This is a genomic window from Nonomuraea sp. NPDC049607 (genome assembly GCF_040675375.1).
GTDB lineage: Bacteria > Actinomycetota > Actinomycetes > Streptosporangiales > Streptosporangiaceae > Nonomuraea.
The window spans coordinates 1-111466 of sequence record NZ_JBFAOV010000014.1; the positions used below are offsets into that span (position 1 = coordinate 1).

Here is a 111466-nt window from a genome sequence, read left to right on the forward strand (position 1 = left end):
CCGCCCCCCCTCCTACCCCCCGCCCCCCCCCCCGCCCCCCCGCCCGGGCGGCGGGGGGGGGGGCGCCCCCGCCCCCCCCGCCCGGTTGACCTCAACCGCGGTTGAGAATGCACGATGTCCTGGACCCCCCCTGATTTCCCGACCTGGGCAGGACGTTCATGAAGCTTGAGATCTACGCCGATGTGCTGTGTCCCTGGTGCTACATCGGCAAAAGACGCCTGTCCCGCGCGCTGGCCGGGCACCCCGCCCGCGACGGCGTCGAGGTGATCTGGCGCGGCCACGAACTCGCGCCCGAGGAAGGCCGGACCCCGGGCCCGACCGCCGCCGAGGCCATGGCGGGCTGGTGGGGCGAGCAGGCCCCCGCCCGCGTCGCCCACATCCGGGCGCTGGGCGCGGCGGAGGGCCTGGAGCTGAACCTGCACCTGGCCCGCCCGGTGAACACCTTCGACGCCCACCGGCTGGTCAAGCTGGCCGCCGACCACGGCCGGGCCGACGAGGTGATGGAGGCTCTGCTGTACGCCTACCACACCGAAGGGCTCAACGTGGCCGACGAGCAGGTCCTGCGACGCCTGGGCGGCGCGGCCGGCCTGGACGACGACGAGGTGTCCGCCGTCCTGGCCGGTGACGCGTACGCCGACCAGGTGCGCGCCGACCGCCGCCGCGGGGCCGAGAACGGCGTCACCGGCGTGCCCAGCCTGGTGATCGACGGGCGCCCGCCGGTCTCCGGGGTCCAGCCGGTCGCCGACCTGCGACGGCTGCTCGACCCGACCGGCTGACGCCGTCCCTGCCCTCAGCGACTGGGTTCCATGGCCGGTTCGTTCTCCTTGTGGCGATTCGCCCAGAGGAAGACCAGCGCGCCGGCGAACAGCACGATCGAGGTCCACTGGTTGATCCGCAGGCCGAGCAGGGTCACCGCGTGGTCCACCCCGCCGACCGGGTCGATCCGCAGGCCCTCGATCCAGAACCGTCCCGTGGTGTAACCGGCGACGTAGAGGGCGAACAGCCGTCCGTGGGTCAGCTTCAGCCGCCGGCCGGCCAGGATCAGGGCGAAGCCCAGGGCCACGTCCCACAGGGATTCGTACAGGAACGTCGGGTGGTAGAGCGTGCCGGGCTGCCCGCCGTGCGCCTGGTCGATCTCCAGGCCCCACGGCAGGGTGGTCGGGCTGCCGTACAGCTCCTGGTTGAACCAGTTGCCCCAACGGGCGATGGCCTGCCCGAACGCGATGCCCGGTGCGATCGTGTCGGCCACGGCGCCGAGGGGCAGCCCCCGCCGGCGGCAGGCCAGCCACACGCCGACGCCGCCCAGGGCGACCGCGCCCCAGATGCCGAGCCCGCCCTCCCAGACGAACAACGCCTGGTACGGCTCCTTGATCGCACGCGGGCCGAAGTAGGTCTGCCAGTCGACGGCGACGTGGTAGAGGCGGCCGCCGATCAGCCCGAAGATCACCGCGGGCATCGCGATGTCGCCGATCGCGCCCCGCTCGCCGCCCCGGGCGCGCCAGCGGCGCTCGCTCAGCCAGATGCCGAAACCGATGGCGACGATGAAGCACAACGCGTAGGCCCGGATCGGGACGAATCCGAGATACCAGACTCCTTGGGAAGGGCTGGGAATCGAGGCGAGGGGCATGGCGGTGAGGCTAGCCAACGCAAAGCCGCCCGGCGGGCATCGTGACCTGATCGCGAGACTCCGGCCGAATTCGTGATCCGATCGCCTCGACGTCCGCGGCGGCCAGAACCATCTGCCTCGTCGGACCGTGAGGCCGGCGCTAGGGTGTCGCGAAAAACGGAGATCATTCGTGTCACGATTAACCCTGTTCGCCTGGCTGGCCTCGCTCACCGCCGCCGCGTATCCCACCTGGGACATGCACCAGGCCGAGGGCGGGGCCTCCGCCGTTCTCGGCTGTATCGGCATGCCCCTCTGGTTCCGCTTCGAGCTCATCGACCTGGTCTCGCCTCCGCTGTCGGACGCCTCCGCTCTCGCCCGTTCGGCCCTCCAGTGGGGGGTGCCCGCGATCATCGTCCTCACCGGGCTGCTCGCGTCGGTCGGGACCGGCAACGGGGGCGTGATCGGCCGCCGCGTGGCCGGGCTGCTCACCCTGCTCGCGGTCGCGGGGCCGCTCACCCCGTTGTACATGTCCGACGACGGATGCTCGATGATCCCCGTCCTCAGCAACAGATGGTTCGCGAGCGTGCTGAACGCCTACGGACCGTACGAATCGGCCCTTCTGCTCTCCGCGCTGCTGGTCCTGCTGGCCACCAGGACCGGTGGGCATCCCGGTCCCGGCGGGTTCACCGGTCGCCGGGCGGCGGCCTTCGCGATCGACTACCTGTTCCTCGTGACCTTCCTGGCCGCCTTCGAGCCCGGGCTGAGCCGCCTGGACTTCGGGCTGCTGAACTGGCTCCGCCTCGACGAGCCGACACCCCTGCTCGCCGTCGTGGTCATGTTCCTGTACGTCCTGCCCGGGCGGACGTTCGGCAAGCAGTTGATGCGCCTCCGCGTCGTCTCCGACGTCACGGGGCACTGGCCGGGCGGCCGCGGGGCCGCCGTCCGGGCACTCGTGTTCCCCGTGCTTGTCTGTCTGCCGGAGTTCGGGCTGATCGTCCTGCTGGTGGACGGTCTGTGGGCGGTGTGCGATCCGGCCGCCCGCACCCTGCGCGACCGCCTGGCGGGCACCAGGGTCGCCCTCGATCTCGTCCGAATGAATGAATCTACATTGTAAAGGCGTCGGGCCGTATCAAGCACCGTCCGGCGCGTCTCCAGGACAGGGCAGGGCACCCGAGCAGGGTGCGGGCACCAGGAGGAGAAGCCCCATGCCGATCGACTACACGTTCGTGAGACTGCAGGGACTGCGACTGCCGCAGCCCCTGAACGCCGACGTCGCCGCGTCCATGGTCAAGACGAGCGGCCTCGCCTCGACGGACGTCACCTTCCCGGACGGCGCCCTGACCGAACCGGAACGGCACGCCCTGACGTGGCTGCTCGCCGCGTACGCCCCACAGCCGTACAGCAAGCAGACCAATCACCAGATCATGCCCCTCACGGCCACCACCGTCGGACAGGTGATCCTCACCTACGGCGACAACGGCCACGCGACCGCGACCCTGGCCGGGCGCGGCATGCCGGCCGGTGTCGAGCCGCCGAGCCGCGATCCGGCCCAGTTGAAGCAGTCGCTCAAGGACACCTACGGCCTCGCCGCGATCACCGGCGTCTGGACCGCCGAACAGCTGGTCAGGCTGTACGACGCGCTGCGGCTCGTCCCCGTCGCCGACCGTCCGGCGCTGCAGGGCGTCGAGATCCAGCGAGTGGGGACGCTCACAGGCCCGGACGGTCACAACAAGGGCAGGTTCTCCTACGAAAGAGGCCCGTGGACCGGGTCGCTCGGCACGCTCAAGCTGGCGGACGCGATCTTTCAGGAGGACGAGATCGGCTTCTACGGCGGTGTCACCTCGCGCGCCTGCCCGCCGAGCGTGCGCGACATCCTGCACGAGGTCGGTCACGCCGTGGAGAGCGCCCCGTGCCGGACCGACTCCCGGAACAACGCGGCCTGGGCCGTCGAGAGCACCGGCGGGCAGCGGTACCGCTCGCCCGAACGCGTCCCGCAGGATTTGGTGACGGAGGCCGTCCAGCTCCGCACGGACAACGACGCGCTGAACCGGCTCGGCACCCAGCTCCCGAACTCCGCCGCCACGGCCGAGTACAACGCCCTGTGCGATGCGATCGAGAAGGTCCAGGAGTGGATCGTGGACGGTGAGAAGGGGACGTACCAGCAGGAGGACGCGCTCGTCCGGTTCAAGAACGACGTGACGAGCAAGGTGACCCAGGCGACCTGGCGGAGCTTCCGGGAGGAGGTCGTCCGGTGGTGCGACGCGCAGATCCTGGAGGTCCGCTGGCGGGCGAAGTACAAGACGCCGCAGGGGCGCGACATCACGCCGTGCCTGCGGAACTTCGTCACGTTCGTGAGCAAGGAGAACGTGGGCACGGACCTCACCCCGTACTCGCGGACGTCGTACGGGGAGCTGTTCGCGGAGGCGTACGCGTTCTGGATCGTCGATCCGGGTGCCGTGGAGAGGCACGATCCGCGGCTTCGTGCCTTCTTCGACGATTCCCGGTACCGCCGCGGAGACTGACTCCGCCCGCCGCCGGCCTCCTTCCTCGACCCGGGACGACCCGGCGGACTCGCAGTCGCCGACCGGGCCGATGCCTGTCTGCCCGTGACGTTTACCCGTGGCAAGGGCGCCGCCAGCGACCAGCGGCGGGCGACCGAGATCCGCACCCGACAAGGACGCTCACCGTCGAGCAACGCGCGGTCTTCTCGAAGGGGGCGGCGCCAGCCCCCTTCGAGAAGACCGCGTAGCCATGGAGGGGCGCCGCGACGGCAGGGGCGCTTCCTCCACCCGCGGTTCGTCGTGTTACGCCAGGTGCCGCGTTCGCGGCGGACCTTCGGGAGGGACGCGCATGGGGACCCTGACATCATGGGGATCATTTCCCGAAATATCACCCACTCGGAGACAAAAGCTGTGCGTATCGCGCTCGCCGGGCTCGCCACCAGCCATCCGTACACCGACGCCCGCACCCTGACCCGCCACGCCGAGCTGGCCGTCTGGGAGCCGGACCCCGATCGGTTGCGCCGCTTCACCGACGAGCACCCCGACGCGAAGGTGGCGAACGACCTCGACGAGCTCCTGGCGGCCGAGCCCGACGGAGTCGTGCTGACAGTGCCCAACCCGCAGGTGCCCGCCGTCCTCGAACGCGTGCTGGAGACCGGCGCGCCCTGTTTCGTCAACAAGCCCGCCGCCGCGACGAGGGAGCAGCTCGACGCCCTGCGCCGAGTGCCGGTGCACGAGCGGGTGATGTCGGGTTCCGTACTGCGCTTCGCACCCGCCTTCGCCGCGCTCCGCCCCGACACGCAGGACGTGCTGTCGGTACGCGCGACGATCCGGCACGACGTGGGCCAGTGGGCCGACGGCTACAACGCCTGGCAGGACACGCCCGGCGAGGGCGGCGGCACGATGGTGACCATAGGCATCCACGGCGTGGAGTTGCTGGTCGCCCTGCTGGGCCCGGACGTCCGCCTGGTGGGCGCCGCCGGAACCAGAAGGCACTACCGGACGTTGCGCTCGGAGGACACCGGCGTGCTGGCGCTGCAGTGGGCGAACGGGATCGTCGGCACGGTCGAGATCCTGGGAGTGTCGGAGGACGACGCGTACACGGTGACGCTGCACAGGCGGCACGGCAGCGAGTCAGTGGTGATCCAAGGCGGCCCCGACCCGGCCCAGACCCTCGGGTACACCGGCACGATCGAGGCATTCCTCAACATGGTGCACGGCGGCCCCAACCCGGTGCCATGGGCCCAAACCCTGGCAATCCTGGAAATCCTGGTCTCCGCCCGAGAACACACCACCACCAACTGACCCCCACCCAACAGCCCCGCCCCAGAGCGACGCGACAGCCAAGGCCACACCCCCGGCTGAGAACGGGTGCGGTGGCCGTGGCAAGGCCACCCGGCTCAGGCGCGATGCGCAGCCGAGGCGACGTCGGCGCGGCGTACGTCACCGCCGCAGCGGCTCCGCGCCGCCGCCCCTACACAAGCCGCGAGGACGGACGGCGGGAGAGGCGGTGGTGTGTCGCCCACGCCGAGGAGCGCCCGCACCCCACCCGCATCTCCACCACCGCCATCACCTAGCCCCCGAGCAGGTGAGGCCACCGGAGCAGGATCAGCCAGCCTCCCGGACGGCCGCCGCAAGCCGGCTTCCCGGACAGCCGTCCGAGCAGCCTCCCCAGCAGAATCAAGCCGCCATCCCGACAACCGCCCCCAGCAGGTTCAAGCTGCCATCCCGACAGATACCCCAGCGGGTTCAGGCCGCCATCCAAACAGCCGCATGAGCGGGTTCAGGCCGCCTCCCGACAGCCGCCCGGCCGGGTTCAGGGCGCCATCCAACAGACCCCTGGGCCAGTCGAGGCGGCCACTCGGCACAAATCCGCCAGCACCGCCACGACCGCTTCCCTCCACCATCGGCTCCAGGTATCAGCAGTCCCGGAACGTCGGTACCGACACCCCCAAGACGTGGCTCTGTCGTGGTTTGTCGGCGAACACCCACCGGTTGGTGGCCAAGGCGTCGTCCGGTTCGGGGAGGGGGCCTCGGCCGTGCCGGCGGGCGAAGTCGTAGGGAGTGTGCACGGTGGCGGACCACCCCCGTGCCCTCAGCAGCCCGATGGAGTCAGGCCGCGGATTCCCGTCGAACAACGCGAGCAGATCCACGCCGATCTGCGCCTTGGCCGCCGCATAGATCGGGCCGACGCGCACCGCCGGTGTCCCCAGCCCGAGCTTGGCCTCGAAGGCCAGGACGCTGCCTTCGGCGCTCAGGACGTCGATGGTCCGCAGGAGCCGCCGTTCGACCTCCGGGTGCAGGTAGAGCAGAAGCCCCTCGGCCAGCCAGGCGGCCGGGACGGTCGGGTCGAAGCCCGCGGCCACCAGCGACCTGGCCCAGTCGTCGCCCACGTCGGCCGCGACCACCCGGCGCCGGGCCGCCGGGACGACCGGAACCGGGGGAGACGGCTCCATGGCGAGGCAGGCGAGCACGTCCTCCTTGAACGCCAGGACGCCCGCCCGGTCGATCTCGTGCACGACCTGTCCCGGCGGCCACCCGAGCCGGAAGGCCCGCGTGTCGAGCCCCGCGCCGAGCAGGACCACCTGCCGGATGCCCGCCTTGGCCGCGCGCGACAGGAAGTCGTCGAGCACCCGGGTACGCAGACCGAAGTAGCGCCCCAGCCTTCCCCAAAGGGGGTTGGCGTCACCATCGGGCACGTCCTGCGGACGGGTCGGCCAGGCGGCCGACGACGCGGCGGCGCGTACGAAGTGCTCGGCGTAGGGATCGGCGGCCAGGGAGTCGGGACGATGGGTCTCGATCGCGCGCGCGGCGGCGACCATGAGAGCGGTCAGGCCGACGCCGTGCTCGATTTCGAGCTGTCGGTTGTCCGGCACGTGCTCTCCTCTCGGGCCGTTCGACCGGCGGCTGGCACCGCGGCGGTCTCCTGTTCCGGGATCCACGAGCCGGGGGCGTCGTGGGAGGTGAGGTGGGCGCCGTAGAGGGCCGCCATGAAGCGCAGGATCTCCGCGTCGGGTAGGTAGCGGCCGGTGGTGCAGTCGGTCAGCACCGTGATGTGGAAGCCCTTCTGGAAGGCGGTGCGGGCGGTGGTGTCCACGCAGACGTCGGTGTAGAGACCGGCGAACACCAGGCGGGCGATGCCGCGCCCGCGCAGGTGCCGTTCGAAGCCCTCGCTGAGGAAGGCGTCGAAGCAGGCCCACTTGGTGAAGACCGGCTCCCCGGGCGCGGGCGCGACCTTGTGGAACTGCGCGCCCCAGGTGCCCTCCAGGCATTTGAGGGCCTTGCCCTGCTCAAGGTCGCGCCGCCGCCAGCTCGGCCCCTGATGCTCGACGTCACCGACGAACCGGACGAAGACCACGTCCATGCCGCAGGCTCGGGCCGATTCGAGGGCTTTGGCGGTGTTCGTCACGGCGGCTTCCAGGGTCGCCAGGTCACCGGCGTACCGGGCGCGGGCGGTCGGGCCGGTGCAGAAGTCGTTCTGCAGGTCGACGACGACCAGGGCCGCGCGCTCGGGGGCGCTGCGGTGCTCGTCGGCCACCGGGGCGGGTAGATGCTCGTCGGCCACCGGGGTGGGCCGGTGCTGCCCGACGGTCATGAGTCCGCCATCAGGACCGGCCGGGCCACCGGCTCCAGCGCGTCGAGCAGGGCGTCGACCACGGCGGTGGTGGAGTGTCGTCCGCCGGCGTCGGGGGTGGCGATGCCGTGGTGGTCGAGCGTCGTCAGGCCGCGTTCGACCATCCGGACCGCTCCGGCGCACCCCGCGTGCCGCTCGGCGATGGCCGCCGCGGCACGGACGGTGGCCATCGGGTTGACCCTGCCGGTGCCCGCCAGGTCGTCGGCGGAGCCGTGCACGGTCTGGTACTCGACCAGGCCGCACGCGTCGGGATGCAGGTAGACGTTCTCGGTGCAGCGGTTCTCCTGCCGCTCGGAGCCGAAGCGGTCGAGCAGCACCACGTGCATGATGTCGGCCCACTCGTTGCCCGCGATGATCACCGTGCGGGGGCGGGGGCCGCGTTCGATGAGGTTGCGGTTGACCGTGTCCGGCTGGAACAGGCCGATCTGCACGCCGTGCCGCGCGGCGCTCTCGGCCACCCACCCGTCGAGCGCCCCGTCGAGCAGGTGGAACTTGTAGGCCATGACGATCTCGTCGATGTGGCCGTCGGGCCACTCCTGCCGCGCCCGCCGCACGGCCAGGGCGATGACCTTCTCGGTGATCTCCTTGCTGAAGGTCATCGTACGGACGAGCGCGCCGGGAAGATGCACGTTCTCGCCCGTGTAGAAGCCCTGGGCCTGGTCCCTGACCATCAGCAGCGACGCCCCGGGCGCGGTGATGGCGTCGATCTTCACCGCCTGGAGGCGCTGGCGGACCAGGTAGAGCGACTGGGCGTTGATCGCCGTGCGGAAGACGGCGCGGACGCCGGAGGCCGCCAGTGTGCGGCAGAACTGCGTGTAGTGGTCGGCGTCCTCTCGCGTGCTCTCGCGGATCCTCTCGGCCTCGGCACCGGCCTTCAGGGACACGTAGGAGTGATAGATCCGCTCCGAGCGCGTGAGGGCGACCTTCGCCCCGCAGACGTCGGCGATGCCGCCCAGCACCCGCTCGAAGACGGCCGCGAGCTCGGGGCCCGTTCCCCGGCCGATGGCAAGTCCGATGACTGGTTCCACTACTGCTCCCTTTTCGTCGTCGAAGGCCGGACGCATCGGCTCGTGTCGGTCGTCAGCTCGACTCGCCGAGCAGGAGGTCGCCCGCGATGTCCGCCTTCTCGGGGCTGTAGTACTCCTTGATGCCCTCGGCCCAGACCGGGACCTTGACCTGGTCGTCCTGCGACGGGCCGAACGCGTCGAAGAGGGTGTCGACGTTGCGCCGCTTGAAGCCGATGGCGGTCATGAGCGCCATGAAGTCGGTGCGGTGGATGAGGCCGTCGCCGTCGGGGTCACCCAGCTCGGCCAGCGCGTCGGCGAAGTCGGTCAGCGCGTCGTCGAAACGCTCGGGGGACAGCACGCACGCGCAGTACTCCTCGAAACTGATGCGCCCGTCCTTGTCCTGGTCCAGCTCCTCGACAAGGGTCGTCCAGTAACGGCGGAAAGCATCACTGATTGCGCTTTTGGCGGCTTCGGTGGAACGTGGGGAAGCCGCCAGTACGCGGTTGGCCATACGATCGAAGTCTTCGACCTCAAGGTAACCGGTGCCGTCGGCGTCGAACAGGGTGAAGATCAGTTTTACTCGGTCGAGGGCCGCGTCTTGCATGCCTGTCACCTTTCTTCCGCGGGTACGGGTGCAGACTCTATAACGGAACCTGACTCGCGAGTGACCAGGTCTTGGGCGACCAGAGAAACGCAAAAACCATCATCTGGAATAAGTCGCCAGAAAGCCTCGTTGGGCGACAAAGGCGGAGAACTCAGGTGATTTCTACGCCCGTCGCCCTCGAAGGGTGTCGGTAAGTTGGGGATATTTCCGGTTATGTGGGGATTTGTGACTCCCGATTCGGGGGCGCCAGCTTTTCCTATCTCGGTGGCTACTTTTTTATTGCTTGGCGTGATGGCGGGGGGAGGAGCGTCCCGATTGGGGGTACCCTTTGCGCCTTTGTGATCGTCAGGCGCCGGGACGTCGTCGTCAGCGTCGCGTCGAGGGGTTGGCACGTTCCCGCTCGGCGGACATCGTCGAGCGACCGCTTCTCGCCGAGCGGGGCCCGACGGCTCGTCCCGGGCCTCCGCGGTGGCCTCGCACGTGGTCCAGGACGAAGTCCGCGGTGCGCAGGCCGCCCGTCGCCTCGACGGGGACGGGCGGCGACGTGCCGCCTCAGCCGGCTCCGAACAGCTTGGCCGCCTCCCGCCCGTGCCGCTGGTTGACGGTGACGTACGGACGGACCTGGCGCTCGTAGGCGGCGAAGGCGGCGGCGTGGTCGCCGTCCGACTCGGCCAGCCGCAGGGCGAGCGCGCGGGCGCCGATGAGGGCCTGGGAGGTGCCCATGCCGGACGTCGGCGCGGCGCAGTAGCCGGCGTCGCCGACCAGCACGACGCGGCCCGCGGACCAGCGGTCCATCTCGACCTGGCGGGACGACGACAACAGCAGGTCCGGCGCGGCCGACATCTTCTTCAGCAGTCGTGGCACCTCCCAGCCCGCGCCGTCGAAGGCCACCCGGACGATGTCCTCCTGCCGATCGCGGCCCAGCAGGTCCAGCTCCGCGGAGTCGGTGGAGAACGACAGGCTGACGGTCACCCGCCCGGCGTCGGCGGCGCTGAACGCGTACACGGCCCGGCCCGGCGCGCTCTGCAGGACGCCGCGGCGGTCCAGGCCCAGGTAGTTGTCCGTGGTGAAGCCGACGCCGCACATGCCCAGGTGCCGGATGAAATGCTCGTCGGGCCGAAGGCGAGCCGCCGGACGGTCGAGTAGCTGCCGTCCGCGCCGACGACCAGGTCGAAGGTGGCGTCGGGCCCTGTTCGAAGGTCACGCGCACTCCTGTCCGGTCCTGGTCCAGGGTGCGGATGGAATCGCCGAAGACGTACCGGACGTCGTGCTCGGTCAGGCGGTGCAGGATGGCCGTCAGGTCACGCTTGGGCACCTCCAGGTCGCCCCTCCGGACGCCGTCGCCGTCCACCAGGTCGGTGCCGCGCATGCGGGTGTCGCAGGCGCGGACCTCGTCCAGGAGCCCATGTCGGCCAGGACGTCGAAGGCGTCACCGCGGAAGCCGACCGCGTACCCGCTGACGCGCAGGGCGGGCGCTCGCGTCCAAGGCGCGGTGGGTACGGGCGTCGCCCGGCGGCGGCATCGAGGAGGGGCCGGTCGAGGCCGAGCGGCGGGCGCGGCGGGCTCTGACGGATGCCCAGGTGGTACGGCTGGTGCGGTTGGGCCGCCGGATCGAGGCGCACCGCACGCCCCTCAAGGCCGTCCCGTGCCTCGCGGCCCGCGTGAAGGAGGGGCCGACCCCTGAAGAGAACGTTCGCCGGGGGACCCCCTCAGTTTCACTTTATATCTGATCCGCGCGCCTCATGAGACCTCGGAAAGTCCTTCATACTGCCCGGTGCGAACCAACTCCGACGAAGGATGGAGCGACGGAAATTGGGCTACGTCATGGGCTTCGGGCAGATCGGCTCGACGAATCTCGCGGACGTCGGCGGCAAGGGGGTGGCTCTGGGCGAGCTCGCGCGGATCGACGGCGTCCGCGTCCCGGACGGCTTCTGCGTCACGACGGACGCCTTCCAGCGGGTCGTGTCCGCGGCGCCGTCGTTCGACGCCGAACTCGACCTGCTGTCCCGGGTGGACCCGGACGACCACGCGGCGGTCCGTGCGCTGAGCGCGGACATCCGTGCCGTCATCGAGGGCGCGGCGGTGCCTGACGAGCTGGTGGCGGCGATCGGGGAGGCGCTGGGCCGGCTCGGGGAGCAGGCTGCCTGCGCGGTGCGGTCCAGCGCGACGGCCGAGGATCTGCCGACCGCGTCCTTCGCCGGTCAGCAGGACTCGTACCTGAACGTCGTGGGCCTGGCGGAGGTGGTCAGGCATGTGCGGCGGTGCTGGGCCTCGCTGTTCACCGAGCGGGCGGTGGTCTACCGGCGTCGTAACGGGTTCGATCACCGCAGGGTGCGTATGGCCGTGGTCGTGCAGCGGATGGTGTTCCCGGACGCGGCGGGGATCCTGTTCACGGCCGATCCGGTGACGTCGAACCGGAAGCTCGCCGCCGTGGAGGCGGGCTGGGGGCTGGGGGAGGCGCTGGTCTCGGGCGTGGTGTCGGGGGACGTCTACACGGTCCGTGACGACCAGGTCGTGAGCGTGTCGGTGGGGTCCAAGGCGCGGTGGGTACGGGCGTCGCCCGGCGGCGGCACCGAGGAGGGGCCGGTCGAGGCCGAGCGGCGGGCGCGGCGGGCTCTGACGGATGCCCAGGTGGTACGGCTGGCCCGGTTGGGCCGCCGGATCGAGGCGCATTTCGGCTGTCCGCAGGACATCGAGTGGTGTCTGACGGGCGAGGACTTCCATATTGTCCAGAGCCGGCCGATCACCACGCTGTTCCCGGTTCCGGTGGCCGGCGACGAGGAGAACCACGTCTACGTCTCCGTCGGCCATCAGCAGATGATGACGGACGCGATGAAGCCGCTGGGTCTGTCCATGTGGCAGTTGACGACGCCGCGGCCGATGGCGGAGGCGGGCGGGCGGTTGTTCGTGGACGTGGCTCCGGTCCTGGCGACGTCGGCCGGCCGGGCGAACCTCATCGGGACCCTGGGGAAGTCCGATCCGCTCATCCGGGACGCGCTGCAGACGGTGGTGGACCGCGGTGACTTCCTGCGCCTGGTTCCGGAGGAGGAGTCCGGTGTCGCGCCCGCCGGCGCCGCGCGGGTGCCGATCGAGACCGATCCGGAGGTGGTCGCCGAGCTCGTCCGGGACGGTCAGGCGTCCGTGGCCACTTTGCGGCGCACGATCGAGGGTTTGTCCGGGCCCGCGTTGTTCGAGTTCATTCTCGCCGACATCGAGGAGCTGAGGCGGCTGCTGTTCGGTCCGCGCAGCTTCCAGGCGATCATGGCGGGGATGGAGGCGGCCTGGTGGCTGAACGATCACCTGGAGACGTGGCTGGGGGAGAAGAACGCGGCCGACGTGCTCACGCAGTCCGTCCCGGACAATGTCACGTCGGAGATGGGGCTGGCGCTCCTGGACGTGGCCGACGCGATCCGTCCGCATCCGGAGGTGGTGGCGTTCCTGCGCCGGGTGGCGGAGGAGGGCCGGGAGGGCGACGGCTTCCTGGAGGAGCTGGGCGAGCTGCCCGGCGGGCGGGAGGCGGCCGAGGCCGTCCGGGGCTATCTCGATCGGTACGGCATGCGTTGCGCGGGGGAGATCGACATCACCAGGACGCGGTGGAGCGAGCGGCCCGCCATGCTTGTGCCCGCCATTCTCGGAAATGTCAGAAACTTCGAGTCGGGGGCCGGTGAGCGGCGTTTCGAGCAGGGACGTCAGGAGTCGCTGCGCAAGGAGCGGGAGCTGCTGACGCGCCTGCGTGCCCTGCCCGACGGGGAGAGCAAGGCCGAGGAGACTCGGCGGATGATCGAGCGGGTGCGGACTTTCGCGGGATATCGGGAGTATCCCAAGTACGGCATGGTCTGCCGCTATTTCGCGTACAAGCAGGCGTTGTTGCGGGAGGCCGACCGGCTCGTCAGGTCGGGCACGCTGCGGGACAGGGAGGACGTCTTCTTCCTGCGGTTCGAGGAGCTGCGGGAGGTCGTGCGCACGGGCGAGGCCGACGGTGAGCTCGTTCTACGCAGACGGGAGGCTTTCCGGACTTATGAGACGCTCACGCCGCCGCGGGTGCTGACGTCGGACGGCGAGGTGCTCGCCGGCCAGTACCGGAACGCGGACGCGCCGCCCGGCGCGCTGGCCGGTCTGGCGGTCTCGGCCGGGACGGTCGAGGGCCGTGCCCGGGTGGTGACGGACATGGCGCGGGCCGACCTGGCGGCGGGAGACGTCCTGGTCACGGCTTACACGGACCCGAGCTGGACCCCCTTGTTCGTGGGCATCGCCGGACTGGTGACGGAGGTGGGCGGCCTGATGACGCACGGAGCGGTGATCGCGCGTGAGTACGGGCTGCCGGCGGTGGTGGGGGTGGAGGGGGCCACCCGGCTGATCCGGGACGGGCAGCGGATCCGCGTTCACGGGACCGACGGGTACGTGGAGATCCTCGGCTGAACGACCGGCCGTCCGACCTCGACGCGGCCTCGGCGCTCCGGGGTCAGAGTGCCGGTACGCTCTCGGGCTGCCGTACGCCCCCGGCCTGTTCGGCGGGAACCTGGATGCGGGGCGGCGGTGCGGGGGCGGGGCAGCGGCCCTGGCAGTAGCCGTTGACGACGACGAGGCGGCCGCGGGCGGCCGTGTAGTCGCTGCGCTGCCGTCCGGGGAGGACCCCCTTGCAGGTGGGGCAGCAGATGGGCTGGTCGGCTGTCATCAGGGCCTTCCGACGTCGTGGATGTCGTGGCGCTGGTGCTCCGGGCCGATGGCGGTGCCGGAGCATCAGGCCGGCGCGGGTGCCGGGTGAATCTTCATCTCTTCACCGCGCGCCTCCTGCAGTATGGCGAGCGTGCGTGGCGAGCGGCGCGCCGGGGCGGCAGGACGGGCTGAGGATCGTTCCTCGCGGGGTTGTTTCCTTCATCCTGCTTGGAAGGGGGTTCGCCCGTGGCGTAGGTGTTCACGCGGTCGGCTCTCCGCAGACGGTGGACGAGAGAGGCAGCAATGGAACAAGGCACCCGTGGCGAGCTCATCAGCCGGCTGGCCGAGGCGGTCAGGTCCGTCACGATCGCGCACCCGCTGCGGGTCGCCATCGACGGGCCGCCGGCCGCCGGCAAGACCACTCTGGCCGACGAGCTCGCCGTCGTCCTGCGTGCGCAGGACCGCGACGTCGTCCGCGCGTGCATCGACGACTTCCTCTTCCCCAGTGCACAGCGTTACCGGCGCGGCCGGTACTCGGCCGAAGCCTGCTACTTCGACGCCCATGACAACGCCGCGCTGTGCCGGGTCCTGCTCGATCCGCTGGGCCCGGGCGGAGACCGGAGGTTCCGGCACGCGGTCTACGACAGGGACAGCGACACTCAGTCGCTACCGCCGGCCATGACCGCCGCCGCGGACGCCGTACTGCTCTTCGACGGCGTCTTCCTCCTGCGTCCGGAACTCGTCGACCGGTGGGACCTGCGCATCTTCGTGTCCGTCCCCTTCGAGCAGACGGTGGATCGTGCCCGGGACCGAGCCGCGGCGCTGACCGGCTCCTCCGCCGACACCGCCGAGATCGAACGGTCCTGGCACAACCGGTACATCCCCTCCCAGCAGCTCTACTTCGCCACAGCCCGCCCGACCGACCACGCCGACATCATCGTGTACAACGATCAGATCCAACGGCCGGCCTGGGACGTCCGACCACACTGAGATCGGCCTGGAGGGCGCTGCGATGGGGTGCAAAAGCCTACCGGCCGGCGTGGACGACGTTCGTCTTGCGCGCGTCGCACGTCCGGGCCGGAGGCCCCATCGACAGGGGCGCCACCTCAGTGGGGTGGCGCCCCTGTCCGTTGTCATGGCCGGCCAGATGTGACGTCGAGCGGCGGTGTGTGGTCCGCTCATGACCGTCCTGGCCGTGTCCGTGTGCCATGAGGCTTCAGGTCGTCGGGGTCACGGGGATGCATATGGCGTACACCGTGTAGGTGCCCGTGGTGCTCGCCGAGTTGTTGAAGGACACCGTCCACGTGTTCTCGGCGGAGGGGAAGGACTCGTACACCTGGACGGTGAGGTTGTTGCCGCCGAGGGGCGTCACCAGTCCGCCGCCTGTGATGGCGGTTCCCGCCGGGCAGGTCGAGGTGCCGGTGTTGAGGCCGGACGTCAGCGTGTGCGGGGTCCGGATGATCTGGGTCGGCTCGGGCGGTCCGGGAGGGCCGGGGCGTCCCGGTGGGCAGGCGTGCGGGCGGGGGCCCTTTCCGCCGCCGTCACCGCCGGTCGCCGCCTGGGCCGCCGAAGCGGCTCCCATCAGCAGTGCCGTGGCCAGCATCGGTATGGCGGCACCTCGTAGAAGGGCTGCGCGTCTCATGGTGTCCTCCGTGAACTGTTCGCCTTCTGGCGCCTGCTGCACGTCAAAGGCCAGGAAGGGTGCGGCAGCGTCGACCGCAAAGACTTGAACATGGCGAATCGCCCCAAGGGCCGGGATGGCTCGGTGGGCGGCGCTTCGCGAAGCACCGTCCAGCGAAAGTGGCCCGATCGGCTGATCCATACCGTACGGCGCAGACTGCACGATTATCACGGAGAGTAATGAATTGTTTGCGCGTGTGACGTGGTGCGGGTCGGCGAATCCGATGGCATCGCCGCCGGCGATCGGATGATCACGAGTCGTCACTTATTGTGAGATCTTTCATAACTACCGCATAACAGAGATCATTTCTGACTAGGGTGATCTTGTGATTCTGACTAGACCAACAAGTCGTCCGAGGCGAGTCATGTCCGGGCTCGCCGCCACAGCCGTGCTCCTGGGTGGCCTCGTCGTGTCGAACCCTGCGAATGCGGAGGCGGACAACAGCTCAGGAAGCGTGCTGGCGCACTTCCTGCAACAGGCGCTCGGCCGTCAGCAGTTCGAGCAGGTCCTGGATACCAGCCCGCCGACGAGTGCGACGGACCTGAACACCCTGCGGCGGGAGGGTGCCGCCAAGGAGGCGAAGCAGGTCCCGCAGCAGGCGGACCTTCGCGCGGCCGCCGCGGCCGCCGCGCCGATCACGCAGCAGCCGCAGATCGACCTGACCGTCATCGAGCTGGACAGGCTCGGCCGCCCCCTGTCCTCCGGCACCGTGCTGATGAGCCCGCAGTACCCGGAGGGCAAGATCGTCCCGATGGACGACAAGTTGCGTACTTCGGCCGTCCGCTGGAGGCAGTGGGACGACGCCGGCTGGTACGCCAACCGCGGCCAAGGCAGCATCGACATCGTGCCGGGCCGCGAGAACGCCGCCATCGACTTCATGAGCCCCTACCCCGCCTCCGTCCTGAAGCTGATGGTGGGCTTCGGGGTGCTGCGACTGGTGGACGCGGGCCAGATCTCGCTCGACGACACCTACGCCTACCAGCCGGTCACGGTCAGCTCGTTGTGCGGCCCCGCCCGCAGCGACACGGTCCGTAACTTCCTCGACGCCGCGCTCACCTGGTCGTCCAACGCCTCCGCCTGCGCCATGGTCAAGCTGCTGCACGACAAGGGCGCGGTGAACGGCCTCAACCAGACCTTCCAGGACCTCGGCCTGGAGACGCTCCAGCTCAAGAACACCAACCCCGACAACGGCGCGCGATGGGGCAACCCCGTCACCATGACGTCGCTCGACACGGCGAAGCTGCTGACGCTGGTCAACGGCGGGGCGGGCACCTTGTGGAAGACCCCGGGCGGCACCGCGGTCACGGCCGACGTCCTGAGCGACGCCTCCCGCACGTTCTTCAGGAGCAGGCTGGCCGAGCAGGGCATGAACGTCACCCTCTCCACCACGAACTGGTGCGGCGCGGACTATCCCGCCCCCGGCATCCCGCAGCTCACGCCCTCGCGGTGGCTCGGCGCCGACGGCACCGTGACGATTCCCGGCCAGGGCATCTCCTACGGCCGCGACGTGCGACCGTGCGACCAGAAGGCCGAGGTGACCTACGCCCACAAGAACGGCTGGGTGAACAACTCCGGCGCCGACGCGGGGATCGTGAAGGCCCTGCCCGGCAAGGGCGGCCGCACGTACGTCGTCGCCCTGTTCTCCAACCTCGGCTACCAGTACGTCGACCCGAACCGGCCCGCGACAGGCGCGGAGAACGTCTGGTTCACTGAGCGCCTGGCGAAGCTGGGCAAGGCCATCGACGAGTACGAGAAGCGCCGCTTCGGCTGACCCCGCGGCAAGCCGAGCCGGTCAGGTCGCCGTGGTACCCGGCAGCCTGACCGGCGACGACCTCTGATCACACGCCTGTCCCGGCCGGGCCCCCGCGCGGCGGCTGTCAGCTCGCCGCCCACCGCCCGTTTCGCAGAGCGGCCGCGACCGAGCGCTCATGTTCGTCGGTCCATTCCACCTCGGGGTCGGCTTCCAGCAGGCCGAGCACCACGGACGTGATCGCCAGCGCGGGCTCCGACCATTCGGCGGGCTCGGGCGCCCCGAACGGATTGGCCTGGAACCGCCGGGTGACGATCTCCGGATTGCCGGGGGCCATCAGGATCAGCCCGCGCAATGTGGCGACGGCCAGGCGGGCCACCGTCTCGAACGTGACGCCGGCGCACGGACGCAGGCCGATCAGTCTCGCCCCCCAGGAGTAGGCGGTCGCCACGCCTGCGACCATCGAGCGTTCCGACTCGGTGAGAGCCTGCTGGACCTCGGCGCGCAGGTCACCGTCCGGCAGGCTGCGGAAGGTGGCCTGCAACGCGAGATAGGTACGCCAGGCCGATGACCGGTGGAAGATCCCGAACTCGCCGAGCGCGCCCTCCCGCAGCACCTCCGCGGCCAGCGCGCGGCGCAGACCCGGCGTGCGGGCCCAGCCGAGATGGGCGAGCACGGTGCGGGCCGCCGCCTGCGACGCGCCGGGGTTGGCCTCGGTGATGGCCGGGCTGGCGCCTTTGGCCAGCTCGCGCAGCAGATCGCTGAAGAACAGATCTTTGTACGGCCAGCGGCGGTAGACGGCGCTGCGGGCGACGCCGGCGTCCCGGATGATCTCTTCGAAGCTGATGTGCTCCAGGCTCACCGTCAGCCCGGCCTCTTCGACCGTGGCGGTCGCGGCGTCGAGCATCCGCCGTGCGGTCTCTTCGTCGGACAGTCGCTTGCGGCGTCGCGCCAGGCCGCTCTCCGGGGTCTCTCGTGTCACCATCGTAGTCTATGGTACTTGGGATATCGTGTCTCAACTTGTGATGGTGAATCCATGAGAATGTCGGCGACCAGCAGTCCACCGCGCGACCGGACCGGACACCCGGTGCGGTTCTTCGTCCTCGTCACCGTGTTGTCGGTGCCGTTCTACGTCCTGGGGGCGGTGTCGCCCGCCGTCCGCATCGGAGCCCTCGACCTGCCCGCGAGCGCGACCATGTTCGTGCTGCCGGTGCTGGCCGCCGCGATCCTGGCCCGCCGTGACGGCGGCCGGGGCGCCGTCACGGCGCTGCTGGCCCGCGTCGTCGACCGGCCCGCGGGACGAACCCGCTGGTATGCCGCCGCGGCATTGCTGCCGGCCGCGATCGGCGCCCTCTCGTGGATCTTCGGGTGGCTCGGCGGCCAAGCGGGCTCGACCCTTCCTACGTCGCCGGCGGCCTTGCCGCTGCTGCTCGCCGCGGCGCTGGCGGCGGCCGCGTGCGAGGAGCTGGGCTGGACCGGTTACGCCTCCGACCCGCTGCAACGCCGGTTCGGCACGGCCGGAGCCGGGCTGCTCCTCGGGCTCTTCTGCGGTGCGTGGCATGTGATCCCGCTTGTGCAGGCCGGTCATGGTGCGGCTTGGATCGGAGGCTGGTTCCTTGGTACGGTCGCGGGCCGCGTGGTCATCCTCGGCCTGCGCAACGCCTCCGGAGGTCTGTCGGCGGCGATCCTGGCGCACGCGATGGTCAATGTCACCGCCGCCTACGTCCCCGACTACGACGACCCCGTCGTCTCGACGGCGTCCGGCCTGCTCACCGCCGCGGCCGCCGCGGGCATCCTGTTCATCGCATCATGCCGGGCCACCGCGACTCAGCCCGAGGGCCGGCGAGGTTGAGCCCCACGTACGCGACGCACCGTCGTCGAGCGCTCAGTCGTCAGCGGCGACCAGGAGCGACAGGACCTTGGCGGGGCGGTCGACGAGGACGAGCTCGTGAAAGTCGCTGTGAACCCGGCCCCAGTCGTGAAAGGCCCCGTGGCCGAGGTCTGCGAGCCGGTATCTGTCGGTGGCTCCTGTGATCAGCGGATGAACGTCGTGGTCCAGCTGGGCGGACAGAGCCGCAGGAAGAGGGCCGAACTGTGCCGCCCAGTCGCGCAGAAGGGCGCTCGCGGTCATCTCGTCCACGTGCCCGTATGCGGTCGGGGTCACGTTCCGCAGCCAGTAGGGGCCGTGGCGAAGCCCGTCGACCTCGACTCCCCCTCCGGCGTAGTCGTCCCGGAACTGCTCGTGGCCAATCAGCTCGGTCAGTAGGCAGGCGTCGCCGACGTCCGGGTGAGACACGCCGAAGCGCTTGATGTCGACCCAGCGATATGCGTGATCACCGAAGGGGAACTCACGGAAGTTGATGAATGTCTGATCCAGATACGTGAGCGCCTTCTGCACCTCTCAACGGTAAGGGCATGCTTCGGCGACGCATCCATCCACGATGCTCATTTCGAGCTCGCCGGCGGTCGCCAAGTCGGGCGCGAGTGGGTGTTAAGAGCAGCCCAAGTGGTGGCCTGTTTCATCAGCGGCATGAGAAACCTCTTCGCGGCCCGGGGTATGCGCCGGGCGATGGCCCTGGTCCTGCTGTCCGTCTCCACCGTGTTCACGATCAGCATGACGAGCACTCCCGCCTACGCGTGGAATCCTGCGAACGACGGCTGGTACAAGTGCTACATCGAAGGCAAGTGGATGTGGTGCAAGGACCTGTAGACCAAGCAGAAAGCCGCCCCCTCTGTGCGAGGAGGGCGGCTTCATCGTGTGGCTGTGATCGTCGTCGAGGTGAGGACGTAGATCTGGTCGGCCGCTCTGGCCGGAGTGAGGTCCGGACGCAGGGCCCCGAGCGCGTGCGGGTGGTGGGCCGGCCCCTGGCTGCCCTTCAGCCTTTCACGTTCGATGTCGGCCAGAACCTCCTGGAGCCCCGCGTCGGTCGGAGAGGCAGCGGCGGCCGCGCGCAGGACGCGGTGCACGGGCTGGACGCGCCGGAGGATCGCGGTGGCCATGGCGGCGTACCGGGCCAGCTTGCGGGCGGGGTCGGGCTCGTCGAGGATCGACTGGACCTCGGGGCGGTCGCTCCGCGGCACGGGCCGGGCGTCGCCGGCCAGCGTGATGTCGTAGACGAGCTTGGCCAGGGCGGGTTTGCCGCCGGGGGAGGACGGGTACAGCGTCTGGAGCGCCACGCCGGCCTCGCGGGCGACCTCGGCTCTGATCGTCGTGACCGCCCTGATCCTGGTGATCCTCACCGTCGTCCTCACGCTGGCGGGCCTGGGGCCCCTCAACCGGATGGCGGACGCCTGGGCTCCCGACCTCCTGCCCGCCGACTGGCAGGAGATCCGTGGTCGATGGCAGAACCTGCACCTGGTCCGGACCGGGCTCGCGCTCGCGGCGTTCGCCTGCCTGCTCACCGTCCAGACCTTCGACCGCGTCTGAACAACGGCCGTTCGGGAGCGGCCCGATTCCTTTGCGCGGTGGCCGGGGTCTACATGAGAGATCGGCCCGCACGCCGGGCCGGTCTCTCATGTACGCCGACGAAGAAGAGCCGATCGCCAATGAGCATCCCCGCGACCATGCGCGCGCTGCAGCAGACCTCACTCAACGGACCGCAGGACATGCGCCTGATCACCGACGCGCCGGTGCCGAGCCCCGGCCAGGGCGAGGTCCTGGTCCGTGTCGCCGCCGCCGGGGTCAACTTCGCCGACGTCTCCAAGGCGCACGGCACGTTCGCGGGCGGCCCCCGACCGCCGTACCTGGCGGGTTTCGAGGCCGCCGGTGAGGTCGTCGCGGTGGGCGAGGGGGTGACCGACCTCCGGCCGGGGGACCGGGTCGCCGGCATCGGGGACGGCGCTTTCGCCGAGTACATGGTGCTGCCTGCCGCTGCCGCGGTGCCGGTGCCTTCGGGCTGGACGGAGCGGCAGGCGCTGGGGCTGGTCGTGAACTGGCCCACCGCGCTGGCCGCGCTCAGGCCTCTGGGTGGCGTAGCCGCCGGGCACGTCGTGCTGATCCAGGCCGCGGCGGGTGCGACCGGCCAGGCCGCGGTGAGGATGGCCAAGCACTACGGCGCGACGGTCATCGCCACCGCATCGCCGGGCAAGCACGAGACGGTGCTGGCACTGGGAGCCGACCACGTCCTGGACTCCCGCGGCGGGAACCTCGCCGCCGAGGTGCTGCGGCTGACCGGTGGTTCCGGTGCCGACCTCGTGCTGGAGTCGGCCGGCGGCGCCGCCTTCGAGGACGGCCTGGCCGCGGCCAAGCGGGTCACCGGCCGGGTCGTCGTCTACGGCGTCGCGGGCGGCGAGGCTCCGATCACGAACTGGGACCTGGTGTACAGGCACCAGGTCCACGTCATCGGCCTCAATGTCGGGGTGCTGATCCAGGCGGCACCGCAGATCTTCGGCGAGATCATGGGGGAGCTGTCCGCGCTGATCGCGGCCGGCGTGCTCGTCCCCGGCCTGCCCACCGCGTACGAGCTGGCCGACGGCCCGAAGGCGCTCACGGAACTGGAGGCCAGGGCCACCGTCGGCAAGCTGGCCCTGCTGCCCTGAGCCGGCATGATCCTGCGACTGGACGAGGTGTGATCATGGGAGCGGGCCCGCGCCGCCCCTGGAACGTGGGCCATGACACCCGTAGGCTCGCGGCGTGACGGCGCATCCGCGGGCCGCGCCGGATCAGGACCGGTTCACCGCCGAGACCGAGGGGTTCCGCCGGGAGCTGCTGGCACACTGCTACCGCATGGCCGGCTCGGCGCACGACGCCGAGGACCTGGTGCAGGAGACGTACCTGCGGGCGTGGCGGTCCTACTCCGGGTTCGAGGGCCGGGCGTCGATCCGGTCGTGGCTGTACACGATCGCCACCAACGTCTGCCTGACGGCGTTGAAGTCGCGCCCGATCAGGGTGCTGCCCTCAGGTCTGACGGGTCCGTACGACGGAGCCGACCGCCCGCCGAGCCCCGTCGCGCCGGGCGAGGTCTCGTGGCTGGAACCGCTGCCTGACGCCTGGATCGCCCCGCCCGCCGACGATCCGGCCGCGGTGGCGGTCGAACGCGAGTCGCTGCGGTTGGCGCTCATCGCCAGCCTCCAGCACCTGCCCGCCCGCCAGCGCGCGATCCTCATCCTGCGCGAGGTGCTGGCGTTCTCGGCGGCCGAGACCGCGGAGATCCTCGACACCACCATCGCGGCGGTCAAGAGTGGTCTCCAGCGTGCCCGCGCCCGGCTCGACGAGCTGGAACCCGAGCCCGCGGAACTGCTCGAACCGACCGACCGGCGGGCCCGCGCGCTGCTCGACGGCTACATCGCGGCCTTCGAACGCTCCGACGTCGGCCTGCTGGAACAGGTGCTGCGCGCGGACGCCACGCTGGAGGCGACGCCGTTCCGCGACTGGCGGTCGGGCCGGAGGAGGTGCCTCCACCTGCTCGACGCGTACGTGCTGGGCTCGCCGGGCGACTGGCGGATGATCGCGACCACCGCCAACGGCCAGCCCTCCGCCGTCGTCTACCACCGGGACGCGGACGGCGCGCTGCGGGCCGACGGCGTCGTGGTGCTGGCCTCCATCGCCACCGGCGTCTCCCACGTGATCAAGTTCCACGATCCCGCCCTGGTCACGACGTTCGGATACCCGGACGTGCTCACGCACTGACCCGCCGGCGGCGGACGCGTGGTCAGCCGGCGGCGGGACGGTCGGCGGACTCGCGGGCGAGGGCGACGATCCGCTCCAGGGCCGCCGCGTGCCGCTGGAAAGCCAGCCGTCCCTGCGGGGTGAGCTGCACGTACGTCCGCCGCGCCCGCTTGTCCTGGTCCTTGCGGACGGTGACGTACCCGGCGGCGGCCAGCGCCGAGACCTGCTTGGACAGCGCCGAGTCGCTGGTGCCGACCGAGTCCCTGAGAAAGCCGAAGTCCACCCATTCGGCCGGAGCCAGCAGCGCCACGACCGACAGCCGCGCCGGGACGTGCAGGAACTCGTCGAAGAGCGGATCCATCAGGCGGCCCCGCCGCTCCGCCGGACGATCGACGTCAGGACGGAGCGGTTCACGGGCGTGGCCGCGACGTACGCCACGGCCGCCACGACCGCGCCCACGACGGACTGTGACAGCAGCCCGTGAGACGGCAGGTCGAACAGTGCGAACGCGACGATCCGGCCGATGGTGAAGGCCACCATGACGTAGGCCAGCAGCCCGCCGTGGAACAGGACCTCCATGCTGGTGGCCTTCCGGCGGACCGAGGCCCGGTGCTCGTAGACGATGCCCACGCCCACGTACACGAGCATCCCGAGCGCCGCGACGACGAAGTGCCAGGGACTGGGGAGATCGATGGCCGCCAGGGTGCCGAAGAGGCCGAGCGCGGAGACGGCCACGCGCGGAGGCGCGAAGCTCTGCTGGACGATCTGCTTCCGGGTCCTGTCCTGGAGGCGGTGGATGTCGTCGAGTGAGAACTGGGCGTCGTGCTGGTTCATGGGGTCTTCCCGGAGGTCGATTACTGCTTTCCTGTAAGGAAAGTACCATCTGTTTTCCTCACGGGAAAGTGGTAGCTGCGTCACATGCCGGCCGGACCGCACGGGCCGGGAGGCGCGCGATCGCCTGCCGGTGGACATGCGTCCCCGGGGTACCGGGGGCACGAACCTCGACTTCGCCGTGGCGGTCAGGAGGCCGGGTCGCCCAGTGGCCTCGCGTCCTGGTTCGCCTGCGCGTTGGACTGCCGCATCAGCAGATCGGTCGCCAGCTCCACCTCCACCTCGACCTGCCGCAACGCGCGCAGCGCGGCGCCCAGGTCGGGGAAGTCCGCTCCCAGGGCCGCGGCGGCGTCCCTGACGGGCCGGAGAACGTCGGGGATGCTCTGGCGGTGCTCGTCCATGATGTGACGGTATGGCACCGGCGGCCGGGTCGTCACCAGGGACCCTGGCCCAGCCCGGCGCGCCGGGGTCAGGGCATCGCCTTCAGGGCGCGTTCGATCTTCTCGCCCGGGTACGCCGTCGTCCGGCTGGTGCCGTAGAAGTCCCAGTGGAAGTCGTTCATGGCCGTCGCCACGGGGGCGTACCGGCGGATCATCGTGGCCACCGCCGGCGGCGCACCGGTGGGGGCGGCGCCCTCCGCGCACGCGCGGATGTACGCGTTGCGCTCCTCCGGCACGCCGTCCGGCGGCACCTTCACCCCGCAGATGTCGGTGACGAGCCAGTTGACCAGCCGTGCCATCGCGTACGCGGTGTCGTGGGTCCGGTTGTGCTCCAGGAACTCGATCTCCGGCCCGGACAGGTCGAACCGGGAGGAGGTCGCCAGCCCGAGGTCGGCGATGTACAGGCGTTCGCCGTCGGTGAGCATGTTGCCGAAGTGCCCGTCGAAGTGCGTCAGGTGGCGGCTGTTCATGAAGGCCACGGCGGGGAGCAGGCGCGATTCGAGCAGGACGGCCGCCGTCGTCGCGGCGTCCTGACCGGCGGCGACCTGGGCGGCCAGCCAGTGGTCGAGGTCGTGCGGGATGTACTCCTGGAACAGCACGACGGAGGCCGAGGCGCGGGCCAGGGCGCGCAGCCGCTCGCCCACCGCCGGGGAGCCCTCCCAGTACTCCATGGCCGCCTCGACGTCGGCGTGCTCGTCGGCGGGCGGTGGCGCGCCCGGCAGCACCCGCCAGTGGTAGAGCAGCGGGAAGGCCGGGCTGTGCCCGGCCAGCACCCAGTTGGTCGTCATGACGGCGGCCGCGAGCTCGCGCCACGCGCCGAAGCCGGGGGCGCCGATGGCGGCGATCCCGTACTGGCAGAACGGCGGCAGCTCGAACAGGTTCGCGGTGGACAGCACGTTGGCCGGGCCGCGTTCCAGATCGGTCAGCGGGATGCGCTTGGCGAAGACCGGCACGCCGTCGACGTCCAGCAGCGCCGAGGTGCCGCCGATGCCGGAGCCCAGCACCCGGGCCTGCTCCAGCGCCTGGCCGAGCCGCCTGTCGCTGTGCAGCGCCAGCGCGGTCGCGACGTCGCCGTACCTGCCGGCCCGCGCGTTCCTGGACATGTCCGACCGTTCCGCCACTGGGCCCCCTTGATCGACTTCGTGGGTCAGACGCTACCCCGCCGCGTCGGTTCCGGGGCGTCGCTCCCGGTAGCCGGCCAGCATCCGGCCTCCGACGTCGACATAGCCGGCGAACAACCCGATCACCTCCTGGAGCCGCTCCTGCGCCGGGCCGGGGTTCACCAGGGTCTCGCCCTCGCGCAGGGCGGCGATCAGGGTTCTGGCCCGCGCCTGGCTCGCCTCCAGCAGCGACTCGATCCCCCCGGTGGCCTCGACCAGCAGCCGCCGGCTGCCGGGCTGCGGGATCACCCTGGCCAGTCCCCATGAATCGAGCTGCCGTACCGCGGTGCTCACCGCGCCCTTGCTCAGTTCGAGCTCGGCGGCGATGGTGTCGAGCGAGATCGGCTCCTCGGTGAGGAGCAGCAGCCCGTAGGTGCGCCCGGTCGCGTGCGGGAGGTTCCAGGAGGCCAGCAGGTCACCCACGGAGGTGACGAACGCGTGCCGCTCGCTCATCGCCGTGCCTGCCTCGGCGCCGGGATCGTCCGCAGGAACGTGTCGATCGCCTCGCTGACCGCCTGCGGGGCGTCCTGGTTGGCGATGTGGCCCGCGCCGGGGACGACGATCTCATCGACGCCTTCGAGCCGGGCCCAGCCGGGCATGGCCGAGGCGATGTTGCCGGTGGTGTCCCGCTCGCCGCGGATCAGGAGCAGGGGGACCGGCGTGCGGTAGCCGGGGTCGGGGGAGAGGAACCCGACGGTCGCCCGCCACACCTGCACGAACTCCTTCTTCGGCATCTGGCCGAAGGCCCGCCGGGCGTCGTCCCTGGCGGCCTGGGTGGTCGCGGAGGCGTCAGACATCAGGCGCGGAAGCCTTCTGGCCGGGATCGTCCGCAGCATCGGCGCGGCCGCCCGCAGCAGCAGGCGGTCCCGCCAGGACAGCGGCGCCGTGTTCGGCGTGGCGCCGATGACGACCAGTGCGCGGGCCAGGCCGGGATGCCGCCGGACGACGGCCTGGCCGAGGTTGCCGCCGAGGGACTGGCCCACGAGCACCGGCCGCTCCAGCGCCAGGTGCTCGATCAGCGCGCACAGGTCGGCGATCGCGCGCTCGGCGGTGAAGCGGACGCCGGACGGGCGCGAGAGGCCGTGGCCGCGCAGGTCCCAGGTGACGACGCGGTACCCGCGCGCCCGCAGGTACCGGGACTGGGCGTCGAACATCACGTGGTCGGCCCCCGCGCCGTGCGAGAACACCACCGGCACGCCGTCGCCACCGCTGTCGGCGTAACGCAGGTCGCAACCGTGGAGGGACAGGACGGACGGTAGATTCACCATATTCTGAATATAGCGAACATCAGGGCGCACGAGTGACGTACAGGATGCGGTCGTGGGCGTCCTCGTCGGCCACATCGTGCACCGACGTCCCCACCAGCCCGTGAGCGGCCACCACGCGCAGCCCGGCCTGCTCGGCGACCAGGCGCACCGTACGGTCGGAGTGATGGCGCTGCACGTGCCGCATCGACAGCCGCTCCCAGCCGGCGCCCGCGCGCTCGAACAGGTCGAACTGCGTGATCACCACCTCGTCCGCCTCGATCCGCGGCGAGTGGGCGAACCAGGCCACGTACCGGTCACCGCGGTCGGCGACGACCGGGACGCCGAACGTCCGCCGGTAGTAACCGATGGTGTTCAGGTCGAAGAGCAGCACCCCGCCGGCGGCGAGCTGGGCGCGCGCGGCCGACAGCGCCTGGCGCAGCTCGTCGGCCGTCGTCAGGTACGTCAGCGGCACGTCCACGCAGGCGACCACGTCGAAACCGGCCAGCCCGGACGGGGGCCGCAGAAGTGAGCCCACCAGGAACGGGATGCCTTCGGCGGACGTCCGCCGCCGCGCGGCCGCCACCATCGCGGGCGACAGGTCGTAGCCGGTCACCTCGTAGCCCAGCGCCTTGAAGGCCGCGCTGCTGCCGCCCGTGCCGCAACCGGCGTCCAGCAGCCGCTTCCCCCGGCTCCCGTGCCGCTGCGCCGCCTCGGCGAACCGGCCCACCAGGGCCGCGGTGTCCGTCTGCGCGTTCAGCTCGTCGTAGCGGGCGGCGACGCCTTCGTAGGCGGCCAGCGTCTCCTGGACGTGCGACATGCGATGCCTCCTGGGACCGCGCCGGGCCCGGGGCCCGGCGCGGCCGGTCGAGCGGGGTTACCAGACGAACCAGGCCTGCCGGTTGACCCGGCGGCCGGTGACGCGGCGCAGCAGCTTCCTCATGGTGAATCACCTCCCTCCTCGACGAACCGACGAACCGATGAACCGGTGGTGGTCAGGTCCGGCGTGCCGTGCGGCGCACCAGGAAGGGCGGGGGCGTGATGATGCCCTCGACGTGGGGACGCCCGGGGCCGGCGCGCACCTCCAGGCGGGCGCCGTCGGTGAGGGCGGCGAGCAGGTCGGTGGCCAGCGTCTGGGCGACGGCCGCCCCGGCGCAGGTGAACGGGCCGCCGCCGAAGGGCAGGTAGGGGCCGCGCGGCTCGGAGCCGTCCCAGCGCTCCGGCCGGAACGCGGCGGCCTGGGGCCAGTGCCGTTCGTCGCGGTGCAGCAGGTAGGGGCAGACGGACACGCTCTCGCCCGGCTCCAGCGGCACGCCGCCGACCTGGTGGGCCCGGCGTACCGGGCGGCCGAGCAGCCAGGCCACCGGCCAGAGCCGCAGCGACTCGCGTACGGCCGACCCGGCGGGCACGGCGGCCAGGTCGACGTCGTCGGCCGCCGCCGACAGCAGCGCCCAGGCCACCACGTGGCCCACCGGCGCGATCGAGGTGCGGAACAGCAGCAGGTACACCTGTGCGACGTGCTCGGCGGGCGTCTCGGGCGGGGTGGCGCCGATGACGGCGTCCAGCAGGTCGCCGGGGCCGGGCGGGGAGGCGTCCGGGAGGGCGGGGTCGGGTGGGGTGGCGTCCAAGAGGGTCCCGGGTCGTGATCGGGGTCGCCGGTGGCGGACCTCGGCGGCGATCGTCCGCACCACGCGGGCCCACAGGGCGCGCCGCGACACCCGCGCCAGCCGGCCGCTGGGGCGGATCAGCACCTCGCGCCGCACGACGTGCGCCATCAGCTCCCGCAGGGCGGGCGGGCTGTCCGGCCGCAGCAGGGCGCCGGCCAGGAACCGGTGCACGGCGTCCCGTCCGGCCGAGGGCCACTGGCTGACCTCGCCCAGCTCCGCCACGACGGCGGGCAGCCGCTCGCGATGGGCGGCCACATGGGCGCGCAACGTCGTACGGGCCGCCCGGCCGATCGCCGCCTGCGTCGCCCGCGGCCCCAGCAGCCCGCCGCCGACATGGAAGAACCCGGACACCTCGTCGTAGTCGCCCGCCTCGTCGTGCAGGATCCGCAGGGCCTCCACGGGGTCGGCCACGCACAGCGACCCGTCGTCGGGCAGGCGGAACACCGGTCCGCGCGCGCGAGCCGCCTGTTCCACGAACCCCAGCGGGTCACGCCGGTAGTGCCGCGCCGCGCCGCGCGGCCACGGCCGCGCCTCGTCGGGCACCACCTGATCCGGTTCCCCAACCGTCGTCATCCCACCTGCTCCATGCCATCCGTGAATCGGGTGTACACGCAGGCGGCGCAGGTGCGCCCCGCCAGGAGAACGGTGTCGCACGGCCTCAGCGGCTCGGCGCCACAAAACCAGGAACAGCGGCAGCATACAAGGCGTGCCGCCGCCCGCTGGGTGTCAAGTGATCAGTGTGATCAGCGTGATCATTCAGCACCAATGTCACCGAGGTGCCGGCCCCGTCGTGGTGAGGGGGCCGGGCTCAGATCCAGCCGAGCTTGGCGGCGCGGACGCCCGCCTGGAAGCGGCTGTCGGCGCCGAGCTGGGCGGTCAGTTCCCCCACGACCCTGGTCACCGTACGGTTCGAGACGCCCAGGGCGCGGGCGATGGCGTCGTCCTTGGCGCCCGTGGCCAGCAGGCGCAGAACGGCGCGCTGCTGCTCGCCCAGGTCCTCGCCGTCGGCCGCCCTGGGCACCTCGCCCGGTTCGGAGGCCGTCATCCAGCAGTAGTCGAACAGCGCGGCGTAGGAGGCGACCAGTCCGCGGCCCTCGATGATCATCGCGCCCGCCATGAGGTCGCCGGGCGTCGCCTCGACCACGGCCAGCTCCCGGTCCAGCATGATCAGCCGTACCGGGACGAACGGCATGGTACGCACCTCGACGCCGCCCTCCAGCATGCCCTGGACGTGGTCGCGCAGCGCCGGCTGGGCCAGCTGGCTCTGGGCGTGCATGATGCGCACCCGCACCCCGCGCGCCACCGCGCCCACGTCCTCGGCGCGGGAGGCCCTCAGCCGGTCCGGCTCCCAGGCGTGCGGCATGTGCATGCCCATGATCTCCTCGCGCGCCCGCGCCGTCGCCGCCCGCAGCCTCTCGCGCAGGAGCTCCACCTGCGACCGGGGGAAGAACTCGACATGGGCGTCCTGGGGGTCGCCGTCCAGCCGCAGGTAGTGCTCGGTGAGCTCCTTGGACGCCGCCCGCTGCTCGGCGAGCATCCCGAGCAGCTCCTCGCCGCCCACCAGCATGCGGCTGAGCGCGGCCATCGCGTCGACGGCGATCTCGGCGCCGGGGTTGAGCAGGCCCAGCCTGGTCAGCCGCTCCCGTGCGCGCTGGAGCTCGGTTCCGCGCAGCCCCAGCCCGGTGGCGGCTTCGCCGAACGACTCCCGGTGCCGGCGCATGCGTGTGTACACCCGCCTGGCGGTGGCCTCCTCGCTCACATCCCTCTCCTGTCCGCTTTCCGCCATGGCGGGAAGCGGAAGCCGTATCCGCTGTCGTCGTGGCCCGCCGTACGGCAAGCTCAGAAAAGGGTACGGCGTGGTGAAACAGACCCCATACCCAACCCCTGTACCGCACTTCGGAGGACCTTATGATCACGCTTGTCCACAGTCTCGTCACGTACGGCATCCCCGACCTGAACAGCGGAAGCTGCGTCAAGTGCGTGGAGGCGGTGAAGCGGGAGCTGGCCCTGATCCCGGGGGTGGTGGGCGTGGACGTGAGCCTGGAGTCCGGCCGGGTGAGCGTGCTCACCGAGGGGCCGGTCGAGGAGAGCTTCATCGTGGCGGCGATCGAGGACGCCGGTTGCGAGTCCGACCGGCTGCCGGACTGGCGTTCCTAGATCGGCCGGCCTCTTGACCCCGCGGAAACGCGGCGGACAGGGTGATCGGGCGAGACCGGCGACGCGGCTCGCCCGACCCGCCACGGCAGGAGGCTCATGAGCGACGACGTCATGTGGAAGGACTTCTCCCCGGGCCCGCACGGCACCCCTTCTCCCGACCTGGCCCGCCGCCTGGCGTCCGACCCGGTCGGGACGGTGGTCCTGCCCAGCGGCGACATCGTGCCGATGTCTGCCGGACCTGCGGCCGGCCGAGGAACTGGGCAGCCTGCCCTGGAGGGAGGAAGACCTGGCCTACCGGCCGCGCCGGCTCCCGGTGCTGCTCAGGTAGCGGGCCGCCGCCCGGGCGCGAGCGCCCGGGGCTCGGGCGGCCGTCTGTGGCCCTCCGGTCAGGGGGCGGCGACGACGGACTGGGTCTGGCGGCCCAGGCCGTCGATGCCGAGCTCCATCCGGTCGCCCGGCCGCAGGTAGACCGGCGGGTCGAAGCCCATGCCGACGCCCGCGGGCGTGCCGGTGTTGATCAGGTCGCCGGGTTCGAGTGCCATGAACCGGCTCAGGTAGCGGACGACGAAGACCGGGTCGAACAGCATGTCGGCGGTCGAGCCGGTCTGGCGGCGCTGCCCGTTGACGTCGAGCCACATGCCCAGGCCGTTCACCTCACCCAGCTCGTCCGGGGTGACCAGCCAGGGCCCGCACGGGTTGAACGTCGGGGCCGACTTGCCCTTGAGCCACTGGCCGCCGTGGCGCAGCTGGAAGTCGCGCTCGCTGACGTCGTTGACGAGCACGTACCCCGCGATCGCGGCGCGCGCCTCGTCGTCGCTCTGCAGGTGGTGGGCCCGGGCGCCGATCACGACGCCGAGCTCCACCTCCCAGTCGGTGGCCGAGGACCCGCGCGGGATGTGCACGTCGTCGTCGGGGCCGACCAGCGTGTTCGGCGCCTTGGTGAAGATGATCGGCTCGGCCGGCGGTTCCGCGCCCGACTCGGCGGCGTGGTCGGCGTAGTTGAGGCCGACGCACAGGATCTGGTGGGGACGGGCGATCGGCGCGCCGACACGCTCACCGGCGAAGCGGGCGACCGCGCCCGCGGCCACCCGGTCGGCGACGGTCGCGGCCAGCGCGTCCAGGCCGCCGGCGAAGAAGGAGCCGTCGAAGTCGGTGACCACGTCGGAGACGTCGACGTAGGTCTCGTCGTCGATCGCGACGATCGGACGTTCGGCGCCCGCGGCGCCGATCCGCATGAGTCTCATGGAGAAGTCCAGCTTCCGGTGTCGGGGTGGATCAGAGCTGCGCGCCGGCCGGGACGGTGACGGTCTTCCCGGACTGGATGGATTCGTAGGCGGCCTCGACGACGCGCATGGCGTACACGGTGTCGCCGGAGTCGATCAGCGGAGGGCGTCCCTCCACCAGGGAGCGCACGTAGTCGGTGACCTCGGTGATCACGGACTCGTAGTGCCAGCCCCCGGGATGCCAGGCGTCGGGGCCGAAGGGGACGTCGGCGACGGCCTCGCCGCGGTAGTCGTGCTGGCCGCGGAAGATCTTGACCACCGGGTCGGACATCTGGTCCACCAGGATGCCGCCCTCGGTGCCGTACAGCTCAAGGCGCTCGCTGTGGGGGACCTCCGACACGGAGGTGAAGCCGCAGGAGAAGTGGGCGCCGCTGCGCATGCGGCCGTACACCTCGGCGGTGTCCTCGATCTCGTTGTCGAGCGGGAACACCTTCCTGGAGACGCCGGTCAGCTCCTCGAACTCGCCGAGCAGCCACTTGAGCAGGTAGAAGGAGTGGGCGCCGGTGTCCATGACCAGGCCGCCGCCGAGCTTGTACTGGGTCCGCCAGTAGCCCGGCATCGACAGGTGGGCCTTCTCGTTGGAGCGCAGGTACGTCCTGGCGTGGATGACCTCGCCGATGGCGCCCTCGCGCACCAGCCGGTGCACGGCCTGGTAGGCGGCGATGTAGCGGCTGTTCTCGGCGACCATGAAGTGCACGCCGGCCTCGGCCGCCCGGCGCTGGATGGCCACCGACTGCTCGTACGTCGGCGCGACCGGCTTCTCCAGGATCAGGTGCTTGCCGGCGTCCAGCACCGCCATCGCGGCGTCGTAGTGCAGGTGGTGCGGCAGGATCAGGTCCACCACGTCGACCCGCGGGTCGTCGATCAGGTCCTGGAGGTTCGCATGGGTCTGGGCGCCGAACTCGCCGGTGAAGGCCGCCGCCGCCTCGGGGTCGACGTCGCAGCCGGCCACGAGGTCGACCACGTCGGACATGCGCTTGTAGGCCGCCGCGTGCGTCTTCGAGATCAGCCCGAGACCCGCGATGCCGATCCCCGGCTTCGACACTGACATGTGATTCTCCTGTACAGGATGTGACGAATGGATGGTTGGTGGGCGCCGGGCCTCAGCCCTTGAGCGAACCGGCGAGCACGTCGGCGCCGTACCGGCGCTGGAGGAGGTAATAGACGATCATCACCGGCAGCGCGACCATGATCGCGGCCGCGCAGGTGATCTGGTAGTTGCTGCCGTACTGCAGCCCGACGAAGAAGTTGAGCGCGGCGGGCACCATCCGCAGCTCCGGCTGAGAGATCATCACGACCGCGAGCAGCAGGTTGTTCCAGGTCCAGATGAACAGGATGGTGGCCAGGGCGAAGATCGGCGAACTGGCCGTGGGCACGACCACCCGCCACAGCGTCTGCCACCGGTTCGACCCGTCCGTCCGCGCCGCCTCCAGCAGCTCGCGGGGGAAGGACTTGAAGAACGACGTCATCCAGTACGTGCCGAAGGCCATCGAGCCGCCGATGCACGGCAGCATCATCGACCAGTAGGTGTCGATGAGGTCGAAGGCCCGGAACTGGTAGTAGAGCGGGATGACGGTCGCCTCGTACGGCACGATCAGCCCGAGGACGAACAGCGGGAACAGCAGCGACGAGCCGCGGAACCGCATCGTCCCGAACGCGTAGCCGGTCAGGATCGAGAAGAAGACCGACACGCTCACCACCACCCCGGACAGCAGGACGCTGTTGAGCAGCGAGCGTCCGATGCCCGCGTCCGGGTTCTCCCAGGCGCTGACGAAGCTGTCCAGCGACCACTGGCTCGGCCAGGCCAGCCCGCTCACGGACGCGTCCGGCGGGTTGAAGGCGACGAGCGTCGTGGAGATGAAGGGATAGATCGCGAAGGCCGCGAACAGGAGCAGGACCACGTACGACATGGTGTTGCTGCGGCGTGAGATCATCGTGTTATTCCGATCTGACGAGCCGGTTGACCAGGCCGACGCCGATGAAGATGACCAGGGTGAGGAGCACGGCGATGGCCGCTCCCGGCCCGATCTGCCCGTTGACGAAGACGTCGCGGTACATCATCAGCGACGGCGTGGTGGTGGCGTAGCCGGGGCCGCCCTGCGTCGCCATCAGGGGCAGGTCGAAGATGCGCAGGGACAAGGTGAGGGTCATCACCAGCGACACGCGCAGCTCGTGGCGGATGCCCGGCAGGGTCACGGTGAAGAACTCGCGCACCGGTCCGGCGCCGTCGATGCGCGCGGCCTCGTACAGCTCCTTGGGGATGTGCTGGGTGCCGGACAGCAGCATGACCACGACGAAGCCGAACGTCGCCCACAGCGCCACGACGCCCAGGGCGGGCAGCGCCAGACCGGCGTCGCCGAGGAACGGCCGCACCAGGTCGGGGCCGAGGACGGCCTCGATGATCGCGTTGAGCGAGCCGTCCAGCGAGTAGAGCCAGCGCCAGGCGATCGCGACGACCGCCAGGGCGATCGTGTACGGCAGGAAGAACACGAACCGGAAGAAGCTCAGCCCGCGGATCCTGGTCCGCGCGATGATGCCCACGAGCAGCAGGGCGAGCGTCACCGGCAGCACGCAGCCGAAGACGACGAAGACGAGCGAGACCCGCAACGAGGTCCAGGTGTTCGGATCGGTCAGCACCTGGAGGTAGTTGTCGAGCCCGACCCACGTCTGCGGGGAGAGCCCGTCCCATTCGAGGAACGACAGGCGGACCGTGTCGGCGATGGGGACGAGGACGAACAGCGCGTAGAAGATGAATCCGGGCAGGATGAGCAGGTACGGCATCCCGCGGACCTCGCCCCGCCGGACTCCCCGGCGGGGGCGCCTGCCGGCCGGCGTCGCCGGGCCGGCGTCTGTGGTGACCGTGACGGCCATGGTGCGATCAACTTCCCTACGTGGCGCGACCGGTGCGGTGCGGTCCCCCGCACCGCACCCGCCGGCGTGTCCTGACGGATTCCTAGGCGCTCTGGCCGGCGGTCGCGGCCTCCGGCCGGGCCCCGCCAGGCGCGGCGGGCAGGCCGATGATCTCGCGGGCCTCCTCGGGGCTCGCCACCTCGCGGCCCATGAGGTGCGCGATCTTGACGATCTCGTCCACGAGCTCGGCGTTGGAGCGCGACGGCGACCCGTCCGGCAGGTACGGGTTGTCCTCCCAGCCGACCCGCACGTGACCGCCCAGGCTCATGGCCATGGCCAGCAGGCGCCACTGCATCTTCGGGTTCATCACGCTGACGTTCCAGTTGACCCGGGGCGGCAGGTGCCTGACCAGGTACAGCAGGGAGTCCTCGGTGGGAGGCGTCCACGCGCCGCCGGGCCAGCCCAGGAACAGGGTCGTCCAGACCGGGTCGTCGAGCAGGCCCTGGTCGCGGATGAACTCCAGGTTCCAGAACGCGCCGGTGTAGAAGGACTCGACCTCGGGCTTGACGCCGTGCTCCTTGGCCGCCTTGCAGAAGGCCTCCAGCTCGGGGCGGGTGTGGATGGCGTACTGCTCGTTGGCCGGGTAGGCGGGGTCGGGCCGGAAGTACTCGTCGTGCACGTTGAAGGCGTAGGACATCATGTCCGGGCGCAGCTTCATCAGCGCGACCTTCTCCTCCAGCCGGGCGCTGGCGATGCCGAACTGGATGATCGAGTCGCGCTCGGCGCGGATGCGGTCGGTGAGGTCGGCCCAGCCGTCGAAGTCGGTGCGGGAGAGCTGGCGGCCGTCCTCCTGGATCGAGTCCTCCAGGTAGTGCACGCCGTGGTGGTGGACGAGCGACGCGCCGGAGTCGATCGCCCGTACGTACTCGGCGGCGACGGCGGGCACGTCGTCGATCCGCGGCATGCCCTTGAAGCCGGGATACGACATGGAACAGTCGACGGTTACGGTGATGACTACCTTGTCCACGAATGGCCTTTCTCGCACGGGGGTCGGGGCAGGCGCCTCGTGCGCCGCCCCGCGGATCAGGAACGGGTCTTCATGTAGTCGGCCCAGTTCTTCTGGACCGACTCGTTGAACTGCTTGGGCGTGACCTCGCCGGACAGCAGCCGCTGCGCCTCGGCGCCCTGGAACGTCAGCATCGTCGGCGTGGGCCAGTCCTCCCACGTGAACAGGCCGTTCTCCGACGACAGCCGCTCGTAGGCGGTGACCATCTGCTTGAGCAGCGGGTCGTCGATCTTGGCGTTGACGCCCGCCTTGGTCGCGGAGGGGCGGCCGGCCGCGATCTGCGCCGCGACGGCCTCGTCGCCGGCGGTCACGTAGTCGATGAACGCCGCCGCGCAGTCGGGGTACTTGGTCTTGGCGGAGATGCTGAAGGGGAGGCTGTAGCCGCCGACGGCCGCGTGCTTGCCGCTGTCGCCGGCGGGGAAGAGCATGAAGCCGGCGTCGTCGCCCAGGGCCTTGCCGACGTCGCCGAGGGCCCAGGAGCCGGTGACGAAGAAGGCGGACTGTCCCTTGCCGAAGCGGTTGGTGGCGTCGGTGAAGCTGGTCGCCAGCGCGTCGGAGTTGAAGTAGCCCTTCTCCATCCAGGAGCGGAAGTCGGTCGAGCCCTTCAGGTGGCCGTCGTCGTCATAGGTGCTGCCGGGCTTGTTGTAGACCCAGTTGTTGATCGTGTCCGGGGCCACGTACCAGCCGTTGAACAGCGACAGGTTGTGCAGCGCCGGCCACTTCTCCGAGTCGCCGAGCATGACGGGGGTGACACCGGCCGCCTTGGCCTTGTCCAGCGCCTGGACGAAGGCCGCCTTGTCGTCGAGGGTGGCGGGGCCGATGCCCAGCTTGCTCAGGACGGCCTTGTTGTAGAACACGCCGACGTACTGGATGGCCGGCGGCACGGCGACCAGGTTGCCCTCGCCCAGCGCCTTGCCGTCGGCGGTGAACCGGTTGACCGTCAGCGCGGACTCGGGGAACTTCTCGGTCCACCCGAACGCCTTGGCGTACGGGTCCAGGTTCAGCAGCAGGCCCGCCTTCCACAGGGCGCCGTTGATGGCCCAGCCGGAGTTGCCCTGCATGACGTCGGGCGGGTTGTTGCCGGACATCACCAGCTTGATGGTGCTGGCCGAGGAGGCCCAGTCCTTGATCTGCAGGTCGACGGTGACGTTCTTGTTGGCCGCCTGGAAGGACTTCACCTGCTCCTTGAATCCGTTGGCGATGGCCTCGCCCGCCTCGGACATGCCGACGGTCAGCTTGACGGTGCCGTACTTGGCGCACGACGTGCCCACGTCGGTCGGCGCGGCGGCCGGCTTCGTGGTGATCGAGGAGCCCGCGCAACCTGTGGCGCCGATGGCGGCGGCGGTGGCGACAGCGGTCAGAGCTCGTGCGGAGCGATGGTGTCGGAGCATCCTGTCCTCCTTGAAATGAGCCATGAAGCCTCCGCAAAAGGGGGATGTCGGAGGGATTTCGATGGCGGTGACTCCTCGCGTCCTGAAGTCTCATCCACAAGGTCGGCGACGAAGAGCACTTGCGGGCGGCCGTGGGGGGCTCGACCTCTCGCTGTGATCAGTAGCGAGGTGTTGCGTCAGACGAACTGTGTTGCACCAAGGGACGTTAGTGGTGCCCGACGCTATGGCGGACAATCAGGGCATGTCAACCCCTTTGATCGGGGTGTTTCCTGTGAAATTTCCACCCTTTCCCGGCAAGTCATGTGTTGCGTGCAGCGTTAGGGGGTTGCATCTGCCGCAACACTTGTGGATGCTGTGTGCACACCGAACCTGCCCCCCGGAAGAAGGCGACCAGTGGGAGCAACGTCAGCCACGGACACCATGCAGGCCGCCGTGGCCCCCTCGATCCCGAGCGAACGGCTCGACGTCACCCGCGTGCCGCGTCCGGTGCCCGAGGCCGACGACCACGTCGTCCTGCGTGTGCACGCCTGCGGCATCTGCGGCACCGACCTGCACGTCCTGGCCGGGCACTCCTACCGGCCCGAGACGCCCTTCGTGCTCGGCCACGAGCCGGCCGGGGTCGTCGTGGACGCCGGAGCCGGAGCGCGGCAGTGGATGGGCCGCCGGGCCGTCATCACCCTGTTCACCGGCGAGGGCTCGTGCGCGGCGTGCCGGGCCGGCGACGAGCGGCTGTGCCCGGAGCTGGTGTCGATCACCGGCGTGCTCGGCGCCTGGGGCGGCTACGCCGACTACCTGCGCGTACGGGCGGGTCAGCTCGTCGAGGTGCCGCCGCCGCTGTCGTGGGAGGACGCCGCCTCGCTGGTCGACGGCGGGGCGACCGCCGCCAACAGCGTCCGGGTCGCCCTGGAACGCCGTCCGCGCCGCGTGCTCGTCCTCGGGGCGGGGCCCATCGGTCACCTGTGCGCCGAGTTGCTGCGCGTGCACGGCGTGCCCGTCCAGGCGGTCGAGCCCAACCCGGTACGCCGCCGCGCGCTGCGGGCCGTCGGGCACGACGTCGTCGCCTCGGTCGAGGCGGCCGCCGCGCCCGTCGACGTCGTCATCGACTGCACGGGGGCGCCCGCCGTCCTGGCGCCGGGCCTGGACGCGCTCGACCCGCACGGCACGTACCTGCTCGCCGGGTACGCTCGCGTCCCGGACGTGGACTTCGCGGTCGTCGCGCGCAAGGAGGCCGACATCCGCGGCATCCGGTCGGGCCGTCGCGAGGACCTGGAGTCGATCCTCGCGCTGGCCGCCGACGGGAAACTCCGACTTCCCCCGACCGCCCGCTGGCGGCTCTCCGCGGTGAACGACGCGCTCGACGCGCTTCGCGCCCAGCGGGTCCCCGGCAAGGCGGTCATCGTCCCTGACAGCGTTTGGAAGGATGAAGTGGCATGAAGATCGCTCTGGACCCGGCGATGCTCCAGGGGAAACCGGTCGAGCACGCCGCCCGCGCCACCGCCGAGGCCGGCTACCGCTACCTGGAGATGGGCAACCGCGACGACTTCATCCCGGCGTTCGGCCCCATGCACGCCTCGCCGGCCGAGCTGCGCGGCTTCCGCGACGCGGCGGACGGCTCAGGCGTCGAGATCGCCTCGGTCGCCGTGATCCAGGCGTGGTCCAGCCCCGACGAGGACGTCCGCAAGCAGGCCGTCGCGTGGTGGCGGGACGGCATCGCCGCCGCCGTGGAGCTCGGCTGCCGGCGCGTCAACACCGAGCTGTCCGGCCACCCCGACCAGCCAGACGCCTGCCGGGAGGCGTTCCTGCGCTCGATCGACGACCTCCTGCCCGTGCTCGAACGCGAGGACGTCGAGCTCGTCGTCGAGCCGCATCCCTGGGACTTCATCGAGACGACCGCCGGGGCCGTCGACCTGATCAAGGAGATCGACAGCCCGCGGCTGCGCTACCTGCACTGCGTGCCCCACGCCTACCACCTCCAGGGCGGCGTCACCGAGCAGGTCGAGTACGCCCGCGGCTGGTTCGACCACGTCCACGTCGCCGACACCTTCCGGCCCGGTCGCACCATCGTCAACCCGCCCGGCGTCTCGTGCCGCATCCACCAGCACTTCGACCTCGGCCGCGGCGAGATCGACTGGGCCGAGGTGCGCACGGCACTGGAGGCGGTCGGGTTCGACGGCATCCTCACCGTGCAGGTCTTCGGCTGGGAGGACCAGGCCGAGAAGTCCTTCAGGACGAACCGCGAAGCAGTTGATCACCTCTTCGGCCTGAACGGCGGACAATCCTTGTCATGACCACGAACCAGAGCCCCGGTGCGAACGAACCCTCCGACGGCCGCACCGCCTCTCCCATCCAGCGCGCGCTGCGCGCGCTGGAGCTTCTCTCCACCGAACCGCTCACCGCCGCCGAGCTCGCCCGCGAGCTGGACGTCAACCGCAGCACCGCCCTGCGGCTGCTCGCGGAGCTGGTCGCCACGGGCTACGTGGCCCGCAACGAGGCGACGAAGCGCTACACGATCGTCCCGGCCAAGTTCTACGGCCTCATCCAGGCGCCGGAGACCGACTGGAGCCAGATCATCGACCCCGTCCTCGCCTCGATCCGCGACGAGTGCGGCGACGCCACGATCCTCGCGGTGCCGGCCAAGGACACGATGGTCTACCTCGCGTTCTTCCCCACCCGGCACGTCGTGGCCGTCTCCGAGCAGTTAGGGACGATCCGGCCGATGCACTGCTCGGCGCTGGGGAAGGCCTACCTGTCGGCCCTCGATCCCGAGGCCCTCGACACGCACCTGGCCCGCTTGTCCTACGCGGGCGGCACGGAGAACGCCGCCAAGGGGCCCATCGAGTTGCGGCGCCGGGTGGAGGAGTCGCGCGAGGTCCGCTACGCGGTCGACAGGGACGAGACCTTCGACGGCGTCAGGTGCGTCGCGGTGCCGGTGCGGATCCGCGGCTCCCTGATCGGCGCGGCCGGCATCTCCGGCCCGTCCAGCCGCCTGTCCGACGCGCGCATCCCGCAGCTCGGGCAGTACCTGGCGGCGTCCATGTCGGGCTTGTGACACCTGGTCAGGCACGGAACGCGGACAGAGCGGCGAGGTGCAGGGACCGGGCGTTCGCGGTCCGGGTCACGAGCACGACAGGCTGGTCGGGGAGTTCGCCGGCCGCGGCGCGCAGCACGGCCGTCGCGGCCTCGAAGGCGAACCCGCTCCCCATGCGCCGCGCCGCAGGACGTGGCCCAGCTCCAGTTCCCCTCCGTCCTCGGGGGAGCGGCGGGCGAGCATCAACGTCCCGATGAGCCGGTCCGTCGCGTGGTCGGCGACGACGTAGTTGCCGAGGCCCGACGTCGCAAGGCGCGGGCAGGTGGTTCATCAGCGCCTGATCCTAGGACACGGCCGCCGGTATCGCGGGAACCGCAGCCTGGAAGGCTGTAAACGATATTTCTCACTACGATGTCCGGATGCTTCCTGCTTCCCCCTCGGTCGTGGAGCCGGTCTCGCCGCGTGCCGGGCGGCTGGCCTGGCTGGACGCGTTACGCGGACTGGCCGCGATGGTGGTGGTCTTCGAGCACGCGCTCGAACCGCTGTGGCCGGAGGCGCGAACGTCGGTCAAGGCCGTCTTCGATCCCGGCTGGTACGGCGTGCTGGTGTTCTTCCTGGTCAGCGGCTACATCGTGCCCGCGTCCCTGGAACGCCTGGGCAGCGTGCGGGCCTTCTGGATCTCGCGGTTCTTCCGGCTGTGGCCGCTGTTCACCGTGTGCGTGGCCGGGATGCTGCTGCTGGCGGCGCTCGGCTGGGACGGCCTGCACATCTGGTGGGACACCCGCCCGGCGGCCATGGCCCTGGGTCACGCCGGCATGCTCCAGAACCTGCTGTACGTGCCGAACGTGGCCAACGTGCTGTGGACGCTGTCGTACGAGATGGCCTTCTACCTGCTGCTGACGGCGATGTTCACCCTCGGGGTGCACCGGCGCAGCACCGCGACCGCGCTGGCGTTCGCGGCGGCCGCCGTGCTCGGCGCGGGGCTGCTGCCGGTGACGCTCCTGTCGGCCGGCGGCGCGAGCCGGATGCTCACGGTGGTGGTCGTGGTGACCGCCGTGGTGGCCGCCGGGCTGGCCGCGATGCTGCGCGGCGGCAGGCGCGTACGGCAGGCGGGCGCCGTGGCCGTCGCGGGCACCATCCTGCTGCTGCTGGCGGTCAACCAGAGCTACCCCGGGCCGTGGCAGGGACTGTTCATCCTGGCGACCATGTTCGCCGGCACCGCGCTCCACCGGGTGGAGACCGGGGAGCTCGGTCGCGGTCACCTCGTGTGGGTGGCGCTGATACCGCTGGCGGGGTTGTGGCCGGCGCGTGACGAACCCGGCGTGCAGGTGGCGATCGTGGCGGCCTGGCTGACCTTCGCCGCCGGGACGGCCCTGCGCCACCGGACGATGCCCTCGTGGCTCACCTGGCTGGGCCTGGTGTCGTACTCGATCTACCTGCTGCATCCGCTGCTGCTGGAGAGCGTCGAGTTCTTCCTGCCCGAGCCGTCGGACGTGCCGCTGCCGGCGCGCCTGGCGCTCCTGGCCGCGGTGTGCGCGGCGCTGCTCGGCCTGTGCGCGCTGACCTGGCGATGGGTGGAGATGCCCGCGCAACGGCTGGGCAGGCGCCTGATCCACCGGACCGACCCTTCCTGACCTCGAAGCGCCTCGGAGCGCCTCGGAGCACGTCGGAGCACGTCGGAGCGCCCGTCGGTCAGCGGCTCACGGCGGTCTCCTGCCCGATCCGCGAGAGCTTCTCCGGATTGCGCACGTGGTAGGCGCCGGTCACGTAGCCGTTCTCCATGCGCACCGCCACCACTCCGTCGACCTCGCCGCCGATCCGGACGAGCAGCCCCGGCCCGCCGTTGATCTGCACCATCTCCACCGACCTGCCCCCTCGCGCCCCCTCGCGCCTCCACCAGCCGACGGCCAGCAGGCGGGCGACGTTGCCGGCCCCCACGAGCGGCCGCAGCAGGGCGTGCCGGACACCGCCGCCGTCGCTCAGGGCGACGACGTCCGGCGCGAGGATGTCGAGCAGGCCCTGCAACTCGCCGGTCTCGACCGCCCGCTGGAAAGCCTCCAGCGCGGCCCGCGTCTCTGCCGGGGACGCGGTGCCGCGCGGCCGGCGCGCGGCGACGTGCGCGCGCGCCCGGTGGGCGATCTGGCGCACGGTGGCCGGGCTCTTGCCGACCGCCCCGGCGATCTCGTCGTAGTCCAGGACGAACACCTCCCGCAGCACGAACACCGCCCGCTCGGTCGGCCCGAGCGTCTCCAGCACCAGCAGCATGGCCATCGAGACGCTGTCGGCCAGTTCGACGTCGTCGGCCACGTCGGGCGCGGTCAGCAGCGGCTCGGGCAGCCACGGCCCGACGTAGGACTCTCTGCGCCGGCCCAGCGTGCGCAGCCGCTTCAGCGCCTGCCTGGTGGCGATCCTGATCAGGTACGCGCGCCGGTCCAGGACCGTCCCGAGGTCGACGCCCGCCCACAGCAGCCACGTCTCCTGCAGGACGTCCTCGGCGTCGGTGGCCGAGCCGAGGATCTCGTAGACGAGGGTGAAGAGCAGGTTGCGGTGGGCGACGAACGCCTCGGTGGCCGCGTCCAGGCGACCGTCGTCCGCCGGGGACGTCGGTCGTTCGGTCCGTCCGCTCATCGGTGGTTCCTGCCTGTTCGCTGGTGACCGGGCCATGGTCATACGATCCCGGGCCCCGCCGCCGCGTGACATCGGCGGGCGGTGGTCTATGTCACACGGGCGCTCCTGTCACAAGGGACGGGCCGCCGGGATCTCTTGCGCGTCACGACGCCACACCACGGATAAGGAAGTCCGACATGCACAACACCACCACTGTCGCGGTGGCCGGAGCGACCGGCCGCCTGGGACGCCACGTCGTCGACGTCCTCACCGAACGGGGACACCGGGTCGTGCCGATGTCCCGGGCCACCGGCGTGGACGTCATCACCGGGGAGGGACTGGCCGAGGCGCTCACCGGGGCCGAGATCGTCATTGACGTCGCCTCGTGGCACGCCTCCGAGCAGCGGGCCGCGACGGAGTTCTTCCGCACGTCGGCCCGCAACCTGCACGACCACGGTCGTAAGGCCGGGGTCGCCCGGATCGCCGTCGCCTCGATCATCGGCGTCGACCGGGCCACCGCCGGGTTCCTCGCCGCCAAGAAGGCGCACGAGGAACTGCTCCGGTCCGGCCCGCTGCCCGTGCGGGTCCTGCGGGCCGCGCAGTTCCACGAGTTCGTCGGGCAGCTCCTGGACTGGCGGCAGGGCGACGTCGCCCACGTCCCGGCGCTGCCCTCCCAGCTCGTGGCCTGCCGTACCGTCGCCGAGGAACTGGCCGACCTGGCCCTCGGCGAAGCCGTTCCGGGGACGCCGGTCCCCGAGATCGCCGGCCCCCGGAAGGAGATCCTGGCGGAGGCGGCCGCACTGCTCGGCGCCCGCCGGGGCGTCCAGGTCGTGGGTGTGGACGGCTCGGGCATGCCCGACGCCGCGCTCGCCGCCGAGGGGGCGTTCCTGCCCGGCCCGCACGCCGTGCTGGCCGGGCCCACCTTCCAGGAATGGCTCGACGCCCGACCCTGAGCGAGGGCCGGGGCGGCCGCCCCGGCCCTCGCTCATCGTCCGGCGGCCTTCAGGTCGATCACCACCTGGGTGCCCTTGCCGGTCCGGTACCAGATCACTCCCTCGTGGGTGTACAAGGTGGGCGGCGCCTTGTCGCCCCTGCGCGTCGGCACGGGGAAGAGCAGGCCCGTGCGCTTCGTGGCGACGTCGTGCACGGCCAGGCTCTGCCCGCCGCCGGGGTCCCTCTGGTCGAGCAGGACGAATCGGCCGGACAGGAGGGTTCCCCGGGCCGTGCCGGGCAGGTCGCGGCGGTGCGTTCCGTCGCGCTGCCAGGCTGCGGTCCCGTTGAAGCACCACGTCGGGCCGCAGTCGCTCCACGACGAGCGTCCCTTCTGCGCGACCGCGTTCCTGGACCTGCCGGTCAGCACGTCCTTCAACTGCTGAAAGGGACGGGTGATGGGATGGTCGACGGTCGTATCGTGCGCCGGCCAGCCGGCCCAGGGCCATTCGACCAGGTAGAAGCCCTTCGTCCCCGGGATCAGGGAGACGTTCCCGCCCTTGAGCGGCACCCGGTAGACGCCGCCGTCGGGGGGCGACCACACGGCCATACCGCCGGCGATGGCCAGCTTCTTGATCCCGGAGTAGGCGTTGTCGCTGGACATCACGGCCGTCAGCGTCGCGATCGCCCGCGGGACGCCCCCGGTGACGGGAACCGCCCAGATCTCCGACTTGCCGTCCCGGTACGACGACCACGCGACGTACCCGTCGCCGACGACCACCGCGTCGTTCGCCACCCCGAGGTCCGTCAGCGGCGCGACCTGGGTGAACAGCCGCTTGTCGAGCTCGTACGACCAGATGCCGTCGAGCCGGTTCGCGGTGAGCGTCCGGCCCACCAGCACGCGGTCGGTGACGAAGGCGTCCGGCTTGAAGACCCGGCCGCCGGGGCCCGTCGCCGGGATCTCGTGCACCGCCCCCGGCCACACCTGCCCGACCGGCGGCGACAGGCGGCCGGAGTACGGCGTCGGCCGGGTTGCGGGGGAGGGCGGCGCGGAGCCGATCGTTCGGGTTCCCAGGACGGTGACGCCCACCACGGCGGCGGTCGCGGCGGCCACCGCCACCGGCGTCCACCACCACCGCGCGGCGACCCTCGCCCGGCGCGGCGACGGCACGACCCGGGGCCGCCCGTCGTCGCCGACCGTCCCGGCCCTGGCCGCCAGCGCGTCCCTGAGCCGATCCTCGATCGTGGTCATGCTCCGCCTCCCAGCTCGCGCTCAAGCCGCTCCAGAGCCCTGGAAGCGGTGGACCGTACCGTGCTCTGCCGCAGGCGCGTGGCCTGGGCGATGTCGGCGTCGGACAGGTCGAGGTAGTAACGCAGGACGAGAACCTCGCGCTGCCGCCGGGGCAACCGGCCGAGCGCCGTCAGCATCTCCTGCCGCGACTCGCCCAGGAGTGCGATGGTCTCCGCCGAGTCCACCGGTTCGTCCCGCCGCCGCACCAGCGCCCTGGCGGCGACGGCACGCCTGCGCAGGAGCGAGCGCGAGGCGTTCAGCACGCAGACGCGCACGTACGACAGTGTGAGGACGTCAGGACTCTTCCCGTGCAACCGGGAGAAGACGTCCTGGACGATGTCCTCCGCGCTCTCCCGATCGCCGACGAGCAGCACGGCCAGGCGTACGAGGGCGAGCCGATGCTCGCGATACAGGCCGGTCACCACCGCGTCGCCGGCGGCGACCGGCGGCGACGCGCGAGCGACAATCTCAGCGTTCATGACCTAGGAACGCGCGCCTGCCGCGATCCGCTGCTTCGGCGCCGGGGCCGTTTTCACGCCGCCGGGCCGTGCGCGCGGCCGCTCCCCGCCGCGACGGGGGCCGCCACGGCCTCCGCGGGCAGGCGGAGCGACAGCCGCGGCAGCCCCGCGCAGGCCACGGCCAGCAGGGCGGCCGGCGCGGCCCACATCAGCGGCGGGGCCGCGCCGGCGAGGGCCGAGAACGCGACCGGCGCCACGACCTGGCCCACCGACCAGGTCATCTGGTGGACCGCCAGGTAGCGGCCGCGCAGCGCCGGAGGGGCCGTCCCGGCGGCCAGTGTGGCGGCCGGGGCGGTGTGCAGGAGTTCGGCGAGGGTGAAGACGAGGGTGGCGGCCAGCAGGCCGCCGATCCGCGGCGGGCCGGCGGGCAGCAGCGCCGTCGCGGCGTACAGGCCGCAGGCCAGCACGAACACGGCTCCGGCCAGCGCCATCGCGTGCGTACGCCGGGCGCGCCGCTGCCACCGGCGTACGGGAAGCTGCCCCGCGGCGACGAGCAGCGTGTTGACGGTGTAGAGAAGGCCCAGCAGGGCGGGCGAGGCGCCGAGCACCGGGACGACGTACAGCGGCATGCCCACCGGCAGCAGCAGGTGCGTCAGCGTGAACGCCCCCTCGGCCGTCACCAGCCCCATGAACGGCCGATCGGCCAGCACCCGCCGGTAGCCGCCCCGTTCGCGCGGCTTGCCGGGTTCCAGCGCGCCCGTCCCGCGCGGATTCTCGGTGCGGCGGGGCAACAGCAGGCAGGCGGCGGCCGTCGCGAAGCTGACCGCGTTGAGCCCCGCGATCAGCGCGAAACCGGTCTGACCGGCCAGCGACACGGCGGCCGCGGACAGCAGACCGCCCAGCCCGAAGGCGACGTTGCGGGCCGTGGCCTGCATCGCGTACAGCCGGTCCCTGCCCTCGCCCCTGGCGAGCACGGCCACGTGGCTGCTCGCGGCCGGGTAGTACGCGCGGTCGGCGGCCGCGATGACGGCGGCGACCGCGACCAGCGGGCCGAAGCCGTCCACGAGCGGGTAGAGCGCGAAGCCCAGCGCGCGGACCACGTACGTGCCCACCAGCACCGTACGGGTGCCGAACCGGTCGATGAGCACCCCGGCGACCGGGTTCGCGGCCAGCGCGACCGTGGCCGCCAGCGTCATGCCCAGACCGACCACGGGCATGGGCAGGCCGGTGACCCGCTGGATGAACAGCAGGGTCAGCGGCACGTACAGGCCGTTGCCGAGGGCGTCGACGAACATGCCCACGAGGAAGAGACGTACGGCGCGATCGCGCGGTGGGGAGACGAGCACGCGTCACAGTGTGACCTTCGGCCCGCGGACGGCGGATCGGGCGATGGTCCTAGGACTTGAGACGGTCGGCCGCGCGCTCAGACCGGGCCGGAACGGCCTCCCACCAGGTACGGCCTGATCCGGTCGGCGAGGCCGGCGGACTGGCGGAGCCCGGACTCGTACACCTGACCCCACCGGCTCCGGTCACCGACGTCCGGCCCGAACGCCTCCAGCGCCGCCTCGTCCGGCACGATCCGCACCCCCGCCTCGATTCGGGGACCCGGGAACATGTGACCGAGCGGTTCGACCAGGACCGTCGTGCCCGCGCCGTCGGCGAGGTGGACGTTGGACCCGCCGCCCAGTGCGCCGTCCATGTACCGGTGCGCGCCGATGGTGACGGGGGCGGCGTGGCCGGGCGCGGCGCTGCTGGCGGCGACGGCGAGGTGCAGCGGCACGCCGCTGTCGCGGGTCCAGACCACGTGCTCGCCGCTCCCGGCGTCCACGGCGGTGATCAGCAGCGGGCGGTCGGGCCAGGTGGTGGTGCCCACGAGCCGTTCCATGGCGGCCACATGCCGTTCCTCAGGCAGCGCGTCCGCCCGCAGGGCGAGCTCGCCGACCTGGCGCAGCGCCTCGTGCGGGTCGGCGCCGGGCGTGTTGAGCATCCGAAGGACGCGCGGCATCACGGTCGGGTCCCCGATCCGGCCTTCCGGCGGCGCGGGTGGCAGCTCGGCGAGCTCGTCCAGGTCGCGCCCGACGGCCAGGGCGGCTCCGGCGATCGCGCCCGCCGAGGTGCCGACGAGCAGATCGGCCTCCGACAGCTCCACGCCCGCCTCGCGCAGGCCCGCCGCCAGGCCGAGGAGCCAGGCGGTGCCCACAGGGCCGCCCGGACCCAGGACGACGGCGACGTCGGCCTCTCCCGCAGTGAAGATCATGTTGCGATGCTACGCCCATCGGGACGCCCGGTCATGGACCGGGCCGCCGACATGAGCGGCCTGTCCGGGACGCCGCCCAGCTCCGCGCGGCCGGCTTCCACTCCCGGACGAGGAGCCCGAGCCCAGTTGGAGGAGCGCAGCACCCCCTCGCGGACGAAGCCGTTGCGCGGCAGCGGCCCCGGCCCGATGTGCGCGGGGTCAGGCGTCCGCGTCCCACCAGCCGCGGCGCGCCGCGAGCAGGCCGGCCTGGAAGCGGGTACGGGCGCCGAGCCGGTCCATCAGCTCGCTGACCCGGCGGTGCACGGTGCGCAGGCTCACCCCCAGCTGGCGCGCGACGGCCTCGTCCTTGAGCCCGGCCGCGAGCAGCGCGAACAGCTCGGGGTCCGGCAGGTCGACCGGGCGGGAGTGCGCGTCGAAGAGCGGCAGCGGCAGCGCCGACCGCCACAGCACCTCGAACAGGGTGACCAGCGCGTCGAGCAGCGACGAGGAGTGCACGATGACCGCGCTGTCGGAGTGGGCGGACGCGTGGGTGCTCAGCGGCAGGATGGCGGTCCGCCGGTCGGCGATGGCCAGCTTCATGGGCACCTCGGGGCTGACCCTGGCCTGCTCGCCGGCCGCCGCCGACTCCTGGGCCAGCCGCAGCTTGCCGGGGATCTCCAGGGCCGAGGCGTCGTAGATACCGCGTACCAGGACGCCGTGCGCGAGACGTTCCATCTCGGGCGCGTTCTGCTGGGACGGGTCCTGCGCGTACGGCGGCCGGTCGAGCACCAGGAGCTCCTCGGTCGCGGTCTGCTGCAACTGGGTGAACCGCTGCACCACGGCCGCCTGCCCCTGCACCACCTCGACCAGTTCCTCGGGGGCCAGGTTCTCCGTGCGCGGCGTCTCGGCCAGCAGCGCGAGCGCGGCCAGCCTGGCCTGGGCCAGCCCCTCCTCGCGGCGGGAGATGAGGGCGGCGACGGCCACGTCCGGCCTGGTCGGCACGTACCGGACCGGGCGGCCCGCCATGCGGCTGACCAGGCCGAGCGCTTCGAGCCGCGAGCACGCGCGGCGCAGGGCCACCGTGGTGCGGCCGGTGTGCGCGGCCAGCTCGGGCAGCGTGGCGCGCGGCCGGTGCAGCAGGGCTCGGTAGATCAGCTCGTCCTCGGCGTCCACCCCGACGGCCGCGAGGGCGTTGTCGTGCGCGTTCATGATCAAAGAGTGTGTCAGATACCTGCCATGGCCTGAACCTGCCTCCGTCAGGGCTGGCCTGAGTGCCGTGTTCACCGATAGAACCGGACATCTAAGACATTCCTGTCGGGGAGGCAGTGTTGAAGAAGGCGTTCACCATCGGAATCGCGACCGCGCTGACGGTCCTGTCGGCCGCCGCGCCGGCCATGGCGAGCAACTCAGGCGATGGCTTCGACGGCGCGGGCTGGAGCCGGCCGTCCTGCCAGACGGTCGCCGGTGACGGTTCCGTGACGTACGCGTGGAACGACGGCAAGAAGATCGCGTCCACCAGCAAGGTGCTGGGGCCGATCGTCTACACCACGGGACTCGTCGCGCTCGACAACCCGAACCAGTTGCTGGCCATGTCCAACAGGCAGCTGCTGGCCTCGAAGGACGCGGGCTGCACCTGGAACGTGGCCGGCGAGATGAAGGGCTGGTACATCGAGCTGGTCGCGGCCCGCGGCGGCCGGGCCTACGCCTGGGACCGCGACGGCAACGTCGCGCTCGCCACGCCCGAGGGCGTCACGCCGCTCACCGCGCCCGGCGGCGACCTGATCGGGCTCGGCGTGGACCGGGGCAACGGCGACCGCCTGCGGACGTCCGACCTCGAAGGCCAGCTGCGCGAGTCGCTGGACGGCGGGCGCACGTGGCAGCCCGTCGGGGTGCCGGCCTGGACGCCGAGCAACACCCGCATGTCCTACACGGCGGTGTTCGACCCGCGCGACCTGGACCACGTGGTGCTGGGCGCCTCGGACCTCGGCGCCCGCGTCACCTTCGACGGCGGCCGCACCTGGACCTCGGCCGAGGGGCTGACCGAGCCCGGCGGCCGGGTCAACGTGTTCAGCGCCGCGATCTCCCCGGCCGCCGGGAACGTCGTCTGGGCGATGGGGCTCGACATGGCGGAGACGGAGGGCGGCGCGCCGTCGGACGGCCGGCACATCTACCGCTCCGACGACGGAGGCAGGAACTTCACCTCCGTCGTGGATCAGAGCGCCACGGTGACCATTCCCAACGGGCCCCTGCTCGCCCCGCACCCGAAGGACGCCGACGTCCTCTACTTCGACTTCGGCACCGGCTGGTCCGGGATCGGCACCGACATCTACAAGTACGAGACCCGTAAGAACCGCGTCACCATCAACCACAACCCGTACGACCGGGTCACCTCCATCGCCTTCAACCCGGCGCACCCGAACGTGATGTACCTGGGCGTGTCCGAAGAGGCGTAACCCCCGCCGCCGCGCGCCCACCCGGTGATCCGTCACCGGGTGGGCGCACGGCTGCGTCACTCCGCCCGTCGAGGTGGGCGAGGTTGGCGGCGGTGGGCGGCGGTGGTCACGGCCCCGCTGGGCTCGGCCCGCTCGCCGAGCCGGCGCCGCAGCATGTCAGCCCGTCACAGGATCTCGATGGAGGTGACCTTCGGGGGGCGGTTGGGGAAGCTGATCTCGTGCCAGCGCTCGATCTTCACCGAGTCGCCGTTGGCGTCGTAGTAGATCAGGTCGTTGTTGCCGGTGGAGATCCGGTCGACCCACCATCCGCCGAAGTCGGTCCTTCCGCGGTTGGCGTAGCAGTCGACGCTGTCGCGGCCGTTGAGGTGGGACCAGATCTTCAGGAAGTTCTCCCCGCCGACGCACTGGACGTGGTCGATGGCGAAGGCCGGACTGATCGGGATGGTGGCGGTGAAGGCGGTGGCCGCGGCGAGCGCCACGGCCACGGAACGGACGTTCTTCTTGCTCTTCGAGATCAAAGACTCTCCTCCTGCGGAGACCGGTGTGCCGCTCTGCGACAGAGCGGCACTGTCCGATGACTCAAAGTGATATCGCCGCTCGGACTCCTTTTCACACTCCCGCAGAACGCAATTCTCTGTTCGTCGCGCAGTCGAGAATTTCAGCCAGTATTGCGGGTGCTCGATATTCGCCGGAAATGGCGTTGAATGCGATGGAAAATGGTGGCGAGAAAGCCGTTGTGTCGGGATCGGCCGCTCAGGCGGGCTCGCCCAGCAATCCGGCCAGCCGGTCCAGGCCGCCCCTGACGAGTCGCCCGTACCCGTCGTCGCCGAGCATGTCGATCCGCGCCCGGGCCTGCCGCAGGTGCCCACGGGCGCGGTCGAGCTCGCCCAGCCTGCGATAGCACTCGCCCAGGTTCAGGTGCAACGACGGGTACAGCCCCGCCACCGGAAGCGCCACCCCGGCCTGTGCCACCTGCTCGTCGGTGACCCGGTCGGCGGCGGCGAGCGCCCGCAGGTCCCACATCAGCTCCTGCCGCACGTCGTCCTGCACGTCGGCCATCGAGTGGGCCAGGACGCAGACGTGCAGCGGGTCGCCCTGCTCGCCGCCGATGTCGTCCCAGATCCGCGCGAACAAGTCGCGGGCGGCCTCGGGTTGCCCCTGCTGGTGGTGCAACTCCACCCCCTGGCCGATCCGGGCCATCGTCGGATCGGTGGCCATCGGCGGATCGGCGGTCATCGGGGCTCCTTCACTGACGCGGGAAAACGTGGTCGGCGTACTGGTTCGGGCCGCCGGGATTCGGTGGAATTCAGCTGTTCCGGAGACGTTCGGCGTGCGGCAGTTCCTCGGCGTGCGGGCGTCCGGGGCGGGTGTCCAGGAGCCGCCATCGGGTCGTGACCCCGTCGGGGCCCTCCAGCGCCCCTCGGGCGAGCGCGGCGTCGATGCGGGCCCGGACCTCGTCCGCCGCCTCCGCGTCGGCCGCGAACAGGACGCGCAGGTGGACGGCGCCGTCCCGGCGCTCGGCGGTCGTGTGGTGCGGGGCGATCGGGCAGGGCGGCTCGTGCTCCCAGTGCCCGCACAGGGCCACGGTGATCGCCGCGCCGGGGGCGCGCACGTCACCGTGCGCCTCCATGTCGATCGTCGCCTCATGGGCGAAGGCCATGCGCACCCTCCCATGATTTCCCCATGAGCGCGACGGGTCCAGCCCGAATCCCGCCGGGCCGAACTCAGGCGGGCGCGTACTGGGACGCGTACTCGCCCGAGGGCGGGATCGGCGTGATCACGTCCACGAGGACGCCGTTGGGGTCGGCGACGATGAAGTGCCGCTGGCCGAAGTCCTCGTCGCGCAACGTCAGCTCCGGGGCCAGCCCTTCGCGCACGACCAGCCGCTCCCATTCGGCGTCGACGTCCGCGACCTCGAAGTTGATCAGCAGTCCCGCGACCGGCCGGCGGTAGGCGGCGGGCAGCGTCGGGTGCCGGTGGTCGAGCAGGGCGAGCTCGTACGGCCCGCGGCGCAGGCTCACGTACCAGTCGGCCTCGAAGGTCACCTCGTATCCGAACAGCCGGACGTAGAAGTCCTTCGACGCGGCGAGATCGGCCGTGCACACCACCGGATACACGCTGCTCAGTTCCATGCGCTGCTCCTTCCAAGTTTCACGTACCAACGGTATGTGGGCGTACGCTAGTTGGGATACCGTCGGTATGTCAAAGGGGACACAGTGACCAGGACGGAGCAGAAGGAACGCACGCGGCGTACGTTGCTCATCACGGCAAGACGCCTGTTCGCGACCAAGGGCTATGCCGGGGTGGGCCTGGCGGAGATCGTCGGTGAGTCCGGCGTCACCAAGGGCGCTCTCTACCATCACTTCAGCGGCAAGCCCGAGCTCTTCCGGGCCGTGCTGGAACAGGTGCAGCGCGAGGTGGCCGACCGGGTGGCCGCGGCGGCCGAGGCCGAGGGCGACCCGTGGGCGCAGCTCAAGGCGGGGTGCGCGGCGTTCGTCGCGGCCGGCGCCGACGCCGAGGTGCAGCGGATCATGCTGATCGACGGCCCGGCGGTGCTCGGCTGGAACGAGTGGCGCGCGATCGACGAGGCCACCAGTGTCCGGCATCTGACCGAGGCGCTGGCCGCCCTCGTCGCGGACGGCTCCATCCCCGCCCAGCCGGTCGCGCCGCTGGCCCGCCTGCTGTCGGGGGCGATGAACGAGGCCGCGCTCTGGCTGGCGCAGTCCGCCCCCGACGATCTGGCCGACACCCAGGCGGCCCTGTCCCGCCTCCTCGACGCACTACGAGCGTGAGCTGCGGCCGACGATGACACGGCCCCCGTCACCGCGGGCGCACGCTCGCTGGGGCCCCGGCGAGCAGCGTCGGGGCTGACCGTCGTGATCGGCCCCGACGTGCAGCCCCGAAGCCGGGCGTAGGTCAGCCGGTGGCGCAGGTCTTCCCGTTGAGGGCGAAGCTCACCGGCGAAGGCGGCGCCCCGCTGAACGCCGCGGTGAACCCGACCTGGGTCGCCGACCCGACGGCGATGACCTTGTTCCACGGCTTGTTCGCGGCGGCCACCCCCGTACCGGCCTGGGTCCAGTTCGCGGACCAGCCCGAGACGAGGCGCACGGCGGCCGCCGCCGGGTAGTCGGCCGTCAGCGTCCACCCGTCGACCGCGGCCGTGCCGGTGTTGCGCACGACGATCTCGGCGTCCAGGCGAGGCCCGGCCGTCATCGCGCGGTACGTCACCGTGCACGCCGGCCCGGTCGACGGGCTCGGCGACGGAAGACCCTCCCTGGCCAGCGCGGACAACGGGTCCGACGGCACGCTGAGGTTGTCGGCGGCGTCCTTGGCGACCACGACGTAGGTGTAACGCTGCCCGACGACCAGGCCGGGTTCGGCGAAGTTCAGGCTCGGCGGCAGGACCGTGCCGACCTTGTCGTACGCCGTCGCGGTCTCGCGGTACACGTCGTACGCCGTCACCGCCACGTTGTCGCTCGACGGCTGCCAGCAGAACGTGACGCCCGGATAGTCCTGAAGGCAGGCGTCACGCAGCCCGGACGGCTTGGACGGCGGCACGTGGTCGCCCGGCAGCGGGGTCGGCGAGGTGGTCGGGGTCATCCCGAGCGTCGCCGGGACGGTGATCAGGGCGGAGGGCGGGCTGAGGTGCCCCGCCAGGTCCCTGGCCACGACGTACATCGTGTACAGGTGGTTCAGCTCGCCGGAGAAGCCGCCGACGGTGCTGGTCGTGGTGTTGGCGAGGACGAAGCCGCCCGGGTCCAGGCGGTACAGGTCGTAGCCGGCGATCCCCGTGTCGTCCGAGGAGGCAGACCAGCAGATGGAGGCGTAACCGGTGGGGTTGGCGGCGAACGGCACCGGACAGGGCCGCAGACCGCCGGGACGGGTCGGCGGCGCGTCGGCGGACACCGCGACCCCCTTCGCCGCAACGCCCTGCGCCACAGGGACGCCCTTCGCCTTCGGGACGGAGGCCAGCGCCGTCCCCCCGGTCGGGCCGATCGCCGGCACGGCGAGGAACAACGCCAGAGTGAGGAATCCGAGGGTGAGGCCAATCGCTCCCAAGGACCGTCTGCAGAGCCGCATGGGGCTCCCTTCTGATCGAGCCGGCACCCCCTCGCAGTGATCGTGAACGAGTTTTCCCCCCGCGTAAAGCCGTGACTGCGCCGGGCCGGCGAATCGGGACGGACCAGCCGTGTTACCTTTTCCCGCCGGCGCTCGTCATGGGGGTGGCGACCGAGAACGAACGGTCGTCGCACCGACGAGTGAAACGAGAGCAGGATGCTGACCACCATCATGTACACGACGGTCTACGTCACCGACCAGGACCGCGCGCTGGAGTTCTACACCGAGGGCCTCGGCCTGGAGAAGCGCATCGACGCCCCCGCGCCCGGCGGGCGATTCCTCACCGTGGGCGTCCCCGGCAGCCCGGTGCAGATCCTCCTGTGGCCGCACGCCGACTCCGCCGGACAACCGGGCGGCGCGGACCGCAACGGCTCGCCCGGCCCGCTGATCCTGGAATCCGACGACCTGCGCAAGGATTTCGAGATCATGCGCCGGCGCGGTGTCACCTTCGAGGAGCCGGAACCCGTGGACTACCCGTTCGGCGTGCGCGTCGAGGCGGTGGACCCGGACGGCAACCGGGTCTCGCTCCGGCAGCAGCGGAAGCCGTGAACGCCCACCCGTCCGGCCTGCTGACCGAGGCGTTCGAGGCCCAGCGCGACCGGCTGCGCGCCGTCGCGTACCGCGTGCTGGGCTCGCACGCCGACGCCGAGGACGTGGTCCAGGAAGCCTGGATGCGCCTGGTCCGCCAGGACGAGGCGGCCATCGACAACCTGGCGGCCTGGCTGACCACCGTGGTCGGCCGCATCAGCCTGGACCTCCTGAGATCCCGCCGGGCCCACCCCGAGACGGCCTACGGGCAGGAGTTCGCGGACCTCGTGGTGACGCCCGCCGACGAACCCGCGCCGGACGAGCAGGTGGTGCTGGCCGATTCGGTCGGACTGGCCCTCTTCGTCGTGCTCGACTCGCTCTCCCCGGGCGAGCGGCTGGCGTTCGTCCTGCACGATCTGTTCGCGGTGCCGTTCCAGGAGATCGGCCAGATCCTCGGCAGGTCGGCCGACGCCGCCAAGACGGCCGCCGCCCGCGCCCGCCGCAAGGTACGGGCCACGGACCGGCCCGTGAGTTCCGGCCGGGAGCATCGGGAGGCAGTCCGGGCGTTCCGCGCCGCCGCGCTCGGCGGCGACTTCGAGGCGCTGCTGCGCGTCCTCGACCCGGACGTGAAGCTGACCGTCGACACCCCCGGCGGCATGGTCGTCACCCTCGGCGCCACGGCGGTCGCGACCGGCGCCCGCAGGTTCGGCGGCGAGGTCGCCGTCCAGCGGCCCGTGCTGGTCAACGGCATCCCCGGGCACATGTCCTGGCGCGCCGACGGAACCCCGCTGTCCGTCATCGCCTTCGTCGTCACCGGTGGCCGGATCACCCGCATCCACATCGTCTCCGACCCGGCCAGGCTCGCCGCGATCGACCTGCCCGCCCCGGCCTGAACCGGGTCCGCCCGGCAAGCCGGTCAGGGCGGGCCGGGCGGTGTGGGAAATGCGGCATCTGGACCGGTTCAACGGCGGCCCCTACCATGGGCGCGTGCGGCTGAACGTCCTCGGGCCCATGGAACTCGTCGTGGCCGGGCAGGCCGTACCGGTCGGACCGCCGAAGCAGCGAGCCCTGCTGGCCCTCCTCGTCATGCACGCCGGCCGCGTGCTCCCCGCCGACCTCCTGGCCGACCGGCTGTGGTCCGGCGACCCGCCGCCGAGCGCCCAGGCGAGCCTCCAGGTGTACGTTTCCAACCTGCGCCGCCGCCTGGAGCCCGACCGGCGGCCGGGCACGACCCCGGCCGTCCTGGTGAGCGCCGCCGACGGGTACGGCCTGATGACCGCCGGCCTCGCCCTCGACACCGCCGACTTCGGGACGCTCGTGTCGGCCGGGTCCGGCCACCTGGCCGGCGGACGGCACGAGCAGGCGGCGGACGCCCTCACCGAGGCGCTCGACCTGTGGCGGGGCGACCCGTACGCGGATGTGCGCGCGCTGGAGTGGGCGCAGCCCGAGATCGCCCGTCTGGAACAGGTACGCCTGGACGCCGTGGAAGGGCTGGCCGCCGCCCTGCTGGAACTGGGCCGCCACACGGACGTGGTCGCGCGGCTGGACCCGTTCGTCCGCGAGCACGCGCTGCGCGAGCGGGCCTGGGAACTGCTGGTGCTGGCCCACTACCGGGCGGGCCGGCAGGCGGCGGCCCTCGCGTGCCTGCGCAGGGTGCGGGAGGTGCTCGCCGGGGAGCTGGGCATCGACCCGGGGCCGCGGCTGCGCGACCTCGAAGGCGCGGTGCTGCGCCAGGACGCCGCACTGCTCGCGCCGGACCGCCCCGCCACCCCGTCTTCCCCGTCTTCCGCGCAGCGACCGCGGGCACGGACGGCCGGGACCCCCGAGCCTCCCGCGGACCGGCCGCCCTTCGTCGGCAGGCAGGGCGCGCTGGAGCTCCTGGCCGAGGCGGCGAAGGCGTCGTCCGCCGCCGGGCAGGTCGTGCTGGTGGACGGCGAGCCGGGCGTCGGCAAGACGAGCCTGCTGAAGCGCTTCCGCGCGACCGCCGACGTGCCCGTCGGATGGGGGGCGAGCCCCGACCACGAGACCGCGCCCGCGCTGTGGCCGTGGGAACGGGTCCTGCGCGACCTCGCCGCCGCGGCCCCGCGGGCCGCCCTGCCCGCCGAGGTCGGCACGTTCCTGTCGGGCGGGCCGGCGGCCGTCCCGGCGTCCGACGCGCAGGGGGCGCGGCTGCGGTTCTTCGAGGCGGTCGGCACGTTCCTGGCCGCCGTCGGCCCGGCGGTCGTCGTGCTGGAGGACGTCCACGCGGCCGACGACGCGACGCTGCGGCTGCTGGTCCACGTGGCCTCCACCGCCCGGCCGGGCCTGCTGGTGGTGGCGACCTTCCGGCGGCACGAGGCGTCGGCGCTCACCGCCACGCTGTCGGCGCTGTCGCGGCTCGGCGCGCGCCGGCTCGGCCTGGACGGGCTCGCCGCCGACGAGGTGCGCACGCTGGTCCGGGAGCTGTCCGGCCGCGACCCGGGCAGCGGCGGGGCCGAGGAGCTGCGCCGGCGTACCGCCGGGAACCCGTTCTTCCTCGCCGAGCTGGCCCGCGCGGGCGAGGAGCTGCCCCGAGGCGTGCTGGACGTCGTGCTGCACCGGGTGGCGGGCCTGGGGGAGGAGGCGGCCCGCGTGCTGGAGCTCGCCGCCGTGATGGGCGACGAGTTCGAGGCGGTCGTCCTGGCCCGGGTCGCCGGCGGCACGGTCGGCGACCTGCTGCCGGCGCTCGACGCGGCGCTCTCCGCCGGGCTGATCCGGGAGTCGTCCTACCGGCTGGGCGGCTACGAGTTCGCGCACGCCCTGGTGACCGACGCCTTGTCGTCGCGCCGGTCGCGGCTGTGGCGGGCGCGGGTGCACGAGCAGGTCGCGAGCGTCCTGACCCAGCTGCACGGGGACCGGGACGACCGCGCGGCGGTGATCGCGCGGCACTGGCTGGCGGCGGCGGAGCTGGGCGCCGAGCCCGCCCGCATGGCGATGGACTACGCCGCCCGCGCCGCGCGGGCGGCCCTGCGGCGGCACGCGCCCGACGACGCGGCCGTGTCCTGGCAGGAGGCGCTGGCGGCGGCCGAGCCCGCCGGGGCCGGCGCGGGCGAGCGGTTCGAGCTGGCCGTCGGGCTGGCGGAGAGCCGCTATGCCGCCGGCCGGTACGACGAGGGCTACGAGGCGGTCGAGCAGGCGCTCGCCATGGCAGGCGACGACCTGGACCGGGCCGTCAGGGCCGCCGACATCGCGATGGGCCACGGCGTCTGGGTGCCCTTCCGGTACGGCCTGGACGTGGCCGCCCTGCGGGAGGCGGCGGACCGGGCCGTGCGCGAGCTGCCGCCGTCCTCGCCGGCCTGGGCGACGGCGCAGGCCGTACGGGCCGTCGTGCTCGCGCAGACCGGTCGCGAGGACGAGGTCGGCGCGGTGTCGTCGGCGGCCGTGGCGGCGGCCGAGCGGCTGGGCGACCGGGAGCTGCTGCGGCGCGTGCTCCACCTGCGGCTGCTCGCCATGCAGGGACAGGACTTCATCGAGGAACGTGCCGGGACCGCCCGGCGGCTGCTGGCTGAACCGGACCTGTCGGCCCAGCTCCGGGTGATCGCCCAGCTCCACCTCGTCGTCCATCTCACGGTGCACGGCAGGGTCGCGCAGGCCCGGGAGCTGCTGGCGGAGCTCGGCACGCCGCTGCGCGAGCTGCACAATCCCACGCTGGCGTTGCAGGCGGCGGTGGCGCACGTGGGGCTCGACCTGTTCCAGGGCGTGCCCGAACCGGCCCGGCACGTCGAGCCCGTCAGGGCCACGCTGTCGTTCGCCGACCTCGCCTACTTCGAGGTGTCCATGCTCGCCGAACGGGCCGAGACGTTCATCCAGCAGGACCGCCTCGGTGAGGAGGTGGCCTGGATCGAGGAGGCGGCCCGGCGCACCGGCCTGGCGGGGCCCGCCTACGCCCTGGCGAACGGGCTCGCGGACCTGGGCGAGCACGAACGCGCCCGCCGGCTCCTGCGCGAGACGCCTGCGCCGCCGCGCGACTACCACTGGGCGATGGCCACCATGTGCCGGCTGCACGCGGCGATCCGGCTCGGCGAGGCGGACGTCGTGCGGGAGGTCTACGACGCCTTCCGCCCCTTCGCCGGGCTGCTGCACGTGAACGGCACCTGCACCACCGTGGACGGCGCGTACGACGGCCACCTGGGGGAGGCGCTGCTGGCGCTCGGCGACCGCGACGGGGCACGCGCCCACCTGCGGGCGGCGGTGCGCCTGCTGGAACGGGCGGGCGCGGCCTACTGGCTGACAAGGGCCCGCCAAGCCCTCGACAAGTGCACATAGAGACGGGCCGCGCACTCTGTTCCCGACACGTGAGGGAACAGACTGATGATCACACCAGAACACCTGACCGGCTTCCTGATGATGCACGCCGGTTTCCGCGCCGAGTTCGGCCGCCTGGCCGAGGCGTGCGGCGACCCGCGTGACGACGCGCACGAGGAGCTGCTGGAGGAGCAGCTCGCGCTCGTGCTCGACATGCTGCACGCCCACCACTCGCACGAGGACGCCACCCTGTGGCCCAAGCTCGCCGGCCGCGCCCCGGAGGCGGCGCACGCGCTGGCCGAGCTGGAGTCCGAGCACTCCCTGCTCGACCCGCTCATCGAGGCCGCCGCCGACCGCCGGACGCCCCTGGCCGAGCGCGCGCCCACGCTGCGGCGGCTGCACGAGCTCGTCAACGAGCACCTCGACCACGAGGAGCGGACCGCCGTGCCGCTCATGCTCGGCCACCTCACCCCCGCCGACGTCGAGGCCGACAGACGCCGGGCGATGGACGACTTCGGCCGCCGCCGGGTCCCCGTCATCCTCGGCTGGCTCGCCTCAAGCGCGGACGCCGGCCTGCTCGCGGCGTCGTACGCCGACCTGCCGCTGGTGGCCCGGCTGATGTTCCGCCTGTTCTGGTGGCCGGCCTACCGGCGGCGCTTCGCCCGCCTGTACGCCGCCCCCGTCCCCGCGATCACGATCCTGGAGCCGTGATGACCGCGTCCGTACCGACATCCGCACCGACCGCGTACGAGGTGGCCGAGATCTTCGACCGCGCCCTGGTCTGCGAGTACGCCTCGCTCACCCGCGACGGCCGGCCCGTCACCTGGCCCGTCACGCCGTACGTCGGCGCGGGCGGCACGTTCGACGTGAGCACCGGGCTCACCTACCCGGACAAGGCCGAGCGCGCCCGCCGCGACCCGCGCGTCGCGCTGCTCTGCTCCGGGGACGGCGGCCCGGACCGGGCGCCCGTCGTCCTCGTGCAGGGCCGGGCGACCGTACGCGACGCGGACCTGCAGGCCGGCACCGACCGGTACGTCCGCGAGTCGATGGCCAAGACCGGCGCCGGGTTCGCCGGGCTGCCGTGGTTCGTGGTGAAGCGGCTGGGATGGTACTTCGCCCGCGTCTGGGTGGAGGTGACCCCCGAGCGGATCGTCCGGTGGCCCGACGGCGACCTGTCCAGGACGCCCGACGTCTGGACGAGCCCGGCGCGGGTCGTGGCGCCCGCCTCCGACCCGGCCCCCTCGGGCCCCCGGCTGCCGAGCCGGTCCGCGCCGCCGGTGGACTGGCGGCCCTTCGCCGACCGTGCCGCCCGCCTGGGCGGGCCCGTCGTCACCATGGTCGCCGACGGCATGCCGCTGGCCGTGCGCACCCGATCGGCCGTACGGACCGGGGACGGCTTCGACCTGCGGCTGCCCGCAGGCGTCCAGGCGGCCGACGGGCCGGTGTGCCTGACCTTCCACCGGCACGGCCCGGCCATGGAGTGGCAGGAGAACGTGGTGCTGGTCGGGAGCGCGGCCGGAGCGGGCGACCGGCTGAGCGTGCGGGTCGAGCGGGCGCTGAACGACTGGAGCCTGCCGGGCGACCGCCGCGAGCGCGGCCGCTCGTTCCTCGGCCAGGGCAGGCTGCTCAGGAAGCGGCTGGCGGCCGAGGCGGCCCGGCGTGGCCAGCCCGTGCCGCGCGTCCGCCGTCCTCGTGCCTGACGCCGGGCGCCGGGGCGATGCGCCGGACCACCACGCCGAGCAGCCAGTCCGCCGGTACGTAGCCGAAGTGCCGCGAGTCGCGTGAGGCGGCGGCGTTGTCGCCGAGCACGACCAGGCATCCGTCGGGCACGACCCGGCCGGGAGCGTCCGGCAAGGAGGCGACCTCATGGGGGACCGGGTCGCCGGCCACGGCGGTCACGCGCTTGACCACCCGGAACGGCTCGTCCACGGGCTCCCGCGCCGCGACGGGCCCGCCGGACGGCTCCCGGCCGTTCACGGGTCGGCCCGACGGCGCGCGGGGGTCGGTGGTGAGTGCGGCCTCGGCCGCCATCTCCGGCCACATCTCCGTGAGTCTGCCGGCGAGCAGCACCACCTGGCCGCGCCGGACCGCGTCCAGGGACGTCCGCCGGACCAGCACCCGGTCGCCGTCGCGGTAGGCCGGTTCCATGCTCACGCCCGCCACCGTGATGACAAGGTAGCGACGGCGCAGCCGGACGGCGACCGCGGCCGACGCCCCGAGCACACACCCCACCGCCGTCAGCAGGGCGAAGGCGGGTCTCAACGGCGTTCCCCTCCACTCATCGCGTCACCGGCTCCACCGGCTCCTCGGCGTAACCGGCCGCCTGAACGGTGAACAGCCGGGCGTACGTGCCCTGGGCGGCGAGCAGGTCGGCGTGCCGCCCCTGCTCGACGACCAGCCCGCCGGACAGGACGACGATGAGGTCGGCGTCCCGGATCGTGCTGAGGCGGTGGGAGATGAGCAGGCTGCTGCGGCCGTCGCGCATCCTCCGCAGCCGCTCGTGCACCTCGTGCTCGGCCTCGGGGTCCAGGCCCGCGTTCGGCTCGTCGAGGATCATCAGGTCCCGGTCCTCGCGGAGGAAGGCCCGCGCGAGCGCCACCCGCTGCCACTGGCCGCCGGACAGCATCACCCCGTTCCCGGGGTCGTCGGTCTCGTCGTCGGCGAAGAACAGCCGGGTCAGCAGCGTCCCGTAGCCGTGGGGCAGGCGGGACAGGGTGCCGTCGATCCCGGCCCGGACGGCCGCGCCGCGGATGCGTTCCAGGTCGCCGAGCGCCGTCAGGTCGCCCATGGCGATGTTGTCGGCCGCGCTGAAGTCGTAGGTCATGAAGTCCTGGAGCACCGCGCCGACGCGGTGGCGCAACTCCTCCACGGGCACGTCGCGCAGGTCCACCCCGTCCCAGAGGATCGCCCCCCGGGTGGGGTCGTAGAACCGGCACAGCAGCTTGACCAGCGTGCTCTTGCCCGCGCCGTTGTGGCCGACCAGTGCCGTCGAGGCGCCATGGGGGAGGAAGAGGGTGACGCCGCGCAGCGCCCACGGATGGTCGTCGCTGTAGCGGAACCAGACGTCGCGCAGTTCGATGCCGTGGCGAAGCGCGGGCAGCGGCGCCGGATCGTCCGGCGCGGGCAGGTCCGGCCCGGCGTCGACCACCGCGACGTAGTGGCCGAACAGGAGCACCTGGTGGTGCGCCCCGGCCATCGACGTGATCAGCCCGCCGAGCGCCCCCTGCAGTCCGGCGACGACGGCCACGAACATCGACACGTCACCCACCGTGACCTGCCCCCGCCCGGCCGCGACGACGACCCACACCAGGCCGCCACCGGCGATGACCGCCGACAGCGCCGCCAGCGCCCCCTGGACGACGACCTCCCGCCGGTCCGTCCGCCGCCGGGCGTCGTCGGCGGCGCGCCGCTCGGCGACCAGCCGGCCGCGGAGATAGGCGCCGAGGCCGAACAGCCGGATCTCCTTGGCCGCCGCCGCGCTGGCCAGCAGGTCGCCGTACAACATCTGCCGCCGTTCCATCGGGCCGATCCGCCACATCATCGCGGCGCGCCGCCGGGACAGCTGCAGCTCCAGGACCACCGTGGGGACGGCGGCGGCCAGCACGACGACGGTGAACTCCGCGCTGATCACGGTCAGCGAGCCGAGGAACCCGCCCAGGGTGAGCGCCCCGCGTACCACCTCGAACACCGCGTCGGCGGTCCTGGCCGGCGCGGACGCGCTCTGCTGGGCCAGCCGGAGCCGGTCCTGGAAGTGCGGATCCTCGAACCTGGCCACCCCCGCCACCCGTTCGACCGCCGCGAACAGCTCGTCGTGCGCCCGGAGGGCGGCCCTGCGCTCCATCTCGGCCCGCAGGTACTGGGCGACGCGCGGCACGACCCCGAGCGCGACCCCCGCCGCCGCCAGCCCGGCCGCGGACCCCACCAGCCCGGACGGCGAGCCCGGCGCGGACGTCAACCGGTCCAGGACGGTCTTCGTCAGCCAGGCCACCGCGATCGGGACCACCGCGACCGCCGCCGTGCACACCAGGTACGCCAGGCCGTGCAGGGGCGTCGACCGGAACGTCAGCGCCACGGCACGCGCCGCGGTGGCCGCGAACGCGCCGGGGGATGTCCGGGGCTCCCGGCTCACGCAGCCCTCGTGGCCCGCAGCAGGGCGACGTCGGGCGCGGTGGCGAGCAGCGCGCCGGTGCTGTCGACGACGTAGTGCGCGGGGAACCCGTCGACCGCGAAGGCCCGGCTGAGCTCGCCGTCGAACTCCTCCACGGCCACGCGGGCCACCGGAGTGAGCGTGCGGACCATCTCGTCGCTGTCCTCCCGGTCACCGGCGAGGACGGCGAGGACCTGCCGCCGCCCGCCCGGCAGGCCGCGGGCGAACTCGACGAACTCCGGCAGCGTCTCCCGGCACGTCGTGCAGCCGGGGCTGAAGAAGGCGACCAGGGTCTCGCCCGTCAGCAGGTCGCGGGAGACCGGCTCGCCGTCGACGGTGGTGGCCAGGAAGTCGCCGACGCTCCCGCGGACCCTCCCCGGCGAACGGTCACCGTGGGACAGGAGGCTCTGGAGCTGGTCGGTGTGCTCCCGCAGCCGTCTGACCACTCCCAGCGTCAGCACCAGGTCGAAGAGGCACAGCGCCCCTACCAGGATCATCCCGGTGACGAGCATCGACATGACGTTCTCCTTTCGGCACCGGTCCGGCGTTCGCCGCCGGGGACACGAACAGTTCGACCAGGTCGTCCAGCCGGCTGACGAGCACGGCCAGCACCACTCCCGCGCCGCCCGCGACCGCCGTGCCGGCCGGTTGAGACCATGCCTGCGGGTGGGCGGCTCCGCAGGTCAGGGCGACCGCCAGGAGGCCGAGGTTGCGGGCCAGATGGCGTCGTCCCAAGGGGGCCTGGGACGTCCCGAAGCACCGGCAGGACGTGCGCACGCCGCGACGCAGGGCGCGGACGATCGCCGCGCTGAACAGGCCGAGCAGGACGGCTGCGGCGGCCGACCCCGCGACGGACGCGAGCGGATGAAGGGCCTGCGCGGCGATCAGCACCGGGACGGCCGACTCGGCCACGACGACCACGACCGCGGCCCGGCGGGCGGTCCGCGGTCCCGTGCCGCGCCCCAGCAGGGCGGTGAGAAGGGCGCCGGTCGCCCGGACGAACTCGGCGAAGGCCGTGCGGCCGCGGACCTTGCTCAGTGCCGACATCGCGAAGACGACACCGATCAGACACTGGCCGCCAAAAGCGACAAACTCCACCAGATTTCCTCGATACGGAGATCAAAACGCGCTTGTCCGCCCGGCCGGGCGGACAAGCGCTCAACGGCTAGCAGTAGCTGGAGATGACCGTGCACGCGGAGCAGTTCGTGCCGTGGACGAGGTCGTACAGCCTCTTGCCGTAGACGACCTGGCCGCCCATGGTGCAGCACATGTACCGCCAGGTGCAGCCGGCCGCGGTCGCCGACGCCTCGGCCTTGGGCACGACCCGCTCCAGCAGGCGGTCGCTGATTCTCGTGATCGTCGCGATCATGGTTCCGCTCTCCTTCACCAACTGGTCGTCAGCGAGGCCCGGGCTCGCCGTTCCTCGATGGATCACTCCATCCTGAACGGCGGATCTTGCGATTTTGTGGCGGCCGCCGGCGCGCGGAATCCCGCACCCGAAAGGCGCGGTGACCTGCGACGACGTCGGCCCTGCGGCCGAATGCGGCCCCCGGTACGGGAAGGAGTACGGCCGCCGCGCTCACAGGTTCCTGAGGATGACGTCCGGCGTGCCCGGGTCGTCGCCGGTCTCGATGCGGGACCGTTCGCCGGCGCTGATGAGCCGGAGGTCGTGCAGGATCGTCACGGCGTTGCGCCGGCACTCCCGGGCACGATCCTCCGCCCCGAGCGCACGGTGCACCAGGCTCAGGCCCCACCAGTGGCGGGCCTCGGTGCAGCTGCCGAGGTCGTCGGCCGCGCGGTCGGCGTCCAGCGCCATCCGGAAGTAGCGCTCCGACTCCCGGTGGCGGCCCATGCGCCGGTTGGCCTCGGCGATGTAGCCGAGCGCGATGGCCGTACCCACCAGGTCCTCGATCTCGCGGGTGCCGGACAGGGCGTCGCAGAAGGCCGTGACGGCCGCCTCCGGGTCGCCGCTGCGCAGGTAGGTGAGCCCGAGGTTGGTGAGCGTGATCGCCTCGCCGTACCGGTTGCCCTGGCCGCTCTCCAGGTCGACCGAGAGGCGGAAGTGGCCGACGGCCTCCGCGAACCGGCCCAGCCTGCTGTGGACGACCCCCAAGCGGTCGAGCTGGGCGGCCTCTCCCCGGCGGTTGCCGGTCAGCCGGTGTTGTGCGAGTGACACCTTCAGGTGGACCAGCGCCTCGTCCAGTCGGCCGAGGTCGGCCAGCACGTAACCGAGGTCGCCGTGGGTGACCGCCCGGTGGTGGGGGTCGCCCACGCGGTCGGCCGCGGCGGCGCCCATCTCGCTGACCTCCCACAGCTCCCGCCACCGCCCTCGTTCGTACAGCGGGAAGAACAGCGCCGCCGACAGGGCCGTGACCAGGTCGTCGGCGCCCAGCGCCGCCGCGCTGCCCAGCACCGCCGGAAGCTGCGCGGCCTCCGCGTCGACCCACGCGTACACCTCGTGGCGGTCGCGGAAGCCCGGCCCCGCGCCGGGCGTCTCCGGCCCCAGCGCCGTACGCCACACGGCGACGGGGATCACCTGCCTGCTCGCGTCCCTGGCGACGGCCAGCCGGCTGCGCAGCGCGCGCAGGACGGCATGTCGCCGCTCCTCCGGCGGGTCGTGCTCCGCGGCGAGCTCCCGGGCGAAGAGCCGGGTCAGGTCATGCACGCAATAACGTCCGGGGGCGGCGGTCTGCACCAGATGCGCCTCGGTGAGCTGGTCGAGCAGGTCCTCGGCGGTCGGGACCGGGAGACCGGCGAGGGCGGCGGCGGTGTCCACGCCGAGCTCGGTGACGCCGAGCAGGCTCATGCACCGGAACATGCGGGCCTGCGCCGGGTCGAGATCCCGGTAGCCGACCATGAGACTGGCCCTGACCGCGCGGTCCTCCAGCTCCAGCTCCGTGAGCCGCCGCCCCTCCTCGGCCAGCCTCTCGGCCAGCGTCCGCCAGGTCCACGCGGGCCGCACCGACAGCCGGGCGGCCGCGATCGAGAGCGCCAGCGGCAGGTAGGCGCACTGCCGGGCGACGGCGTTCTGGGCCTCGATGTCGTCCGGCCCGGTGGAGGGCCCGGTGGAGGGATCGGTGGCGTGGCGGGTCAGCAGGGCGCGGCAGTCCTCCTCGGGCAGCACCTCCAGCTCGTACGGGACGCGGCCCTCCAGCGCGGCGAGCGTCCTGCGGCTGGTCACGATGACGCCGCAGGTCGGGCTCGCCGGGAGGAGCGCGCGTACCTGCCGGACGTCCAGCACGTTGTCGAAGACGAACAGCATGCGGCGACCGGCGGTGCGGGACCGGAACTGGGCGGCGGCCTCGTCCACGTCCGTGGGGACGGCGGCCCGGTCCACGCCGAGCGACCGCAGCAGGCGGCCGAGGGAGCGCAGGGGTTCCAGCGGTTCGAGGTCCGGCGTCGAGCCGTGCAGGTTGAGGTAGAACTGCCCGTCGGGAAAATGGCGGGCGGCCTGCCAGGCGACCTTGACCGCCAGCGCCGACTTGCCGATGCCACCACAGCCGGAGATCAGGATCGGCTGCGGACGCCTGCCGACCACGTCGCGCACGAGCGCGTCGATCAGCCCCGACCGCCCGACGAAACCCGGCACCACGGGGGGCAGCTCGCGAGGAGCGGCGGGCGTGCCGGTGCCCGGCTCCGCCGTCCGGAGCTCCACGGCGTCGCCTACTCCCTGCCGGAGCACGTGGAGCTGCGCGTCCACGAGTTCCGGGCCCGGGGACACCCCCAGGTCGTCGACCAGTCGCCGGCTGATCCCGCTGAACACCTCCAGCGCGGCGGCCTGCTCGCCGCAGCCGGCCAGCGCGATCATCAGCCGCGCGTGCGCCCGTTCGTGCAGCCGTTCCACCTGCGTGATCGCACGCAGCGGCGACAGGACGAGCTCGTGCCGGCCGAGCGAGTCGGCCACCTCAGCGAACTCCAGCGCGGCCGTCACCCGCTCGGCGCTCAACGCGGACACCCTCGGATGGTTGTGCAGCGCCGGGACGTCCAGCAGCGGGCTGTCCCGCCACAGGTCCATCGCCTGCCCGAACGACACCGCGGCCGCGTCGAGCTCGGCCCTGTCGCGATGTTCCCGCGCCTGGCGAACCAGCCGCCGGAACGCCAGGACGTCCACCTCGCCGTCCGTCACGGACAGCTGATAACCGTGCTGACGGCAAATGATGAGTTTCTTGTCCCGGGCCCCGTGGTGCAATGTGCGGCGAAGCTTGCTGACATGGCCGTGCACCGCTCGTACATGACCGTCGCCGGCCGCGTCACCCCATAATGCGTCGGCGATGGATTCCATCGGCACGACCTGGTTCGCGGACAACGCGAGCAGTCCGAGAATGCCTCTCTGCCGCTCGCCGCCCAACGCGGCCGACGATCCGTGCGTCAGCGCTTCGAGCGGGCCCAGTATGCGCAGCCAGACCGCCGACGACGCCGCCGGACCGCCGAGGGGATCGCCCGATCCGGACGTGACCAGCGGAAGGACGTCCGACAGGCGACGCAGGGTCTCGGCGCGCGGACGGCGCGTGCGGCCCTGCTCGACGTCGCGGATCACGGCGACGCTCACCCCGGACCGGGCGGCGAGTTCCTGCTGGGTCAGGCCGGCCTGTTCACGTCGCAGACGCAGTTCGGCACTCAGGTTCTCCATTACTCGTTGCCCTCACCGAAGGATCATGAGTTCCAGAGCGATCCGGCGGCGGCTCGCCCCGAAGAGCTTTACCCGTCCCGTCATGAGGCGCAAGGATTATTCTGTCTTTTCGCGTACGGATGGAAACGCGCGCACGTCTCACTTTCAATGACGGTTACCGGGTGAGGATGCTGATGCCCAGCATGCGGGCGCCGGTCTCCGTACGCGGGCGATGCGTGCTGCCCGGCGCGAACACGACGTAGCTGCCCGGTCCGAGCCGCCGCCCCCGGTCGATGAACTCGCCCGAGATCACGTAATAGCGTTCCTCGCCCTCGTGCACGTCCACCTCGGGCCATTCGGTCCCCGGGGCGAAGTCGTACATCCAGCCGCGGGCCCATTCGGTGGCGGGCAGGCGCCGCCGGATGATCCCGGGAACGACCTCGACGGGGTCGACCTCGTCGACATGCAGGATCTGTACGTCACTCGTCTCTTGCGTCATGACGCCATCGTCCCGGCGGACGCGGCCCCCGCCCAGTGTCTGGATTGACGTCTGCGGGTATTTTCTTGCCATGAGTGTTCAGCGAGTGGTCGCGCTGGTCCTGCCGCCGCAGTCCACGTTCGAGCTGGCGTGCGCCGCCGAGGTCTTCGGCGTGCGCCGTCCCGGCCTGCCGTCCCGGTACGCGTTCCAGGTGTGCGCCGAACGTCCGGGGGTCGTGCCGACCCTGGCGGGATACGACATGGCGGTCGGCGAGGGCCTGTCGGCGCTGGAGGCCGCCGACACGGTGGTGATCCCCGGCTGGCACCGGCGCGACCACCCGGCTCCGCCCGCGGTGATCGACGCGGTCCGGCGGGCCCACCGGCGAGGCGCCCGCCTCGTCGCGATCTGCTCGGGCGCCTTCCTGCTCGCCGAGACGGGGCTGCTGGATCACCGCAGGGCGACCACCCACTGGCGGCTCGCCGCCGAGCTCGCGGCCCGTTTCCCCGACGTCCGGGTCGAACCCGACACGCTGTACATCGACCTGGGCGACCTCGCGACCAGCGCCGGCACCGCCGCGGGCATCGACCTGTGCCTGCACCTGGCCCGAGCCGACCACGGCGCCGCCTACGCCGCGCACGTCGCCCGCCACATGGTCATGCCGCCGCACCGCGAGGGCGGCCAGCTGCAGTACAGCACCGTGCCCCCTGCCGACCGCCTGCCGGAGTCCCTGGCGCCGGTCCTCGACTGGGCCGGCGAACGGCTGCACGCGCCCCTCACCCTCGACGACCTGGCCGCCCGGGCCAAGGTCTCCCCGCGGACCCTCGCCCGCAGGTTCGCCGAACAGCTCGGTGTCAGCCCCGGACGATGGCTGCTCCAGCAACGCGTCACGGCGGCGCGCGCCCTGCTGGAGGAGACCGATCTGCCGGTGGAGGCGATCGCGGCCAAGGTCGGCCTGTCCTCGGCGGCCAACCTCCGCAGACGCTTCCACTCCCTGGTGCACACGACGCCCGCCGCCTACCGGCGCTCCTTCGGCGGCCACGAGGACGGCCCGTCGTCGCGGCCGGGCGGCACGCCACCGCCGGAACCGGCCGCCCGTCAGGGGCGCACGTAGCGCCGGAACGTGACTCCCGAGGCCAGGGAACGGTGCTCGACCAGGCGCAGCCGCAGGTTCTCCCGCACGGGCAGGTACGGCCTGCCGCCCCCGACCATCACCGGGAACGCGTACATCCAGAACTCGTCGACCAGGTCCAGCAGGGAGACGGCCAGCTCGGGGCCGCCGAGCTGGAGGGGGCCGTCGATCTCCCGCTTCAGGCGCGTCACCACGGACGCGGCGTCCTCGCGCCGGACGATCGTGACCCCGTCGCGCACGGTCTGGAGGGTGTCGGAGAAGACGTACCGCGGCGTCTTCCTGTAGAGCTCGGCGAACTCCCGCTCGACGGCCGGGGCGCCGTCGCCGCCGAGGTCCTGCGTCCAGGGCTGTTCCATCGCCTCGTACAGCCGCCGCCCGAACAGGAACGCGCCGGTCCGGCGGACATGGTCGTTCGCCTCCTGGCGGAAGTCCTCGGGCGGGTCCATGAAAGCCATGTCGCCGTCGGAATCGGTGATGTAGCCGTCGATCGAGGTGTTCATCCAGTAGAAGACCTGGCCCATGAAACTCCTCCTTGGTCGTAGGGGTCGTCCGGGGTGAGGACTCGGCGGGGCGCCGAAACTCATCGCGGCCGGGTGCCTGGGATGCCGCCCTGTCCGGCGGGAACCGTCAGGCGCCGGGCTCGTCCTGCCAGGGGACTGAGGAACGCGACCAGGTCATCGACATCCTCGGGCGCGAACCTGACGAACACTGCGGTCATGATCCAGTCTTGTATCAGAACCTGAGGGGGCCGTGAGCGCCGCGCAGGTCATCCGCCCTGCGTCGCCTGACGGGCGGCCTCCGCGGTGACGCGGTCGATGGCCCGGGCGGCGACGTCGGGCTGGTCGACGTAGATGTAGTGCCCGCTGTCCGCGGCCGTGCTGAGCCTGCCGCGGCTGGACAGGGCGAGCCACTTGCGCTGGCCCGCGGCCCACGCCCGCTCCAGGCGCGGCCCGTACTCGGGCAGGGCCTCCAGGTACGGCTTGCCGTGCCGGACGACCTCGACGGGGATGTCACCGGCGGAGCGGACCTCGCCGTCGGCGACGACGAGCTTCTCCGGGTTCCGCCCCTGGAAGATCGCCAGGTTCTGCGCGCGCAGCTCGCCCGCCGGGCCCTCGGCGGTCTCGGGGATCGCCTTCTCGATGTCGTTCGTCATGGTGGGCGGGGTGGCGTCCATCAGGACCAGCCCCTTGACCCGGTCCTGGTGGTCGGGGGCGTACCTGGCGGCGATCAGGCCACCCAGCGAGTGACCGGCCAGGACGACCGGATGGTCACCGGCGACGCGGTCGAGCACCCCGGTCAGGATCCGGCCGGTGCCGGCGAAGTCCTGCGGGCCGTCCGGCTGGTCGCTCGCGCCCGCGCCGAGCCGGTCGTAGGAGCAGACCCGGTTCTTCGCGCTCAGCGCCTTCTGCAGGGCGGCCATCTTGTCCAGCCCGTCGCCTCCGCCGTGCAGCAGGACGACGACCGGCCTGTCCTTCGCCGGCTCGCCCGAACAGGACACGTTCACCGACCGGCCCGCCACGGTGATCTTCTCGGTGCCGGAGATCGCAGCGGCTTCGGAGGTCGGTGAGGAGGGGGCGAAGGGGTCCCAGTTGTCCATCGCGTCGCCGTCGCAACCGGCGACCCCCGCCCCGAGCCCCACGCAGCACAGCACGGCCACAACGGGTGTCTTGATCTTGCCGAGCACGAGGTCCTCCAGTGAGCGTCGACGCCGGGGTGATGCGCACGGCGGGCGCGAGCGGAAGAACGCGACCGGAACGCCGTGGCTGCGCCCGCAACGCTACGGACCGGGCGGTGTCTGGATCTTCACCGCACGGTGGACATTCACCGGTAGCTCGCGCGGGGGACAAGCACGGCCCGCGGGGAAGGGCCGCCGTCCCCCGTACGAGCTACCCGAGAGTGTCCACCGCACGGGGACGATTCCAGGCCGCCGCGTCTCTAGCGTTTCCGGCATCGCGGCGGCCTCCGCCGTGGAACCGTCCGTCAGGTGAGGGAGTCGTCATGCGGTTGTTGAAACAGCTCGTGCCCGTCGCGGTGGTCGCCTTCGCCGGCGGCGCGGTCGTGGGCGCGGTACAGGGAAGCCCGCCGCTCACCCTGCTCCTCGGCCTGGGGACGGCCGCCCTGGCGCTGTTCGTGTACGCCCGCGTGGTGCGGTGGTCCGAGCGGCGCGCGCCGGCGGAGGTGGCGACGCGCGGCGCGGCCCGCGCCCTCGCACGGGGGACGCTGCTCGGCGTCGCGCTGTTCGCGGCCGTCATCCTGAACCTCGCCCTCGTCGGCGGCTACCGCGTCGACGGCCCGGGCTCGCCGGCGGGCGCGGCCGGGCTGTTCGGCTTCATGGCCGCCGCCGCGGTCTCGGAGGAGCTGCTGTTCCGCGGCATCCTGTTCCGGATCGCCGAGGAACGCATGGGGACGTGGCTCGCGCTCGTGCTGACCGGCCTGCTGTTCGGCCTGTCGCACGTGTTCAACCCGCACGCCGACCTGTGGGGCGCGATCGCCGTCGCGATCGAGGCGGGCGGCATGCTCGCCGCCGCCTACGCCGCCACCCGTACCCTGTGGGTGCCGATCGGCGTGCACTTCGGCTGGAACTTCGCGGCGGCCGGCATCTTCAGCGCCGAGGTCTCGGGCAACGGCGCGACGCAGGGGTTGCTGCACGGTGTGACGTCGGGCCCGGCCCTGCTCACGGGCGGCGCGTTCGGTCCGGAGGCGAGCCCGTACGCGGTCGTGGCCGGTCTGCTGCTGATGGCCGGGTTCATGTGGCTGGCCCGCCGCCGTGGCACCGTGGTCCCGTTCCGGCGCGGCACGAGCGCTACGCTCGCCCGGTGATCGATCTGCGGCGTGCCACGGACCTGTGGCGGCGGTGCGACGTCGTGGTCCGGGACCTGCTGTTCGGGCTGCTGCTGGCCGTCGCGTCCCTCCTGCCGGCGCTCCACGGCAAGGGCACGCAGGTTGGCGACCTGCCGGCCCGCCCGTTCGACGCGTTGGCGTACGCGGTGATCGCCCTGGAGTGCCTTCCGCTCGCCGTCCGCCGGCGGTGGCCGGCCGTGTGCCTGGCCCTGGTGTCGCTCGGCTTCGTCCTCGACCAGCTCCGCGCCTACCACCTGTTCGCGAGCAACGTGCTGCCCATCGCGCTCATCAGCGCGGGCGCCCATCTGGAGCGCCACCGGCGCGTCACCGTGGTCCTGCTGTCGGTGGCGTACGTGCCGCTCGCGCTCGCCCTCGACCGGCTCGGCGCGACCGAGCGGGTGGAGGGGTACGTGGTGTTCTACCTGGCCCTGGTCCTCGCCTGGGGCATCGGCGCGTGGCTGCGTTCCACCCGCGCCGCCGAGGCGGAACGCCGCCGCCACCTCGCCGAGGCCACCCGCGCCGCGGAACGCACCCGGATCGCCCGCGAGCTGCACGACGTCGTGACGCATCACGTGACGGCGATGGTGGTGCAGGCCGAGGCCGCCCGGTACCTGACCGCCGTCCCCGAGCGTCTCGACGCGACGCTGAATGCCGTCACCGACACCGGCCGGCGGGCCATCGCCGACCTGCGGCACATGCTCGACCTGCTCAAGGCCGACCATGACACCGACGTCGGCCTGCCGTCCGCCGCCGAGCTCCACACCCTCGTGGAGCAGACCCGCCGGGCCGGGCAGCCGGTGGAGTTCGCCGAGGCGGGCAGCCGGGCGGAATCGGCGGGCAGCGCCGAGTTCGTCACCTATAGGGTCGTGCAGGAAGCCCTGACGAACGCCCTCAAACATGCCCACGGCAGCCCGACCGTGGTTCAGGTGCGCTACGGCGAGAAGGAGATCAGCGTGGTGGTCGGCACCGACGGCCCCGGCTCCGGGGCCGCCTCCCCCGGGGGGGAGCGGGCGGGGCCTGGCCGGGCTCCGCGAGCGGGTGGAGGCCCTGGGCGGCGAGTTCGGCGCCGACCGGCAGGCGGGCGGCGGCTTCGTGGTACGGGCCCGGATCCCCGCGGGCGGCCCGTCGTGAGCGCGCCCGTCCGGGTGCTGGTCTGCGACGACCAGGCGCTGATCCGCACCGGCTTCGCGACGATCATCGACGCGCAGCCGGACCTGGAGGTGGTGGGGGAGTGCGGCGACGGCCGCGCCGCGGTGGACCTCGCCCGCCGGCTGAGCCCCGACATCGTCGTCATGGACGTGCGCATGCCGGTGCTCGGCGGCATCGAGGCCACCCGCCTGCTGGCCGGCGCGGGGGTCGAGAACCCGGTCAAGGTGCTCGTGGTGACGACGTTCAACCTCGACGAGTACGTCTACGAGGCGCTGCGCGCGGGGGCCAGCGGCTTCCTGCTCAAGGACGCCCCGCCGGCGCAGCTGCTGCAGGGCATCCGTACCGTCGCCTCGGGCGCGGCGCTGCTGGCCCCCGAGGTGACGCGGCAGCTCGTCGGCCGGTACGCGGCCCGCATCCGCCCCGCCCCGGCCGCGTCCGAGGAGACCGTGCTGACCCCGCGCGAGCTGGAGGTGCTGCGGCTCATCGCCGACGGCCGATCCAACAGCGAGATCGCCGCCACGCTGGTGATCAGCCAGGAGACCGTCAAGACGTACGTGTCGCGCATCCTGACCAAGCTCGACCTGCGCGACCGCGTCCAGGCGGTGGTCTACGCCTACCGCAGGGGCCTGGTGACCTGAGGGGCGACGCGCAGGACCCCAAGCCACGGGGAAGGGCAGGCCCTGCCGCAACGAACCGGCCCACGTGACTGATCTTGGAAGCGGAACGCCCAAGGATGGGGACATCGCCACCCACTGAGGAGATGTCCCCGATGCGTACCCCGCCGATCACCTCGCGCTCGCCCTCACCCGCCCCCTCACCGGCAGGCCGGGCGGTCAGTGGTCCTACTCCAACACCAACTGCCTGGTCGCAGGCGTGACCGGCAAGGACTCCGCCGGGTGACCGAAGAGGGAGTCCTCAAGGGGCTGCCGGGCACGTACTGGCCCAAGCAGGGCGAGCTCGACCTCCGCGGGCGGCACGCCCACACCTACGGCATCGACCTCACCTCCCCCGGAAAGGGCGAGACGGACCTGACCCGGCTTCCGGGCCACGCCTTCGGCGCCGGCGGCGGCCTGGTCTCCACGCCTGAGGACCTCAACCGGTTCTGGCAGGCCGTCCCCGAGCGCACGCTGCGCGGCATGCTCACGGGCGCGGTCCCCGCCGCCGGGCCGACTCGTGGGGGACGGGGACGGGGGCGTCCCGTCGGCTCGAATTTTGCGCCCGGAGGGATAGGGCTTCATGGCTCGACACGAACAGTAGTGGATCAAATACTCAAAGCGACAAAGTTCTGGGTGAAGGGAGTCCCCTCATGCCAACCGCCCGCATCGCCTCCGGTCAGACCACCCCCGGACAGGGATGGCAGCCCTACGGTCCCAACGGCATCTACATCGACGTCGACACCTCGTCCGCGCACTTCACCGGCCGTCCCGTCTACGTCACCTCCATCGGCAGCACCGGCGGCAACCAGTGGAACCTGGTCGGCCCCAGCGCCGTCTACGACGCCACCGCCACCAAGTTCCGCGTGTACGTGCAGTGGCGGGACGCCTCACCGCTCTCCCCGGCGGCCGCGCAGCAGTTCGGCTGGTTCATCCAGTGGATCGGCTACGACAACCCCTGACCGGCGGCCCGTACGGCCGGCACGCCCGGCCGTACGGGTACCCGTCTACTTGAGGCTCCCCGCCGTGATCCCGCTCACCACCTGGCGGTTGAACACCACGTACACGGCGATCATCGGCAGCGTGATGATCGACAGGGCCGAGAACAGCAGCCCGTAGTCGGTGACGTACCGGTTGGAGAAGGCCAGCAGACCGGTCGGGATGGTCTTGAGCGAGTCGTCCTGGATGTAGAGCAGGGCCAGCAGGAACTCGTTCCAGCACGACAGCGCCGAGAACACCGCCACCGTGGCCAGCCCGGGCCGCAGCAACGGCAGCGCGATCAGCAGGTAGACCCGCAGGTCGGAGGCGCCGTCGATGTGCGCGGCCTCGAACAGTTCGCGCGGCAGCGCGTCCAGGTAGACCTTGATCAGGTACGTGGCCAGCGGCAACCCCATGGCCGTGTACGGAATGATCAACGCCCACCGGGTGTCGCTCAGCGCCAGCTCGGTGAACATCGTGCTCTGGGCGATGAAGTACGACTGCAGCGGCAGCAGCAGCCCGAGCGCCAGCAGGCCCATGAGCAGCCCGCGCCCGCGGAACTCGAAGCGGCTGAACGCGAACGCCGCCGCCGACGACAACGCCAGGATCAGCAGCACCGACACCGAGGTCACGATCACGCTGTTGAGCGCGTACCCGCCGATGCCGCCGAACTCCCACGCCTCGGCCCAGCGGCCGAAGTCCAGCGCCTCGGGCAGGGCGAACGGGTCGGCGAAGATCTGCGCGTTGGACTTGAAGCTGGAGGCGACCATCCACAACAACGGCAGGAAGAACGCCGCCGACACCACGGCCAGCAGCGCGGTCGAGAGCCTTCTCATCGGGCCGTCCTCCTGCGCAGGCGCATGAAGACCAGCCCGATGAGCACGACGGCCGCGGTCATCAGCACCGCCATGGCGGAGCCGTACCCGACCTCGCCGTCGCGGAAGACCACGCGGGTCAGGTAGGTGGTGGGGATCTCCGTCGCGTTGTACGGCCCGCCGCCCGTCATGACGTAGAACAAGTCGAACGTCTGGAAACCGCCCGTGACGCAGAGCAGCAGGCAGACCTCGACCGCGTCTCTGATCATCGGTACCTTGATGCGGCGGAAGATGGCCAGCTCGCCGGCGCCGTCGAGGCGGGCGGCCTCGACCACGTCCGACGGGATCTGGGCGAAGGCCGCGTAGAAGATCGCCATGTAGAACCCGGCGTACACCCAGCCGGAGACCGCGCAGACGGCCAGCAGCGCGGTGCCCTCGTCGCCCAGCCAGACCTTGCCCGGCAGGCCGGCGACGTCAAGGAGGGCGTTGACCAGGCCGAAGTCGGCGTTGTAGACGAACGCCCACAACACGGCCACGACCACCATCGGCAGCATCACCGGCGTGAACAGCGCCACGCGGAACCAGGGCGCCCCGCCGCGCCGGGTGACCAGCAGCCCGGCCAGGACGAGCCCGACCGCGACCTCCAGAACGATGGTGAAAAGGATATAGACACCGACATGAACAAACGAGTCCAGAAATATCGTGTCCTGGGCTGCTCTGAGGAAATTGTCGAAGCCGACGAACGTCATCGGCCCGAAACCGGTCCACTCGGTCAGGCTGAACGCCCCGGTCGCCAGCGCGGGCGCGAGCACCGCGAAGCCGAACACCAGCAGCGCCGGGGCGGCGAACAGGTACGGCGTGAGCTTGCGTCTCATCCCGCGACGGCCAGCGCTTCCTTGGGAGACTTCGCCCCGCCGAGCACCGCGGCCAGAGCACGGTAGAGCGCGTCGGCGCGCTTGAGGTCGTAGCCGGTGTCCGGCGGCGAGACCACGGTCCTGGCGTCGGCCAGCAGGTCGTTGAGCCGGGTGCTGCGCGCGTCCACCTGCTCGGCGCCCTCCGCCCTGGCCTGGGGCACGGTGCCCGCCTTGACGAACGCGGCGGCGTTGGCCGGGGAGTTCAGCAGCGCCAGGAACTCGGCCGACTCCTTGACCTTCGCGCTCCTGGCGTTGATCACGTAGCCGGTGACGACGCCGATCACGCTCTCCTGGTCACCGGCGCCGCCGGTCATCGCCGGCAGGTTGACGTAGTCGAACTCCAGCTTGGGCGCCTCGTCCAGGGCCCAGCTGACCAACCACGAACCGATCGGGTGCATGGCGGCCTTGCCCTGGAAGAACAGCTGCGCGCCCTCGTTGTCGTTGGCCGCGTTGGCGCTCTTGTTCACGCACCGGTGGTCGCGGAGCTGGGCCACGTAGCCGAGCGCGCGTTCCCAGTCGGGGTTGGCCATGGGGGCCTTGCCCGACAGCACGTCCTGGTAGGACTGCTCGCCGACGACCCGGGAGACCAGGTGGGACAGCCAGTTGCCGGCGGCCCACAGGTCCTTGTTGCCCGAGGCGATCGGGGTGACGCCCTTGGCGTTGAGCGTGTCGCAGGCCGTGAGGAGTTCCTCGAACGTCTTGGGCGGCTGCACCCCGGCGTCGGCCAGGATCTTGGTGTTGTACCAGAGGACGTTGGTCACGTCGGCCGCGAAGGGCACCATGACGGTCTTGCCGTCGATGGTGGTGCGCTTGTATGCCTCGTCCGGGATGAGACCCTTGAGGGGGCCTGAGGTGACCTGGGGGGAGATGTCGGCCGCGAAGCCGTCCTTGACCCGGGTGCGCAGCCGGTCGCCCGCCCACTCGAAGTAGATGTCGGGCGCCTGCCGGCCGTTGAGCAGGTTCTGCAGGCCGATGGTCTGGTAGAGGTCGTCCTCCTGGAAGTTGAGCTCGACCTTGGCGCCCGGGTGCGCCTTCTCGTACTGGGCCGCGACGTCCTTCCACACCTTGATCTGCTCCTCGCCCGGGGAGCTCATCGCGATCCGTAACACCTTGTCGGTGGCCGGGCTCTGCCCACCGCCGCCGCAGGCCGACACCAGCAGCATCAGGGCGAGCGCCCCGGCCGTCCTGTTCACCATGGGAACTCCTCAAGACAGTCGCCGAACACCCGCTTGCGGGCGGGGCGACGGGGGTGCGGTCGTAAGTCGTGACGAGCGGCGGCCAGCAGCGCCTGCGCGCCCCGCTCGAACTCCTCCAGCCAGGGCCGGGCCTCCTCCACCGGCGCGCGCCGCCGCACCGGCCCGCGCAGCAGGTGCCCGGCCGCGTCCAGCAGCTCTTTCGCGTGTACGGCGAGCAGCCGGTCGGCCGCCGAGGCGTCACCGGACTCGCGCTCGAACGCCCACTGCTCCAGCACCCCCGTGAGCCTGGGCGCGTCGTGCGGTTCCAGGCAGGAGCCGCGCACGTTGTCGGCGAAGATCCGGTAGGCGGCCAGGTCCTGGCCGTCGCCGACGACGTCGGCCAGGGCCCGCTCCCAGCTCTCCTGAGGGTCGTAGCCCTCCGGGTCGCGCAGGTAGTCGGCGACGGTGGCGAAGGCGATCTTCGAGGATTCGTAGAGCTCCATGCCGTTGGCCACGACGCCGGTCGCGAACCGGTACAGGTGCCTGTCCCTGCCCTGGTACGGCCCCACGTGCAGCTCGTGGCTCATCGCGACGTCGTTGACCGGGTAGTTGTCCCAGTAGAGCGGGGCCCTGTTCAGCGTGCGGGTGACGGCGGCGGCGTCGGCCAGGTCGATGGTGGGGGAGCAGATGCTCCGGCCGGTCCAGAACAGGTCGATCCGGGCGTCGATCAGGCCCAGGGCCCGCAGGTAGGGGTGGTCGCCGGTTCCGCAGTAGACGGTGGGGCAGACCGTCAGCCGTCCGGTGCGCGCGAAGACGGCGTCGATGAGCGCGACCTGGGCCTGCGCGAGGTCGTCGAAGGCGGCGACGTCCCGGGGGTGCCGCAGCCGCATGGGGATGTCGTCGAGCAGCAGCCCCACCCCGGCGGCCCCGGCCTCCATGGCCTGCTCGAACGCCACGCACAGGGCCTGGACGTCCTTGCCGTCGGAGTAGCGCAGCGACAGGCCGGGGGAGAGACAGTGGACGACGTCGACCCCCGCCTGCCTGCCGCGTGCGGCCAGCTCGGCGAGCCCCTGGACGCCGGCTTCCCGCCAGGAGGGCCGGTCGGCCTTCGGCGCGTACACGTAGGTGTTCATGCCTCGCGCGCCGAGGAAGCCGAGCAGGTCGAGCCGCTGCTCGTGACTCCATGGACGCCCGTAGAACCCTTCGATGACTCCACGGACGGCAAAGCCGGCTGACTTCATGAAGACAGTAAAGAGTCTTTATTTCATCTAGGCAAGAGTCTTTACCAGAACTCTCAAAAATCGGAACGACAGGGCAGCCGGCATGAAGTCTGCCTACGGAGGCGATCGCCTGGGCATAGCCGTGCGAAACACCCAGGCCACCACGTTCTACACCAAACTAGGCGTCAACCGGGCTCAAGCACGAGGTGCCGACGGCCGCCGGCCGGCGAACCCGGCCCTGAGCCGCCGTTCCACCGCCTCGGACGTCCCCCCGAGGCGGTCCAGCCCGTGCAGCGCCGACCCCACGATCGGCGGCGCGTCCAGCACCCGGACGTCCACGCCGGGCAGCCCCTCGCCGATCCGGGCCATCAACCGGGCGTCCCGGCCGGTCAGCACCCCGCCCCCCAGCACGACGGGCACGCCCACCTCGCCCCAGTCCAGCCGCGCGATCGCCGCGGCGGCCCAGGCGGCGACCTCGTCGCCCAGCCGCTCGACCAGCGAGACGGCGACGGCGTCCCCGCGTCCGGCGACCTCGAACAGCACCGGCACCAGCTCGTGCAGCCGTTCCTCGGGCAGGTGCCCGAGGTGGAAGCCCACGCACACCGAGGCGACGTCCGCCAGGCCGTACCACCTCGCGACGGCCTCGCGCAGCAGGGTGCGCGGGCCGCGGCCGTCCTCGTCGCGCACGGCCCACCACAGCACCTCCTCGCCCAGCCACTCCCCGCCGCCCCAGTCGCCCGAGCGCCGTCCCAGCGCCGGCCACCGCGCGACCTGCCCGTCGGGGCCGCGCGCGACGCAGTTCATCCCCCCGCCGCACACGACCGCCACGCCGTACGGCACGTCCGCGCCCGCGCGCAGGATCGCGAAGGTGTCGTTGTCCACGGTGACCTCGGGGGCCCAGCCCCGCGCTTCGACGGCCGTCTGCAGAAGGTCCTGCTCGATCGGCAGATCACAGTGCGCCAGGAACGCCGACACCCGTCGCGCCACGTACCCGGGCCCGGCGCCGTCCGAGGGGGTTCGGCCCGCCTCGCGTACGGCCGCCGCCACGAGGTCGGCGAGCAGGTCGATCGCGGCGGGAAGTTTCGGGCCGTGCGGCTGGAAACCGCCGCCGCGAACCCAGGCGAGCAGCTCGCCCGAGCCGTCGACCAGCGCCACGTCGGTCTTGCTGTTGCCCGCGTCGATCGCCAGGACCGCGGGTGCGGTCATGAGGCCCAAGCCTGGTGGGCCGCGAGCAGGCGGTCGGCGAGCCCCTGCGCCAGGTCGTACTGCCCGACCAGCGGATGCGCCAGCAACGCCGCCTCCACATGCGCCCGATCAGGGTGGGCCGCGGCCCGTACGGCCAGCTCCTCGTACGCGCTGACGTGCGCGATCAGCCCGGCCTGCAAGGGCTCCACCTCGGGCACGGCGAGCGGCACGGCCCCGGCGCGGGTGATCCGCGACGGCGCCTCGATCACCGCGGACGCCGGCAGGAAGGGCAGGGTCCCGTCATTGCGGACGTTGACCACCTGGACGTCCCCCCGGTCGGCGAGCAGCGAGGAGAGCAGGTCGACCGCGGCCGTCGAGTAGTGCGCGCCGCCGCGCTGCTCCAGGAGCTTCGGCTTGTCGTTCAGCGACGGGTACATCGCCAGCAGTCGCCGCTCCAGCTCCAGCACCTCCTGCGCCCGCGTCGGGCGTCCGCGCTGCTCGGCCACCACCTGGTCGTGCGCGTAGTAGAAGCGCAGGTAGTAGGAGGGCACGACGCCCAGAGCGATGATCAGCTCGGCGGGCAGCTCGCACTCCCCGGCCAGCTCGGCGACGTGCCGCTCGATCAGCCCGGGAAGCACGTCGACCCCGTCCACCCAGGCTGACCGCTCCCACGACAGGTGATTGAGCCCGACATGTCCCAGCGTGAGCTTCGACGGCTCGCATCCGTGCAGCCGCGCGAAGAGCCGCTGGAACCCGATGGCCACGTTGCACAGCCCGACGGCGCGGTGTCCGGCGTCGAGCAGGGCGCGGGTGACGAGGCCGACGGGGTTCGTGAAGTCGATCAGCCAGGCGTCGGGGGCGAGGACGCGGACCCGTTCGGCGATGCGGAGCACCTCGGGAATGGTCCGCAGGGCCTTGGCCAGGCCGCCCGCTCCCGTGGTCTCCTGGCCGACGCAGCCGCACTCCAGCGGCCAGGTCTCGTCGCCGTGCCGCGCGCGTTGCCCGCCGACCCGTAATTGCAGCAGCACGGCGTCGGCGCCCTCGACGGCGTCGTCGAGGTTCGTGGTGAGCCTGACGCGTCCCGCCCTGTCGCGCAGCATCCGGGAGGCGAGGCCGCCGACGATGTCGAGGCGTTCCCGGTCGGGATCCATGAGGACGAGCTCGTCGAGCTCCAGCTCGGCCAGCCCGCCGGCGAGCTCGGGCGTGTACGTGGAGCCGCCCCCGATGACCGTGACCTTCATCGCCCCTCCACCCCTGAACCTGTGGTGGCGGCCTTGGCCGTCCCGGCGGCCTTCGCCGTAGCGGAGATCTTGGCGGCGGCCGAGATGCGCCGGGTGGCGACCGACTCCCTGAGCAGGCGGGTGCCGTGCGCCAGGCCGCCGGTCAGCACGGGGGCGTTGCCGAGCGCCGAGATCCCGACGTCGGGCGGATGCCGCAGCATGCCCGCCAGCGCGGCGTTGATCTGCGGCAGGATGCTCTCGCAGGCCAGCCCGATGCCACCGCCGAGCACGACCAGCTCGACGTCGACGACCCGCGAGATGGTGGCGATCCGCAAGGCGATCCGCCGGGCCTCCTCGGCGACGATGGCCGAGGCCAGTCCGTCTCCCTGGGAGGCGGCGGCGAAGATGGCCTCCGGCGTGGCGTCGAGCCGCAGCACGGTGTCCCCGTCGCGCAGACTCGTGGCGATCCACGCGCGGGCGAGGTTCATGAGGGCGTCCCCGGAGGGGCTGTCGGGCAGCTCGTCCTCGCCGGGGGCTGGATCGTCGACCTCGCCCGCCGCCCCGCGGTGACCCCGATGCGCCCGGTCGCCCAGGATCAGCCCGGCTCCGACGCCGGCGCCGATGGAGAGGAACGCGAAGTCGGCGACCCCCCGCCCGGCCCCGAGCGCGTGCTCGCCGATGACCGCCAGGTTGGCGTCGGTCTCGACCTCGGCGGGCACGCCCAGCGCGTCCTCCAGCCCGGCCCGGATCGCCATGCCCTCCAGCGCGGGCCGGTTGCTCTGCCGGATGACGCCTTCCTCGGGATCGACGACACCCGGCACCCCGGCCGCGACCAGCTCGATCCCCCCACCCGTGTCAGGGGCCAAAGCGTCGCGCACGGCCACGGCGGCGCGCAGGATCGTCGCCGGACGGGAGTCGTCGATGCGTTCGTCGTGCCTGGCCAGCATCGTGCCGCTCAGGTCGCACAGCGCGCCGCGGACGAAACGGGTGCCGATGTCCAGGGCCAGGACGTGGGCCAACGAGCGCACCGGCTCGAAGTAGACCGCGCCGTAGTGCATCTCGCCCGGCGGTTGGGCCTGGCGGACCAGGCCGGCGGACACGAGGAGGTCGAGGGCGTTGGCCACCGTCGGCTTGGTCATGCCGGTGCGGCGGCTCACCTCGGCCCGCGAGATCGGCGGGTCGGCCCGGATGGCCTCCAGGACCACGGAGGCGTTGATCTCGCGCAGGGTGGTGAGCGTCGCATGCTGGGACATGACGTGAATTCTAGTAAAGACTCTTGCTCGAATGCAATAAAGACTCTTTACTGTATCTCGCAGCCCCCTCATCCGGAGGAACCCTCATGGCACGACTCCACAACCTCCTGCTCGCGGCGACCGTCGCGCTCTCCCTGGGACCGGCCGCCACGGCCGTGCCCGCCGAGGCCGCCACGGTCGTCGACCCCTTCGTCCTCCAGGTCGGCGCGACGCTGCCCGCCCTGTCAGGCAAGATCGCCGCACTCGCCGCCGGCCCCGGCGGAGTGATCGCCGCCGCCCACGACAAGGGCCTGGCCCTGTACGCCTCGGGCGCCTGGACCTCCCTGTCGGCCACGGCCGCCTACAAGGTCGTCTGGCGCGGCGACGACCTCGTCGCCCTCACTGCCGACGGCCTGCTGACGATCAGGAACGCGGCGAAGGACTCCGCCCGGAAGGCGGGGGAGGGCGAGCCGGCCGACGCCGCCAAGGGAGGCGCCGATCGGCTTCCGTCCGGGGTCGACCCGGCCACGGCCCTGCTGGTCGGCGGTGACGACCTGATCCTCGTCCAGGGCGACCGCCTCTACCGCAAGGGCCCCGGCGGCTCGTGGCGTCCCGACCGGCTCCCGGGTCAGGCCGCCGCCGTGGCCCGCGCCGAGTCCGGTGCCGTCGCCGTCGCCACCGCCACCGCCGTCTTCGAGCAGACCGGCCGCTCGTGGACCCAGATCTCGCCCGCCGTCGGCACCACCCACCTGGCCTACGACTCCAAGGGCCGCCTCTGGCTGGCCGGCGCCACCGGACTCGGGCTCAGGGACGGCGCCACCGTCAAGCAGTACGGTCCCGCCGAAGGTCTGCCCATGCTCGGCTTCACCGCGATCGCCCCCGGCGCCGGCGGCGACGTCTGGCTCGGCACGGCCAAGGGCGCCGTGCACTTCGACGGCACCACCTGGGAGTACCGCCAGGGCCGCCGCTGGCTGCCGGACGACGCGGTCGCCGCCATCGCCGTGGACGCCGACGCCAACGCCTACTTCGGCACCGCCACGGCCGCCGGAGTCATCGAGGCCCGCCGTACGACGCTGGAGGAGAAGGCGGCCGTCTACGAGCAGGCCATCCAGGCCAGGCACAAGCGCACCCCGTACGGCTTCGTCGAGGGCATCGGGCTGGCCAGGCCCGGCGATCTGACCCAGTACGGCCAGGGCGCCAGCGACAACGACGGCCTCTGGACGGGCATGTACGGCGCGGCCGAGGTGTTCAAATACGCCGCCACCAAGGACGCCACGGCCAAGACCAACGCGCGCAAGGCGTTCGAGGCCCTGAAGTTCCTCGGGGACGTCACCCAGAGCGGCACCAACCCGGCGCCCAAGGGCTTCATCGCCCGCACGATCCTGGAGACCACGGCCACCGACCCCAACATCAAGGACAACGAGCAGCACGACCGCGACAAGCAGAAGGGCGACGCGTACTGGAAGATCCTGGTCCCGCGCTGGCCCAAGAGCGGCGACGGCAAGTGGTTCTGGAAGACCGACGCCAGCTCCGACGAACTGGTGGGCCACTACTTCCTCTACGCGCTCTACTACGACCTGGTCGCGACCGGGGCGGAGAAGGACGAGGTCGCGGGCGTCGTCACCAGGCTCACCGACCACCTGATCGACCACAACTTCTCCCTGACCGACCATGACGGCAGGCCCACCCGCTGGGGCTTCTTCAACCCGGAGGAGCTCAACGGCAACCCGTGGCGGCGGGAGGAACGCGGCCTCAACAGCCAGACGATCATCACCTTCCTCACCATCGCCGAGCATGTCGCGAAAAATCCGGAAAAGTACGCCAAGGCCAAGGCCAAGCTCATCGACGAGAACGGCTACGACCTGAACACCCAGCAGCCCAAGGTCACCGCGGGAGTCGGCGGCGGCAACCAGTCCGACGACGAGATGGCCTTCATGAACTACTACCACCTGCTCCGCTACGAGCAGGACGCCGGCCTCAAGGCCACCTGGGCCCGCTCCCTCTACGACTACTGGCAGTTGGAGCAGTACGAGCTCAACCCGTTCTTCAACTTCATCGCCGGCCTCACCCTGAAGGACCAGGTCTGGACCGACGCCTACGGCCCGTTCCCGCTGGAGATGAACGGACCCTGGCTCCAGCAGTCGATCGACACCCTCAAGCGCTTCCCGATCAACATGATCGACTGGAAGCAGAGCAACAGCCAGCGCCTCGACATCGTCAACCTCAACCAGCACATCCGCCCGGACGCCGACCCGAAGAAGCTCGGCATGCTCCGCAGCGGCACCGTGCTGCCGATCGACGAGCGGGTGATCAGCCACTGGAACCACGACCCGTACAAGCTGGACCAGGGCGGCGACGGGTACGGCGAGAACGACGGAACCTCGTACCTGCTGCCGTACTGGATGGGCCGCTACCACGAGTTCATCGCCGAGAAGTGACCTCCGGCAACCCGCCGGCGACCTCCCCAGGACGCGCGTCGAAACCCTCGTGATCCCGGGAACCCCGTCGCGACGCCCCTCCGCCTGCCGGTCGGCACCTGCCCCCGACCGGCAGGCGCCCCTCCGACACCCCCGACCACGGCGGTCGCGATGCTCTCGACCTCCGCGTGGCCCGGCCGAGGAGGCCCGGGCGGGCCGCGACGGACCGTCAGCCGAGTTGCTGGGCCAGGCCGACGATGATGCCCTCGGGGCCTCGGACGTAGCAGAGCCGGTAGCTGTCCTCGAACTGCTCCAGCGTCCCGACGAGTTCGGCGCCGTGGGGACGCAGCCGGGCGATGACGTCCTCGATGTCGTCCACGGCGAACATGACGCGCCGAATGCCCAGGGTGTTCACCGGCGCCACCTCCGGCTCGGCGCTGATCGCCTTCGGCGTGTGGAACCTCGCCAGCTCGATGCCGCCGACCCCACCCGGGATCCGCAACATCGCGATCTCCTGCCGGACCCCGCTGAGCCCGATGATGCGCTCCGCCTGCTCCGCCCAACCTCCCTCGACCGGACCCCTGCCCTCCAGCTCCATGCCGAGCTCGACGAAGAACGCGATCGCGGCGTCAAGGTCGTCCACGACGATGAGGACGTTGTCCATCCGCTGAACCGTCATGCTGCATCTCCTCCATCACACACCCAGTCCGTGACCACGGGCATCCCCGGGACGGACCTGGCACCGCATTCTCGACACCCGTGCCCCGGCTCCCGTCCGCGATCATCCCTGCCCGAACACGCCCACCTTGCCCCTCTGAGCGGTCACCCAACAGATGCAGATGTCATCGCCTTGGTCCCCGTCCGACGCGTACCTGATCGCGAACAACCGCGCCACCGAGAGCGCGGAGCTGCGTCGGGGCTAAGGCTTCCGGGGCGTGTGGAGGACTTGGCGGACCGCGTCGCGTAGCCACTGGTGGGCGCCGTCGGCGGTGTGGCGGGGGTGCCAGGCCATGCCGATCGTCAGAGGTGGCAGCGGGAGCGGGATCTCCAGCAGGCGCAGGCCGAGCGCGTGGGCCGCGTCGCCGAGGGGGGAAGGGGGCTCGCCCGGCAGCGCGGTCGGGACCAGGCACACCACGTCGCCGACCGCGGCCAGCGCCATCGCCGCCAGGTGTCCGGGCAGGACGGCGCTGACCCGGCGGCTGAGCCCCTGCTCGGACAGGGCCACGTCCAGCGGGCCGGTGAAGCGTCCCCGGCGGCTGACCGCCACGTGCTCGGCGGCGGCCAGCCTGGCGGGCGTCAAGGGACCCTCGGTGAGCGGGTGCCCGGCCCTGACGCCGGCCGCCATCCGCAGCGTGACCAGCTCCTCGACCCGGGTCTCCGGGTCGGCGTGGTCGATCGCCCCGAGCTCCAGATCGACCCGGCCCTCGCGCAGCGCGGGGCCGGCTTCCCACTCCTCGGCCAGCACCCGCAGCGAGACGCCCGGCGCCTGGCGCCGGGCCAGCCCGAGCAGCCCCGGCGCCAGCGCCGCGCCGACCAGGTCCGAGGCCTGGACGGTGAAGGTGCGCCGCAGTGCGGCGGGGTCGATCCGGCCGCTCGGGGTGAGCAGCGCCTCCAGCCGGCGTACGACCGCGGCGGCCTCGTCCCGCAGCGCCTCGGCGCGGGGGGTGGGCACCATCGTCTGTCCTGCCCGTACCAGCAGCGGGTCCTGGAGCACCCGGCGCAGCCGGGCCAGGGTACGGCTCATCGCCGCGGGGGACGTACGCAGCCGCGCGGCGGCACGCGTGACGCTCTGCTCGGTCAGCAGGGCGTCGAGGGCGACGGCGAGGTTGGCGTCGAGGTTCGGGATCGGGCTGCTCACCGGCGTTATTCCGTTTCGGGCAATGATTGCTTGCTGATGTTCCCATTGTGGCAACACGAGGCGGGTCGGCACGATCTGGGGACCGAACCGATCCGACAGACCGCGAGGTTCTCATGATCGTCATTACCGCCCCCACCGGGAACATCGGCCGGCGACTGCTGTCGCTGCTGGTCGAGAGCGCGCCCGCACACGGAGAGGAGTTGCGCGTCGTGGTCCGCGATCCTGCCCGGCTCCCCGAGGCCGTGCGCGGGCGCGTCGAGGTGGTCACCGGCTCGCACGGCGACGCCGCGACCGCCGACCGTGCCTTCGCCGGGGCCGACGCCGTCTTCTGGCTGGTGCCGCCGGACTCCTCGGCCACGCCGGAGGAGGCGTTCAGCGGCTTCACCCGTCCGGCCGCGCGCGCGTTCGCCGCCCACGGCGTCGGCCACGTCGTGGGCATCTCGGCGCTCGGCCGCGGCACCCCGCAGGCCGACCACGCCGGGCTGGTCACCGCCTCCCTGGCCATGGACGACCTGATCGCCGGCTCCGGCGTCGCCTACCGCGCGCTGGCCAGCCCGTCCTTCTTCGAGAACCTGCTGGAGGAGGCCGGCTCGATCCGCGAGCACGGCGTCTTCACCGACACCGTCGCCGCGGACCGTCCGGCCCCGCTGGTGGCCGTGGCCGACCTCGCCGCGGCGGCGGCCGGGCTGCTGCTGGACCGGTCCTGGACCGGCGTCGGCAGTGTTCCGGTGCTCGGCCCGCAGGACCTGTCGCCCGGCGACCTGGCCCGCATCATGACCGAGCAGCTGGGGCGTCCGGTCCGCTACCGGCGGCAGCCGCTCGACGAACTGCGGTCCACCCTGCTCGGATACGGCCTCAACGAGGCGTTCGTCGAGGGCGTCGTCGACATGAAGCGCGCCAAGGACCAGGGCCTGGACGCGGGCGTCGCCCGTTCGCCGCGGGCGGGCCGGGCCACCGGATTCGCGCAGTGGTGCGCGGAGACCCTCAAGCCCGCCGTTCTCGCCACCCCGGAGGCCATCGATGCCCGCTGACCGGACCGAACCCGCGGTCACCGCGTTCATGCTGGTCAAGACCACGCCCGAGTGGCTGGCGATGACGGTGGCCGAACGCGTCGAGGCCTTCACCACCCAGGTCGTCCCGGTGATCGAGGCCCGCACCCGCGGCGTCCGCTCCCGGTTCTACGACACGGAGTTCTACTCGGCGCGGGTCACCGACATCTGGGTCTGGGAGGCGGACGACCACGACGCCTACCGGCTGCTGATCGACGCGTTGCGCGAGACCCCCTTCTGGGACCGCTACTTCGACGTCGTGGACCTGCTCGTGGGCACCGAGAACGGCTACGCCCGCACCTACGACGTGGACCCGGTGGCCACCCTCGCCACCTGACGCTCCTCCCTGACCGGCCGGTGCTCCCTTCACCCTGGGGGAGCGCCGGCCCGGCCGCATGAAGCCCGTATTGCACCAACCGATGCAAAACCGGTAGCGTGCTCGTATGGCAAGGCCGCGATCATTCGATGAGGACCAGGCCCTGGACACCGCGATGCGCACGTTCTGGGCGAACGGCTACGAGTCCACCTCGACCAGAGACCTGTGCGAGGCGCTCGGCCTTGACCGCAGCAGCGTGTACAACGCCTTCACCAACAAACGCGAGCTGTTCAAGCGCGCACTGACCCGCTACATGGACGCCACCACCGCCGACCAGCTCCGCATCCTCGACGACCCCGAACTCCCGGCGATCGACCGCGTTCGCGCCCTGTTCGCCAAGATCCTCCGGACGGAGGCGGAGAACCGGCGTGACGGTCACGGCCTCGGCTGCCTGACCGTCAACACCACGATGGAGCTCGCCGCCCGCGACCCGGAGATCAGCCTGATGCTCGCCCGCGACGCCGAGCGCCGGCTCGTCAGCCTGGGCACGGCCATCAGGAGCGGGCAGCGCGACGGCGACATCGGCTCCACCCGCGATCCCGCCGAGCTGGCCAGGTTCCTCAACGCCGTGATCGCCGGGATCCGGGTGGCCGCCCAGGGCGGCGCCGACGACGCCGCCATCACCGCCATCGCCGCCACGGCCATGGACGCCCTGGCCTGACCCCGGCTTTTTCGTGCCCGAATTCTGCACCGATTGATGCAAAAAGGAGTCCTCCTTGCCCAGAGCCGTCTACGTCCTGGCCATAGGCATCTTCGCCATGGTGACCAGCGAGTTCGCCGTCGGAGGACTGATGCCCGAGATGGCGGGCGGACTCGGCGTGACCATCTCCCAGATCGGCTATCTGATCACCGCGTTCGCGGTGGCCATGGCGGCGGGTGGGCCGCTGATGACCGTCGCGCTGGTACGGATACGCCCGAAGCCCGCGCTCATGCTGCTGTTCGCCGTCTTCCTGGCGGGCAACGTGCTCGCGGCCGTCGCGCCCTCGTATGCGGTCATGACGGTCGCGCGGGTCGTCACCGGCGTCGCCTCACAGGCGTTCTTCGGGGTCGCCATCTCGGTGGCGGTCCAGCTGAGCCGTCCAGAGGTACGCGGCCGCGCCCTCGCCGTCGTCCTGAACGGGTTGATGCTCGGCACCCTGCTCGGGCTGCCGCTGTCCACGTTCATCGGCGGGCAGCTCGGCTGGCGGGCCGCTTTCTGGGCCGTCGGCGCCCTGACCGTCGTCGCCGCGATCGCCACCACGGCGGACGTTCCCGGGCTCGGGCGCGCGGACGGCGGCAGCGACTTCAGGCGGGAGCTGGCCGTCTTCAGGAACGGCCGGCTGTGGCTGGCGCTGTCGACCAGCACCTTCATCATCGGCGCGACCTTCGCCGCCTTCAGCTACCTCAGCCCGATCCTCACCCAGGTCACCGGCTTCACCTCGCGCGCCGTCCCCCTCCTGCTCGTCGCGTACGGCGCGGCCACCGTGATCGGCAACCACGTCGTCGGACGCCTGGCCGACAAGCACACCATCGGCGTCCTGTGGTCCGGCCTGGCCCTCAACACGGTCTTCCTGGCCGGGTTCGCGCTGTTCGCCCACCTCGGCGTCCCGGCGGTGGTCGCCATGCTGGGCGTCGGGCTGGTCGGAGTGACCATGAACCCGGCGATGGCCGTACGCGTCCAGCGCGTCGGGAATCCGGGGCCGCTGGTCAACACCGTGCACGCCTCCTTCATCACCCTCGGGGTGATCATCGCTTCCTCGGTCGGCGGGCTGGTCATCGACGGCTTCGGGCTGCGGGCTCCCCTCTGGCTGGGCGTCGGGCTGGCCGTGCTGGGGATGGTGTCCCTCCTGCCCGAACTCGGCCGTACCGGGACGAAGCCGTCGGCGACGAGCCTCCCTCAGAAGCACGTCGAATCCGCCACCCACTGACGCCGCCGCCCGCACGCAGGAGGTCAGCCGCGCGAGCGGTGCACGACCTTCTCCGCCGAGCGGCCGGGATGGACGACGATCAGGTGCTCCTCCAGCGGCGCGTCCGGGTCGCTCTCGTCCCACGGCATCGTGCGGGCGTAGACGCGCATGCGGTAGTGGCCCGGACCGGCGACGGCCAGGTTCGGCAGCGGCCGGGCCGCCCCGCCGTCGCCGCCCTCGGGGTAGGCCGGTACGACCAGGCGGCCGCTGCGGCTGGCGATGCCCACCTCGACGACCGCGTCCCAGCCGGCGAGCCGGAGCGGCGGGGCGCTGTCGAACGCCTTGACCGTCAGGCACATCGCGGCGTTCTCCTCCGCGGTCACGATGGCGGCTCCGCTGCCCACCGCGTCGATGAGCCCGTCCTCGACGGCGTCGAAGATGTCGGCGAACTCGCGGCCGCCGCCGTAGATGTCCCCGGGCTCGCCCGCGCTGTCGTCGCGGTCGTCGAAGACGGCGTAGCCGCCCCCCTCGGACAACATGTACGCGGCCGTGCCCTGCCGCCCGGCCCGCACCTTGGGCCACGGGTCGGCGCACCGGGCGTTCGCCGCGGCCTTCCACCTGGACATCTCCAGGTCACGTTCGGCCTGACGGCGGTCGGCGTCGGCGTTCTGCCGGGCGACGATGCCGGGGCACAGATACTCCAGGGCCGCGGCCAGCTCGACGGAGTCCGCCGTGCCGCCCGTCCGTCTGTGCAGCGCGTGCCGTTCCTGGACGTCTGGCAGCGCGCAAAGCCGCGCACCGTGGGCGAGGACACGCTGGTCGGGCAGGTCCTCGGGGAACATCGCGGCCGCGGCGAAGGTCTCGCCCCTGGCCAGGCAGAGGAACGACCGCCGCCGCTCCTCGGCCCCGAGGGCGGCCGCGGGACGGAGCCGGCCGCGGCAGCCTTCGTCGGCGGCCGTGTAGGTGAGCCGGGCGTCCTTCTCCGCGCCGACGACCGCCGTCGGCAGCACGAACACGACCGCGGCGGCGGCGAGCCACCGGTACGTGCGCCCGGTTCCGGACGCCTGGACGCCGGCAACGGGCGCGGCGGCGAGTTCGTGCGCGGTGCGCGCCGCCCACACGACGGCCAGCCCGTCGAGCGCCTGCACGGCGAGCGACAGACCGTCGAACGACATGCGTCCGGCCTGCAACAGCCCGTAGACCTCCGGGACGAGCAGGGCGGTCCAGCCGACGGCGACCGTGGTGACGCCGAACCGCTGGTCGCGCCCCTGCCCTGCCAGGATCATCGCCTTGCAGCCGACGGTCGCCAGCGCCGGCAGCAGCAGCGCCTTCAGCACCGCGAGTTCGGCGAACGGCCGCAGCACCCCGGCCAGGCCCCCGGTCAGGGCGAGCCCGAGGGCGAGGACCCGGAACCGGACCGACACCCCGGTGAGCGCGCGCACCAGCAGGACCACGGTGGCGGTCCACACGGCCCAGCTCGCGACGGACTTCGCGACGTCGGACAGGCCATCCAGAAGCTCCCAGAGCAGCAGATCGCCGGCCACGTCCACATAGAGCAGGCGTCGCAACCACACCACGTCGCGCGGCAAGGTCGCGGCGCGCGGCGTGGCGGGGCCGCGCAGGATCTGCCACAGCGCCCACGCGTTGAACGCGCAGATCGTCGCGAGCAGGAGCCGGTCCCCGTCGCCCCACGGCCGCGGACGCGCCGTCGCGACGACGGTGAACCACCTCCCGCCGTCGTACCAGGCGGCGACAGCGGCGGCGGTCAGATAGAGCGCGACGGCGGCGGCGGCCGGACGTCCGAAACGGTGGCGGGCGACGGCGGCCCGGAGGAAGGCGACGATGCGGATGATCTTAGCGGGAGCGCTCGGGGACTCGGTATCCGCGCGGTAACCGAGGGACGTGGAAGTGCCGTCTTCCGTCGTCACGGGCGGTGCCCGACGATGCCGTCAGTCACCAGAAGGAACCGGCAGGCACTCGCGGAACCGCCGGAGAAGGGAAGACAACCCCATGGCCACTCAAGTCGCCTCGTTCGCCGACATCTCCAGCCAGTTCGACACCTACATCGGCGACATCGTCTACGCCACCATGACCACCGTCGACGCCAAGGGACGGCCGCGCGCACGAGTGCTGATCCCGGTCTGGGAGACCGTCGACGGCACTCCGCTGGGCTGGCTGGCCACGTACCGGACGCCGGTCAAGGCCGCCCACCTGGCGGGCAACCCGCACACCACGTTCTCCTACTGGACGCCCCGGCAGAACGCGGTGAGCGTCGACGCCGTCGCCGCCTGGACCGGCGACCTGGAGACCAAGCGGCACGTGTGGGACCTGTACCGGCGCACGAGCCCGAAGGGCGCCGGGTACGACCTGGGCAACTTCTGGCACGGCGGCCCCGGCGATCCGCAACTGCACGTCCTGCGCCTGGAGCCCTGGCGCATCCAGGTGATCAGAGGCTCGGACCTGCACAGCACCATCTGGTACGCCCCGGGAGAACGCTGACGGAAGGTCAACGCCGGTGGAGGCGGGTGGTGACGATCTCGGCGGTGTCGGGCGGCAGCTGGGGCACGAGGCCGTGCCAGGCGCGCAGGGTGGCCCTGTCCACGGCGGCCGCGATCGAACGGGCGATCAGGCCGTCGTCCGGCGGCACCGCGGCCGGGCTCAGGGGTTCGGTGGTCTCCCACCTGCCGTCGCCGGAGAAGCCGGGCAGCCTGACGCGCGAGCGCCGGGCCGGGGTGTGCGCGGTCACCGGAACCAGGAGGTCGGACGGAGTCCCGTCCGACACGTACCGGATCACGTAGACGAGCGGTCCGGCCGGAGCAGCCATGATCTCCAGCACGTACGAGGCCGACGGCCCGGAGCGGCTCACCTGGAAGAGCGCCCCGCCAGGCAGGACGAGCACGAAGTCGTGGGGGGCGGCGGCCGCCGCCCGGGAGAGCGGACGCACGACGGGCAGCGGGATCACCGCCGACGTCGGCGGCACGTCGTCCACCAGGTCGAGGGTCCAGTCGGCGTCCGGGAGGCCGGTGAACGCCGCCCGTCCGTCGCCGCCGACGCTCGCCAGGTACCGGAGGTCGGGGCGCCCGGCCGTCAGGGCCAGCCACGTCCCGGCGTCACCGGCCCCCGGCCCGGTCACGGTCAGCGTCAGCTCGCCGCGGCCGTTCGCGCCCACGCCCGCCTCGGCCGTGATCGTCAGGTCGAGGTGACGCACGCCGACGGAGCCGGCGCGAGCGGAGAGCCCATGGTCGTTCAGCTGCCGCAACGCCTGCGTCAGGTCCTCACGCGTCCGGGGGGCGGCGGGTGGGTGCGCGGCGCGCATGGCCCGACGTGCGCGCCCGGCCACCGACGCGGCCCGCTCGCCGACCCAGCCGTCGTCCGCGTCCGGGAAGGCGAGACCGAAGTATTCGGCGCAGATGTCCTCCAGGGACTCACCGCCCTGCCGCTCGTTCATGGCCGCCTCCTGCCGCTCTTGTGGGCCTCCTCGACGCAGATGAAGCACACCGGCCCGTTCTCGCCCGCCTCGTGCAGCAGGGTCGAGGCGCCGGCGACGGCGATCCTCATCGCCTGGCCCGTCGAGACCCAGGTCGGCACGTCCTTGCTGTCGAGCACGCGGCGGACGGAGTACTCCCAGTGTTTCTCGGCCTGCTCCCAGTCATTGTCATGGTGCCTGATGAACGAGACGGCGAAGCCGTCGGGCACGCGGAACTCCCGGTGCGCGAAGCACAGATCGCGCAGCAGCGGGATCATCCGGCCTCGCCCTCGACCGGCACGGGTTCGCTCTTCCCCAGCAGTTCCTCGGCCGGCCTGGTCCGCCGGGACGTGATCGCGTGGCTGACCATGAACCCGGCGACCCCTCCCACCGCGGCCGGGACGAGCAACCACCCCACGATCGACAGGAACCAGGCCAGGACCGGTAGCGCGGTGTCGGCGGGCGAGGTGATGCCCAGGGTGACGTCGTAGGCCGTGCGCCAGCCGATCACCAGGCCGTTGGCCCCGAACAGCGCCCCGACCGCGACCATGATCGGCAGCCCGCGGGTCCACATCCAGTAGCGGACCCCGTGGTGGGCGCCGAGGGAGAGCCACCAGCGGCGCAGCCGATGCCGGATCCGCTCGCGAGGAGGCGGGGGAACTCCGAATCCCGGGGGGACGGACGGGGGCATGAGCACAAGGTAGCCACTCGTCACAGGGCGCGAACGGAAAACGCCGGAGGAGGCCGGATTCATGGCGTACAGGTGTTCGGAGCGGTCGTCTGATGCGCGTGGGTCAGCCATTCCTGCGGCGTGATCCGGCGCGTCCCGGCCATCGCGCACAACGCCTCGTCCAGCTCGGCCGGGACGCTGACATTCCACAGCCAGACCCGGCCCTTCCTGCCGCCCGTCGCCAACCGGGCGCCGTCCGGCGTGAAGGCCACCGCCTTGAAGCCGCCTTCGATCGGCGGGCCCACCGCGCGCCCGGACGCGATGTCCCACCGGCGCATGGTCCTGTGGTCGGCGGCTCGCCATGCGCCGCGTCCGCCGCTGGACATCAGCGTCCGCCCGTCGGGCGCGAAGGCGAGCAGGCTGACGATGCCCTGGCCGGTGGGGACGGGCGAACCGGACGGCCGCCCGGTCGCGGCGTTCCACAGCCGGACGGAGCCGTCGGAGGTGGCCGCGGCGATCCGGGTTCCGTCGCCGCTGAACGCCAGGGCGTCGATGACGCCCGTGTCGCCCTCCAGGCGGCGCAGGAAGCGAGGGCCGGTGAGATGCCACAGGTCCACGCGCTCGTCCAGGCTCTCGGGGACGGGCCGGTAGCTCATCGCCATCGACGAGTTCCCGTCGCCGCCGAACGTCAGATGCCTGATGCCGAGCGGCGTCTCGACGGGCTTCCCGGCCGTCTTCCCTGTCGCCGCGTCCACCACGCTGACCGTCGAAGCGCCGAACGTGTCCCTTTCGAGCGTGACCGCGATGCGGGTCCCGTCGCGGTTCAGGGCTCGCAGTTCGGGCACGCGGCCGTCGACCCGGGCGATGGTGCGCAGCGGCTTCCCGCCGGAGGCGGAGTGGAGAGTGATGGGCCCGGGGCCGACGATTCCCGCCGCCGTCAGGCCGCCCTGCCGCTGGGACGCCCAGATCCTCCCGTCACCGGACACGGCCCGTACCGGCTCGGTGTCGCGCCTGGACGTCCAGCCGCCGCCGTTCCGCCGGAACGACGAGCCTGCGTCCGTCCACAAGGTGGCCGCGTCGGGGGAGAAGGCCAGCAAAGTGACCTCGTCGTCTCCGGCGGTCAGCGGGCCCTGGAGGGGGTGGGAGTACGACAGGTCCCACAGCCGGGTCCTGCCGTCCTCGCCGCCGGAGACGAGCGTGGTGCCCGCACGGTCCACGTCGACCGCCCGCACGGCCCCGTCGTGGCCGGTCAGCGCCATCCCGACCGCCTCCTTGAGTTCCGGGTCCCACAGCCGGACGACTCCCTCCGCGTCCCCGGCGATCCACAGGTTCAGCCTGGCGTCGAAGCCCAGTGCCGTGACGCGGGCCGCCGGCAGCGTCGTCCTGCGGGTGCCGCGGCCGGCGTCCAGGAGCACGAGCCTGCCCTCGGCGTCCGCGACGGCCAGGGTGCTCCCGTCCGCGCTGAAGGCCGGGCGCACGTCGTCCACGCGCGTCGCCGGGCCGCGCCGTGAACGCGTCGGGACGTCCCAGAGCTGGACGGACGCCTCGCCGCGGACGTCGGAGGACACCGCGGCGAGCGTCGTGCCGTCGGGGCTGAGGACGAGTTCGTCGTACTTGAGGAATCCGGACCCGACGAGTCGTGGGAAGCCGGCGTCCACCGCCCGGCGCCCGGCGATGTCCCACAGTGAGAGGCGGCCGCTGAAGTCGGCGAAGAGCACGCGCTCGCTGTCGGGCATGAAGGCGAGCGCGGTCGTGCTGCTGCCCTGGCCGAACTCGTGCAGGGGCTTGCGGGTACGGCCGTCCCACAGGCTCGCGCCCCCGTGGTTGTGCGTGGCCGCCACGTAACGGCCGTCGGGACTGAAGACGACCTTGACGACCGACCGTCCGGAGAAGAAGTCGTTGTTGGCCGGTTCGGCGGGGGCGCGGCTCGGCACGTCCCACCACATCGGCCGGGCGTCGTCGCTGCCCGTCACCACCGTTCGGCCGGACGGGGACAGCGCCACGGAGTGCAGCGACGCCTGGATGTGCCCGTCGAGCACGGCACGCGCGGGCGAGGCGAGGACGGACAACATGCTCTGCCGCGCCTCGGCCGTGGGCGCTGCTTTGCCGGCCGCCACCGTGAGCAGCGCGGCCAGCTGCGGGTCCGTGGCGGACACCTGCGAGCCGGCCTCCGCCAGGCGGCGCGACAACGCGGTCCGCAGTTGCTCGGAGGCGTCGTCACGCCACACGACCAGGCCCAGCACCGCGAGCGGGACGAGCAGCGCGAGCCCCGCCAGGACGCCGACCCGTTGCGGAGCCAGCCGGTACAGGTGACGCCGGGCGGCCGCCACGTCATCGGCCCAGGAGATCCGCACGCCGTCGGCCAGATGGCCGTCGGAGTCCTCGTTGGCCTTCGGCGCGACGACGCTCATCTCGCTCTGGGACGCCCGGGTGAGCTTGGCGGCCAGGCCGCCGACCCTGCCCAGCCGTCCGGTCGGCTCGATGCGCCCGGTGACGGCCTGCCGCGTGCGCGGGGTGCGCAGCGGGCGGGCGAGCGCCCAGCGCACGCGCGGGACGGCGGGCACGGCGAAGGACGTCCGCGCCGGAGGTCCGAGGGTCTCCTCCAGCAGCACCGCGAACGCCGCTCCCAGGGACGATCCAGACACTCGTCGCAACCGCACGTCGTCGATGGACAACCGCCACAACACGCACGGCATGTCGCGCCCGCCGCCGCTCTGGCGTTTCCAGGACGTGGTGATCGCGTCCTGGAAGGCCGCATCCGCCTGGAAGTCGAACATCGTCCGCGGGTCGGGGAACAACCCGGGCGGGCCGCCCCGCAGGACGCCCAGGCGCAGGGTCCCGAGCAGGCCGGTGTCGCCGTCGTCGAACAACACCCTGATCAGGTGTTCCCGGCGCGACCTCAGGCGTGACCGGGCGGCCGGCGACCAGATCTCCAGCGCGACCATCGAGCGGGCCGGTCCGCCGCCCAGCTCGTCCAGGCGGCTCATGAGGTGCGGATGGCGTGCGGCGGCCCGGGACGGCAGCCCGCTGAGGCCATGGCCGGGCAGCAGGCCGCTGTCACGCCAGCGTCGCACGGCGGCGGCCAGCAGGGTGTCGGCCTCCTCGGTGCCCGGTGGCCGCGTCCGGCTCGCCAGCCAGGCCATGCGGGCCACATGCCAGGCGCCGGTGGCGGCCCGTCCCCAGCCGTCGACGCCCGGCTCCGCGAGGTCGAGCGTGTCGGCGTCGTCGATGGCGTCGAGCGCCCAGCAACCATCACGAACCCAGGCATGCAGCAGCTCCGGGTGCGTGCGGGCCGTTTCGGCGCAGGCGTCCCACCACAGGCCCGCGTCGATGAGCCGGCGGGAGCATTCCTCGGCCGTGACGGCGTTCTCCGGAGCACCGGGCACGGTGAATCGCCGCTCAAGATCGAGAAGCGCGTCAAGGCTGGACAATGGTCATCACATCGTTCCGGGCTCGCGGCTTGCCCGGGGCGGCCTCGTGGGACTGGATGCTCAGCACGTCTCTCATCTTGATCCGAGGCGACGGGATCGAGACGGGGAATCGCGTAATGAACGGCGCGGCCTGGCCCCTTCGAGGCGAGGACGTCCGGCCGGCCTGCGCTCCTCGCCAAGATATCTCGCACTCTCCGCTAACGACACAGATCACCCGGCGTCGCAGGATTGCCTCTCGAACGAATCGACTTGATCGGGACAGATGTGCGGCCGGGCGCGGACGCCCGCGTTCCCCATCGCCCCGCTGGTCCTGTCGATCGCCGCGTTCGGCGGTCGGACGCGGTTCGATCCGGATGGCTGAGACGACCCTGGTGGAGCGGTGGAGCGATCGCGTACGAACGCGGGCCACGCCTCCGTGATGCCCCGGACCTCGGCGGCACGCCCGGGGCGCGGCGGCCGGAGACGCGCGGGCGCGCTCGGCCGGGTGCTGCTCTCCGCCGTCCTGGGACTCGGCGTCGCCGCCGCCCCGGCGGCCGCCACGTCGGCGGACGGCGAGTGCAACCCCGAACCGGGCGTGGTGAAGCTGCCCGGCGGAGAGCCCTGGGCGCAGAAGCGGCTCGACATCAAGACGGCGTGGCGGCTGAGCACCGGCGCCGGCGTCCGGGTGGCGATCATCGACAGCGGCCTCGACGTCAAGCACCCGCAACTGCCCTGGTTGTCGGACTTCGTCGACTTCACCGGGACCGGCTACACCGACTGCGTCGGCCACGGCACCGCCGTCACGGGCATCATCGCCGGGCGCGTCTATCCGGGCGTCGCCTTCCACGGCGTGGCCCCGCGGGCGACCGTCATGGTGCTCAAGCAGAGCAGCCAGGCCGAGGGGCACGTCGCCACCCTGGCGGCGGCCATCGACAAGGCGGTCCAGCTCAAGGCCGACGTCATCAACATCTCGATCAAGGCGGCCGACAATCCCGCGCTCAAGGCGGCCGTCCGCAACGCCCTGGCGAGGGACGTCGTGATCGTCGCCGCCGCCGGGAACATCACCGACAAGAAGGAGGACGTGCCCGCCTATCCGGGCTCCTACGAGGGGGTGCTGGCCGTGGGCTCGGCCACTCCCGACGGGCGGCGCGCCGACTCCTCCAACACGGCCACGCCCGTCGGCGTCCTGGGGCCGGGGGTCGGCATCATCGCCCCGTGGCCGGGGAGGTCGTACAAGCTGGATCTCGAGGGGTCCAGCTTCGGCGCCGCCTACGTGTCCGGGACCGCCGCCCTGGTGCGCGCCCGGTTCCCGCAGCTCGACCAGGAGCAGGTACGGCGGCGCATCATCGCCACGGCCGACGGATCCGTCGGCAAGGGCACGGGGGCGGGCATGGTGAACCCGGTGCAGGCGGTCAGCGCCGTGCTGCCCTTCGAGCCCGCGGGACGGCCCATGGTCGCCGCGCCCCCGCCCGCCCCCATCGCGGCGGACGCGATCGCCAAGGTGCCCCCGCAGAACGCCGGGGCCCGGAACACCGCGCTGGCCGTGACCGCGGGAGCGCTGATCCTCACCGCCGTGGCCGGCGCCCTCGCACTGGTGCTGCCGCTCGGCAGAAGCCGCGGATGGCGCACGGGCCCGCCCAATGACGTCAGTTGACCGCTGATGCAGGCGCTGCCCGCAGCGCAGCGCCTGGATACGAAGGGAACCTACGATGCACCCGTTACAGCCAGACGATCCACAGAGGCTGGGCGACCACGACCTGTCGGAACGCCTGCCGGAGGGGCCGCGCGGGCCGGCCTTCCTCGGCCGCGAGTCGAAGGACGCGCCCCTCCGGGTGATCAAGTTGCTGGCCGCGAAGCCGGACGCCGACGCGGAAGGCGTCGCGCGCTTCGCCAAGGTCCGGCGCCTTTCCAGCTCGTCCATCGCGCGCACGCTGGACGCCGGCCTGCACGAGGGCCACCTGTACGTCGTACGCGAGCACGTCGAGGGGCGCGGCCTGGCCGAGATCGTCGCCGCCGACGGGCCGCTCGACCCCGACGGGGTGGAACGGGTGGCCGTCGGGACGCTGACCGCGCTGACCGCCGCGCACCTGGCGGGTGTCACGCACCGGGCACTGACCCCCGGCAACGTCATCATGGGCGCCGACGGCGTCCGGGTGACCGACCTGGACCTCGGCGAGGCCGCCGGCGAGATCGGCTATCGCTCGCCCGAGCAGCTGAGAGGCGAGCCGTACGGCCCCTCCGCCGACCTGTTCGCCTGGGCCGCCACGGTGGTCTTCGCGGCCACCGGGAAGGCGCCGTTCGGTCAGGACGCCGACGAGGTGCTGACCGGCGCGCCCGAGCTGGGAACGCTGGCCGAACCGCTCCGCGCCGTGGTGTCCGCGGCGCTGTCGAAGGACGCCAGGCAGCGGCCCGCCGCGTACGCGGCGCTGCTGCGCCTGCTCGGCGGCCCGTCGGCGGACCAGGAGGTCACGGCGAAGCTGCCGCCCGCGGGCGCCCCGGGCCTCACCCCGCTGTTCGCCCCTCCCGCCCTGCCGCCGGCGGACGGCGCCGCACCGCTCGAAGGCGTGCCGGTTCAGCCGCCCCAGCCCCAGCAGCCGGCCCAGCAGCCGGGGCAGCCGCAGCAGACGTGGGAGCCGCCGAGGCTGCAGCAGCCCATCCAGGAGACGCCGCAGCGACCCAAGGTGTGGCAGGCGTCGGTCGTGGACCCGGCCTCCCCGCGCCGGAAGTTCCCGGTCGGCCTGACCGCTTCGGTCGCCGCGCTCATGGTGCTGTCAGGGGTGGGCCTGTGGGGAGCCAGCCGCTACACGGACGCGGACCGGATCGACTCGGTCGGCGTCGCGGCCGAGGGCAGGTCCACCGACGGGGCCACCGGGTCCGCCGACGCGGCGGCGAACGGGACGACGGGCCCCGGCGACGGGACGGTTCCGCAACCGGGCGAGCCCGGCACCGACCAGGCCGACGTGGACGTGCCGTGGGCGACGCCGTCCGACGCCGACTCATACGGGGTGGGCCCGCTCATCCTGCCCACCGAGGAGCCGTCGGGCGTCCCGACCGCGCCCGTGTACAGCTCGGTGCCGACGCCGTCGCCGCCGTCCACGCAGCCGGTCGCCACCCAGCCGGTCGCCACCCCGCAGCCGACCACGCCGCAGCCGACGGCCTCACAGCCGAAGAGCCCGCAGGCGACCAGGACGGTCACGGCGACGCCGACGGCCAGGAACACGAGGACGCCCGAGCAGTCCCAGGAGCCGACCCCGACCCCCAGGAAGAGCACCGAACCCCCGACGCCGACGCCTCGCAAGAGCACCGAGGCCCCCACCCCGAGCCCCCAGAAGAGCACCGAGGCTCCGGCCCCCGCCAAGAGCACCCAGCAGGCCCCGCCGCCCACGACGGAGGCCCCCGAGCCGGAGCAGCCCAAGAGCGAGGCCCAGCCGGAGCCGGAGCCGAAGAACCCCTACACGCCCACCCAGGTGTGCGGGTCCGGCTTCTACGTGCAGCGGTCGCAGTCGTTCAACGGCGGTGAGACCTTCCAGCTGTACAACAGCGGCACCAAGCAGAACTGCGTGGTGACGATGAAGTACGCGGGCGTGGGCAAGGAGAGCCCGGTGAGCGCGACGCTCGACGTCCAGGACGGGGACAGCGTGACCGACAGCGGCGACTACAAGTACTACGCGGGGCCGGTCAAGCTGGCCGCCCCGGGCAGGTGCGTGAAGTTCTCCGGCAGCGTCGGTGCCGGGAGCACCGCCGCGGGCTGGGCCAACTGCGGCTGAACCGGCGGACGTACCCCGCCCGGGAACCTCCGGGCGGGGGCGTCCACTGAAGGTCAGTAGGGCCGGTAGCCGCCGCCTTGCTCCAGGGACGCGATGCCGGGGTGTCTGGCGAGGTTGCCGTAGCGGCTGTAGGTGTACAGCACGCCCGCGATGATGTTGTCGACCGGGTCGAGGATCTTGCCGTGGCCGGGCAGGGCGTGCGCGTTGAACGTCGGCGGGACGGTCTGCATCAGGCCCTGGGACGGGATGCCGTTCTTGGCGTTGACGTCCCAGGTGTTGATGGAATTGGGGTTGCCGCCGGACTCGTGGTAGATGATCGTCCAGATGCGCTCGACGTCCTTGGGGTCGTTCGGGTCCAGGTCGGCGACGTCGACGCCGCGCTGGCGGATGACGTCCGCCATCTCGGGCGACTTGATGATGGTGAGCGCCTGCTTGATCCACTCCGTCACCTCGGCCTTGGGCGCGGGCGTGCCCGTCGCCGGGCCCCCGCCCTGCCCGGAGCCGCCGCCCGAACCGGCCCCCGGGCCGCCCGCCCCTCGGGTGTCCTCCTTGGGCGTCCCCCTCGTCCAGACGACCTTCTTGTCGCCCGGGTCGAAGTCGGGGCCGCCGGGGTCGGGGATGGCGGCGAACAAGCCGAGCCCGGCGTTCTCCCCGGCCTGTACGAGCCCGCCCAGCGTGGTCGCGGCGGCCGCGATGGCGTCCTCGGCCCTCTTGACGACCCCTCTTGCCGCGTCGAGTTTGGCCTTCACGGTGCCGGCGAAGCCCGGATCGGCCAACATCGCGGCCCTCGCGTCGGCTTGCTCCGTGTTGGGATGGGCGACCAGGTAGTCCCTTATGTACTTCTGCGCGCTGCCGACCGTCTCGTCGCGCAGCCTCTCGATCTGCGGTACGGCGTTCCTCAGGTCCGTGGCGACGTTCTTGAGCGCCTCGGTGGCGGTGTTGACCGTGGAGTGGAACGTGTCGCCCGCCTTGGGGAACCGGTTCATGTAGAGGTCGAAGGCGTCTGCGGAGTCGCCGTCCCACCTGTCGTTGACCTCTTCGAGGTTGACGATGAGCCCGGCGGTCTCGATGGCGGCATGGGACCCGCACGCCCCCCAGGCCTTGGCGACGGCCTCGATGGTCTCGGGCTTGCCCGTGATCTTGGTGAGCAGCGTCAGGAACTCCGCCCCGCCGGGAATCTCGGTGATGTCCGGCGCGAGGATGGCGATCTCGCTCATGCGCCCGAGGCCTTCGCGGCCGTCTGGAGGTTCTTCTCCACCTCGTCGAGCGCTCGCTCCACGCTCTCCAGCCTCCGTCGCGCGCTGTCGAGCTCGACGCGGACGGCGGCCCAGAAGGCGTCGACCTTGGCGGCGAGGTTCTTCGCGCCGTCGTTTGCGCCGAACACCGCGGCGTCGGTCACATCGGCGGGCTTCGCCGCCTCGCCGACCTTGAGTATCTCGTCGAGAGCGAAGTTCTTGGACGCGATGTTGACGCGCGTCCTGCACTCGTCGAGCGCCCGATAGGAAACATCCACGACGCCTTTGCTCATGAAGATCGAGCATAGTGGTGATCATCACGATTGGTCAGGCCCGATTTACTCCGCTTCCAGAGACGCCGTCTGGATCAGCCGGTCTCCCGATCTCCTGTCCACGAAGAAGGCGCGGCCGGGCGGGAGAGGCTGCGGACGCACCTTGCCGAACAGCACGCCCTCCTCCCGGTTGCCCGACATGATCAGCGCCGGGCTGGCCATCTCCTTGAGCCGCTGCACCGCGTGGTCGTACATGGCGCGGTTGGCGCCGCCCATCTGACGGGCCAGGATCAGGTGCAGCCCGATGTCGCGCGCCTGCGGCAGCAGCTCGGCCAGCGGTTGCAGGGGGTTGTTCGAGGTGGCGACCAGGTCGTAGTCGTCCACCACGATGTAGAGGTCGGACCCCTGCCACCAGCTGCGGTCGCGAAGCTGGTCCGGGGTCAGGTCGGCGGGCGGCAGGCGTTTGAGCAGCGCGAAGCGTACCTCCTGCACCAGCTCCGCGGCCGCCGCGCTGGAGACGGCGTAACCGATGCGGTGCTCGGTGGCCGCGGTGTCCAGCAGCGACCGGCGGTAGTCGATCACGACCAGCCTGGCTTCCTTGAGGGTCTTGCGCGCGACGAGACCCTCCATGATCAGCTTCAGCATGTTCGACTTGCCGCACCCGGTGTCGCCGAAGACGACGAAGTGCGGATCGGCCTCGAAGTCGAGCATGACGGGGGAGAGCGTCGCCTCGTCGATGCCGATCGCGATGCGGTTCCCGCCGGTCTCCTCCGGGCCGGGCAGGGCGGCCGCGGGAAGCAGGGACGGCAGCAGCCGGACCGGCTTGGCGGCCGGGCCCTGCCACGACTCGCTGACGACCTCCACGAGGGAACGCAGCCCGTCGGCGAGGTCGTCGGCGCCGCGCAGCCCGTCGATGCGCGGCAGGGCGGACAGGAAGTGCATGCCGTCCTTGGTGAGGCCGCGCCCCGGCGTGCCCTCGGGCACCGCGAGCGACGCGCTGCGGCTGACCTCCGACTCGTAGGCGTCGCCGAGCTTGAGCTCGATCCTGGTGCCGAACAGGTCGCGGATGCCCGGCCGGAACTCCGACCACTTGTTGGTGGTCGCCATGACGTGCACGCCGTAACCGAGCCCGCGCGTGGCCAGGTCGGTGATCACCGGCTCCAGGCTCTCGTACTCCTGCCGGATCGTCAGCCAGCCGTCCACGACCAGGAAGACGTCGCCCCAGCCGTCGCCCTCGACGCTGCCGTCGGCCACCCGCTTGCGGTAGGCGGCGATCGAGTCGATGCCGTGGTCGGCGAAGTCCCGCTCGCGCTGCTGGAGGATGCCCGAGATCTCGGCGACCGTACGGCGGACCCGGTCGGCGTTCTGCCGGTTGGCCACGCCGCCCACGTGCGGCAGCCCCTCCAGGGCCGACAGCGTGCCGCCGCCGAAGTCCAGGCAGTAGAACTGCACCTCCCGAGGCGTGTGCGTGAGCGCCATGCTGGCGATCAGCGAGCGCAGCACCGTGCTCTTGCCGCTCTGTGTGCCGCCCGCGATGCCGACGTGCCCCGCCGCGCCGGACAGGTTCAGCCAGTACGGGTCCCGGCGCTGGTCGAAGGGCCGGTCGATGATGCCGACGACGGCGTGCAGCCGGCCCCGGCCGTCCCAGCCGGGCGTGGACAGCCCGAGCTCCGGGGTCACCGACAGCGCGGGCAGCAGGTGACCCAGGGTCGGCGGCTCGGCCAGCGGCGGCAGCCAGATGCGGTGCGCCGCGGGGCCGCGTCCCTCCAGCCGGCCGACCACGATGTCGAGCAGGCTCGCCTGTGCGCCGCCCTGCTCCGGCTCCTCCGGCGTCTCCTCCGGGGGCGTCTCGGCGGCGGGCAGCGGCGCGTAGGCGTGGCCGTACTCGATGACCTCGCGCGCCGCGGGCTGCCCGCTGTCGGTCACGTGCCTGGGGTCGGGATGGTAGGCGGCCGAGACATAGGCGGCCTTGAACCGGGTCATGCCGCTCGTGTCGAACTTGAGGTAGCCGTTGCCCGGCGCCGAGGGCAGCTCGTACGCGTCGGCCACGCCCAGCACCGCCCGGCTCTCCATCGCCGAGAACGTGCGCAGCCCGATCCGGTACGACAGATGCGTGTCGAGCCCCCGCAGCCGGCCCTCGTCCAGCCGCTGGGAGGCCAGCAGCAGGTGCACGCCCAGCGAGCGGCCGAGCCGGCCGATCATCACGAACAGGTCGATGAACTCCGGCTTGGTGGACAGCAGCTCGCTGAACTCGTCGAGCACGACGAACAGCGTGGGCAGCGGCGACAGGTTGGCGCCCTGCTCGCGGGCCCGCTCGTAGTCGCGCAGCGAGGCGTGGTTGCCCGCCGCGCGCAGCAGCTCCTGCCTGCGTACCATCTCGCCGTGCAGCGCGTCGTGCATGCGGTCGACCAGGGGGAGCTCGTCCTCCAGGTTGGTGATGACGGCCGAGACGTGGGGGAGCGAGTCGAGGCCGAGGAAGGTCGCGCCGCCCTTGAAGTCGACCAGGACGAAGTTGAGGATCTCCGAGGAGTGGGTGACGGCGAGCCCGAGCACCAGGGTGCGCAGCAGCTCCGACTTGCCGGAGCCGGTGGCTCCGATCAGCAGGCCGTGCGGGCCCATGCCGCCCTGGGCCGACTCCTTGATGTCGAGCTCGACCATGCGGCCGTCCGCCCCGAGCCCGATCGGCACGCGCAGCCGGTTGCGTCCGGCACGCGGCCGCCACGTGACGGCCGGGTCCAGGGCGCGCGGGTCGCTGATGCCGAGCAGGTCGGTGAGCGTCGTGTTGATCGACAACATGTCCTCGCCGTCGCCGCCGCTCCTGGACGAGGCGCGCAGCGGGGACAGCTGCCTGGCCAGCCCCTCCATGCACACGTAGGAGAGCCGGTCCGGCGCGCCCAGCCGCGTCCTGCGCTCCTTGCCCGCGTGGTCGACCTTCACCATGTGCAGGTCGTCCCGCTGGACCTCCAGCCGCAGCGTGTTGCCCTCCTCGACGGCGCCGGTGGAGCCGGTCAGGTCGATGACGGTCACGCCCTGGATGGCGTCGCTGCCGAGCTGGGAGTCGTGCGGCATGTGCCCGCCGTCCACGATCACCACGTGGTACGGCAGCTCGCCGGCCGGTGAGCCCGGCTGGAACCTGGGCCGCTCCTTGAGGTCGCCGCCGACGAGCCGATCGAGATCACCGAGGTTCCCGGCCATCAGGCGGACGGGCCCGGACGCGTCGGCCATGTCGGGATGGTGGGCGTGCGGGAGCCACTTGACCCATTCCCAGTGGGGCATGCGCTCCTGGTCGGCGCAGACCATGATCCGCATGTCGTCGGGGGAGTGGAAGGTGACGACCTGGCCGATCACGGCACGGACGAGGTCCCGCATCGCCGCGACGTCGCCGGTGAGCCGGATGCGCGCGAAGGAGGCCAGGGCGACGGCGACGGGCAGCCGGGCGAGGGTGGAGTGCGCGCGCATGAACCTGCGCAGCGCGCCGGAGGAGAGCGCGTCCAGGTCCTCGACGGGCTTGGAGTCGGGCGGGAAGAGCTGGATGGCCAGCTTCTGCACGCCGGTGCCGAGGCGGATCGTGCTGAAGTCCTCGTCGCGGGGGCGGCGTTCCCACAGGCGGGGGCCCATCGCGATCCACCACAACGAGTCCGGCTCGGGGCCGCTCCACTCCAGGGCCTCGCGCTGCTGCTTGGCGGCGCGCCTGGCCTTCCTGCGGATCTGGCCGAGGTAGCGGAAGTAGTCGCGGCGGGCGCCGTTCAGCCGGTGCTTGCGTTCGCCCGACTGGCGTCCCATCTGGCCGATGCTCATGCCGACCATCGAGACGGCGAACAGGCCGCTGGCCACGTACATGACCGGGCTGGTGTTGGCGCCCCCCGCGGTGAACATCAGCGCCATCGCCGCGCCCCCGGCCACCATGGGCAGGTAGGTGAGGACCGCCATGAAACCCTGGCCCTGAACCTCGGGGATCTCCGGCGGAGACTCCAGCATGACTTCCCCGCGAGGTGGCTTCGGGCCGGGACGACGCTCCGGGCGCCGGACAACCACTTTGCTCACGCGACGTTCTTACCAGAATCGACCCGCTATGGTCTGTGCTGTCCGTGATCCTTTTGGGACGGAGTGGACCGTGGGATCGATGGTTCAGAAGCCGCCGCTGCCCGAGTCCCGGCCCCCCGCAGGGGAGACCGCCGGGCCCGCACAGGCGCCGTCGGGGCCGCTTCAGCAGGGTGCGCTCGCGCAACTGCCGTTGCCGCTGCCGACGTTGTGCAACCTCACGATCGTGGGGCCCGGCCGCAAGGCCGACCTGACGCTGCCGGCCGACATCCCGCTGCCGCACGTGCTGCCGGGGCTGTTGCGCATGCTCGGCGAGGTGGGCGGCGACGCGGCCTCGTCGCCGGGATGGACGCTGCAGCGGCTCGGCGGCGCCCCGCTCGACCTGGAGCAGAGCCTCAGCGCGCTCGGCGTGCTCGACGCCGAGATCCTCTACCTGCGCCCCCGTGAGTCGGTCCTGCCGGCCGCGGTCTTCGACGACGTGGCCGACGTCGTCGCCACCGGCGTGCGCGAGGGGCCGGGCAAGTGGACGGCGGCCCACACCAGAGGTCTCGGCGCGGCCGGAGCCACGGGGCTGCTGGTCCTCGGGGCCGTCGGCCTGGCTTCGGCGGGCCTGCCCCCGCTGGTCGGGCCGGTCGTCTTCGGAACGCTCGCGCTGCTGCTCATCGCCGCCGGAACCGTGTTGTCGCGGGCCATGGGCGACTCCATGGCGAGCGCGCTGATCGGTCACGCGGCGCTGCCTTACGCCTTCCTGGCCGGGCTGGTCACGCCCGCCGGGACCGGCGGCCTGGCCGGTGTCGGCGCTCCCCACCTGCTCGCCGCGTTCGCCTGCACCGCGCTCGCCGCCGCCGTCGCCGGGATGATGATCTCGCATGGCATTCCCGGCTTTCTCGGCACGTCCATCGCCGCGTCCTGTGGCGCGGTCTGTGCGGCGGTGGTCATGTTGACCGGAACCGTCCCCGCGGGGGTGGCGGCCGTGGCCATCGCCGTGCTGCTGGCGCTGAGCCCGCTGGTGCCGACGTTGTCCTTCCGGCTGGCCCGGGTGCCGCTGCCGGCCATGCCCACGACGGCCGAGGAACTGCGCGCCGACAACCAGCGGCTCGACGCGGCGGCGATCCAGGAGCGCACCGTGATCGCCCAGCGTTACGCCACGGCGCAGATCGTCGCCGTCGGGCTGGCCGCGCTGGTCGCCCAGGCGCTGCTGGTGCTGCACGACGGCCTGATCGCGTACATCATGACCGTCGCGATCTCGCTGACGCTCATCATGCGCGCCCGCGTGTTCTCCGGCGTCGGCCAGCGGCTCTGGCTGGTCGGGTCGGGCATGGCGGGGCTCGCCATGACGGCCTTCGCGCTCAGCTCCAAGGGCGGGGTCGTCGGCGCGCTGGCGGTGGCGGTCTGCGTGTTGTGGGCGTCCCTGCTGATGGTGGGCGTCGGGAGGGGGCTGGCCTCGGGCAAGCCGTCGCCGTTCTGGGGACGGGCCGGGGACATCCTGGACCTGCTGCTGATCGTCGAGCTCTTCCCGCTCGCGGCCGGCGTGCTGGAGCTCTACACCTGGGTACGCGGGTTGTCGGGCTGATACTTTGCTGGCCGTTTCGAGCGGAGGAGTGAGGCTGTGCAGGAATTCGGAGACTTCGCGAACATCGACATCGAGAAGCTGCTCAAGGGGGCCGACCAGCAGTTCGCCCGCATGGAGGAGTTCCAGGAGAAGATGGACTCCTTCGTCGGACGGGCCCAGGACGAGCAGGGGCTGGTCACCGTCGAGTGCGGCCACGAGGGCGTCCGCGAGCTGCAACTGCACCCCAAGGGCCTGCGGTTGGCGTCCGGCGAGCTGGCCGACCTCATCAAGACGGCGCTGAACGACGCCACCGCCGACCTGCAGCGGCAGGTCGCCGAGGGCATGAGCGAGACGTTCGGCGACTCCGAGGACAACCCCATGACGTACCTCAGGAACCCGGACGCCGCGCTGAACCAGATCAAGGAGGCGGAGTCCGCTTACAACCGCACGTTCGAGGACGTGATGGGCGAACTCGACCGCATCCGGCGGCGGCTGGAGTTGTGAGCTAGGCCGGGCGCTGCGTGGGCAGGTCGGCGATGACGACCTGCTCGAAGGCGGGCGCGTCCTTGCCGGTGAGCGTGACCGCCTCCGACATGCCCGTGTCCTTGAAAGCGGACATCAGCCCGCTCGCCACCCAGGCCAGGGTGGCGGCCGCGCCGTACGCCACGAGCATCTTGGACAGGAACCGCCTGAGCGCCCCCTGCGCCCGCACGGCCGCCGAGGCCGCCAGCGGACTGCCCGGGAAGAAGTGCCCGGCGGCCGAGAGGCCCAGCAACAACCCGCCCAGGGTGACGGACGACACCGCACCCGTCTGGGACAGCTTCGCGAGCTGGTCGAGGGCGTGGGCCAGCTCCTTGTACACGCCGCCGGTCTTGGCCACCTCAAGGGTGAACCTCTCGGCCACCTTCTCCATCTCGGGCCGGGCCATCTGCTCCCAGTCCTGGCTGGAGACCCCGGCGATGAGCTGCCGTACGCTCTCCTTCGCCTGCTCGACCTCGTGCGTCGCGGCGCGCACCTCGTGGGCCGTGCCGCGGATGTCCTCGGGGCTGGACAACATCGTGCCGATCAGCGCGGCGCACATCTTGCAGACGACGGAGAGCGCCACGTTGGTCTTCATCATGGCGCCCGCGTTGCAGAAGGCCACGGCCATCGTGTAGAGGTTCGTGCCGTTGCGGTGTTGGTCCATGGTCCCTACTTCTTCGGCGTGCTCTTGGCGTTGGCGTCCCTGATGACCTTGGCGCCCTCGTTGAGCTGGGTCTGCCAGCGGCCGAGCTGGTTCTTGGCGTGCTTGAGGTAGTCGGCGGCGGAGTTGCGGGCCGCGTCGTAGGCGCCGTCGAAGGCGAACTTCCCGACCAGGCCGAAGCCCGGGAAGCCGGGGGTGGCGCCTCTGACCATGCGTTCCACCGCCCTGAACCGGTCTCCCGGCGTGTGCGTGCCCCCCGCCTGCGTCGGGGCGAGGCTCTGGCCCAGCCGTTCCATGGCCTCCGGGCGGGCCTTGCGCCAGTCGCCGGACACGCCGCCGTCGCTCAGCGCGGTCGCCTTCGGGTCCTGGGGGCGTTCCTTGCCTGAGCCGTCCTTGTTCGCGGCGGCGGCGGGGGTGGTGGGGGTGGCGGCGGTGGGGTCCGGGGTCGCGCCGCTCGGCATCCCGCCGCCGCCGCCCGCCGGGGTGGTCGCCTTGGGGGATTTCTCGGGGTCGTCCGTCTTGGGGGTGGTGGCCGTGGGGGGTTTCGCGACGTCGGGCGCCTTCGCGGTGTCCTCGGGGGTGGTCGCGGCCGGCCGGTCGGGCGTCGGCTCTCCGGACGACGGGGTCCCCTCGGGACGGTCGGGGGTCGTGGGCGACGGAGGGCGCTCGGCGTCGGGGGTGCCGGTGCCCTCGGAGTCGGCGGGCGGCCCCGGCGCGGTCGATCCGGGTGTCTCGGGGTCGCCGGGTGGGGTGGGCGTCTCGGGGTCGGGGGAGGGATCCGAGGGGGTGGAGTCGGAAGGGCTGGTTTCCAGGATGGGCGGGCTCTGGGTGGCCGGGTCGTCCTCGGTGGCCGGGGTGTCCTCGCGGGCGGGGGCCGTCGGGTCGGTGGAGGGCGGATCGTGTGGCTCGGGTGGGGTGCCGTCGCCGGAGATCTCGACGAGGTCGCCCGGGTTCCCCGGCTCCACGGCGCCGTCGTCCGGCCGGTGCTCGCCGTCGTCCGCGACCTCCTGGGCGTACGGCTCCTGTCCGAGGCCGGCGACGGCCGTCAGAGGAGCGACCTGTCCGGGCTCACCCGTGTCTCCGTCGCTCGTGACGACCGTGGCGGACATGCGCTCGGTCACCGCCGAGTCCTCGGCCGTGGTCCAGTTGACAAGGCTGTCGATGCTTCCGAACTCGGCCATCCGCGCCCCCAAAGCCTGTGACCCGCCCAAATGATCAGAAACACTAACCGCGTGAACGGTCAGCCGTACAGGTCGGCCGTCGCGGGCCCGCCCGCGGGTCTCAGCCGATGCGTTCGTACGCGCCGCCGGAGTCGGCGGTCCTGACGCCGTCGGAGAACTTCACCCAGGACCCGGTCGGCGCGGCGTGGTAGACCGGCACGGTGTGCAGAGGGGTGATCTCCTCGTTCTTCACCACGCCCGCGCCCTTCACGTCCACCGCGGACCAGACCATGCCGCGCGTGCCCACGTCCTTGGTCTTGAACGTCACCG

Annotated in this window: 106 protein-coding genes and 2 pseudogenes (1 of these 108 cut by a window edge); 41 read left to right on the forward strand and 67 right to left on the reverse strand. The window is 72.1% G+C overall.

The window, feature by feature from the left end; genetic code table 11:
• Positions 1-158: 158 nt before the first annotated feature.
• Entirely contained in the window at positions 159-776 is a 618-nt protein-coding gene (locus AB0J97_RS26175) for a DsbA family oxidoreductase (RefSeq protein WP_364092773.1), read from the forward strand.
• A 14-nt stretch (positions 777-790) separates the two neighbouring features.
• Here the strand turns inward: AB0J97_RS26175 and lgt are convergent, their stop codons facing one another.
• On the reverse strand, positions 791-1627 hold the full coding sequence (gene lgt / locus AB0J97_RS26180; protein ID WP_364092775.1) for a prolipoprotein diacylglyceryl transferase: 837 nt from the start codon (positions 1625-1627) through the stop codon (positions 791-793).
• Between the two features lie 169 nt (positions 1628-1796).
• On the opposite strand from lgt, the gene AB0J97_RS26185 reads away from it, so the two are divergent.
• From AB0J97_RS26185 to AB0J97_RS26200, 4 genes are all read left to right on the forward strand, one after another.
• Positions 1797-2720, forward strand: a complete 924-nt coding sequence (locus tag AB0J97_RS26185; protein WP_364092777.1) for an RDD family protein — start codon at positions 1797-1799, stop codon at positions 2718-2720.
• Positions 2721-2811: 91 nt separating this feature from the next.
• Positions 2812-4128: a hypothetical protein gene (locus tag AB0J97_RS26190; protein WP_364092778.1), complete on the forward strand. Its 1317-nt coding sequence runs from the start codon at positions 2812-2814 to the stop codon at positions 4126-4128.
• Between the two features lie 390 nt (positions 4129-4518).
• Positions 4519-5412 (forward strand): Gfo/Idh/MocA family oxidoreductase, encoded by an 894-nt coding sequence (locus AB0J97_RS26195; protein ID WP_364092780.1) that lies wholly within the window; start codon positions 4519-4521, stop codon positions 5410-5412.
• A gap of 104 nt (positions 5413-5516) precedes the next feature.
• Positions 5517-5684, forward strand: coding sequence for a hypothetical protein (locus AB0J97_RS26200; protein ID WP_364092782.1), 168 nt, complete (start codon positions 5517-5519; stop codon positions 5682-5684).
• 342 nt (positions 5685-6026) lie between these two features.
• Here the strand turns inward: AB0J97_RS26200 and AB0J97_RS26205 are convergent, their stop codons facing one another.
• The 5 genes from AB0J97_RS26205 to AB0J97_RS26225 form a co-directional block, all read right to left on the reverse strand.
• Positions 6027-6983 (reverse strand): SAM-dependent methyltransferase, encoded by a 957-nt coding sequence (locus AB0J97_RS26205; protein ID WP_364092784.1) that lies wholly within the window; start codon positions 6981-6983, stop codon positions 6027-6029.
• Entirely contained in the window at positions 6938-7702 is a 765-nt protein-coding gene (locus AB0J97_RS26210) for an isochorismatase family cysteine hydrolase (RefSeq protein ID WP_364092786.1), read from the reverse strand. The genes AB0J97_RS26205 and AB0J97_RS26210 overlap by 46 nt, the downstream gene beginning before the upstream one ends.
• Positions 7699-8769, reverse strand: a complete 1071-nt coding sequence (locus AB0J97_RS26215) for an isocitrate/isopropylmalate family dehydrogenase (RefSeq protein ID WP_364092788.1) — start codon at positions 8767-8769, stop codon at positions 7699-7701. The genes AB0J97_RS26210 and AB0J97_RS26215 overlap by 4 nt, the downstream gene beginning before the upstream one ends.
• A gap of 52 nt (positions 8770-8821) precedes the next feature.
• Positions 8822-9352 carry an EF-hand domain-containing protein gene (locus AB0J97_RS26220; protein WP_357709027.1) on the reverse strand — a complete coding sequence of 177 codons (531 nt, stop codon included), beginning with the start codon at positions 9350-9352 and terminating at the stop codon, positions 8822-8824.
• Between the two features lie 552 nt (positions 9353-9904).
• On the reverse strand, positions 9905-10438 hold the full coding sequence (locus tag AB0J97_RS26225; protein ID WP_364092790.1) for an FAD-dependent monooxygenase: 534 nt from the start codon (positions 10436-10438) through the stop codon (positions 9905-9907).
• A gap of 726 nt (positions 10439-11164) precedes the next feature.
• Here AB0J97_RS26225 and rph point away from each other — a divergent pair.
• The gene (gene rph / locus AB0J97_RS26230) at positions 11165-13771 is read left to right on the forward strand and encodes a rifamycin-inactivating phosphotransferase (protein WP_364092792.1); all 2607 of its coding nucleotides are present in this window, start codon (positions 11165-11167) and stop codon (positions 13769-13771) included.
• A 43-nt stretch (positions 13772-13814) separates the two neighbouring features.
• Here rph and AB0J97_RS26235 read toward each other — a convergent pair whose 3' ends face one another.
• Positions 13815-14027 carry a hypothetical protein gene (locus AB0J97_RS26235; RefSeq protein ID WP_357709033.1) on the reverse strand — a complete coding sequence of 71 codons (213 nt, stop codon included), beginning with the start codon at positions 14025-14027 and terminating at the stop codon, positions 13815-13817.
• A 284-nt stretch (positions 14028-14311) separates the two neighbouring features.
• On the opposite strand from AB0J97_RS26235, the gene AB0J97_RS26240 reads away from it, so the two are divergent.
• Positions 14312-14998, forward strand: a complete 687-nt coding sequence (locus tag AB0J97_RS26240; protein WP_357709036.1) for a cytidylate kinase family protein — start codon at positions 14312-14314, stop codon at positions 14996-14998.
• A gap of 226 nt (positions 14999-15224) precedes the next feature.
• Here the strand turns inward: AB0J97_RS26240 and AB0J97_RS26245 are convergent, their stop codons facing one another.
• A complete protein-coding gene (locus tag AB0J97_RS26245) occupies positions 15225-15650 on the reverse strand; it encodes a hypothetical protein (RefSeq protein ID WP_364092795.1) in 426 nt (141 codons plus the stop codon).
• 448 nt (positions 15651-16098) lie between these two features.
• Here AB0J97_RS26245 and AB0J97_RS26250 point away from each other — a divergent pair, with 448 nt between their 5' ends.
• Complete coding sequence (locus tag AB0J97_RS26250; RefSeq protein ID WP_364092797.1) at positions 16099-17460, forward strand: serine hydrolase; 1362 nt, start codon at positions 16099-16101, stop codon at positions 17458-17460.
• 106 nt (positions 17461-17566) lie between these two features.
• On the opposite strand, the gene AB0J97_RS26255 is transcribed toward AB0J97_RS26250, so the two are convergent.
• Entirely contained in the window at positions 17567-18424 is an 858-nt protein-coding gene (locus tag AB0J97_RS26255) for a TetR/AcrR family transcriptional regulator (RefSeq protein ID WP_364092798.1), read from the reverse strand.
• A 51-nt stretch (positions 18425-18475) separates the two neighbouring features.
• Here AB0J97_RS26255 and AB0J97_RS26260 point away from each other — a divergent pair, with 51 nt between their 5' ends.
• Positions 18476-19291, forward strand: coding sequence for a CPBP family intramembrane glutamic endopeptidase (locus AB0J97_RS26260; RefSeq protein WP_364092800.1), 816 nt, complete (start codon positions 18476-18478; stop codon positions 19289-19291).
• Between the two features lie 33 nt (positions 19292-19324).
• Here the strand turns inward: AB0J97_RS26260 and AB0J97_RS26265 are convergent, their stop codons facing one another.
• On the reverse strand, positions 19325-19837 hold the full coding sequence (locus AB0J97_RS26265; protein ID WP_364092802.1) for a hypothetical protein: 513 nt from the start codon (positions 19835-19837) through the stop codon (positions 19325-19327).
• A 132-nt stretch (positions 19838-19969) separates the two neighbouring features.
• Between AB0J97_RS26265 and AB0J97_RS26270 the strand changes: the two genes are divergently transcribed.
• Entirely contained in the window at positions 19970-20149 is a 180-nt protein-coding gene (locus AB0J97_RS26270) for a hypothetical protein (RefSeq protein WP_357709051.1), read from the forward strand.
• 41 nt (positions 20150-20190) lie between these two features.
• Here the strand turns inward: AB0J97_RS26270 and AB0J97_RS26275 are convergent, their stop codons facing one another.
• Positions 20191-20679, reverse strand: a complete 489-nt coding sequence (locus tag AB0J97_RS26275; protein ID WP_364092804.1) for a hypothetical protein — start codon at positions 20677-20679, stop codon at positions 20191-20193.
• Between AB0J97_RS26275 and AB0J97_RS26280 the strand changes: the two genes are divergently transcribed.
• The 3 genes from AB0J97_RS26280 to AB0J97_RS26290 all read left to right on the forward strand — a co-directional run bounded on the left by AB0J97_RS26280 (position 20651) and on the right by AB0J97_RS26290 (position 23068).
• Positions 20651-20866: a DUF1772 domain-containing protein gene (locus AB0J97_RS26280; RefSeq protein ID WP_364092806.1), complete on the forward strand. Its 216-nt coding sequence runs from the start codon at positions 20651-20653 to the stop codon at positions 20864-20866. The genes AB0J97_RS26275 and AB0J97_RS26280 overlap by 29 nt on opposite strands.
• Positions 20867-20985: 119 nt before the next feature.
• Entirely contained in the window at positions 20986-21978 is a 993-nt protein-coding gene (locus AB0J97_RS26285; RefSeq protein ID WP_364092808.1) for an NADPH:quinone oxidoreductase family protein, read from the forward strand.
• 94 nt (positions 21979-22072) lie between these two features.
• Complete coding sequence (locus AB0J97_RS26290; protein ID WP_364092810.1) at positions 22073-23068, forward strand: sigma-70 family RNA polymerase sigma factor; 996 nt, start codon at positions 22073-22075, stop codon at positions 23066-23068.
• A gap of 22 nt (positions 23069-23090) precedes the next feature.
• On the opposite strand, the gene AB0J97_RS26295 is transcribed toward AB0J97_RS26290, so the two are convergent.
• The 9 genes from AB0J97_RS26295 to AB0J97_RS26335 form a co-directional block, all read right to left on the reverse strand.
• Positions 23091-23408: a transcriptional regulator gene (locus tag AB0J97_RS26295; RefSeq protein ID WP_364092812.1), complete on the reverse strand. Its 318-nt coding sequence runs from the start codon at positions 23406-23408 to the stop codon at positions 23091-23093.
• Positions 23408-23881 carry a hypothetical protein gene (locus AB0J97_RS26300; protein ID WP_364092814.1) on the reverse strand — a complete coding sequence of 158 codons (474 nt, stop codon included), beginning with the start codon at positions 23879-23881 and terminating at the stop codon, positions 23408-23410. Before AB0J97_RS26300 ends, AB0J97_RS26295 begins: the two co-directional genes overlap by 1 nt.
• 185 nt (positions 23882-24066) lie before the next feature.
• Entirely contained in the window at positions 24067-24279 is a 213-nt protein-coding gene (locus tag AB0J97_RS26305; RefSeq protein ID WP_357709071.1) for a hypothetical protein, read from the reverse strand.
• 68 nt (positions 24280-24347) lie between these two features.
• Complete coding sequence (locus AB0J97_RS26310; RefSeq protein ID WP_364092816.1) at positions 24348-25439, reverse strand: serine/threonine protein phosphatase; 1092 nt, start codon at positions 25437-25439, stop codon at positions 24348-24350.
• Positions 25440-25472: 33 nt separating this feature from the next.
• The gene (locus tag AB0J97_RS26315; RefSeq protein ID WP_364092818.1) at positions 25473-25931 is read right to left on the reverse strand and encodes an HTH domain-containing protein; all 459 of its coding nucleotides are present in this window, start codon (positions 25929-25931) and stop codon (positions 25473-25475) included.
• Positions 25928-26746: an alpha/beta hydrolase gene (locus tag AB0J97_RS26320; protein WP_364092820.1), complete on the reverse strand. Its 819-nt coding sequence runs from the start codon at positions 26744-26746 to the stop codon at positions 25928-25930. The genes AB0J97_RS26315 and AB0J97_RS26320 overlap by 4 nt, the downstream gene beginning before the upstream one ends.
• Before the next feature lie 19 nt (positions 26747-26765).
• Positions 26766-27542, reverse strand: coding sequence for a class I SAM-dependent methyltransferase (locus tag AB0J97_RS26325; RefSeq protein ID WP_364092822.1), 777 nt, complete (start codon positions 27540-27542; stop codon positions 26766-26768).
• A 175-nt stretch (positions 27543-27717) separates the two neighbouring features.
• Positions 27718-28962, reverse strand: a complete 1245-nt coding sequence (locus tag AB0J97_RS26330) for a cytochrome P450 (protein ID WP_364092824.1) — start codon at positions 28960-28962, stop codon at positions 27718-27720.
• A 235-nt stretch (positions 28963-29197) separates the two neighbouring features.
• Positions 29198-30148: a LuxR C-terminal-related transcriptional regulator gene (locus tag AB0J97_RS26335; RefSeq protein WP_364092826.1), complete on the reverse strand. Its 951-nt coding sequence runs from the start codon at positions 30146-30148 to the stop codon at positions 29198-29200.
• A 149-nt stretch (positions 30149-30297) separates the two neighbouring features.
• Here AB0J97_RS26335 and AB0J97_RS26340 point away from each other — a divergent pair, with 149 nt between their 5' ends.
• Positions 30298-30546, forward strand: a complete 249-nt coding sequence (locus AB0J97_RS26340; protein ID WP_357709091.1) for a heavy metal-associated domain-containing protein — start codon at positions 30298-30300, stop codon at positions 30544-30546.
• Positions 30547-30932: 386 nt separating this feature from the next.
• Here AB0J97_RS26340 and AB0J97_RS26345 read toward each other — a convergent pair whose 3' ends face one another.
• The 6 genes from AB0J97_RS26345 to AB0J97_RS26370 all read right to left on the reverse strand — a co-directional run bounded on the left by AB0J97_RS26345 (position 30933) and on the right by AB0J97_RS26370 (position 37136).
• Positions 30933-31790 (reverse strand): fumarylacetoacetate hydrolase family protein, encoded by an 858-nt coding sequence (locus AB0J97_RS26345; RefSeq protein WP_364092828.1) that lies wholly within the window; start codon positions 31788-31790, stop codon positions 30933-30935.
• Between the two features lie 31 nt (positions 31791-31821).
• Positions 31822-32880 carry a Gfo/Idh/MocA family oxidoreductase gene (locus AB0J97_RS26350; protein ID WP_364092830.1) on the reverse strand — a complete coding sequence of 353 codons (1059 nt, stop codon included), beginning with the start codon at positions 32878-32880 and terminating at the stop codon, positions 31822-31824.
• 52 nt (positions 32881-32932) lie between these two features.
• Positions 32933-33763: a carbohydrate ABC transporter permease gene (locus AB0J97_RS26355; RefSeq protein ID WP_357709104.1), complete on the reverse strand. Its 831-nt coding sequence runs from the start codon at positions 33761-33763 to the stop codon at positions 32933-32935.
• A 4-nt stretch (positions 33764-33767) separates the two neighbouring features.
• Positions 33768-34610, reverse strand: a complete 843-nt coding sequence (locus tag AB0J97_RS26360) for a sugar ABC transporter permease (RefSeq protein WP_364092832.1) — start codon at positions 34608-34610, stop codon at positions 33768-33770.
• 172 nt (positions 34611-34782) lie between these two features.
• The gene (locus tag AB0J97_RS26365; protein ID WP_364092834.1) at positions 34783-35706 is read right to left on the reverse strand and encodes a 3-keto-5-aminohexanoate cleavage protein; all 924 of its coding nucleotides are present in this window, start codon (positions 35704-35706) and stop codon (positions 34783-34785) included.
• A gap of 56 nt (positions 35707-35762) precedes the next feature.
• Entirely contained in the window at positions 35763-37136 is a 1374-nt protein-coding gene (locus tag AB0J97_RS26370) for an extracellular solute-binding protein (protein ID WP_364092836.1), read from the reverse strand.
• Positions 37137-37529: 393 nt separating this feature from the next.
• Here AB0J97_RS26370 and AB0J97_RS26375 point away from each other — a divergent pair, with 393 nt between their 5' ends.
• The 3 genes from AB0J97_RS26375 to AB0J97_RS26385 are packed head-to-tail and all read left to right on the forward strand — an operon-like array spanning position 37530 to position 40185.
• Complete coding sequence (locus AB0J97_RS26375; protein ID WP_364092838.1) at positions 37530-38570, forward strand: alcohol dehydrogenase catalytic domain-containing protein; 1041 nt, start codon at positions 37530-37532, stop codon at positions 38568-38570.
• The gene (locus AB0J97_RS26380; protein ID WP_364092840.1) at positions 38567-39424 is read left to right on the forward strand and encodes a sugar phosphate isomerase/epimerase; all 858 of its coding nucleotides are present in this window, start codon (positions 38567-38569) and stop codon (positions 39422-39424) included. Before AB0J97_RS26375 ends, AB0J97_RS26380 begins: the two co-directional genes overlap by 4 nt.
• Positions 39421-40185, forward strand: coding sequence for an IclR family transcriptional regulator (locus AB0J97_RS26385; protein WP_357709122.1), 765 nt, complete (start codon positions 39421-39423; stop codon positions 40183-40185). Before AB0J97_RS26380 ends, AB0J97_RS26385 begins: the two co-directional genes overlap by 4 nt.
• Before the next feature lie 7 nt (positions 40186-40192).
• On the opposite strand, the gene AB0J97_RS26390 is transcribed toward AB0J97_RS26385, so the two are convergent.
• Positions 40193-40339 carry a hypothetical protein gene (locus AB0J97_RS26390; RefSeq protein WP_364092842.1) on the reverse strand — a complete coding sequence of 49 codons (147 nt, stop codon included), beginning with the start codon at positions 40337-40339 and terminating at the stop codon, positions 40193-40195.
• 244 nt (positions 40340-40583) lie between these two features.
• Between AB0J97_RS26390 and AB0J97_RS26395 the strand changes: the two genes are divergently transcribed.
• On the forward strand, positions 40584-41798 hold the full coding sequence (locus AB0J97_RS26395) for an acyltransferase (protein WP_364092844.1): 1215 nt from the start codon (positions 40584-40586) through the stop codon (positions 41796-41798).
• Positions 41799-41856: 58 nt separating this feature from the next.
• Here the strand turns inward: AB0J97_RS26395 and AB0J97_RS26400 are convergent, their stop codons facing one another.
• Entirely contained in the window at positions 41857-42792 is a 936-nt protein-coding gene (locus AB0J97_RS26400) for an RNA polymerase sigma-70 factor (RefSeq protein ID WP_364092846.1), read from the reverse strand.
• A 176-nt stretch (positions 42793-42968) separates the two neighbouring features.
• Between AB0J97_RS26400 and AB0J97_RS26405 the strand changes: the two genes are divergently transcribed.
• Positions 42969-43724, forward strand: a complete 756-nt coding sequence (locus AB0J97_RS26405) for an NAD(P)H-binding protein (protein WP_364092848.1) — start codon at positions 42969-42971, stop codon at positions 43722-43724.
• A gap of 32 nt (positions 43725-43756) precedes the next feature.
• Here the strand turns inward: AB0J97_RS26405 and AB0J97_RS26410 are convergent, their stop codons facing one another.
• The 5 genes from AB0J97_RS26410 to AB0J97_RS26430 all read right to left on the reverse strand — a co-directional run bounded on the left by AB0J97_RS26410 (position 43757) and on the right by AB0J97_RS26430 (position 48895).
• Complete coding sequence (locus AB0J97_RS26410; protein WP_364092850.1) at positions 43757-44953, reverse strand: hypothetical protein; 1197 nt, start codon at positions 44951-44953, stop codon at positions 43757-43759.
• Positions 44950-45471 carry a sigma-70 family RNA polymerase sigma factor gene (locus AB0J97_RS26415; protein WP_364092852.1) on the reverse strand — a complete coding sequence of 174 codons (522 nt, stop codon included), beginning with the start codon at positions 45469-45471 and terminating at the stop codon, positions 44950-44952. Before AB0J97_RS26415 ends, AB0J97_RS26410 begins: the two co-directional genes overlap by 4 nt.
• A 53-nt stretch (positions 45472-45524) precedes the next feature.
• Entirely contained in the window at positions 45525-46796 is a 1272-nt protein-coding gene (locus tag AB0J97_RS26420; protein WP_364092854.1) for an MFS transporter, read from the reverse strand.
• Positions 46797-46873: 77 nt separating this feature from the next.
• Positions 46874-47707 (reverse strand): patatin-like phospholipase family protein, encoded by an 834-nt coding sequence (locus tag AB0J97_RS26425; protein WP_364092856.1) that lies wholly within the window; start codon positions 47705-47707, stop codon positions 46874-46876.
• Positions 47708-47905: 198 nt separating this feature from the next.
• Positions 47906-48895, reverse strand: a complete 990-nt coding sequence (locus tag AB0J97_RS26430; protein ID WP_357709152.1) for a helix-turn-helix transcriptional regulator — start codon at positions 48893-48895, stop codon at positions 47906-47908.
• Between the two features lie 119 nt (positions 48896-49014).
• Here AB0J97_RS26430 and AB0J97_RS26435 point away from each other — a divergent pair, with 119 nt between their 5' ends.
• Complete coding sequence (locus AB0J97_RS26435; protein WP_364092858.1) at positions 49015-50139, forward strand: hypothetical protein; 1125 nt, start codon at positions 49015-49017, stop codon at positions 50137-50139.
• A 164-nt stretch (positions 50140-50303) separates the two neighbouring features.
• Here the strand turns inward: AB0J97_RS26435 and AB0J97_RS26440 are convergent, their stop codons facing one another.
• From AB0J97_RS26440 to AB0J97_RS26455, 4 genes are all read right to left on the reverse strand, one after another.
• On the reverse strand, positions 50304-50657 hold the full coding sequence (locus AB0J97_RS26440) for a beta/gamma crystallin domain-containing protein (RefSeq protein WP_364092860.1): 354 nt from the start codon (positions 50655-50657) through the stop codon (positions 50304-50306).
• Positions 50658-50892: 235 nt separating this feature from the next.
• Entirely contained in the window at positions 50893-51375 is a 483-nt protein-coding gene (locus tag AB0J97_RS26445; protein ID WP_364092862.1) for a hypothetical protein, read from the reverse strand.
• Between the two features lie 70 nt (positions 51376-51445).
• Positions 51446-51799 (reverse strand): hypothetical protein, encoded by a 354-nt coding sequence (locus AB0J97_RS26450; RefSeq protein WP_357701672.1) that lies wholly within the window; start codon positions 51797-51799, stop codon positions 51446-51448.
• Between the two features lie 64 nt (positions 51800-51863).
• Positions 51864-52271, reverse strand: coding sequence for a VOC family protein (locus tag AB0J97_RS26455; protein WP_364092864.1), 408 nt, complete (start codon positions 52269-52271; stop codon positions 51864-51866).
• Positions 52272-52355: 84 nt separating this feature from the next.
• Between AB0J97_RS26455 and AB0J97_RS26460 the strand changes: the two genes are divergently transcribed.
• On the forward strand, positions 52356-52931 hold the full coding sequence (locus AB0J97_RS26460) for a TetR/AcrR family transcriptional regulator (RefSeq protein ID WP_364092866.1): 576 nt from the start codon (positions 52356-52358) through the stop codon (positions 52929-52931).
• Between the two features lie 124 nt (positions 52932-53055).
• Here the strand turns inward: AB0J97_RS26460 and AB0J97_RS26465 are convergent, their stop codons facing one another.
• Positions 53056-54198: a cellulose binding domain-containing protein gene (locus tag AB0J97_RS26465; RefSeq protein ID WP_364092868.1), complete on the reverse strand. Its 1143-nt coding sequence runs from the start codon at positions 54196-54198 to the stop codon at positions 53056-53058.
• A 216-nt stretch (positions 54199-54414) separates the two neighbouring features.
• On the opposite strand from AB0J97_RS26465, the gene AB0J97_RS26470 reads away from it, so the two are divergent.
• The 5 genes from AB0J97_RS26470 to AB0J97_RS26490 all read left to right on the forward strand — a co-directional run bounded on the left by AB0J97_RS26470 (position 54415) and on the right by AB0J97_RS26490 (position 60749).
• Complete coding sequence (locus AB0J97_RS26470; protein WP_357701680.1) at positions 54415-54807, forward strand: VOC family protein; 393 nt, start codon at positions 54415-54417, stop codon at positions 54805-54807.
• Positions 54804-55679, forward strand: coding sequence for a sigma-70 family RNA polymerase sigma factor (locus AB0J97_RS26475; protein ID WP_364092871.1), 876 nt, complete (start codon positions 54804-54806; stop codon positions 55677-55679). The genes AB0J97_RS26470 and AB0J97_RS26475 overlap by 4 nt, the downstream gene beginning before the upstream one ends.
• A gap of 94 nt (positions 55680-55773) precedes the next feature.
• Entirely contained in the window at positions 55774-59070 is a 3297-nt protein-coding gene (locus AB0J97_RS26480) for a BTAD domain-containing putative transcriptional regulator (RefSeq protein WP_364092873.1), read from the forward strand.
• 45 nt (positions 59071-59115) lie between these two features.
• Entirely contained in the window at positions 59116-59760 is a 645-nt protein-coding gene (locus AB0J97_RS26485; RefSeq protein WP_364092875.1) for a hemerythrin domain-containing protein, read from the forward strand.
• Complete coding sequence (locus tag AB0J97_RS26490) at positions 59760-60749, forward strand: hypothetical protein (protein WP_364092877.1); 990 nt, start codon at positions 59760-59762, stop codon at positions 60747-60749. The genes AB0J97_RS26485 and AB0J97_RS26490 overlap by 1 nt, the downstream gene beginning before the upstream one ends.
• Here the strand turns inward: AB0J97_RS26490 and AB0J97_RS26495 are convergent.
• The 7 genes and pseudogenes from AB0J97_RS26495 to AB0J97_RS26525 all read right to left on the reverse strand — a co-directional run bounded on the left by AB0J97_RS26495 (position 60676) and on the right by AB0J97_RS26525 (position 68304).
• Positions 60676-61311 (reverse strand): S26 family signal peptidase, encoded by a 636-nt coding sequence (locus AB0J97_RS26495; RefSeq protein WP_364092879.1) that lies wholly within the window; start codon positions 61309-61311, stop codon positions 60676-60678. The genes AB0J97_RS26490 and AB0J97_RS26495 overlap by 74 nt on opposite strands.
• Before the next feature lie 16 nt (positions 61312-61327).
• On the reverse strand, positions 61328-63178 hold the full coding sequence (locus tag AB0J97_RS26500) for an ABC transporter ATP-binding protein (RefSeq protein WP_364092881.1): 1851 nt from the start codon (positions 63176-63178) through the stop codon (positions 61328-61330).
• On the reverse strand, positions 63175-63714 hold the full coding sequence (locus AB0J97_RS26505; protein ID WP_364092883.1) for a TlpA disulfide reductase family protein: 540 nt from the start codon (positions 63712-63714) through the stop codon (positions 63175-63177). The genes AB0J97_RS26500 and AB0J97_RS26505 overlap by 4 nt, the downstream gene beginning before the upstream one ends.
• A 220-nt stretch (positions 63715-63934) precedes the next feature.
• Positions 63935-64243 (reverse strand): annotated as a pseudogene (locus AB0J97_RS26510) (MauE/DoxX family redox-associated membrane protein); the annotation flags it as partial.
• A gap of 118 nt (positions 64244-64361) precedes the next feature.
• Entirely contained in the window at positions 64362-64565 is a 204-nt protein-coding gene (locus AB0J97_RS26515; protein ID WP_357701696.1) for a hypothetical protein, read from the reverse strand.
• A 210-nt stretch (positions 64566-64775) separates the two neighbouring features.
• Positions 64776-67826 (reverse strand): BTAD domain-containing putative transcriptional regulator, encoded by a 3051-nt coding sequence (locus AB0J97_RS26520; protein ID WP_364092885.1) that lies wholly within the window; start codon positions 67824-67826, stop codon positions 64776-64778.
• Between the two features lie 154 nt (positions 67827-67980).
• Entirely contained in the window at positions 67981-68304 is a 324-nt protein-coding gene (locus AB0J97_RS26525) for a cupin domain-containing protein (protein ID WP_357701699.1), read from the reverse strand.
• A gap of 70 nt (positions 68305-68374) precedes the next feature.
• Between AB0J97_RS26525 and AB0J97_RS26530 the strand changes: the two genes are divergently transcribed.
• The gene (locus tag AB0J97_RS26530) at positions 68375-69394 is read left to right on the forward strand and encodes a helix-turn-helix domain-containing protein (RefSeq protein ID WP_364092888.1); all 1020 of its coding nucleotides are present in this window, start codon (positions 68375-68377) and stop codon (positions 69392-69394) included.
• Here AB0J97_RS26530 and AB0J97_RS26535 read toward each other — a convergent pair.
• Both AB0J97_RS26535 and AB0J97_RS26540 read right to left on the reverse strand, forming a co-directional pair.
• Positions 69379-69933 carry a dihydrofolate reductase family protein gene (locus AB0J97_RS26535; protein WP_364092890.1) on the reverse strand — a complete coding sequence of 185 codons (555 nt, stop codon included), beginning with the start codon at positions 69931-69933 and terminating at the stop codon, positions 69379-69381. The two genes, AB0J97_RS26530 and AB0J97_RS26535, sit on opposite strands and share 16 nt — an antisense overlap.
• A gap of 245 nt (positions 69934-70178) precedes the next feature.
• On the reverse strand, positions 70179-71096 hold the full coding sequence (locus tag AB0J97_RS26540; RefSeq protein WP_364092892.1) for an alpha/beta fold hydrolase: 918 nt from the start codon (positions 71094-71096) through the stop codon (positions 70179-70181).
• A gap of 314 nt (positions 71097-71410) precedes the next feature.
• Here AB0J97_RS26540 and AB0J97_RS26545 point away from each other — a divergent pair, with 314 nt between their 5' ends.
• The 4 genes and pseudogenes from AB0J97_RS26545 (at position 71411) to AB0J97_RS26560 (ending at position 75017) form a co-directional block, all read left to right on the forward strand.
• The gene (locus AB0J97_RS26545; RefSeq protein WP_364092894.1) at positions 71411-72232 is read left to right on the forward strand and encodes a CPBP family intramembrane glutamic endopeptidase; all 822 of its coding nucleotides are present in this window, start codon (positions 71411-71413) and stop codon (positions 72230-72232) included.
• Positions 72229-73384, forward strand: a pseudogene (locus tag AB0J97_RS26550) (sensor histidine kinase). Before AB0J97_RS26545 ends, AB0J97_RS26550 begins: the two are co-directional and overlap by 4 nt.
• Positions 73381-74040 carry a response regulator transcription factor gene (locus tag AB0J97_RS26555; protein WP_357701710.1) on the forward strand — a complete coding sequence of 220 codons (660 nt, stop codon included), beginning with the start codon at positions 73381-73383 and terminating at the stop codon, positions 74038-74040. Before AB0J97_RS26550 ends, AB0J97_RS26555 begins: the two are co-directional and overlap by 4 nt.
• Positions 74041-74708: 668 nt before the next feature.
• Entirely contained in the window at positions 74709-75017 is a 309-nt protein-coding gene (locus AB0J97_RS26560; RefSeq protein ID WP_357701713.1) for a hypothetical protein, read from the forward strand.
• A gap of 45 nt (positions 75018-75062) precedes the next feature.
• Here AB0J97_RS26560 and AB0J97_RS26565 read toward each other — a convergent pair whose 3' ends face one another.
• The 7 genes from AB0J97_RS26565 to AB0J97_RS26595 form a co-directional block, all read right to left on the reverse strand.
• Positions 75063-75869 carry a carbohydrate ABC transporter permease gene (locus tag AB0J97_RS26565; protein WP_364092897.1) on the reverse strand — a complete coding sequence of 269 codons (807 nt, stop codon included), beginning with the start codon at positions 75867-75869 and terminating at the stop codon, positions 75063-75065.
• A complete protein-coding gene (locus tag AB0J97_RS26570; RefSeq protein ID WP_364092899.1) occupies positions 75866-76723 on the reverse strand; it encodes a sugar ABC transporter permease in 858 nt (285 codons plus the stop codon). The genes AB0J97_RS26565 and AB0J97_RS26570 overlap by 4 nt, the downstream gene beginning before the upstream one ends.
• The gene (locus AB0J97_RS26575; RefSeq protein ID WP_364092901.1) at positions 76720-77958 is read right to left on the reverse strand and encodes an extracellular solute-binding protein; all 1239 of its coding nucleotides are present in this window, start codon (positions 77956-77958) and stop codon (positions 76720-76722) included. Before AB0J97_RS26575 ends, AB0J97_RS26570 begins: the two co-directional genes overlap by 4 nt.
• Positions 77952-79178, reverse strand: coding sequence for a protein O-GlcNAcase (locus AB0J97_RS26580; protein ID WP_364092903.1), 1227 nt, complete (start codon positions 79176-79178; stop codon positions 77952-77954). The genes AB0J97_RS26575 and AB0J97_RS26580 overlap by 7 nt, the downstream gene beginning before the upstream one ends.
• A gap of 174 nt (positions 79179-79352) precedes the next feature.
• Positions 79353-80363 (reverse strand): BadF/BadG/BcrA/BcrD ATPase family protein, encoded by a 1011-nt coding sequence (locus AB0J97_RS26585; protein ID WP_364092905.1) that lies wholly within the window; start codon positions 80361-80363, stop codon positions 79353-79355.
• Positions 80360-81583: a 6-phospho-beta-glucosidase gene (locus AB0J97_RS26590; protein ID WP_364092907.1), complete on the reverse strand. Its 1224-nt coding sequence runs from the start codon at positions 81581-81583 to the stop codon at positions 80360-80362. The genes AB0J97_RS26585 and AB0J97_RS26590 overlap by 4 nt, the downstream gene beginning before the upstream one ends.
• Positions 81580-82815, reverse strand: coding sequence for an ROK family transcriptional regulator (locus tag AB0J97_RS26595; RefSeq protein WP_364092909.1), 1236 nt, complete (start codon positions 82813-82815; stop codon positions 81580-81582). Before AB0J97_RS26595 ends, AB0J97_RS26590 begins: the two co-directional genes overlap by 4 nt.
• A gap of 86 nt (positions 82816-82901) precedes the next feature.
• Between AB0J97_RS26595 and AB0J97_RS26600 the strand changes: the two genes are divergently transcribed.
• Entirely contained in the window at positions 82902-85232 is a 2331-nt protein-coding gene (locus tag AB0J97_RS26600; RefSeq protein WP_364092911.1) for a hypothetical protein, read from the forward strand.
• A gap of 208 nt (positions 85233-85440) precedes the next feature.
• Here AB0J97_RS26600 and AB0J97_RS26605 read toward each other — a convergent pair whose 3' ends face one another.
• Together AB0J97_RS26605 and AB0J97_RS26610 are read right to left on the reverse strand one after the other, a co-directional pair.
• Positions 85441-85890: a VOC family protein gene (locus AB0J97_RS26605; protein ID WP_364092913.1), complete on the reverse strand. Its 450-nt coding sequence runs from the start codon at positions 85888-85890 to the stop codon at positions 85441-85443.
• Between the two features lie 240 nt (positions 85891-86130).
• Positions 86131-87069 carry a LysR family transcriptional regulator gene (locus AB0J97_RS26610; RefSeq protein WP_364092915.1) on the reverse strand — a complete coding sequence of 313 codons (939 nt, stop codon included), beginning with the start codon at positions 87067-87069 and terminating at the stop codon, positions 86131-86133.
• A gap of 113 nt (positions 87070-87182) precedes the next feature.
• On the opposite strand from AB0J97_RS26610, the gene AB0J97_RS26615 reads away from it, so the two are divergent.
• The 4 genes from AB0J97_RS26615 (at position 87183) to AB0J97_RS26630 (ending at position 90401) form a co-directional block, all read left to right on the forward strand.
• Positions 87183-88100, forward strand: coding sequence for an NAD(P)H-binding protein (locus tag AB0J97_RS26615; RefSeq protein WP_364092917.1), 918 nt, complete (start codon positions 87183-87185; stop codon positions 88098-88100).
• On the forward strand, positions 88090-88455 hold the full coding sequence (locus tag AB0J97_RS26620) for a darcynin family protein (RefSeq protein WP_364092919.1): 366 nt from the start codon (positions 88090-88092) through the stop codon (positions 88453-88455). Before AB0J97_RS26615 ends, AB0J97_RS26620 begins: the two co-directional genes overlap by 11 nt.
• Positions 88456-88561: 106 nt before the next feature.
• Entirely contained in the window at positions 88562-89155 is a 594-nt protein-coding gene (locus AB0J97_RS26625) for a helix-turn-helix domain-containing protein (protein ID WP_364092921.1), read from the forward strand.
• 55 nt (positions 89156-89210) lie between these two features.
• A complete protein-coding gene (locus AB0J97_RS26630) occupies positions 89211-90401 on the forward strand; it encodes an MFS transporter (protein WP_364092923.1) in 1191 nt (396 codons plus the stop codon).
• Between the two features lie 23 nt (positions 90402-90424).
• Here AB0J97_RS26630 and AB0J97_RS26635 read toward each other — a convergent pair whose 3' ends face one another.
• Complete coding sequence (locus AB0J97_RS26635; protein WP_364092925.1) at positions 90425-92308, reverse strand: hypothetical protein; 1884 nt, start codon at positions 92306-92308, stop codon at positions 90425-90427.
• Between the two features lie 82 nt (positions 92309-92390).
• On the opposite strand from AB0J97_RS26635, the gene AB0J97_RS26640 reads away from it, so the two are divergent.
• On the forward strand, positions 92391-92879 hold the full coding sequence (locus AB0J97_RS26640) for a pyridoxamine 5'-phosphate oxidase family protein (protein ID WP_364092927.1): 489 nt from the start codon (positions 92391-92393) through the stop codon (positions 92877-92879).
• A gap of 7 nt (positions 92880-92886) precedes the next feature.
• On the opposite strand, the gene AB0J97_RS26645 is transcribed toward AB0J97_RS26640, so the two are convergent.
• The 4 genes from AB0J97_RS26645 to AB0J97_RS26660 are packed head-to-tail and all read right to left on the reverse strand — an operon-like array spanning position 92887 to position 97947.
• Positions 92887-93828 (reverse strand): hypothetical protein, encoded by a 942-nt coding sequence (locus AB0J97_RS26645; protein WP_364092929.1) that lies wholly within the window; start codon positions 93826-93828, stop codon positions 92887-92889.
• Complete coding sequence (locus AB0J97_RS26650; protein ID WP_357701748.1) at positions 93825-94124, reverse strand: hypothetical protein; 300 nt, start codon at positions 94122-94124, stop codon at positions 93825-93827. The genes AB0J97_RS26645 and AB0J97_RS26650 overlap by 4 nt, the downstream gene beginning before the upstream one ends.
• Complete coding sequence (locus AB0J97_RS26655; RefSeq protein WP_357701750.1) at positions 94121-94537, reverse strand: DUF6313 family protein; 417 nt, start codon at positions 94535-94537, stop codon at positions 94121-94123. Before AB0J97_RS26655 ends, AB0J97_RS26650 begins: the two co-directional genes overlap by 4 nt.
• Before the next feature lie 59 nt (positions 94538-94596).
• Entirely contained in the window at positions 94597-97947 is a 3351-nt protein-coding gene (locus AB0J97_RS26660) for a WD40 repeat domain-containing protein (protein ID WP_364092932.1), read from the reverse strand.
• A 379-nt stretch (positions 97948-98326) separates the two neighbouring features.
• Between AB0J97_RS26660 and AB0J97_RS26665 the strand changes: the two genes are divergently transcribed.
• Positions 98327-99580, forward strand: coding sequence for a S8 family serine peptidase (locus tag AB0J97_RS26665; RefSeq protein ID WP_364092934.1), 1254 nt, complete (start codon positions 98327-98329; stop codon positions 99578-99580).
• Between the two features lie 55 nt (positions 99581-99635).
• The gene (locus AB0J97_RS26670) at positions 99636-101693 is read left to right on the forward strand and encodes a hypothetical protein (protein ID WP_364092936.1); all 2058 of its coding nucleotides are present in this window, start codon (positions 99636-99638) and stop codon (positions 101691-101693) included.
• A gap of 53 nt (positions 101694-101746) precedes the next feature.
• Here AB0J97_RS26670 and AB0J97_RS26675 read toward each other — a convergent pair whose 3' ends face one another.
• From AB0J97_RS26675 to eccCa, 3 genes are read right to left on the reverse strand one after another with little or no spacing between them, the layout of a single operon-like run.
• A complete protein-coding gene (locus AB0J97_RS26675; RefSeq protein ID WP_364092938.1) occupies positions 101747-102910 on the reverse strand; it encodes a transglycosylase SLT domain-containing protein in 1164 nt (387 codons plus the stop codon).
• On the reverse strand, positions 102907-103221 hold the full coding sequence (locus tag AB0J97_RS26680) for a hypothetical protein (protein ID WP_364092939.1): 315 nt from the start codon (positions 103219-103221) through the stop codon (positions 102907-102909). The genes AB0J97_RS26675 and AB0J97_RS26680 overlap by 4 nt, the downstream gene beginning before the upstream one ends.
• Before the next feature lie 45 nt (positions 103222-103266).
• Entirely contained in the window at positions 103267-107178 is a 3912-nt protein-coding gene (eccCa, locus tag AB0J97_RS26685) for a type VII secretion protein EccCa (protein ID WP_364092941.1), read from the reverse strand.
• Positions 107179-107323: 145 nt separating this feature from the next.
• Between eccCa and eccD the strand changes: the two genes are divergently transcribed.
• Positions 107324-108814: a type VII secretion integral membrane protein EccD gene (gene eccD, locus AB0J97_RS26690; RefSeq protein WP_364093286.1), complete on the forward strand. Its 1491-nt coding sequence runs from the start codon at positions 107324-107326 to the stop codon at positions 108812-108814.
• A gap of 36 nt (positions 108815-108850) precedes the next feature.
• Positions 108851-109297 (forward strand): YbaB/EbfC family nucleoid-associated protein, encoded by a 447-nt coding sequence (locus AB0J97_RS26695; RefSeq protein ID WP_364092943.1) that lies wholly within the window; start codon positions 108851-108853, stop codon positions 109295-109297.
• Position 109298: 1 nt separating this feature from the next.
• Here the strand turns inward: AB0J97_RS26695 and AB0J97_RS26700 are convergent, their stop codons facing one another.
• The 3 genes from AB0J97_RS26700 to AB0J97_RS26710 form a co-directional block, all read right to left on the reverse strand.
• Entirely contained in the window at positions 109299-109979 is a 681-nt protein-coding gene (locus tag AB0J97_RS26700; RefSeq protein ID WP_357701765.1) for a hypothetical protein, read from the reverse strand.
• A 5-nt stretch (positions 109980-109984) separates the two neighbouring features.
• On the reverse strand, positions 109985-111157 hold the full coding sequence (locus tag AB0J97_RS26705) for a hypothetical protein (RefSeq protein ID WP_364092945.1): 1173 nt from the start codon (positions 111155-111157) through the stop codon (positions 109985-109987).
• A 100-nt stretch (positions 111158-111257) separates the two neighbouring features.
• Positions 111258-111466 carry the 3' end of a hypothetical protein gene (locus AB0J97_RS26710; protein ID WP_364092947.1) on the reverse strand. Its footprint extends 211 nt past the window's final position, so only the last 209 of its 420 coding nucleotides appear in the window; its start codon lies off the right edge, out of view; it ends in the stop codon at positions 111258-111260.

Bases quoted from the DNA above. Each gene is read 5' to 3' on its own strand.
- AB0J97_RS26405 (WP_364092848.1), top strand. From the start codon at position 42,969: ATGCACAACACCACCACTGTCGCGGTGGCCGGAGCGACCGGCCGCCTG.
- AB0J97_RS26450 (WP_357701672.1), bottom strand. From the start codon at position 51,799: ATGGCCTTCGCCCATGAGGCGACGATCGACATGGAGGCGCACGGTGAC.
- AB0J97_RS26645 (WP_364092929.1), bottom strand. From the start codon at position 93,828: ATGAACGAGCGGCAGGGCGGTGAGTCCCTGGAGGACATCTGCGCCGAA.
- AB0J97_RS26615 (WP_364092917.1), top strand. From the start codon at position 87,183: ATGATCGTCATTACCGCCCCCACCGGGAACATCGGCCGGCGACTGCTG.
- AB0J97_RS26225 (WP_364092790.1), bottom strand. From the start codon at position 10,438: ATGTGCGGCGTCGGCTTCACCACGGACAACTACCTGGGCCTGGACCGC.
- AB0J97_RS26470 (WP_357701680.1), top strand. From the start codon at position 54,415: ATGCTGACCACCATCATGTACACGACGGTCTACGTCACCGACCAGGAC.
- AB0J97_RS26650 (WP_357701748.1), bottom strand. From the start codon at position 94,124: ATGATCCCGCTGCTGCGCGATCTGTGCTTCGCGCACCGGGAGTTCCGC.
- AB0J97_RS26535 (WP_364092890.1), bottom strand. From the start codon at position 69,933: ATGGGCCAGGTCTTCTACTGGATGAACACCTCGATCGACGGCTACATC.
- AB0J97_RS26255 (WP_364092798.1), bottom strand. From the start codon at position 18,424: ATGGTGACACGAGAGACCCCGGAGAGCGGCCTGGCGCGACGCCGCAAG.
- AB0J97_RS26485 (WP_364092875.1), top strand. From the start codon at position 59,116: ATGATCACACCAGAACACCTGACCGGCTTCCTGATGATGCACGCCGGT.
- AB0J97_RS26285 (WP_364092808.1), top strand. From the start codon at position 20,986: ATGAGCATCCCCGCGACCATGCGCGCGCTGCAGCAGACCTCACTCAAC.
- AB0J97_RS26585 (WP_364092905.1), bottom strand. From the start codon at position 80,363: ATGACCGCACCCGCGGTCCTGGCGATCGACGCGGGCAACAGCAAGACC.
- AB0J97_RS26545 (WP_364092894.1), top strand. From the start codon at position 71,411: ATGCGGTTGTTGAAACAGCTCGTGCCCGTCGCGGTGGTCGCCTTCGCC.
- AB0J97_RS26260 (WP_364092800.1), top strand. From the start codon at position 18,476: ATGAGAATGTCGGCGACCAGCAGTCCACCGCGCGACCGGACCGGACAC.
- AB0J97_RS26355 (WP_357709104.1), bottom strand. From the start codon at position 33,763: ATGATCTCACGCCGCAGCAACACCATGTCGTACGTGGTCCTGCTCCTG.
- AB0J97_RS26515 (WP_357701696.1), bottom strand. From the start codon at position 64,565: ATGATCGCGACGATCACGAGAATCAGCGACCGCCTGCTGGAGCGGGTC.
- AB0J97_RS26700 (WP_357701765.1), bottom strand. From the start codon at position 109,979: ATGGACCAACACCGCAACGGCACGAACCTCTACACGATGGCCGTGGCC.
- AB0J97_RS26385 (WP_357709122.1), top strand. From the start codon at position 39,421: ATGACCACGAACCAGAGCCCCGGTGCGAACGAACCCTCCGACGGCCGC.
- AB0J97_RS26350 (WP_364092830.1), bottom strand. From the start codon at position 32,880: ATGTCAGTGTCGAAGCCGGGGATCGGCATCGCGGGTCTCGGGCTGATC.
- AB0J97_RS26520 (WP_364092885.1), bottom strand. From the start codon at position 67,826: ATGGAGAACCTGAGTGCCGAACTGCGTCTGCGACGTGAACAGGCCGGC.
- AB0J97_RS26705 (WP_364092945.1), bottom strand. From the start codon at position 111,157: ATGGCCGAGTTCGGAAGCATCGACAGCCTTGTCAACTGGACCACGGCC.
- eccD (WP_364093286.1), top strand. From the start codon at position 107,324: ATGGTTCAGAAGCCGCCGCTGCCCGAGTCCCGGCCCCCCGCAGGGGAG.
- AB0J97_RS26570 (WP_364092899.1), bottom strand. From the start codon at position 76,723: ATGAGACGCAAGCTCACGCCGTACCTGTTCGCCGCCCCGGCGCTGCTG.
- AB0J97_RS26605 (WP_364092913.1), bottom strand. From the start codon at position 85,890: ATGACGGTTCAGCGGATGGACAACGTCCTCATCGTCGTGGACGACCTT.
- AB0J97_RS26245 (WP_364092795.1), bottom strand. From the start codon at position 15,650: ATGAGACGCGCAGCCCTTCTACGAGGTGCCGCCATACCGATGCTGGCC.
- AB0J97_RS26620 (WP_364092919.1), top strand. From the start codon at position 88,090: ATGCCCGCTGACCGGACCGAACCCGCGGTCACCGCGTTCATGCTGGTC.
- AB0J97_RS26655 (WP_357701750.1), bottom strand. From the start codon at position 94,537: ATGCCCCCGTCCGTCCCCCCGGGATTCGGAGTTCCCCCGCCTCCTCGC.
- AB0J97_RS26315 (WP_364092818.1), bottom strand. From the start codon at position 25,931: ATGAGCGAGCGGCACGCGTTCGTCACCTCCGTGGGTGACCTGCTGGCC.
- AB0J97_RS26300 (WP_364092814.1), bottom strand. From the start codon at position 23,881: ATGAACCAGCACGACGCCCAGTTCTCACTCGACGACATCCACCGCCTC.
- AB0J97_RS26210 (WP_364092786.1), bottom strand. From the start codon at position 7,702: ATGACCGTCGGGCAGCACCGGCCCACCCCGGTGGCCGACGAGCATCTA.
- AB0J97_RS26455 (WP_364092864.1), bottom strand. From the start codon at position 52,271: ATGGAACTGAGCAGCGTGTATCCGGTGGTGTGCACGGCCGATCTCGCC.
- AB0J97_RS26295 (WP_364092812.1), bottom strand. From the start codon at position 23,408: ATGGATCCGCTCTTCGACGAGTTCCTGCACGTCCCGGCGCGGCTGTCG.
- AB0J97_RS26305 (WP_357709071.1), bottom strand. From the start codon at position 24,279: ATGGACGAGCACCGCCAGAGCATCCCCGACGTTCTCCGGCCCGTCAGG.
- AB0J97_RS26200 (WP_364092782.1), top strand. From the start codon at position 5,517: ATGCGCAGCCGAGGCGACGTCGGCGCGGCGTACGTCACCGCCGCAGCG.
- AB0J97_RS26415 (WP_364092852.1), bottom strand. From the start codon at position 45,471: ATGAACGCTGAGATTGTCGCTCGCGCGTCGCCGCCGGTCGCCGCCGGC.
- AB0J97_RS26235 (WP_357709033.1), bottom strand. From the start codon at position 14,027: ATGACAGCCGACCAGCCCATCTGCTGCCCCACCTGCAAGGGGGTCCTC.
- AB0J97_RS26240 (WP_357709036.1), top strand. From the start codon at position 14,312: ATGGAACAAGGCACCCGTGGCGAGCTCATCAGCCGGCTGGCCGAGGCG.
- AB0J97_RS26220 (WP_357709027.1), bottom strand. From the start codon at position 9,352: ATGCAAGACGCGGCCCTCGACCGAGTAAAACTGATCTTCACCCTGTTC.
- eccCa (WP_364092941.1), bottom strand. From the start codon at position 107,178: ATGCTGGAGTCTCCGCCGGAGATCCCCGAGGTTCAGGGCCAGGGTTTC.
- AB0J97_RS26565 (WP_364092897.1), bottom strand. From the start codon at position 75,869: ATGAGAAGGCTCTCGACCGCGCTGCTGGCCGTGGTGTCGGCGGCGTTC.
- AB0J97_RS26190 (WP_364092778.1), top strand. From the start codon at position 2,812: ATGCCGATCGACTACACGTTCGTGAGACTGCAGGGACTGCGACTGCCG.
- AB0J97_RS26320 (WP_364092820.1), bottom strand. From the start codon at position 26,746: ATGGTGAATCTACCGTCCGTCCTGTCCCTCCACGGTTGCGACCTGCGT.
- AB0J97_RS26325 (WP_364092822.1), bottom strand. From the start codon at position 27,542: ATGTCGCACGTCCAGGAGACGCTGGCCGCCTACGAAGGCGTCGCCGCC.
- AB0J97_RS26575 (WP_364092901.1), bottom strand. From the start codon at position 77,958: ATGGTGAACAGGACGGCCGGGGCGCTCGCCCTGATGCTGCTGGTGTCG.
- AB0J97_RS26490 (WP_364092877.1), top strand. From the start codon at position 59,760: ATGACCGCGTCCGTACCGACATCCGCACCGACCGCGTACGAGGTGGCC.
- AB0J97_RS26445 (WP_364092862.1), bottom strand. From the start codon at position 51,375: ATGACCGCCGATCCGCCGATGGCCACCGATCCGACGATGGCCCGGATC.
- AB0J97_RS26560 (WP_357701713.1), top strand. From the start codon at position 74,709: ATGCCAACCGCCCGCATCGCCTCCGGTCAGACCACCCCCGGACAGGGA.
- AB0J97_RS26270 (WP_357709051.1), top strand. From the start codon at position 19,970: ATGAGAAACCTCTTCGCGGCCCGGGGTATGCGCCGGGCGATGGCCCTG.
- AB0J97_RS26530 (WP_364092888.1), top strand. From the start codon at position 68,375: ATGAGTGTTCAGCGAGTGGTCGCGCTGGTCCTGCCGCCGCAGTCCACG.
- AB0J97_RS26425 (WP_364092856.1), bottom strand. From the start codon at position 47,707: ATGATCTTCACTGCGGGAGAGGCCGACGTCGCCGTCGTCCTGGGTCCG.
- AB0J97_RS26505 (WP_364092883.1), bottom strand. From the start codon at position 63,714: ATGTCGATGCTCGTCACCGGGATGATCCTGGTAGGGGCGCTGTGCCTC.
- AB0J97_RS26345 (WP_364092828.1), bottom strand. From the start codon at position 31,790: ATGAGACTCATGCGGATCGGCGCCGCGGGCGCCGAACGTCCGATCGTC.
- AB0J97_RS26395 (WP_364092844.1), top strand. From the start codon at position 40,584: ATGCTTCCTGCTTCCCCCTCGGTCGTGGAGCCGGTCTCGCCGCGTGCC.
- AB0J97_RS26400 (WP_364092846.1), bottom strand. From the start codon at position 42,792: ATGAGCGGACGGACCGAACGACCGACGTCCCCGGCGGACGACGGTCGC.
- AB0J97_RS26680 (WP_364092939.1), bottom strand. From the start codon at position 103,221: ATGAGCAAAGGCGTCGTGGATGTTTCCTATCGGGCGCTCGACGAGTGC.
- AB0J97_RS26380 (WP_364092840.1), top strand. From the start codon at position 38,567: ATGAAGATCGCTCTGGACCCGGCGATGCTCCAGGGGAAACCGGTCGAG.
- AB0J97_RS26670 (WP_364092936.1), top strand. From the start codon at position 99,636: ATGCACCCGTTACAGCCAGACGATCCACAGAGGCTGGGCGACCACGAC.
- AB0J97_RS26590 (WP_364092907.1), bottom strand. From the start codon at position 81,583: ATGAAGGTCACGGTCATCGGGGGCGGCTCCACGTACACGCCCGAGCTC.
- AB0J97_RS26390 (WP_364092842.1), bottom strand. From the start codon at position 40,339: ATGGGGAGCGGGTTCGCCTTCGAGGCCGCGACGGCCGTGCTGCGCGCC.
- AB0J97_RS26360 (WP_364092832.1), bottom strand. From the start codon at position 34,610: ATGCCGTACCTGCTCATCCTGCCCGGATTCATCTTCTACGCGCTGTTC.
- lgt (WP_364092775.1), bottom strand. From the start codon at position 1,627: ATGCCCCTCGCCTCGATTCCCAGCCCTTCCCAAGGAGTCTGGTATCTC.
- AB0J97_RS26600 (WP_364092911.1), top strand. From the start codon at position 82,902: ATGGCACGACTCCACAACCTCCTGCTCGCGGCGACCGTCGCGCTCTCC.
- AB0J97_RS26640 (WP_364092927.1), top strand. From the start codon at position 92,391: ATGGCCACTCAAGTCGCCTCGTTCGCCGACATCTCCAGCCAGTTCGAC.
- AB0J97_RS26410 (WP_364092850.1), bottom strand. From the start codon at position 44,953: ATGACCACGATCGAGGATCGGCTCAGGGACGCGCTGGCGGCCAGGGCC.
- AB0J97_RS26580 (WP_364092903.1), bottom strand. From the start codon at position 79,178: ATGAAGTCAGCCGGCTTTGCCGTCCGTGGAGTCATCGAAGGGTTCTAC.
- AB0J97_RS26370 (WP_364092836.1), bottom strand. From the start codon at position 37,136: ATGCTCCGACACCATCGCTCCGCACGAGCTCTGACCGCTGTCGCCACC.
- AB0J97_RS26525 (WP_357701699.1), bottom strand. From the start codon at position 68,304: ATGACGCAAGAGACGAGTGACGTACAGATCCTGCATGTCGACGAGGTC.
- AB0J97_RS26340 (WP_357709091.1), top strand. From the start codon at position 30,298: ATGATCACGCTTGTCCACAGTCTCGTCACGTACGGCATCCCCGACCTG.
- AB0J97_RS26175 (WP_364092773.1), top strand. From the start codon at position 159: ATGAAGCTTGAGATCTACGCCGATGTGCTGTGTCCCTGGTGCTACATC.
- AB0J97_RS26675 (WP_364092938.1), bottom strand. From the start codon at position 102,910: ATGAGCGAGATCGCCATCCTCGCGCCGGACATCACCGAGATTCCCGGC.
- AB0J97_RS26330 (WP_364092824.1), bottom strand. From the start codon at position 28,962: ATGACGACGGTTGGGGAACCGGATCAGGTGGTGCCCGACGAGGCGCGG.
- AB0J97_RS26625 (WP_364092921.1), top strand. From the start codon at position 88,562: ATGGCAAGGCCGCGATCATTCGATGAGGACCAGGCCCTGGACACCGCG.
- AB0J97_RS26595 (WP_364092909.1), bottom strand. From the start codon at position 82,815: ATGTCCCAGCATGCGACGCTCACCACCCTGCGCGAGATCAACGCCTCC.
- AB0J97_RS26430 (WP_357709152.1), bottom strand. From the start codon at position 48,895: ATGAACGCGCACGACAACGCCCTCGCGGCCGTCGGGGTGGACGCCGAG.